Annotated in this window: 83 protein-coding genes and 1 riboswitch; of the genes, 51 read left to right on the forward strand and 32 right to left on the reverse strand. The window is 60.0% G+C overall.

What is annotated here, in order from left to right; translation table 11 throughout:
* Positions 1-410: 410 nt before the first annotated feature.
* Entirely contained in the window at positions 411-1,562 is a 1,152-nt protein-coding gene (locus tag EOS_RS19455) for a peptidyl-alpha-hydroxyglycine alpha-amidating lyase family protein (RefSeq protein WP_047848392.1), read from the reverse strand.
* A 428-nt stretch (positions 1,563-1,990) separates the two neighbouring features.
* On the opposite strand from EOS_RS19455, the gene EOS_RS19460 reads away from it, so the two are divergent.
* Together EOS_RS19460 and EOS_RS19465 are read left to right on the forward strand one after the other, a co-directional pair.
* The gene (locus EOS_RS19460; RefSeq protein ID WP_047848320.1) at positions 1,991-2,719 is read left to right on the forward strand and encodes a DUF899 family protein; all 729 of its coding nucleotides are present in this window, start codon (positions 1,991-1,993) and stop codon (positions 2,717-2,719) included.
* Between the two features lie 161 nt (positions 2,720-2,880).
* Positions 2,881-4,086 carry a multidrug effflux MFS transporter gene (locus EOS_RS19465; RefSeq protein WP_047848321.1) on the forward strand — a complete coding sequence of 402 codons (1,206 nt, stop codon included), beginning with the start codon at positions 2,881-2,883 and terminating at the stop codon, positions 4,084-4,086.
* Between the two features lie 92 nt (positions 4,087-4,178).
* On the opposite strand, the gene EOS_RS19470 is transcribed toward EOS_RS19465, so the two are convergent.
* On the reverse strand, positions 4,179-4,661 hold the full coding sequence (locus EOS_RS19470; protein ID WP_235442885.1) for a hypothetical protein: 483 nt from the start codon (positions 4,659-4,661) through the stop codon (positions 4,179-4,181).
* A gap of 821 nt (positions 4,662-5,482) precedes the next feature.
* On the opposite strand from EOS_RS19470, the gene glpK reads away from it, so the two are divergent.
* Positions 5,483-6,982 (forward strand): glycerol kinase GlpK, encoded by a 1,500-nt coding sequence (glpK, locus tag EOS_RS19475; protein WP_047848322.1) that lies wholly within the window; start codon positions 5,483-5,485, stop codon positions 6,980-6,982.
* Between the two features lie 84 nt (positions 6,983-7,066).
* Entirely contained in the window at positions 7,067-7,927 is an 861-nt protein-coding gene (locus EOS_RS19480) for an MIP/aquaporin family protein (protein ID WP_200908671.1), read from the forward strand.
* Between the two features lie 109 nt (positions 7,928-8,036).
* On the opposite strand, the gene EOS_RS19485 is transcribed toward EOS_RS19480, so the two are convergent.
* Positions 8,037-8,345: a DUF4148 domain-containing protein gene (locus tag EOS_RS19485; RefSeq protein WP_047848323.1), complete on the reverse strand. Its 309-nt coding sequence runs from the start codon at positions 8,343-8,345 to the stop codon at positions 8,037-8,039.
* 284 nt (positions 8,346-8,629) lie between these two features.
* Between EOS_RS19485 and EOS_RS19490 the strand changes: the two genes are divergently transcribed.
* From EOS_RS19490 to EOS_RS19500, 3 genes are read left to right on the forward strand one after another with little or no spacing between them, the layout of a single operon-like run.
* Positions 8,630-11,821 (forward strand): efflux RND transporter permease subunit, encoded by a 3,192-nt coding sequence (locus EOS_RS19490; protein WP_047848324.1) that lies wholly within the window; start codon positions 8,630-8,632, stop codon positions 11,819-11,821.
* A 23-nt stretch (positions 11,822-11,844) separates the two neighbouring features.
* Positions 11,845-13,044 carry an efflux RND transporter periplasmic adaptor subunit gene (locus tag EOS_RS19495; RefSeq protein WP_082163435.1) on the forward strand — a complete coding sequence of 400 codons (1,200 nt, stop codon included), beginning with the start codon at positions 11,845-11,847 and terminating at the stop codon, positions 13,042-13,044.
* 11 nt (positions 13,045-13,055) lie between these two features.
* On the forward strand, positions 13,056-14,498 hold the full coding sequence (locus EOS_RS19500) for an efflux transporter outer membrane subunit (RefSeq protein WP_047848325.1): 1,443 nt from the start codon (positions 13,056-13,058) through the stop codon (positions 14,496-14,498).
* Here EOS_RS19500 and EOS_RS19505 read toward each other — a convergent pair.
* Both EOS_RS19505 and EOS_RS19510 read right to left on the reverse strand, forming a co-directional pair.
* Positions 14,473-15,879, reverse strand: a complete 1,407-nt coding sequence (locus EOS_RS19505; protein WP_047848326.1) for a heavy metal sensor histidine kinase — start codon at positions 15,877-15,879, stop codon at positions 14,473-14,475. The genes EOS_RS19500 and EOS_RS19505 overlap by 26 nt on opposite strands.
* Complete coding sequence (locus EOS_RS19510) at positions 15,879-16,556, reverse strand: heavy metal response regulator transcription factor (protein ID WP_047848327.1); 678 nt, start codon at positions 16,554-16,556, stop codon at positions 15,879-15,881. The genes EOS_RS19505 and EOS_RS19510 overlap by 1 nt, the downstream gene beginning before the upstream one ends.
* Here EOS_RS19510 and EOS_RS19515 point away from each other — a divergent pair.
* Both EOS_RS19515 and EOS_RS19520 read left to right on the forward strand, forming a co-directional pair.
* On the forward strand, positions 16,555-16,920 hold the full coding sequence (locus EOS_RS19515; protein WP_152693149.1) for a hypothetical protein: 366 nt from the start codon (positions 16,555-16,557) through the stop codon (positions 16,918-16,920). The two genes, EOS_RS19510 and EOS_RS19515, sit on opposite strands and share 2 nt — an antisense overlap.
* Before the next feature lie 62 nt (positions 16,921-16,982).
* Entirely contained in the window at positions 16,983-17,969 is a 987-nt protein-coding gene (locus EOS_RS19520) for an IS5 family transposase (protein WP_047848396.1), read from the forward strand.
* 1,062 nt (positions 17,970-19,031) lie between these two features.
* Here the strand turns inward: EOS_RS19520 and EOS_RS19525 are convergent.
* The 7 genes from EOS_RS19525 to EOS_RS19560 form a co-directional block, all read right to left on the reverse strand.
* Positions 19,032-19,739 carry an MgtC/SapB family protein gene (locus EOS_RS19525; protein ID WP_047848329.1) on the reverse strand — a complete coding sequence of 236 codons (708 nt, stop codon included), beginning with the start codon at positions 19,737-19,739 and terminating at the stop codon, positions 19,032-19,034.
* A 235-nt stretch (positions 19,740-19,974) separates the two neighbouring features.
* Positions 19,975-21,633: an Nramp family divalent metal transporter gene (locus EOS_RS19530; protein WP_047848330.1), complete on the reverse strand. Its 1,659-nt coding sequence runs from the start codon at positions 21,631-21,633 to the stop codon at positions 19,975-19,977.
* 915 nt (positions 21,634-22,548) lie between these two features.
* A complete protein-coding gene (locus EOS_RS19535; RefSeq protein WP_047848331.1) occupies positions 22,549-24,024 on the reverse strand; it encodes an aminotransferase-like domain-containing protein in 1,476 nt (491 codons plus the stop codon).
* A 672-nt stretch (positions 24,025-24,696) separates the two neighbouring features.
* Entirely contained in the window at positions 24,697-25,194 is a 498-nt protein-coding gene (locus EOS_RS19545) for a cupin domain-containing protein (RefSeq protein WP_047848333.1), read from the reverse strand.
* Positions 25,195-25,262: 68 nt separating this feature from the next.
* Positions 25,263-25,724 (reverse strand): MEKHLA domain-containing protein, encoded by a 462-nt coding sequence (locus EOS_RS19550; RefSeq protein WP_200908672.1) that lies wholly within the window; start codon positions 25,722-25,724, stop codon positions 25,263-25,265.
* Positions 25,725-25,859: 135 nt separating this feature from the next.
* Positions 25,860-26,276 (reverse strand): DUF302 domain-containing protein, encoded by a 417-nt coding sequence (locus tag EOS_RS19555; protein WP_047848334.1) that lies wholly within the window; start codon positions 26,274-26,276, stop codon positions 25,860-25,862.
* 103 nt (positions 26,277-26,379) lie between these two features.
* Positions 26,380-27,195 carry a TlpA family protein disulfide reductase gene (locus tag EOS_RS19560; RefSeq protein WP_047848335.1) on the reverse strand — a complete coding sequence of 272 codons (816 nt, stop codon included), beginning with the start codon at positions 27,193-27,195 and terminating at the stop codon, positions 26,380-26,382.
* A gap of 491 nt (positions 27,196-27,686) precedes the next feature.
* Between EOS_RS19560 and EOS_RS19565 the strand changes: the two genes are divergently transcribed.
* The 10 genes from EOS_RS19565 to EOS_RS19610 all read left to right on the forward strand — a co-directional run bounded on the left by EOS_RS19565 (position 27,687) and on the right by EOS_RS19610 (position 41,116).
* Complete coding sequence (locus EOS_RS19565; RefSeq protein ID WP_235442887.1) at positions 27,687-28,652, forward strand: glycerophosphodiester phosphodiesterase family protein; 966 nt, start codon at positions 27,687-27,689, stop codon at positions 28,650-28,652.
* Positions 28,653-28,896: 244 nt separating this feature from the next.
* Positions 28,897-29,004: riboswitch (guanidine-I (ykkC/yxkD leader) on the forward strand.
* A 58-nt stretch (positions 29,005-29,062) separates the two neighbouring features.
* Complete coding sequence (locus EOS_RS19570; RefSeq protein ID WP_047848336.1) at positions 29,063-30,133, forward strand: putative urea ABC transporter substrate-binding protein; 1,071 nt, start codon at positions 29,063-29,065, stop codon at positions 30,131-30,133.
* 27 nt (positions 30,134-30,160) lie between these two features.
* Positions 30,161-30,976, forward strand: coding sequence for an ABC transporter permease (locus EOS_RS19575; RefSeq protein ID WP_047848337.1), 816 nt, complete (start codon positions 30,161-30,163; stop codon positions 30,974-30,976).
* Positions 30,973-31,764, forward strand: a complete 792-nt coding sequence (locus tag EOS_RS19580) for an ABC transporter ATP-binding protein (protein WP_047848338.1) — start codon at positions 30,973-30,975, stop codon at positions 31,762-31,764. Before EOS_RS19575 ends, EOS_RS19580 begins: the two co-directional genes overlap by 4 nt.
* Before the next feature lie 12 nt (positions 31,765-31,776).
* A complete protein-coding gene (locus EOS_RS19585) occupies positions 31,777-32,481 on the forward strand; it encodes an urea amidolyase associated protein UAAP1 (protein ID WP_047848339.1) in 705 nt (234 codons plus the stop codon).
* A gap of 14 nt (positions 32,482-32,495) precedes the next feature.
* Positions 32,496-33,137: an urea amidolyase associated protein UAAP2 gene (locus tag EOS_RS19590; protein ID WP_047848340.1), complete on the forward strand. Its 642-nt coding sequence runs from the start codon at positions 32,496-32,498 to the stop codon at positions 33,135-33,137.
* A gap of 190 nt (positions 33,138-33,327) precedes the next feature.
* Positions 33,328-36,927, forward strand: coding sequence for an urea carboxylase (gene uca / locus EOS_RS19595; protein ID WP_047848341.1), 3,600 nt, complete (start codon positions 33,328-33,330; stop codon positions 36,925-36,927).
* Between the two features lie 21 nt (positions 36,928-36,948).
* Positions 36,949-38,769, forward strand: a complete 1,821-nt coding sequence (gene atzF, locus EOS_RS19600) for an allophanate hydrolase (RefSeq protein ID WP_047848342.1) — start codon at positions 36,949-36,951, stop codon at positions 38,767-38,769.
* A gap of 210 nt (positions 38,770-38,979) precedes the next feature.
* Positions 38,980-40,017: a tryptophan--tRNA ligase gene (trpS, locus tag EOS_RS19605; protein ID WP_047848343.1), complete on the forward strand. Its 1,038-nt coding sequence runs from the start codon at positions 38,980-38,982 to the stop codon at positions 40,015-40,017.
* A gap of 289 nt (positions 40,018-40,306) precedes the next feature.
* On the forward strand, positions 40,307-41,116 hold the full coding sequence (locus EOS_RS19610) for a class II aldolase/adducin family protein (protein WP_047848344.1): 810 nt from the start codon (positions 40,307-40,309) through the stop codon (positions 41,114-41,116).
* A gap of 54 nt (positions 41,117-41,170) precedes the next feature.
* On the opposite strand, the gene EOS_RS19615 is transcribed toward EOS_RS19610, so the two are convergent.
* On the reverse strand, positions 41,171-42,181 hold the full coding sequence (locus tag EOS_RS19615) for an ABC transporter substrate-binding protein (protein WP_047848345.1): 1,011 nt from the start codon (positions 42,179-42,181) through the stop codon (positions 41,171-41,173).
* 299 nt (positions 42,182-42,480) lie between these two features.
* Between EOS_RS19615 and EOS_RS19620 the strand changes: the two genes are divergently transcribed.
* The 8 genes from EOS_RS19620 (at position 42,481) to EOS_RS19655 (ending at position 48,754) form a co-directional block, all read left to right on the forward strand.
* Positions 42,481-43,191 carry a PadR family transcriptional regulator gene (locus EOS_RS19620; RefSeq protein WP_053063974.1) on the forward strand — a complete coding sequence of 237 codons (711 nt, stop codon included), beginning with the start codon at positions 42,481-42,483 and terminating at the stop codon, positions 43,189-43,191.
* Between the two features lie 23 nt (positions 43,192-43,214).
* On the forward strand, positions 43,215-44,030 hold the full coding sequence (locus tag EOS_RS19625; protein WP_047848346.1) for a siderophore-interacting protein: 816 nt from the start codon (positions 43,215-43,217) through the stop codon (positions 44,028-44,030).
* Positions 44,031-44,082: 52 nt separating this feature from the next.
* Positions 44,083-45,336: an MFS transporter gene (locus EOS_RS19630; RefSeq protein ID WP_047848347.1), complete on the forward strand. Its 1,254-nt coding sequence runs from the start codon at positions 44,083-44,085 to the stop codon at positions 45,334-45,336.
* Positions 45,337-45,448: 112 nt separating this feature from the next.
* The gene (locus EOS_RS19635) at positions 45,449-45,910 is read left to right on the forward strand and encodes an SRPBCC family protein (RefSeq protein WP_047848348.1); all 462 of its coding nucleotides are present in this window, start codon (positions 45,449-45,451) and stop codon (positions 45,908-45,910) included.
* Positions 45,894-46,259: an ArsR/SmtB family transcription factor gene (locus EOS_RS19640; protein WP_047848349.1), complete on the forward strand. Its 366-nt coding sequence runs from the start codon at positions 45,894-45,896 to the stop codon at positions 46,257-46,259. Before EOS_RS19635 ends, EOS_RS19640 begins: the two co-directional genes overlap by 17 nt.
* A gap of 470 nt (positions 46,260-46,729) precedes the next feature.
* Positions 46,730-47,599 (forward strand): DMT family transporter, encoded by an 870-nt coding sequence (locus EOS_RS19645; protein WP_047848350.1) that lies wholly within the window; start codon positions 46,730-46,732, stop codon positions 47,597-47,599.
* A gap of 116 nt (positions 47,600-47,715) precedes the next feature.
* Positions 47,716-48,159: a MarR family winged helix-turn-helix transcriptional regulator gene (locus EOS_RS19650; protein ID WP_047848351.1), complete on the forward strand. Its 444-nt coding sequence runs from the start codon at positions 47,716-47,718 to the stop codon at positions 48,157-48,159.
* A 25-nt stretch (positions 48,160-48,184) separates the two neighbouring features.
* Complete coding sequence (locus EOS_RS19655) at positions 48,185-48,754, forward strand: YbhB/YbcL family Raf kinase inhibitor-like protein (protein WP_047848352.1); 570 nt, start codon at positions 48,185-48,187, stop codon at positions 48,752-48,754.
* Between the two features lie 66 nt (positions 48,755-48,820).
* Here EOS_RS19655 and EOS_RS19660 read toward each other — a convergent pair whose 3' ends face one another.
* The 5 genes from EOS_RS19660 to EOS_RS19680 form a co-directional block, all read right to left on the reverse strand.
* Entirely contained in the window at positions 48,821-49,228 is a 408-nt protein-coding gene (locus tag EOS_RS19660) for a RidA family protein (protein ID WP_047848353.1), read from the reverse strand.
* Positions 49,229-49,339: 111 nt separating this feature from the next.
* The gene (locus EOS_RS19665) at positions 49,340-50,305 is read right to left on the reverse strand and encodes an agmatinase (RefSeq protein ID WP_047848354.1); all 966 of its coding nucleotides are present in this window, start codon (positions 50,303-50,305) and stop codon (positions 49,340-49,342) included.
* A gap of 50 nt (positions 50,306-50,355) precedes the next feature.
* Entirely contained in the window at positions 50,356-51,018 is a 663-nt protein-coding gene (locus tag EOS_RS19670) for an amino acid ABC transporter permease (protein WP_047848355.1), read from the reverse strand.
* A complete protein-coding gene (locus tag EOS_RS19675) occupies positions 51,008-51,691 on the reverse strand; it encodes an amino acid ABC transporter permease (RefSeq protein WP_047848356.1) in 684 nt (227 codons plus the stop codon). Before EOS_RS19675 ends, EOS_RS19670 begins: the two co-directional genes overlap by 11 nt.
* Before the next feature lie 13 nt (positions 51,692-51,704).
* On the reverse strand, positions 51,705-52,553 hold the full coding sequence (locus EOS_RS19680) for a transporter substrate-binding domain-containing protein (protein WP_047848357.1): 849 nt from the start codon (positions 52,551-52,553) through the stop codon (positions 51,705-51,707).
* Positions 52,554-52,675: 122 nt separating this feature from the next.
* Between EOS_RS19680 and EOS_RS19685 the strand changes: the two genes are divergently transcribed.
* The 9 genes from EOS_RS19685 (at position 52,676) to EOS_RS19725 (ending at position 62,000) form a co-directional block, all read left to right on the forward strand.
* On the forward strand, positions 52,676-53,560 hold the full coding sequence (locus EOS_RS19685; protein WP_047848400.1) for a LysR family transcriptional regulator: 885 nt from the start codon (positions 52,676-52,678) through the stop codon (positions 53,558-53,560).
* Positions 53,561-54,126: 566 nt separating this feature from the next.
* Positions 54,127-54,786, forward strand: coding sequence for a FadR/GntR family transcriptional regulator (locus EOS_RS19690; RefSeq protein WP_047848358.1), 660 nt, complete (start codon positions 54,127-54,129; stop codon positions 54,784-54,786).
* A gap of 69 nt (positions 54,787-54,855) precedes the next feature.
* Complete coding sequence (locus EOS_RS19695) at positions 54,856-56,511, forward strand: ABC transporter substrate-binding protein (protein ID WP_047848359.1); 1,656 nt, start codon at positions 54,856-54,858, stop codon at positions 56,509-56,511.
* A 65-nt stretch (positions 56,512-56,576) separates the two neighbouring features.
* The gene (locus tag EOS_RS19700) at positions 56,577-57,530 is read left to right on the forward strand and encodes an ABC transporter permease (RefSeq protein ID WP_047848360.1); all 954 of its coding nucleotides are present in this window, start codon (positions 56,577-56,579) and stop codon (positions 57,528-57,530) included.
* A gap of 15 nt (positions 57,531-57,545) precedes the next feature.
* Positions 57,546-58,415 carry an ABC transporter permease gene (locus tag EOS_RS19705; RefSeq protein ID WP_047848361.1) on the forward strand — a complete coding sequence of 290 codons (870 nt, stop codon included), beginning with the start codon at positions 57,546-57,548 and terminating at the stop codon, positions 58,413-58,415.
* Entirely contained in the window at positions 58,415-59,479 is a 1,065-nt protein-coding gene (locus EOS_RS19710) for an ABC transporter ATP-binding protein (protein ID WP_047848362.1), read from the forward strand. Before EOS_RS19705 ends, EOS_RS19710 begins: the two co-directional genes overlap by 1 nt.
* Complete coding sequence (locus EOS_RS19715) at positions 59,476-60,498, forward strand: ABC transporter ATP-binding protein (RefSeq protein ID WP_047848363.1); 1,023 nt, start codon at positions 59,476-59,478, stop codon at positions 60,496-60,498. The genes EOS_RS19710 and EOS_RS19715 overlap by 4 nt, the downstream gene beginning before the upstream one ends.
* 7 nt (positions 60,499-60,505) lie before the next feature.
* A complete protein-coding gene (locus EOS_RS19720) occupies positions 60,506-61,687 on the forward strand; it encodes an amidase (RefSeq protein WP_047848364.1) in 1,182 nt (393 codons plus the stop codon).
* A gap of 28 nt (positions 61,688-61,715) precedes the next feature.
* On the forward strand, positions 61,716-62,000 hold the full coding sequence (locus EOS_RS19725) for a cupin domain-containing protein (protein ID WP_047848365.1): 285 nt from the start codon (positions 61,716-61,718) through the stop codon (positions 61,998-62,000).
* 24 nt (positions 62,001-62,024) lie between these two features.
* Here the strand turns inward: EOS_RS19725 and EOS_RS19730 are convergent, their stop codons facing one another.
* From EOS_RS19730 to manD, 4 genes are all read right to left on the reverse strand, one after another.
* Positions 62,025-62,894 (reverse strand): GntR family transcriptional regulator, encoded by an 870-nt coding sequence (locus EOS_RS19730; protein WP_047848401.1) that lies wholly within the window; start codon positions 62,892-62,894, stop codon positions 62,025-62,027.
* 120 nt (positions 62,895-63,014) lie between these two features.
* Positions 63,015-64,313 (reverse strand): MFS transporter, encoded by a 1,299-nt coding sequence (locus tag EOS_RS19735; protein WP_047848366.1) that lies wholly within the window; start codon positions 64,311-64,313, stop codon positions 63,015-63,017.
* A gap of 54 nt (positions 64,314-64,367) precedes the next feature.
* The gene (locus EOS_RS19740; protein WP_047848367.1) at positions 64,368-65,405 is read right to left on the reverse strand and encodes an L-idonate 5-dehydrogenase; all 1,038 of its coding nucleotides are present in this window, start codon (positions 65,403-65,405) and stop codon (positions 64,368-64,370) included.
* 51 nt (positions 65,406-65,456) lie between these two features.
* On the reverse strand, positions 65,457-66,665 hold the full coding sequence (manD, locus tag EOS_RS19745) for a D-mannonate dehydratase ManD (RefSeq protein WP_047848368.1): 1,209 nt from the start codon (positions 66,663-66,665) through the stop codon (positions 65,457-65,459).
* A gap of 95 nt (positions 66,666-66,760) precedes the next feature.
* On the opposite strand from manD, the gene EOS_RS19750 reads away from it, so the two are divergent.
* Complete coding sequence (locus EOS_RS19750) at positions 66,761-68,245, forward strand: mannitol dehydrogenase family protein (protein ID WP_047848369.1); 1,485 nt, start codon at positions 66,761-66,763, stop codon at positions 68,243-68,245.
* A 22-nt stretch (positions 68,246-68,267) separates the two neighbouring features.
* Here the strand turns inward: EOS_RS19750 and EOS_RS19755 are convergent, their stop codons facing one another.
* Positions 68,268-69,197, reverse strand: coding sequence for a DMT family transporter (locus EOS_RS19755; RefSeq protein WP_047848370.1), 930 nt, complete (start codon positions 69,195-69,197; stop codon positions 68,268-68,270).
* Between the two features lie 122 nt (positions 69,198-69,319).
* Here EOS_RS19755 and EOS_RS19760 point away from each other — a divergent pair, with 122 nt between their 5' ends.
* Positions 69,320-70,243, forward strand: coding sequence for a LysR family transcriptional regulator (locus EOS_RS19760; protein WP_047848371.1), 924 nt, complete (start codon positions 69,320-69,322; stop codon positions 70,241-70,243).
* Between the two features lie 49 nt (positions 70,244-70,292).
* Here the strand turns inward: EOS_RS19760 and EOS_RS19765 are convergent, their stop codons facing one another.
* Complete coding sequence (locus EOS_RS19765; RefSeq protein ID WP_087881972.1) at positions 70,293-70,682, reverse strand: DUF2917 domain-containing protein; 390 nt, start codon at positions 70,680-70,682, stop codon at positions 70,293-70,295.
* 487 nt (positions 70,683-71,169) lie between these two features.
* On the opposite strand from EOS_RS19765, the gene EOS_RS19770 reads away from it, so the two are divergent.
* From EOS_RS19770 to cuyB, 3 genes are all read left to right on the forward strand, one after another.
* Complete coding sequence (locus tag EOS_RS19770; RefSeq protein ID WP_047848373.1) at positions 71,170-72,072, forward strand: LysR substrate-binding domain-containing protein; 903 nt, start codon at positions 71,170-71,172, stop codon at positions 72,070-72,072.
* A gap of 193 nt (positions 72,073-72,265) precedes the next feature.
* Positions 72,266-73,543 carry a dicarboxylate/amino acid:cation symporter gene (locus EOS_RS19775; RefSeq protein ID WP_047848374.1) on the forward strand — a complete coding sequence of 426 codons (1,278 nt, stop codon included), beginning with the start codon at positions 72,266-72,268 and terminating at the stop codon, positions 73,541-73,543.
* Entirely contained in the window at positions 73,540-75,012 is a 1,473-nt protein-coding gene (gene cuyB / locus EOS_RS19780; RefSeq protein WP_047848375.1) for a cysteate racemase, read from the forward strand. The genes EOS_RS19775 and cuyB overlap by 4 nt, the downstream gene beginning before the upstream one ends.
* 12 nt (positions 75,013-75,024) lie before the next feature.
* On the opposite strand, the gene EOS_RS19785 is transcribed toward cuyB, so the two are convergent.
* Positions 75,025-75,864, reverse strand: a complete 840-nt coding sequence (locus tag EOS_RS19785) for a LysR family transcriptional regulator (RefSeq protein ID WP_047848376.1) — start codon at positions 75,862-75,864, stop codon at positions 75,025-75,027.
* Between the two features lie 113 nt (positions 75,865-75,977).
* Between EOS_RS19785 and EOS_RS19790 the strand changes: the two genes are divergently transcribed.
* The gene (locus EOS_RS19790) at positions 75,978-76,691 is read left to right on the forward strand and encodes a haloacid dehalogenase type II (protein WP_047848377.1); all 714 of its coding nucleotides are present in this window, start codon (positions 75,978-75,980) and stop codon (positions 76,689-76,691) included.
* Between the two features lie 18 nt (positions 76,692-76,709).
* Positions 76,710-77,498 carry an aldolase gene (locus EOS_RS19795; RefSeq protein WP_047848378.1) on the forward strand — a complete coding sequence of 263 codons (789 nt, stop codon included), beginning with the start codon at positions 76,710-76,712 and terminating at the stop codon, positions 77,496-77,498.
* Positions 77,499-77,503: 5 nt separating this feature from the next.
* Here EOS_RS19795 and EOS_RS19800 read toward each other — a convergent pair whose 3' ends face one another.
* The 4 genes from EOS_RS19800 to EOS_RS19815 form a co-directional block, all read right to left on the reverse strand.
* Entirely contained in the window at positions 77,504-78,007 is a 504-nt protein-coding gene (locus EOS_RS19800) for an HPP family protein (RefSeq protein WP_047848379.1), read from the reverse strand.
* Positions 78,008-78,072: 65 nt separating this feature from the next.
* Complete coding sequence (locus EOS_RS19805) at positions 78,073-79,275, reverse strand: NAD-dependent formate dehydrogenase (RefSeq protein ID WP_047848380.1); 1,203 nt, start codon at positions 79,273-79,275, stop codon at positions 78,073-78,075.
* A 208-nt stretch (positions 79,276-79,483) separates the two neighbouring features.
* Entirely contained in the window at positions 79,484-80,431 is a 948-nt protein-coding gene (locus tag EOS_RS19810) for a LysR family transcriptional regulator (RefSeq protein ID WP_047848381.1), read from the reverse strand.
* Between the two features lie 35 nt (positions 80,432-80,466).
* The gene (locus EOS_RS19815; RefSeq protein WP_047848382.1) at positions 80,467-81,126 is read right to left on the reverse strand and encodes a M24 family metallopeptidase; all 660 of its coding nucleotides are present in this window, start codon (positions 81,124-81,126) and stop codon (positions 80,467-80,469) included.
* 658 nt (positions 81,127-81,784) lie between these two features.
* On the opposite strand from EOS_RS19815, the gene EOS_RS19820 reads away from it, so the two are divergent.
* The 3 genes from EOS_RS19820 to EOS_RS19830 are packed head-to-tail and all read left to right on the forward strand — an operon-like array spanning position 81,785 to position 84,656.
* Positions 81,785-82,864 (forward strand): sugar ABC transporter substrate-binding protein, encoded by a 1,080-nt coding sequence (locus EOS_RS19820; protein WP_047848383.1) that lies wholly within the window; start codon positions 81,785-81,787, stop codon positions 82,862-82,864.
* Entirely contained in the window at positions 82,861-83,862 is a 1,002-nt protein-coding gene (locus tag EOS_RS19825; RefSeq protein ID WP_047848384.1) for an ABC transporter permease, read from the forward strand. The genes EOS_RS19820 and EOS_RS19825 overlap by 4 nt, the downstream gene beginning before the upstream one ends.
* On the forward strand, positions 83,862-84,656 hold the full coding sequence (locus EOS_RS19830) for an ATP-binding cassette domain-containing protein (RefSeq protein WP_047848385.1): 795 nt from the start codon (positions 83,862-83,864) through the stop codon (positions 84,654-84,656). The genes EOS_RS19825 and EOS_RS19830 overlap by 1 nt, the downstream gene beginning before the upstream one ends.
* Positions 84,657-84,672: 16 nt before the next feature.
* Here EOS_RS19830 and EOS_RS19835 read toward each other — a convergent pair whose 3' ends face one another.
* Positions 84,673-85,809 carry a LacI family DNA-binding transcriptional regulator gene (locus tag EOS_RS19835; RefSeq protein ID WP_053063975.1) on the reverse strand — a complete coding sequence of 379 codons (1,137 nt, stop codon included), beginning with the start codon at positions 85,807-85,809 and terminating at the stop codon, positions 84,673-84,675.
* A gap of 343 nt (positions 85,810-86,152) precedes the next feature.
* Between EOS_RS19835 and EOS_RS19840 the strand changes: the two genes are divergently transcribed.
* From EOS_RS19840 to EOS_RS19860, 5 genes are all read left to right on the forward strand, one after another.
* Positions 86,153-86,974, forward strand: a complete 822-nt coding sequence (locus EOS_RS19840) for a shikimate dehydrogenase family protein (RefSeq protein WP_053063976.1) — start codon at positions 86,153-86,155, stop codon at positions 86,972-86,974.
* Between the two features lie 68 nt (positions 86,975-87,042).
* The gene (locus tag EOS_RS19845; RefSeq protein WP_047848386.1) at positions 87,043-87,900 is read left to right on the forward strand and encodes a fumarylacetoacetate hydrolase family protein; all 858 of its coding nucleotides are present in this window, start codon (positions 87,043-87,045) and stop codon (positions 87,898-87,900) included.
* A gap of 118 nt (positions 87,901-88,018) precedes the next feature.
* A complete protein-coding gene (locus tag EOS_RS19850) occupies positions 88,019-89,347 on the forward strand; it encodes an MFS transporter (RefSeq protein ID WP_047848387.1) in 1,329 nt (442 codons plus the stop codon).
* A gap of 55 nt (positions 89,348-89,402) precedes the next feature.
* Positions 89,403-90,350: a dihydrodipicolinate synthase family protein gene (locus EOS_RS19855; RefSeq protein WP_047848388.1), complete on the forward strand. Its 948-nt coding sequence runs from the start codon at positions 89,403-89,405 to the stop codon at positions 90,348-90,350.
* A 78-nt stretch (positions 90,351-90,428) separates the two neighbouring features.
* Positions 90,429-91,619: a porin gene (locus tag EOS_RS19860; RefSeq protein ID WP_087881974.1), complete on the forward strand. Its 1,191-nt coding sequence runs from the start codon at positions 90,429-90,431 to the stop codon at positions 91,617-91,619.
* A 63-nt stretch (positions 91,620-91,682) separates the two neighbouring features.
* On the opposite strand, the gene EOS_RS19865 is transcribed toward EOS_RS19860, so the two are convergent.
* A complete protein-coding gene (locus EOS_RS19865; RefSeq protein WP_047848390.1) occupies positions 91,683-92,309 on the reverse strand; it encodes a DAK2 domain-containing protein in 627 nt (208 codons plus the stop codon).
* 27 nt (positions 92,310-92,336) lie between these two features.
* The coding region (locus tag EOS_RS19870; RefSeq protein ID WP_047848391.1) for a dihydroxyacetone kinase subunit DhaK at positions 92,337-92,839 on the reverse strand (503 nt) is incomplete at its 5' end.

Raw genomic sequence — 92,839 nt, forward strand, 5'->3', positions numbered from 1 at the left:
AACGCAGGTGCGCTGACCACACTGAGTCCGCCTATTAGCAATGTTGAAAGTTTCATCGATCTCCGCCTCCTGTGTTTTTAGAATAGTTTTGTGTGTTCGTTATACGAACATAGTTTCGCTTTGCGAACCGCGTAAACATGGCCGGGATACTAGTGGCGGGATATCGGCGTCGCCTATGCGGGGCAACCCCTAAACGCGGGCGTGTGCGTCCGGCGCACCGGCTTTGATCCGCATGGCACAACGCTTCTCAAGCACTATTCGGGATTTGGATACTGTTTATCGCCGCACGTCAGGTGGGCTGGGTCAATGGCGGGTAAATAGACGCGGCGGTCACGAAAACCGCCGAAGATGCAGGATGTAGCGAGTGAAACCGGAGCACTGGACCAATCGGGTTCGACGTTTTGCCCTTGTCAGGAATGCAGCACCAGCTTCTGTACACGCCAGTTCAGGAGTTCGGCAACAAACAGCACGTTCTCAGACGGACACGCCATCTCGTGAATCCAGCCGAACTGCTTCAATTGCTTGCCTGATTCGCCGAGCACCCCCAGGACCTCGCCGTCGAGCGACAGCTTGTAGATGCGCCCGGGAAACCCGTCCGAGCTGTACAGCACCTGGTTCGGTCCCGGCGAGATGCAGATCGCCCAAGGCGAGCCGGGTGCAAAGGTGCCGGCGGCTATTGCCGCCTCGTCCGGCACATAACCAATCGCCGGTCGCGCGCCGGGAGGCACCGGCACGTCGATGGTGAACTGGCGCTGGAAATTACCTTCGCCGTCGAACACCTGAATACGCCGGTTGCTGCGGTCGGCTACATAGACGCTCCCCTTGGCGTCGAGCGCGATGCTATGCGGCGTGTGGAACTGGCCAGGGCCAGTGCCGCGTTCACCCCACGACTTGAGCCAGTTACCGTACTTGTCGACCTTGGCCACGCGCGAATTGATATAACCGTCGCTGATATAGGTGTTGCCGGCGGTGTCCCAGGCCACATCGGTCACCTGGCGGAAGCGGCCCGGCTCGGCGGCAAGCGGCGGATTCGGATGCTTCAGCGGACCGGTCTCCTCGTCCGCCGCCTCTTGCTTGCGGCCGAAGACCATCGCAACGCGACCCTCCGGCGTGAACTTGATCACCATGTCCGAACCTTTGTCCGTCACCCAGATATTGTCCTCGCGGTCAACCTTGACCGTGTGCGCGAAAGACCAGGCATAGAGGTTGCGGCCAATCTCGCGAACAAAGCGGCCGTTGGGCGCGAATTCGAGTAGCTGAGCCGCGGCCGCACCATAAGCCGGGCCGCTGGGATTGCCGCGCGAAAGCACGAAGATGTGACCTTTGGAATTCAGTGCGACGCCGGAACACTCGCCGAAATAAACATCGCGTGGCAAGTGCAGCGGATCGGGGATGGAGTCGTAAGCAATGACCGGAGGCGCTTCGGCGGCGTAAGCGGAGCGCGGCAGCAAGGCGAGTGCCGCGGCACCCTCGCCTGCGAGGGCCAGGAAACGACGGCGGGTAAGCACGCGGCTCTGCGGATCACCGCAGCATGGGCAAGATATCGGATGTCCCTGGATCATTGGATCACGCTCCTTCTTGTTCTTCATGACGGTGCCGGACAGGGTCGTGGCCATCTGAGCACGCCGGTGCGGATTTCACTATAGTGCACCTCATGCGCGGCAGAGGCAGAATTCGGGTCCGCTTAAGGCAAACGCTTTTGCGAAATCCTTGGCGCCTTAGTGTCTTAGTGCAGCGCCGTTTCGCACTCGCGTTTCCAAGCATAGCTAAACCGGACCGGTCATCGCGACGCCCGCATTTCTTTCCGATGTGAAAGCCTTCGCCCCTCACGTTGCGGCGTGCGTCTTAGCGAATATCGAAATATATAAAGCGGGCAATGTCGATTTCCTTAGGCATCGCTCGTCGTGTTCATACGGCGGTGGTCCGGCAATGCGCTAATAAACGCGCCGCATCGCGCCCTCATTTCCTTTAACTCGCGAGGAGATCATTCATGGCTTCCTTAAACGGATCTGCGCACACATTGAAACCGGCCCAGGCGCTCGCAGAGTCAACGCGGCGGTTTCCGGGCGAAAGCACGCAATATCGCAGCGCACGCAACGCATTGCTTGCAGAAGAAATCGAATTGCGGCGCCACATCGAGCGGGTGGCAGCCCTTCGGCGGGCGCTTCCGCCCGGTGGCGAGCTGCCGCGGGACTACCGTTTCGACGGTGAGAACGGAGCGGCCACGCTGACGCAAATGTTCGGCGATCATGACACCCTGATTACCTATAACTGGATGTTCGGTCCCAAGCGCGAACGGCCTTGTCCGATGTGCACCTCACTGCTCAGCGCACTCGACGGCGAGATGCCCGATATCCTGCAGCGCGTGGCTTTTGCGGTGATAGCGAGAGGGCCGATCGAGCGGCTGGTAGCCTTCAAGAAGGAGCGCGGCTGGCGCTACTTGCGCGTGTATTCGTCGGGTAGCAACAGCTTCAATCGCGACTATGCCAACGAAGATCCGGACGCTGGCGACAACCCGGCGTTCAACGTTTTCACTCGATCGGGCGGCACCTTGCGCCACTTCTGGGGCGATGAAATGGGCCCGCAAACAGCGGATCCCGGCCAGGACCCGCGGGGCGCACCCGACCCCATGCCGCTGTGGGCGATGCTTGACCTGACACCCGGCGGGCGTGGCACGGACTGGTACCCGAAACTGGAATACGCCGCCTCGCGCGTTTAGCTTGGGCTGGCGCGCGTGTCCACTAGACGCATCGCGGGTGAGCCGACTGATTGCACGTTGGCATCGGATATGAAAAGAGGGAGTGCGAGTCCCGGCTAAACGCCGCGCCGCACACCCCTCGTTTCGATTACGATGCCGCCACACTTTCCTACCGATAAATGATGACACGACGCTTTCTTCAACTTGCCATTGTGCTGGGCCTGATTACCGCCGTGGGTCCATTCGCCATCGATATGTACCTGCCCGCCCTACCTTCTATCGGGGGTGCGCTCAATGCCACCCCGGCCGCGGTGCAGATGAGTCTCATGGTGTTTTTCATCACGCTCGGCGTGTGCCAGCTCGTGTATGGCCCGCTCTCGGACATCTTCGGCCGCAAGATGCCGATCTATGCCGGTCTTGCGATCTTTACCATTGGCAGCGTGGGCTGCGCCTTCGCACCGGACATTTACGTCCTGATTGGCTTCCGCGTGCTCCAGGCGCTGGGTGCGTGTGCTGGCATGGTCGTCCCGCGCGCGATCGTGCGGGACCTTTACACCGGCCACGATGCAACCCGGCTTATGTCGCTTCTCATGCTCGTCGTGAGTGTTTCGCCGCTGCTTGCGCCTCTTACGGGAAGCTTCATCATCGCGGCATTTGGCTGGCGAGGTGTCTTCTGGGCACTGACCGTGGCCGGTGGGCTTGCCTTGCTGCTTGCAGCTACCCAGTTGAAGGAGACGCGGGAAATCCATCATCGCGCCGATAGCTCGTGGGCCAGTGCGTTCGAGGGTTATCGCAAGCTCCTCACCGACCCGACGTTCCTTGGCTTGACCTTTGTCGGCGCGTTTGGGGTCTCGTCGTTTTTTATCTATCTGGCGAGCGCGTCATTCGTGATCATCAACCACTATGGCTTGTCGCCGACCATGTTCAGCCTGTGCTTCGCGCTTAACGCGGCCGCGTTTTTCGGCTTCAGCCAGTTGACCGCGCGCCTGACCGCCAAGTACGGATTGCCGCGCGTCATTCGCGTGGCTGTTACGGGCTTCGCGATTTCGATGTGCATCGTCGCCGCGCTGTTCCTGGCGGGTGCCGACAGTCTCGCGCTCATGATGGTTTTCTTGTTTGTCGGGTATGGTTTCCTGGGACTCGTATTGCCGACTAGCGCTGTCTTGTCGCTTGAAAGTCATGGTGCAATCGCAGGCACGGCTTCGGCGCTGATGGGTGCATTGCAGTTCGTCGTGGGCGCAGCGGTGATGGCTGTGTCCGGCCTCTTCGCCGACGGCGCACCGAAGCCCATGGTGATCGGCATCGCCATCTCCGCGTTGGTGGCCTTGGTCATCGCCCGCTTCACACTGCGCACTGAAAATGTGCGGCTGCCGGCGGCAGCGGAATAACAAACCTGGGCTTAGCGTTTTGAGCGGCTCTCGTAGTCCCCGAGCCGCTCAAGACGCTTGTAGAAATCCCCGCGTGCTTCGCGGTTCGCCCTTCAGTGAGCCTGACAAAGAATGGCCGTCATCACCGGCGTCACTTCGTGAACCGTAGCGTTGCTGCCTATCTGACGCAGGCGGTCCTTGACGTCGTCCGACGCGCCCGTAACCACCACGCCGTACGCCGACTCCCCGATAGGGTCACCCTTGCCCGGCTTGAAGATCGGATCATCCTTTTCATATCCGAGCACGACGAAGACCTGAAAATCAAAAGCCGTCAGCTTCACGCCCCGAGCGGGCCGGAACGCGTTGATGGAATTCGACTCGACCCGCATCGGCTTGGACTGTATCTCCCCACTTTGCAACAGCGCGCTGATGAATCCATGGCCCGTCGATTTGCAATCCAGTTGCTCATCGATCGAGCCTGCATGCGCGAGCGTTGACAACAACCCGAAAGACACGGCCGCGACCGCGGCGGCAACGCGAAAGGCCTTGGTAAGCCGCTCATTGGGCCGCTTGATGACCTGTTTAATGACCCGCATTGTTCGCCTCTTCTTCGACGTTGCATCAGCCGCGGCAAACTTTTTGGTCGCGGAGTTTTACTGTACCTGCACCCGTGAATTACTGCCGGATTGCCCTGGTCTCCTGAATCTAAAAAGCGTTCGCGCTTTGGCTTGCAGCAGCGCTGCTATCGAAATCCCAATGCAGAACCCGTAGCTGCCAGCCAGCTCGATCGACGCACCTTCGCTTAGCCAACCCTTACGAAAATTCACGTTCCGGTGACCGGCAACGGAGCCGGCACTCAGCTTGCCATTCCCGAAAGCGCAACCATCGGCGCTTCAACTTTTCCTTCGAAGCGTCCACCCATTTCGGACGCTATTCGAGGTCACGTCCGTTCTCTTTCGAACCTTCACGAGCTTTCACTTCGCCGTTTTCGAGCTTTTCTACTAACTAACAATCGCAGCCCCACACCACGGTTACATGCCACTAAATGTGGCTTTACATTTTCGATTTTGTTCACTAGCATTCGAATGCGAACATTATTGGTTCGATAGGTTTTCTTTTATTGACAGGGAACGGACACCGTTAAACAGAGCGGAATGGCTGATCTGCTGGCTGTAGAGCGTCGTATTGGCATTGCATGCGATGCCACAGGACGCGGCCTGTCAGTGTTGTTTTGCGAACAGGGAGCCGCCGCTCTTTTAACCGTATAAAGCAGTCACTTGTTTTTAACGTCGCACTCAAAACGCAATGTTGTAGAAGCGCCCGTCTCACCGAAGCCGTAGTCAAAACAAGAAGTCAGCAACGTCGCCAGGCATCATGCACGAAGCGGCGATCCATTCAAAAACCAGTGGAGAAGACAATGCAGGATCAATACATCCTCGCGCTCGATCAGGGCACGACGAGTTCACGCGCCATGGTGTTCGATCGCCAGGGCAACGTAGTGTCGGTAGCGCAGAAGGAATTTGGCCAGATCTATCCGCAACCGGGCTGGGTCGAGCACGACCCGCAGGAAATCTGGTCGACCCAGGCTGGCGTCGCCGCCGAAGCCGTCACACGCGCCGGTCTGAACGGCGCCTCGATCGCCGCTATCGGCATTACCAATCAGCGCGAGACAACCATTGTCTGGGATCGCGAGACCGGTCAGCCGATCTATAACGCCATTGTCTGGCAGGACCGCCGCACGGCCGACTTCTGCGACCAGTTAAAGGCACAAGGGCTGGAAGAAAAGGTCCGCGCCAAAACGGGGCTGCCTATCGATTCCTACTTCTCCGCGACCAAGATCCGCTGGATCCTCGACAACGTGGAAGGTGCGCGTGAGAAGGCGAAGCAAGGACGGCTCGCGTTCGGTACGGTCGATAGCTGGCTGGTGTGGAATTTCACGAAACACGGCCTGCATATCACCGACGTCACCAACGCGTCGCGCACCATGCTCTTCAACATCCACACGCTGCAGTGGGACGACGAACTGCTCGACGCGCTCGACATTCCGCGCAGCATGCTGCCCGAAGTGCGCGCCTCGTCCGATGTATACGGCCCCACCAAGACCACGGTATTCGCCTCGAAGATTCCGCTGGCGGGCATTGCGGGCGACCAGCATGCCGCCCTCTTCGGCCAGATGTGCACGAAGTCGGGCATGGTGAAAAACACCTACGGCACCGGTTGTTTCCTTGTCATGAATACGGGCGACAAGCCGATCGAATCGCGCAACAACCTGGTCACCACCATTGCATGGCAGATCGGCGACCAGGTCAACTACGCGCTGGAAGGCAGCATCTTTATCGGAGGCGCCGTCGTGCAATGGCTTCGCGACGGACTTGGAATCATCAAGAGTGCGAATGAAATAGAGGCACTTGCGCGCAGCGTCGCGCATAGCGACGGCGTCTATATGGTGCCCGCATTTGCCGGCCTGGGTGCGCCGCACTGGAATGCACGCGCCCGCGGCACGCTGTTCGGCGTGACACGTGGCACGACCTCCGGTCACATTGCGCGTGCGGCACTCGAAAGCATCGCCTTTCAATCGATCGATGTCCTGAAAGCCATGGAAGCCGATTCCGGTATCCGCATCGGCGAATTGCGCGTGGATGGCGGTGCAGTCGCCAACAACCTCCTGATGCAATTCCAGGCGGACATGCTGGGCGTGGATGTAGTGCGCCCGCAGATCAGCGAGACCACTGCGCTGGGCGCGGCCTATCTGGCCGGGCTGGCAGTCGGTTACTGGAAAGATGTGAATGAACTGCAAAGCCAATGGAAGCTGGACCGTCGTTTCTCGCCGGATATAGCGGCCGAGGACGTCAAGCGTCAGATGCACGGCTGGCAACGTGCAGTGAATGCCGCCAAGGCATGGGCCGACGCCACCTGAGCCACGGGCTCAGGCCCAGTCTCAGCCGCGTCATCCTGGCGTCCTTCCCTGCAGCGCAGTTCATCTTCTTTGGAGTGTCTCCTCGTGTCAGCAACTATTGCAAAACCTACCGGCAGGCAATTCGTCGGCGAGCTCATTTCCGAGGCTATCGCCGTTCTCATCATCATTGCATTCGGCGATTCGGTGGCGTGTATGTACGTGCTATACGATCCCAGCCCATATGTGAACGCCTACTGGGGCGTCTGCATCTCGTGGGGCCTAGCCGTGACCCTCGCCATCTATGTCACCGGCTCCATCTCGGGCACCCACGCCAATCCCGCGGTGACGCTCGCGCTTGCGCTATTTCGCGGTTTTTCGTGGAAGAAAGTGTTGCCGTACTGGGTAGCGCAACTGATCGGCGGCATTCTCGGCGCCGTCATTGTCTACGCGCTGTTCGGCCCGGTGATCGATCATTACAACGCGGTCCATCACCTGTCGCGTGCGGACGGCGGCGCAGCCGGCGTGTTCTTCACGCATCCGGGCCTGGCCATCACCCCCATGCACGCGTTCTCCGATGAAGTCATCCTGACGGCCTTTCTGTTGTTCGGGATTTTCGCGATCACCGAGCAGTTCAACGAAATGGCTCCACAGGCCAACGCCGGTGCGCTCATGATCGGTTTCCTGGTGGCAATTCTTGGGTCGTCGATGGGGTATCTGGAAGCCTGGGCGATGAACCCGGCTCGCGATCTCGGCCCGCGCTTGTTTGCGTATTTCGCAGGCTGGGGTTCTTCGGCGCTGCCTTCGCCCGACAACTACTGGTGGATTCCCGTGGTCGCGCCGCTGATAGGCGGCGTGATTGGCGGCGGTGCTTACCAGTTGCTGATCCACCCCTTCCTGCCGGCGCGCGTGCGCGCGTTGCAGGCGGAGACCAGGGGCGAGGCCCGCGAACAAGGACAGCGCACTTAATAAGTCAAAACTAAGCCAAACCTAAGCTAAAACAGCGGCACAGCGCCGGACGTTGCTTCGTCCGGCGCTGTGCCGCGCTGCCATTTCCACTGCTACACAACCGTCGGAATCACTGACCGTTGTACACCGGGGCCACATTGGTTCCGCCTGCCGGCGCATGTGACGTCGACGTTCCATTCTCACCCACTCCGCCGTACCCGCTGGAAGCCGTGTCGCCGGAATGCACGCGTGCCTCCGCCGCCTGAATGTCGGCCGGATAGTAAGTGTCCTCCGAGGTTGGGCGATACCCCGCGTTTTCCAGCTGGATGAGATCGGCGCGTACTTGGGCGCGCGTGATAGGAGCGTCCGTGGTTTGGGCGAACGACACGGCGGGAACCGCCAGTGCAAGTGCTAGCGTTGTGCAGATCAGTGCTTTCATGATGAGTCGCCTCTTTGGAAAAGTGGCTTCACTCTCCATGAATGAAGCCCATCCTCATCGTCCTGGAAGCGGTGATGAGTGAACTTCATTCTGCGCGGCAAGGGCTGACCCGAAGCTGACGCTCAGATGACAAGATTGTCATGTTGCCCTTACGCGCCTTCTGCCCCCGAAGATAACGGCTTTGTAACGTTGCGGTCAGTACCGAGTAACGACCAAAACGCGACACTTGGCGCACATCACGAAGTCTCCGCTTTTCAAGCGCAGCTTATCTTCCGGGAATTGTCATGTGGATTGTCAGACTGGCCCTGAGCAGGCCTTACACCTTTATTGTTCTAGCGATCCTGCTGTTCATCATGGGACCGCTTGCCATCATGCGTACGCCTACGGATATTTTCCCAAATATCAATATTCCGGTGGTGAGCATTGTCTGGTCGTTCAACGGTTTCTCCGCGGAAGACATGGCGCAGCGAATCACGTCGAACTACGAACGTGCGCTCACTTCCGACGTTGAAAATATCGAACATATTGAATCGCAGTCGCTGAACGGCGTCTCGGTCATCAAGATCTTCTTTCACCCCGGCGCCGATATCAACCGCGCTATCGCAGAGGCCGGTTCGAACGCCGAATCCCTTCTTCGTATCCTGCCCCCGGGCACCTTGCCGCCGAACATCATTACGTATAACGCATCGACCGTGCCTATCCTGCAACTTGGCCTGTCGAGCAACACGTTGCCCGAGCAAACGCTCTATGACCTTGGCAACAGCTTCATCCGTACGCAGCTTGCTACCGTGCAGGGCGCTGCCGTCCCGCTGCCCTTTGGCGGCAAGATCCGCCAGATCATGGTCGACATCGATCCTCGTTCAATGCAGGCAAAAAGCTTGTCGCCCAGCGACGTGGTCAATGCCGTCAATGTGCAGAACCTGATCCTGCCGGGCGGCACGGCCAAGATCGGCTCGCGTGAATACAACGTGCAAATGAACGGTAGCACCGACAGCGTCGCGGCGCTCAACAACCTGCCGATCAAGACCGTCAAAGGCGGCGTGGTTTATGTACGCGACGTCGCGCAGGTGCGCGACGGTTACGCGCCGCAGACCAACATCGTGCGCAGCGAAGGCAAGCGCGCCGCGCTGCTCACGGTGGAGAAGACCGGCAGCACGTCGACGCTGACCATCATCAGTCAAATCAAGGCCATGCTGCCGAAGATCTCCGCCGGCTTGCCCCAGGCCCTGCACATCACTCCGCTTTCCGATCAGTCGGTATTCGTGAAGTCGGCTGTGACCGGTGTTGTTCGGGAAGCCCTGATCGCCGCATGCCTTACCGCGCTGATGATCCTGCTGTTCCTCGGCAGCTGGCGCGCGACCCTGATCATTGCAGTCACCATTCCGCTTTCGGTGCTGACCTCGCTGATCGCGCTCTCGGCGCTCGGGGAAACCATCAACATCATGACCCTCGGAGGCCTGGCGCTGGCAGTCGGGATCCTGGTGGACGACGCGACCGTGGCTATCGAAAACATCACGCACCATCTGGAGAACGGCGCACCGCTGCATGACGCGATCCTCAATGGATCGGGTGAGATCGCGGTGCCGACCTTCGTTTCAACACTTTCGATCTGCATTGTGTTCGTGCCGATGTTCCTGCTCTCAGGCGTGGCCCGTTACCTGTTTGTGCCGCTGGCAGAAGCTGTTGTGTTCGCAATGTGCGCGTCATACTTCTTCTCGCGCACGCTGATCCCGACGCTGGCGATGTATCTGATGAAGGCACCTTCGAAGGACGGCCAGCCGCCACGGGGACCGTTCGCGTTCCTGAAACGATTCCAGATGGCATTCGAACATCGCTTCGAACAGTTACGCCACGGTTATAAGGGAACGCTCAGCCGCGCAATCGAGAATCGCCACCGGTTCCTGCTGATCTTCATGCTGCTTTGCGTGGGTTCGCTCGCGCTCGTGCCCTTCACAGGCCGCGATTTCTTCCCGTCCGTGGATACCGGTGAAATCCGCCTGCATATGCGTGCACCGACCGGCACCCGGATCGAACAGACGGCGCGTATCGCAGACGAAGTCGAAGCGAAGATCCTCACTGTCATTCCGAAGTCGGAAGAGGCCGCCTTGCTCGACAACATCGGCGTTCCGGTGAGCGGCATCAACCTGACCTATGATTCGTCGGCACCGGTTGGAACGGCAGACGCCGACATCATGATCACGCTGAAGGCAGGACATGCGCCGACCGCGGACTATGTCGCCAAGCTGCGCAACGTACTGACCGCCTCGTTCCCTGGCACTACCTTCGCGTTCCTGCCGGCGGATATCGTCAGCCAGATCCTGAACTTCGGCCTTCCCGCGCCAATCGACATCCAGATCGTCGGCAACAAGCTCGCCCAGAACCGCGTTGTTGCGAACAATCTGCTGGCGAAACTGCGGTCAGTGCGCGGTCTCGTCGATGCCCGTATCCAGCAGCCTGGAGACGAGCCCGCGATCAACGTGAACGTCGATCGCACCAAGGCGATCCAGGCCGGCCTGACGCAAAAGGACGTTGCGCAGAACCTGCTTATCGCACTGTCGGGCAGTTCGCAGACCACGCCAAACTTCTGGCTCGATCCAAAGAACGGCGTGAGTTATCCATTGATGACCGAAGTGCCGCAATACGATATTCATTCGCTGCAGACGCTCGCGAACGTACCGCTGACGCAAGCCGCGGGCTCGACCGCGCCGCAAAACCTGCTGGGCTCGCTCGGCACGATGTCGCGCAGCACGCAGCAAGCCGTGGTCTCGCACTACAACGTGCAACCCGTGCTCGACATCTTCGCCTCGGCGCAAGGACGCGACCTCGGCGGCGTGGCCTCCGACGTGACCACGCTCGTGGATCAGGCGCGGGCACAGTTGCCCCCCGGCTCTTCGATCGTCCTGCGCGGCCAGGTGCAGTCGATGAACGAATCGTTCAGCGGCTTGGGGATGGGACTCGTATTCGCCATCGTGCTGGTGTACCTCCTGATGGTCGTGAACTTCCAGTCGTGGATCGACCCGCTCATCATCATCAGCGGCTTGCCTGCGTCGCTGGCGGGTATTGCATGGATGCTCTTTGCCACGCACACCACGCTCAGCGTTCCCGCGCTGACAGGAACGATCTTGTGTATCGGCATTGCGACGGCCAACAGCATTCTCGTCATCAACACGGCGCGCGAGATGTTGCAGGGCGGCGCGGCGCCGCTGACCGCTGCGCTCGATGCCGGCTTCAGCCGTTTCCGTCCCGTCCTGATGACCGCGCTCGCGATGCTTATCGGCATGTTGCCCATGGCGCTTGGTCTCGGTGACGGCGGCGAACAGAATGCGCCGCTCGGCCGTGCAGTGATCGGCGGCCTGGCGATCGGCACGGTCTCTACCCTTCTTTTCGTCCCGGTCGTTTTCGGCATGGTCCACACGTGGATCGAAAAGCGACGCTTGAAAAAAGCGGCGGCGCAAGCCACTCCGGCCATCCAGTGACTGCCTTTAAAAGAGCTTAGAAAATGGACCATCACAACGACCTGCATGAACCACAGACCTCGGCTGACGAGATCAAGCCTGCCGCACGGCGACGCTTCGTGGTGCCGCTGGCATTCGGCGCCATCGCTGCCGCGCTGCTTGTCATCGGCATTGTTCCGAGGCTGCACGCAAGCACCGCGCTGACCTCGCAAGCCGCTGCGCAAAACGCGCTGAGCGTCTCCGTCATCAAGCCGCACAACGCCCCTGCGACCCAGGAGCTGCTGCTTCCCGGCGCCGTGACAGCCTACGCCGATGCGTCGATCTACGCCCGCACGAGCGGCTATATCCAGCACTGGAATGCCGATATCGGCACCCGGGTCAAGGCCGGGCAAACACTGGCCATCATTCAGACACCAGAACTCGATGCGCAGCTTCATCAGGCTCGTGCAGACGAAGCGACGGCACAGGCCAATTTCGAATACGCCAAAGTCACCGCGCAACGCTGGCAGGACATGCTGAAGACGCAGTCGGTCGCGCAACAGGACACTGACACCAAGGTCAGCGACATGCAGGCAAAACGCGCCATGCTGCAGTCCTCTCAAGCCAATGTGCAACGCCTGTCCGAGCTGGTTTCGTACGAGAACGTAAGCGCACCCTTCGACGGCGTGATCACGGTACGCAACGTGAATGTGGGTTCATTGGTCACGGCAGGCAGTTCACCGGGCCTGGCCGCGCAGCCCGGTGAACTCTTTCACATCGAGCAGACGGATACGCTACGCGTATTCGTCGACGTGCCGCAAAACGATGCGCCCTACGTTACGCCGGACACCGCCGTCTATCTGAGCGTGCAGCAATATCCAGGCAGGCATTTCGCCGGTAAGGTCGCACGCAGTGCGGGCGCGATCGATCCGGTGAGCCGCACCTTGCATGTGGAAGTCGATGTCGACAACCGCGACGGCGCGCTGATGCCCGGCGCCTACGCGCAGGTGCATCTGGCCTTGCAGAACACCAACCCGGCGCTCGACTTGCCGGTTAGCGCACTGCTCTTCCGGCCCAATGGCGTGACGGTCGCGGTTGTTGACAATACCGGCAAGACCGCGCTGAAGAACGTGACCATCGGACGGGATTTCGGCACCCACGTGGAAGTCACGACCGGGCTCACCGCCAATGATCGCGTGATCGACAATCCGGGTGATGCCATCAGTCCCGGCGAGCCGGTGCAGATCGCTTCGTCCGCTTCGTGAGGATCGCGCCCATGTCCATGTCACCTGCTTCCTTCACCCGCAAGACACTGGTTGCCTGCGTGAGTGCAGCACTCGCCGCTTGCTCGACCATGCCGGCCTACCAGAAACCGGACGTCGCCGTTCCGGCGCACTACGCCGGCGCCGCCGGGTGGACGCCGGCCGCACCTGCCGACACGCAGCCGCGCGGCCCATGGTGGACCGTCTTTGGCGACCCGGAACTGAACCAGCTTGAAAGCCGTATCGATGTATCGAACCAGACCGTGAAGAAAGCGGTCGCGCAGTTGCAACAGGCGCGCTCGCTCGTCGACTATCAGCGCGCCGGTTTCTTCCCGACCGTGACTGCCGGCGCGTCGCAAACCCGGTTCCGTACATCGCAGAATGTGCAGGGCCATTCGCTTGCGGGCAAGACCATACCTGATTATTCAGCCGGCCTGAACGCTTCGTGGGAACCCGACCTCTTCGGCCGCGTGAAGGACGCAACAGTCAACGCGCAAGCGAATGCCCAGGCAAGCGAGGCCGACCTCGAAGCGGTGCGTCTTTCGATGACGAGCGACCTGGCCGTAGATTACTTCGACCTGCGTTCACTCGACACCCAGAAGAAACTTCTCGACGACACCGTAAAAGCCTATGCCGACGCATTGCGGATCCTGAACGACCAGCTCAAGAACGGCGCAATCGATGCCTCCGCCGTGGCGCAAGCCGCGACCCAGCTGGAAAGCACGCGGACACAAGACACGGATATCGATGTCCAGCGCGCGCAACTGCAGCACGCGATCGCCACGTTGATCGGTGAACCGGCATCGACTTTCTCGATCCCTCCAAAGGTGGAATCGTTCGCAGTGCCGGCCATTCCGGCTAGCCTGCCTTCGCAGCTTCTCGAACGACGCCCCGATATTGCCGCCGCCGAACGCCGTGTATTCGCCGCCAACGCGCAGATTGGCGAGGCCCATGCCGCGTTCTTTCCTGATCTCATGCTGTCCGCAAGTGCCGGCCTCGAAAGCACGTTTTTTGCGCCCTGGCTGACCGCATCGAGTCTCTTCTGGTCGATCGGTCCGCAACTGGTCGGTACGCTCTTTGACGGCGGCCGGCGCGATGCCACGCTGAAGGGCGCCAATGCGCAATACGACGGCTCGGTCGCCGACTACAGGCAGACCGTGCTCGTGGCCTTCCAGCAGGTCGAGGATAATATGTCGGCACTGCACTCGCTGGAGAGCGAAGCGGCGAGCGAGCAGCGCGCGACAGCGGCAGCCGTACTTGCGTTGAAACTCACGACCAACCGGTTTCAGGCGGGTGCGGTGAGTTATCTCGACGTAGTGACTGCCCAGACCATTGCGTTGACAAACGAGCGCACCGCGGACCAGATCGATGCACGCAGGCTTGATGCAAGCGTGTTGTTATTGAAGGCGCTGGGCGGCGGTTGGCAAGGGCTCACGTCCGCGCAAACGTCAGGATGAACCGCGTGCCGGCCGCGCCGCTTTCGGCGTGGACGGTGCCGCCATGAAGCTCCATGATCGTACGCACGATGGCAAGCCCCAGGCCGGTCGATCCGCTCGAAGGCGCGCCGCTGGTGCGCGACGGATCGACACGATAGAACCTGTCGAAGATGCGTTCGAGCAGCGCTTGATCGATGGGGGTTCCCTGGTTCGCAACGGTAACCCGCAGACCACTGGCGCTCTCGGTCACCTGCAAAGTGATCTCGCCGTCGCGCGGCGTGTAACGGACGGCGTTGGCGAGCAGATTGCTGACCGCACGACGGAACAGTTCGACATCGGCCTTTAGCCGCCCGTTGCCGATCACGCGGATGTGTACGCCCGCATCCTCGGCAATACCTTCGAAGTACTCTGCAATCCTTTTCAATTCCGCTTCCACGTCAAACTCACGCGTATTCCTGGCGAATTGCGGATGCTCGGCACGGGCAAGGAACAGCACGTTTTCGATCATGCGCGACAGGCGGTCGCACTCCTCCAGGTTCGACGCCAGCAGCGCCTGATATTCCTCGCTCGAACGCGGTCGCGCGAGCGCCACTTCGGTCGCACCACGCAGGTTGCCGAGCGGCGTGCGCATGTCGTGCGCCAGGTCGGCGGTGTACTGCGAGAGTCGCTGGAAGCCGCTATCAAGGCCGCCGAGCATCGTATTCAGTGCCGTGACCAGCGAGCCCAATTCCTGGGGAACGTTGTCAGCTTTGATGCGGGTGTTGAGCTTGTCGACGGTTACATTGCCGGCGCTTCTCGCGATATCGCGCAACGGTTTGAGCGACTGGCGAACCAGCAGATAACTCATGAGGAATGCGATCAGCATGCCGGCGATTCCCGCCGCACGCAGGCGATCGCGATAATGGTCGAGTAACAACCACCGGTCGTGCATGTTGCGCGACACGATGATCGTTACGACCGCGCCATCCTGAAGCACGGCGTCCACTGCAATGCTGCGGATCGGCAAACCGTCGGCGGAAATCGAATCCGCCATGAGCGCCTCCGTGATCTGTTGCGATGCCGCGGCGCGCTTCGCCGGCGGTGCAACAGAGCCAGCCGTACTGGGGGCGTTATGTTCGAGCAGGAGGTGCCCTTCAGGGTCGACCACCTCCACCGACAACGCCTCGTTTCCCAGCACCTGGCTCGTCAGGCGTTCGCTGTAGACGCGAACGTCTGCAAGCGTGTCCAGTTCCTCTGCAAGGCGTCGCGTGTGACGCGCCGCGAGCACGATGTCCAGGTCATCCTGCGCTTTCACCTGGTGTTCGAGCGCAAGATAGACAAAGGTGCCGACTAACGCAAAGACCGCGAGCGTCGTCCCGGCGAATGCAAAAGCCAGCGTGGCCGTCAAGGAGCGGGCACGCATCAACCAGTCTCTTTCAGGTCGATGACATAACCCACGCCGCGCACTGTCTGGATCAGCTTCACGTCATAGTCGTCGTCGATCTTCGCGCGCAGCCGGCGAATCGCGACCTCGACCACGTTGGTGTCGCTGTCGAAATTCATGTCCCACACATAGGACGCGATCTGCGTGCGGCTCAGCACCTCGCCCTGCCTTCTTGCCAGTAGCTGAAGCAGGGCAAACTCGCGCGGCGTCAGGTCGACGCGCTTGCCACCGCGCCGGACCTTGCGGCGGATGACGTCGATCTCCAGGTCGCCGACCACGATCAGGTCGCTCTCCCGCGGCGGGCCGCGCCGCGCGAGGGTACGCACGCGCGCCAGTAGTTCGACGAAAGCGAAAGGCTTGACGAGGTAATCGTCGCCGCCTAGTTCAAGCCCGCGCACCCGGTCACTGACGTCGTCCCGGGCGGTCAGGAACAGGACCGGCGTCGCCTTGCTGGTGCGCAAGGTCTTGAGCACCGTCCAGCCGTCCATGGTGGGTAACATGACGTCGAGCACGATCACGTCGTAGTCCTCTTCCTGCGCCTGGATCAGGCCCGTTGCACCGTCGCTTGCGACGTCAACCACGTAGCCTGATTCTTCAAGGCCTTTCTTGAGGTACAACCCTGCTTTCTGTTCGTCTTCGATGACCAGTATTTTCATGGCTCCGCCTGGATCTGGGGCTGATATGTGCTACTGGCAGTTTACGCCGAAGACGGCGGTGCGCGATTACAAATACGTTATCTTGGGTTGGTGCCTGAAGGGAACCAGCGTGGACGGGGTTTTCGTTCGCACTCGGGGTGGGGTTGGGGTTCTTGCGCTCGTGGGTCTGGGTCTATGCCGGGTTGCTGCTTTCGGCTTTAGTGGTCTGCATGAGTTGGATATTCTTTTTATCACTATTAGCCACTGTGCGTGGCGGCACTTCATTTCTTTTTCCGACGACGGCGAAAAAGAAACAGAAGCAAAGAAAACGCATCCCAACAATCGGCAAGTTAGTGTCCCTAGGGAAACGCTGATTTATTCGTGATGTCGGTCATCGTGGGAGCGCCCGACACGTTGAACAGAGCAGGGTCTTGGAATGAGCCGAAGATGAAGCGACAAATCAGTTTTGCGGAAGCGGAAAGCCAAGGGAAGAAACGGGTGACGCGCCGTCAGCGGTTCTTGACGGAGATGGAAAGCGTCGTGCCGTGGCCTCGCTTGCTTGCGGCGATCGAACCGTACTACCCGAAAGGTGAACGTGGCCGCCCGCCGATTGGACTGGAACGGATGCTGCGGATTTACTTCTTGCAGCAGTGGTACGGACTGTCAGATGAGGCGCTGGAAGACGCGCTGTACGACAGCATCGCAATGCGCACGTTTGCCGGGATCGATCTGGCTGTCGAGTGCGTACCGGATGCGACCACGCTGTTGAAGTTTCGCCGGCTGCTGGTCGAACATGACCTGACGAGGGCCTTGTTTGATGAGATCGGCATCATGCTTTGCCAACGCGGCCTGTTGATGAAGGAAGGCACGATCGTGGACGCCACGATCATTGAGGCACCGCCGTCGACCAAGAACGCCGAGAAGAGCCGTGACCCGGAGATGCATCAGACCAGGAAGGGCAACGAATGGCACTTTGGCATGAAGGCCCATGTCGGCGTGGATGCCGATTCGGGGCTGGTGCACAGCCTGATTGGCACCGCAGCAAATGAATCGGACGTCTCGCAGGCGCACGCGTTGCTGCACGGCCACGAAGAACGGGCGTTTGGCGATGCTGGCTACACGGGCGTGGCTTCTCGCGACGAGATGCAAGGCAAGTCGGTGAAGTGGCATGTCGCGCTCAAGCGCGGGAAGATCAAAGCCATGCGCGACGGCGCGTTGAAGGATCTGCTGATCGCCGCCGAACGCACCAAGGCGCAGATTCGTGCCCGGGTCGAGCACCCGTTCCACGTCATCAAGAATTTGTTCCGTCATCGCAAGGTTCGCTACAAGGGTTTGGCCAAGAATACGGCGCAGTTGTTCAGCCTGTTCGGCCTGGCAAATCTGGTGCTCGCCAGGAAGCGGTTGTTGGCCCCACAGGTGAGGGATCTGTCCTGAGCGCGCAAAACGCGCCAGGAGGCGCATGAAATGGCGGAAAAACTGCGCTGAATCTGGGTGTTTCTCTCTCACCATGAAAAGCCGAGGTCAAAGGCGTGCGCAACATCATGCACAAACTCATTGATCAGCATTTCCCTAGCGTGCAGGCCTCAGTTTTTGGCACCTGATAGCACGGTGCTCGCCAGACTCACCGATGTTTGAACCCCTCCTTCTCGCGAATCCTGACACGAACACGCTTCGCCCCCAACGCTCTCGGGCAAGCACCATGACCCACAGACCATGACGGCCTGACGTGTGCTGGTTGCCTCATTTCCGGGTGGGTTGGCTACCTGATCTGCGTGCTTCTTTCTTGAGGTGGGTGTACGCGGATAGCGCGGGGTGAACCTGTGGCAGGTTCAGTCACTGGTGGCGAAGCGTGTGGGTATCTGTGTTCGGAGAGGTCGGGCTTCAAACATCGGTGAGTCTGGCGAGCACCGTGCTATCAGGTGCCAAAAACTCCTAGCCTACACGCTAGGGACACTAACTTGCCGATTGTTGGAAACGCGTTTCTTTGCTTCGTTTCTTTGCGCGTTTGCAAAGAAACGACGTGCCGCCACGCACAGTGGCTAATAGTGGTAAAGAAATCAGCTAACTTAAACCGACCGCTAACCTGAGCAGCAGCAACCCGGCACCACCCCCCACCGCTAAGCCTAAAATCGCCAGCACCCAAACCCCGTCCACCGGCGCGAGCGAAAAAAGAGATACGCCTGCGTCAGCGTCTAGACTTATCGCCCACCGACCGGGCGTCCGCATCCTCCTCTTGCGATTCGCGCCGCGAATGCTTTAGCGCATCAAATATTCCCCAAATAGCAATCGCTAGTCCAGTTCCAAACCCGCAAACCAACAATACGTAAGTACTCATCTGCGACCCTTAATGAAGTGGAGCGACGCCCGATAATGCGAACACCCCCGTCAGGCTCACGAGTACGCAAGACGTCACTGCCCCGGATACTACCGATGCATTCTTTCAAAACGCATGCCTCATACCCCTCGCCACGCGCGGCTGCGAACCGTGATGCAGTGTCAATCAGGCACGGGCACCGTGTCGAGCGCGGCCCAGCTAACGCTCGATACGCCCTTGTCCATGCTTAGCCGGCTCGCAACAACCTCGACCTTCGATTGATATTTCGGATGCGTTTCGAGCGTTGCGATCACTTCAACCCGATGCGAATCGTCGTCCAGATCCTTGCTGCTAAGCCCTTGAAACGATAGCGGCGCCGACACCATCGAGTTGGTGATGACAGCGCGGATATCCACTTCGTCTTCCGCGCGACAGACGACCTTCAGCACATAACTGCGCACGAGATCCGCGGAAGCCACCGGCGCCGTATTGATTGCACGGCCCACCTCACGCAACACGGTATTGGTGAACAGGATCACCGCGGTTCCCGCAATGGCAGGCCCATAGTGGGACGACCCGCAAAGCACGCCGACAGCAGCGGAGCACCACAAGGTGGCAGCCGTATTGATACCCTGGATGGCGCCTTGCTCGCGCATGATGACGCCGCCGCCCAGAAAGCCCACCCCGGACACCACGTACGCAGCGATCTGCGTCACGGTCGTCGTTCCGTTTCCCGTCAAGGCGCCAAGGATCACAAACAAGCAAGCGCCGCTGGTCACCAGTGTGATGGTGCGCAGGCCAGCCGTTCGCTGCCGCATCTGTCTCTCAAGACCGATGGCGACACCGCACGACAATGCGGCTAACAGAGGAAGAATGTAGTCGAACACCATAAAGCGATTCTTTGAATTGTATTGTTCGCATGCATTGTCTGACGAAGACCGCTTAAGCGCGCTCGACACGCGCTTAACGACTGCACCGGCGCACTGCCAGTGCGCGTCACCGTATTGTTTGCACGTGACAGTCAAATGACAGCAGGCAAACTACTCTATCAGACAGGTGCTGGCAGCATGGCTCAACGTGAGCCATGCCGAAGAAACCGCACGACCCGGGAGCCCCAGGCGCGGTTCAGGCAAAGAAGACCATCTGAACGACCTTGACCACGACCAGACCGACGGCGACGACAAGATAACCTCGAAGCACGCCCATCCAGATTCGCTTGGTCAAACTGAGGTTCGGCGGAGGCAAGGTATCGAGCGGTGGCATGCGCCATGACTCCCGGCTGTACTTTGAGTGAGCCGAAGCTGCAAGGCCAGGCTCCGCGCTTGCCCCGTCGCGCCAACGCTCGCGGAGCATCAGCGTAATTGCGTAGCCGAGCAATGCCAGCGCCGTTCCGCCCCCGAGCGTTTCGAGGATCGCTGCACCGCTTATGTTCGGGTACATCACCGAGGCAGTCAGGATGATCGAGAGCATTACCAGCACCCAGACAACGGCGCCGGTAAAAACGTTCAGGCGCTTCGAGTTGACCCATGGGCCTAGCACGGCTTTGTCGTTGCAGAGCAGCAGAAGGAAAACGGTCGCGCTCGGCAGCAAGACACCGGCAAGCGTCTGCACTGCTTCGGTCAACAGCCCCAGCGGGCTCCCCGGAATCAACACTAGCGCAGCCGCAGCGACCACGATGCCAAAGTAGACGAGATAAAAACCTTTGGCATCGGACACGCCCCTATGCAGCGAGTGACGAATCTTGAACACATCGCCAATTGCATACGCAGTCGACAGCGACACCGCCGCAGCGCCGATAATGCACGCGTCAAGCAGTGCAATGGCGAACAGCGTGGCGGCGGTATGCCCGGCGTATTTGCTCAATCCGTTGATCACACCGCCTGCATCAGTGAAGTTGCCGAACTCGGGCTTGCCTGCGTAAAGCGCTGCACAGAACGACATCATCGCCACGCCGCCAATCATCACGAAGACAATGCCGATCCACAGGTCCGCTTTTTCGTACTTCATGAAACGCGGCGTGATGCGCTTATCGATGATGTAGCTTTGCTGGAAGAACAATTGCCAGGGCGCCACCGTTGTACCGACAATGCCGATGACCAGCAGCATCACGTCGCTAAGCTTCGAGTGCGCAGGCCAGTTCGGAATCAGGAAATCGCGCGATATTTGTGCGACCGGCGGATGAATAGACACCAGTACCGGCACCAGCAAGAGACTCAGCAAACACAGCACGACCGCAAAACGTTCAAAGCGCCGGAAGCTGCCGGTACTGACCGCGGCCATGGTCAACGCGGCGGCAATGCCGACCCCGACAATCTTCGAAATGCCGAAGAAGTCCAGAACAAACGTGATGCCGATGAACTCCGTGACAATGGTCAGCGAATTGAGAATGAATAAATCGATGACGCTGAACGCACCCCAGAACTTGCCGAAACGCTCGAAGATCAGACGGGCATGACCCACTCCGGTCACCGCGCCCAGACGCAGCACCATCTCCTGATTCACGAAAAGCACGGGGACCAGCAACAGCAGAGTCCATAACAACGTCGTGCCGTAGTTCTGCCCTGCCTGCGTGTAGGTCCCGAAGGCGCCCGCGTCGTTGTCGCCGACCATCACGATCAAGCCGGGACCGAGAATCGCCAGCAGCGTGCGCAGGCGTGCCCACCAGTTGGTACGGGGCGCCGTGTCGTGATGCGCGATGGTACCGAGAGCGCCTTTGATGTCGCCAAGATGGGCGTCATCCAAGACCGCGCTGCGAGGCGGTAGAACGTTTGTTGGAGTGGACATGATGCTCCCCGGAAGCGATGGAATAATTGAGTGCTAAGAGCGCGCCGGCTGCAAACGCATGCGTATGCAGCGGAACACGCTGCTAGGTAATTAGATTTGCAATAGCGCGCCAGAGCACCGCTAGGCGACGCGGGCGGGTAGAGCCGGGCGGGAGTGCGGCGACGTGGTGGCGCGCTTCCTGAGCATGCGGAGGTGACGAGACGAGCAGACCGAAGTACATGGTATTTCTCCAGGCGATTGGCTTATTCGCTTCACGGAAAGCCAGCAACACGGAGTCCGATCGCGTCTTGCGCGCGTCGAAGCAGGTCCACTCGCTGTCCTTAAAGCTTGGTGATGGTCATGGGGCTTAAGGGGTAACTGTCACTGTCCGTCATAACGGCTCCTTTTCATGCGTCGTACGCGCTTGATATGCGCGTGTTGGTCCACGCCGCGCCGGTTCCTGAATGCGGAATGCGGCGCGAGCAAAAGCAACCGCGAGTGCTTGCTCACGGCGAGGCGCCGTTCAGACGCAAGCAAACGCTGCGGCCGATTGGCGCAATATGGGGTGCACGGGAAAAGTACTGCGAAAGTACTACGACGCGCACCGTCTGCCCGCTGGCAAGACGGCGGCTAGAGAATTCGAGCGCGGGGTCCTGCCGGTCAGGCAGCTAAACAATCCAGAGGTCGACGACTACAAGTGTCCAAGGCATTAGCCCTTTTGTGACGATGATTGAATTTTAGGCAACCGAGAAATAGCAAGTCAACAGTATTCGTTAAGCGAAGCAGAAATAAGCGGGTTTTGTTGTATGGCTCGTTAGTAAGGCGCCTCAAGTCCGGTCCATGCGCCTGATGGCTAGAAATATGAAAGCTTAAAGAAAGATTGTTACCATGCCGAGCATAGAGGAACGGTCAACATTCCTATTAAGCGCGTTGCCGTCAGGCAATGTCCCGAGCGAGTCTTCCAAGACGCTGCAATGCACCATCTAGCGCTTGATCAAACGGCTGCGGGCAACTTAAACGAATGAACGAAGCGAAGCGCTGCGAATTCGAGAATATGGTCCCAGGTGCTATGCGAATTCCCTGCGTCAGCGCAGCTTCGAACAGCCGCCCGGAATCCGATCCTGTCGGCAGCTCGACCCAAAGCACTACGCCGCCAACCGGCATGCTAAGCCGCGTACCAGACGGAAAATAATGCGCGATAGCGTCGGCGGTAGCTTCCCGCTGTGTCCTTAATCGTTCGCGTAGCTGGAAGAGATGTCGATCGTAAGCACCGGAGCCAATGAATTCCGCCGCAACGAGTTGAGGCAAGCTGTCGTTATTCCGGCTTTGCGCGAATTTAAGCATCTTGACGCGTGCATGCCATCGCCCGGGCGACATCCACCCTAGCCGCAATCCAGGCGCCAGGACTTTATTCAGCGACGCGCAATGAATGACCCCACCCTCGCGGTCCCATGCCTTCAAAGGCTTGTTCTGGTCAGCGTCGTCAAGCAACTCCCGATAAGGTTCATCCTCGATCACCGCAACCCGGTGCCGCGCGCAAAGCCGGACGAGCTCGGCCTTTCGCTCGTTGGGCATGACGCTGCCAAGCGGATTCTGGAGATGCGGCACGACGACCAGAGCCTTGATGTTTCCGTATGCAAGCAGCGCCATCTCCAGCGCTTCGAGCGACAGCCCCGTTGTCGGGCTAGTGGAAATCTCGAGCGCGCGCAAACCTAGGCTCTCGATAATCTGCAACAAGCCAAAGAACGCCGGGGATTCGATCGCCACCGTATCGCCGGCCTGAGTGACGGCCCGCAGCGCCAGGTTCACCGCTTCCACACCACCGGTTGTTGCGATCACTTCGTCAGGCGAGAGCGTCAGGCCCGCGGAAAGAGCACGTTTCGCAACGGCTTGCCGAAACACGGCGCCTCCTGAATCCCCTCCCGCTTCCGTAAGAAGCGTCGGCCTGTACCGGAGGATTTTCATCGTCAAGGATTGCAGCCGTGCAGTTGGATAAAGCGATGCCGCGGCCGTTGCCCCACCCAGGTTCAGCGCCTCGGGAAACTGTTGGGCGTGGGCGATTACCTTCGATATGGATTCGTGCAGACCTACAAACTGCGCTTCCATGGGCGCAGTTACGTTTGCCGGTTCATCGACGCCGGGTAAAACCGGCGTCGTCCGTCGACGAACGAAATATCCGGAACGTGGTTTTGCCTGCAGCCAACCGGCATCTTCCAGACGCCGGAAGACCTGCAGCGCCGTCGAGAGGCTGACCTGGTGCCTTTGCATCAACGCCCGGACAGAAGGCATGCGATCGCCCGGCACAAGCGTTCCCGAGGCAATCACGCGGCGATAGTGCTCCGCCAGGCGCTCATAAAGCGGCTCGCCCGTCATAGGTAGATCGCGAGGCGGCGTTTCGAGGGAGAGTGTCATTGTGCAAATGCTGCTGGTAACCCATCGCTCGCGCCAGATACAGAAGCAGGGAAATTGGACAGAAACAGATGTTGAATGATCAATCTGTTCCGGAACAGATTGTACAGCGCTGAATCTGTCGCAAAGGGAGCCACCTCAATATGCTTGAGTCGTGCTTAAGCCCTTTTTCGCGAAGGTGCGTAGAGCGAATTCAAAACAAACAGCAAAGGCGCGTCTTATGAAAGCGATCAGGCAATGTTTCTACCCCGGGCAACTCAATGCCCGACGTCAGCGAGCCGGAACGCAAGTCGTCGCGATAGACGGCGCGCTTCGGTTGACCTACCGTGACCCCTCTCTGGACTGGCTTTTAAATGTGACCGTCCCTGTTTCGGTCAACATCGAGGAAGGCGAATGCCATATGCTTCCCTACGATACGTTTGTCGAAATAGAAGTGCTTGGACCTTCTGCGGTCAACGGTCTTGTGGGCGTGCCCCGCCCGCAGTACTCCCTTGTTGCGGCTATCGGCAGATGCGCTGCGTGGATTGGATGTCATGGTCGCGCCAACGCGCAAAGACCAGACAAGCGAAGAACACAGGGCGTGACGAGAGACTAGCGAGCAAGCGGTGGGCCGAGGATTCCGCTTAAAAAAGCGTCGCTATCCCGGACGCCCTCACGCACGGCACCTCGAACACCTCACTCGTCTTCCCAATAGCTCAACGATTCCTCAGGCCGCCCCACCGTCCTGAAACCGCCCTCGCCGTCCACCATCACCGCGTACTTGCCGGAATCGGGATACATGCAAACCTCCGGCGACTCCTGCGTGCTAACCGCTAGATATCGCAATTCCACGTCGCCGGTATTGAGGATCTGATGCGCCGTTTCCGGGCCGCCCGCGGGACACGCGACCACGTCGCCGGCGCGGAGTGCGTGACGGTCATCGCCAAGGCGAATCTCCCCTTGCCCGGCCACCACGAAAAACATCTCTTCATTGACGCGATGACTATGAAAAGGAAAGGCACGCTTGCCCGGCGCCAGCGCGATCAGGTTATAGCCGAGCTTCAGCGCACCGAGTGGTCGTCCAAGCATACCGATGCGCGGCGCGAAACGTTCCGCGGCGGCGCCGGATGGCGCGTGCTCGGGCGGAAATGAATGCAATTCGACTTCGTCCAGATTGATGACGCAACGGTGCATGGTGTGACCTCTAGGGAGATTGGGAAACTTCCATCCAACAACGCGTATCTGGAGCGGGCACACCTCGCTCAAACATCCTTCCATTGGCGATAGGTCGCGGCCTGCCCACAATACACGCCTTCGCGATTGATCAGGTTCCAGACCGTTACGTTCTCGATCCAGAAGCGTCTTCCCGACTTCGCTATGCGAAGGCCGCGATAACTGCTTGCGTAACCTTTGGTTCGTACCGATTCAAGCAAGCCATCACGCTCCTCGCGGTTAGGATGTTCTGCCGACAATCGGGAACGCAGCGCCGTCATTTCGGCCCACGTATATTCAAAACATCGCTGTGCGGCCTGGTTTGCGTAGACAAACCGCGGATCCGCGTCGGTGTTGTGCGCGACCACGCAGAATGGCGCGTCTTCGTATAACCATCGGGCGGCGTCGGCCTGCAAGGCGTCATTATCTAGCAGGGGCATACCGACCACCCGAAAGTGGCTGTCCGTCAGCAGAGCGCAGAAGTCAGGGTCGAGAGCTAGTGACATCGTCATAGGGTTAAGTCTTGAAAGGCGGGAGTAACATTACGATTCAGGCGATGAATGTTACCGTGCCACGCGAAATCCCGTCTCTCAGCGGGTAAGGCGGAATCAGTTTTCGAATGATCCTTCGTGTCACGGCTGATGCCTTTAAGCCAGAGCGTCTCTTAGCAAAGCCGGCATTTTCCTCAAGGGTGCAATCAGCTTCTCGTCGACCTTATAGTCGCGTTCAAGCGTCGTTGTCACGTCCTGATAGTCCACCCATACCGTCTTCTCGCTGTCTTCCCAGACAACGGCTCTTAGCGGCAACTCAAGCGCTGCGTGCGGGTTGGCTTCCATCACCGGCGTACCTGCCTTCGGGTTTCCAAACAGAAAGAGCCGGGTGGGCCTCAAGGGCATTCCGGCATCCGCGGCGGCGGCGCTCTGGTCTATCTCGGCGAAGAGCGTCACGCCGTGCGCGGCCAACGCCGCCTTGAGCCGGGAAACGGTCGCGTCGAAGTCGTAGTTGCTCTGCAACGTGACCACCGTGGAAGGGAACTCTGCAGGGGTGTTGGTGCGTTCGGTCATGGTGTTCGCCATCCAGTAAACAATGGGGTCATCGTTCAACGCCGGAAGATCGCTTCATAGTGCGCCAGGCTTAGCCGGTAGTGGAAGCACGACGCCGCGGCAATCACTGAAAATTCTTCAATTCAATGTCCGGATAGAACTGTTCAATCGCCTGTGCAAACGTGGCTCGTGAAAACTGTCCCAAGTGAGCCGATAGCAGGCGGCCTTGCGCGTCATAGAAAAGCGTCGTGGGATAGGCTCTAGCCGAAACGGCTCTCGCGACGGCAAGATTTGGGTCAAGCAACGCGTTCTTGATGTGAAGATCATGTGAAGTCAGATAGCTGCTTACTACATCGCGCGTCTCGCCCTGGTTCACGAACACAATATGAAGACCCGGAGTCTCCGCCTGAGCCTCTGCGAGAATGGGCATTTCCGCCTGACACGGAGGGCACCACGTCGCCCACAGGTTCACCACGATTGGCCTGCCGTCGCCTTTGGTCAAGGACTGGCGAGCGCCATCTATATTGATCAGCGAGACAACCGGTACACTCGCCGGCTGCCTCGATAAATTGATAAACGAGGTTACCGAAGTCCAGACCACCGCTCCGGCCACGACGGCAGCTAACAACGGCACGCGCATGGTACGGCGACGCAAGAGAAACCACCCGACCACACATCCTCCGGCTATCAGACCGGCGGTCATGTCGAATCCCTGATCCCGGAAATCGAGCATCTTCACAAGACCGCCTTTATAGGCCGGCAAGTAGTGCAGGACGAACGACAGCCGAGCCACCACCAGCCCGGTGAACACACTGCTGAAGATCGCTCCATCCACGTTCGCGCGGTTCTTGCGAAAGATCCATCCGGCAAACAAGGAAACCACCACGCTGATAAAGAAAATCAACGGAGGCAGGGGTAGCGAAAAAGGACCGACGTTCATCTGATGCTGCCCGGTATTTGAAGAGTGGATTGAGTGGATGGAAGCGGCTGCACCGGACAATTATCCGGTGTCCCCTACTCTCGACCGCCTTTAGGCTCTCGCCTGGACCTGACCCAAGCGGGATCTGGCCGAGGCCAGCGTCTAAAGGGGATTGTGGCACGGCCAAGCGCGAGACAGTCTCTTTGGCATGGCCGTACGCCATCTGTTTGTGCATCATTCTCGACCGTGCCTGAAACCACGCCTCAGAATGCAATCTGGTTCGCGCTGGAAGGTCCGGTTACAGCGGTCATGGATTCGTCAGGTTATTCAGTGATATTTATTCACTGAAGCGATACGATCACGCGTATTCGCGATCTTGTTGATACGTCCAAACGCTTCCCGTACCCTGCCACGGCATAACGCTTTTGTTGTGGCCGTTTCTTGCGGCATCTCAGTACCGTCTTCGAACTGGAAGACAGAGTCATTTTTATTTAATAAGCATGACACAATTCATGTCGCCTGGTTTTATGCAGCCCATAAAAGCACCGGTGCAGCGGCTCAGGTTCGCGCGCAGCACACGCTTTCGCATTACTGCGGCTGCACTAGTGATCATCACCGCGTTCTCACTCACACCCGCACTCGCTGCGCCATTTATCGTCGCGCATCGTGGTGGCACCGGGGATACGCCGGAGAACACGTTGCAAGCGTTCAGCACGGCGCTGGAAAACGGCGCGGATGCGCTCTGGATGACTGTTCAGGTGACAAAGGATGGTGTGCCCGTGCTCTACCGTCCCGCGGACCTTGGCTCGCTCACAGACGGGCAAGGTCATCTCGACAACATCACGCTAAACGATCTTCGCAAATTCAACGCGGGTTATTCGTTCAGCCGCAAGGACGCTTCGGGACAGCTCAGCTACCCCTATCGTGCTGACCCGCTGCGCATCCCGACCTTGCGTGAGGCGCTGGATGCGGTGCCGCCAAGCGTGCCGATCATGCTCGACATGAAACAAACCCCCGCGGCGCCGTTGGTCGAAGCAGTCGCCCGGGTTCTCGACAGCGCGCACGCATGGTCGCGCGTGCGCCTGTATTCCACGGACGCCAATGCGATTGAGCTAATGAAAGCCCACCCCGAGGCTCAGGTGTTCGAGACGCGCGACGCCACGCGGAATCGTCTGGTCGATCTCTCGCTCGGAGGTACTTGCGACAACCCGCCTCCCGCGGGAAGCTGGATCGGAATCGAGTTGCATCGTCAGGTCGAGGTGGTCGAACACTTCACGCTGGGGACGGGGGTGTCGAAAGTCGACGCGCGGTGGTGGACACCGGCAGCAGTCAAATGTTTCAAGACCAATGGGAACGTGAAGATCGTTGCATTCGGTGTTGACTCGGCCGACGCGTATGCAACCGCTGCCGCTCTTGGAATCGATGCAGTGATGACGGACTCACCGCGTGCAATGCGCACGGAGAAGAAACCGCAGTAGCGCAGCGCGCATGAAAAATATCGCGTGCATTGAAATGCTCGTTCAGGAAAAGTCGTCGCTTAGCCGGTTCAATGCATGCACGGAAACTGTGCGCCAACGGCTTAAGCGCGGTGCACCAAAACCCAAACCCGAGCACGCATTTCCGCTAAACCCCTGACAGTCAGGCGTTCCGCGCATGGCACGCTAATCGCTTAAGAGAAAATGCAAGGAGCCGGCGCAGTATCCGGTCAAAGCACACAATCTGGAAATGGACGACTAGGGTTCCGGCCTGCTTGGCTTAATCGAGCAGGTGCTGGTCCGAGAGTTGTCGACCTCAGGCGAGGTTACACGGCGGGATAAAAGCCCGGGAGAGAACGCGATGTTCGCGCTGCTCCTGGCCGTCCGCTAACCGTCCCCTCGAGGTCAAACTCATGCGTAAGCTTGTTCGCTTTTTCGGCATTGCTGCCGTCTCTCTCGTCACCCTCGCCTCCACCCCCTCGTTCGCTGCAGGCCGTACGGACTTCAAGGTCTGCTGGACCATCTATGCAGGCTGGATGCCTTGGGGCGAAGCCAAAACGCAAGGCATTGTCTCCAAGTGGGCCAAGAAATACGGCATCAATGTTGATGTCGTTCAGCTCAACGACTACGTCGAATCCATCAATCAATACACGGCCGGCAAGTTCGACGGTTGCGCAATGACCAACATGGATGCGCTGACCATTCCCGCGTCCGGCGGCGTTGATTCGACCGCATTGATTGTCAGCGATTATTCGAACGGCAACGACGGTGTGCTCATCAAGGGCAAGGGCAAGAAGCTCACCGACCTCAAGGGCCAACAGATCAATCTGGTCCAGTTCTCCGTCTCGCACTACCTGCTTGCACGCGCGCTTGAAAGCGCCCACATGAGCGAGCGCGACCTCAAGGTCGTGAACACCTCGGACGCCGACATCTCCGCCGCATTCGCCACGCCCACCGTACAACAGGCGGTGACCTGGAACCCGATGCTCGCCGACCTCAAGGCTCAACCGAACGTCACCGAAGTCTTCGACTCCAGCAAGATTCCCGGCGAAATCATGGACATGATGGTCGTCAACACGAAGACGCTGCAGGACAACCCGGCGCTCGGCAAGGCGCTCACCGGCGCATGGTTCGAGATGGTCGCGCTGATGCACGCAAACAGCGCCGGCAGCACGGAAGCGCTCACTGCAATGGCCAAGTCGTCAGGCACCGACCTCGCCGGCTTCAAGGGCCAGCTCTCCACCACCGCCCTCTTCTATACGCCGCAAGCCGCACTCGCCTTTGTCACGAGCCCGAACCTGCCGACCATCATGACGCGCGTTGCCAGGTTCTCGTTCGATCACGGCCTGCTCGGTCAGGGCGCACCGAGTGCGGACGCGGTCGGCATGGCGTTCGACAAGGGTGTCGTGGTCGGCAGCAAGAGCAATGTCAAGCTGCGCTTCGATCCGTCCTATGTCGCGATGGCGGCAGCGGGCAAGCTCTAAGCCGGCATCTTTAACAGGGCGCGCGCCATGCGACTCATCAATCGACATCCCAGCCGGAGCGGCGGCCTCATGCTGCTGTTGCTGCCGTTCATCGTGCTGGTGGCGATCTATTTCACCGGGTCGTCGCTGCGGCTAAAGGTCAATCCCGACGACAAGCTGCTGCCCAGCGCCACGCAAATGAGCGACGCCATCAAGCAGGTCGCGTTCACGGAGGACAAGCGCACCGGCGAATATCTGCTATGGGACGACACGGTGTCCAGCCTCAGGCGGCTTGGCATCGGTCTCGTAGTCAGTGCGGCGATCGCGTTGGTCGCCGGCATTGCAACCGGTGCGATACCGCTGGTGGGCGCAACGTTGTCGCCGTTCGTTACCGTGCTGTCCATGATCCCGCCGCTCGCGGTGCTGCCTATCTTGTTCATCGTGTTCGGGCTCGACGAGTTGTCGAAGGTCGTGCTGATCGTAATCGGTATTACGCCGATGATCATCCGCGACCTGCAGTCGCGCACGCGCGAGATTCCGGCGGAATTGTGGGTGAAGGCGCAGACCCTGGGTGCTACAAGCTGGACGCTGATCCTGCGTGTGATCCTGCCGCAATTGCTGCCGCGTCTTCTGGTCGCAATGAGGCTGTCGCTCTGCTCAGCGTGGCTCTTTTTGATCGCGGCCGAAGCCATTGCTTCCACCGACGGCCTCGGCTACCGCATCTTCCTGGTACGCCGCTATCTGGCGATGGACGTGATCCTTCCTTACGTCATGTGGATCACGCTGCTTGCATGGCTGATGGACGAATCGCTAAGACGCCTGACGCAATGGATCTTCCCTTGGTACGGCGGAGGCGCACGATGATCGAAGTACGCAACGTATGGAAGAAATACGGCGATCAGGTCGTGCTCGAACGGCTGAACCTGAGCATCGCCGAAGGCGAATTCTGTTCAATGGTCGGTGCATCGGGTTGCGGCAAGTCCACGTTCCTGCGCCTGTTGCTCGGTCAGGAACAAGCGACGCGCGGAGAGATTCTGCTCGACGGCAAGCCATTGCCGGCTGAGCCGGATGAACATCGCGGCGTGGTGTTCCAGCGTTACTCGGTGTTCGAACATCTGAGCGTGGTTCGCAATGTCCTGCTAGGGCTGGAACTGCCACAGGCGAAGTTCACCGGCCGGCTGTTCGGCGCGCGCCGCCGCGCGGCCCGCGACGAAGCGGTCGCAATGCTGGAACGCGTCGGCCTGGGCACAGCGCTGGACAAATATCCACAGCAACTCTCGGGCGGCATGCAGCAGCGTCTCGCCATTGCACAGGCGCTGGTCATGAAACCGCGCGTGCTGCTGCTCGACGAACCGTTCGGCGCACTCGACCCCGGTATTCGCCGCGACATGCACGAACTGCTGCTCGGCCTCTGGCGCGAATCGAACCTGACGATCTTCATGGTCACGCACGATCTGAAGGAAGGTTTCACGCTGGGCAGCCGCGTGCTCGTATTCGACAAGGTACGCGTCGACCCGCAAGCACCCGGCGCATACGGCGCCCGTATCACCTACAACATTCCACTCGATCACAGCCGCGATTCAGCCTCGTCCATTCACGCGGCGCAAGCCGCCGTGGAAGGCGCTGCGCGTGCCGATGTGATCCCGGTTTAAAGGAAATTGAAGATGGATTTGCTACTAGAAGAAACCGTCCCAGGCGGCGGCCATGCATCGTTGATCGTGAAACGTGGTCAGTCCTTGCGTCTTACGGACTTGCGGGGCGGGGCGAACGTGAGTCTCATGCTCGTCAACGCCGCTGAAAAAAACGAACGACTGAATCTTCCCGATACGCTGAAGTGCCAGCACACAGCAAAGCTCACGGCCGGTCATTGCCTTTACTCCGACATGGGCCGTGTGCTCGCTGCCATTGTCGCGGACACCTGCGGCTGGCATGACGCAATAGGCGGTGTTTCGAACGCGAACGAAGTGAACGATAAATACGGTGTGGGCCGCTATCAAGAGCTACGTAACGCGTTTTATCGCAATGGCACGGACAACCTGCTCGTTGAACTCGGCAAGTGGGGACTCGGCATCTCCGACTTGCTGATGACGCTCAACCTCTTCAGTCGCGTCGATGTGACCAGCGAAGGCGCTCTGAATTTTGTCCCCGGCAATTCGAAGGCCGGCGACTACGTTGAGCTCTATACCCCGATGAATACGCTCGTCGTGCTTACCGCGATCCAGCATCCGCTCGACCCGAATCCCGACTATGCACCCAAGCCGGTCAAGCTCGCGTTAAGTCAAGCCGATCGCCAGGTCGCGGAATTCTGCCGGACCTCATGTGAAGAAAACGTGCGCGGCTTCATCAACACCGATCGCTTCTTTCTCTAAGCGGACCTGACACCATGACAACAACGCTTACCGTCAGCGACAAACTTCCCGAACACGCTGTCTTCCGCGAAACGCTTGCGGCCGGGGAACCCTGGCTTCACGAAGTGAAGGCCGGTCAGACGCTGCGCATCCTGGACCTCGAAGGCAACCAGGCCGTGGATACGCTCTTCTACAGCCTCGCCGACCCTCGCGAGCGCTTCGACCCGCAGCGCACGCTGCGACGCCAGAAGAGCCTGTATCTCACCACCGGCACGGTGCTTTATTCGAACCTCGGCAATCCGATGCTAAGCATTGTCGCCGATACCTGCGGCCGTCACGACACGCTCGGTGGCGCGTGCGCTCAAGAGAGCAACACCGTGCGCTATGCGCTGGAAAAGCGCTACATGCATAGCTGCCGCGACAACTACTTGCGAGCCTGTGCGCACGACGGACGTTTGTCGAAGCAGGACATTGGCGCGAATATCAACTTCTTCATGAATGTGCCCGTCACGGCCGAAGGCAGTCTCACCTTCGAAGACGGTATTTCGGCACCGGGCAAATACGTGGAACTGCGCGCGGAGATGGACGTGATCGTGCTGATCTCGAACTGCCCGCAACTGAACAACCCGTGCAACGCCTACAACCCGACGCCCGCGGAGTTGCTGATATGGAACTGAAGAAGTGGCGCGACTGGCTTTATTTCGTGTTGCTCGTACGCTCGGGCCGCTGCTGCACTCGGACGCGAGAAGAACTAAAGCTCAAGTAGAAGCTTGCTCTGACGACGCACTAAACGCGTTTTGCCGCGGACGACCGCGGCATGCTTTTCCCCCGTGGCGGGACGGCCCGCCCACGCATCCGCCATCTCTCATGTTCGAGAAAGTCCTTATCGCCAATCGCGGCGCCATAGCGTGCCGCATCCTTCGAACCCTTCGCGCACTCGACGTCGCGGGTGTGGCTGTCTATGCCGAAGCAGACCGCGCCAGTCTTCACGTGAGCGAGGCCACGATTGCGCATGGTCTGGGCGACGGCCCGGCGTCGGCCACGTATCTCAATGTCAGCAAGATCCTCGACATCGCGCGCCGTGAAAACGTCCAGGCGATTCATCCCGGTTACGGTTTTCTCTCGGAGAATACGGAGTTCGGTGAAGCCTGCGAAGCAGCGGGCATCGCGTTCATCGGACCCACGCCGGCGCAACTGCGCGCCTTTGGTTTGAAGCACACTGCCCGCGCGATCGCAGCGGAACAGGGTGTGCCAATGCTCGAAGGCACGGGCCTTCTGGAAGACCTGAACGCCGCATTGCAGGCCGCTGAAAAGATCGGCTACCCGGTCATGCTGAAAAGCACAGCGGGCGGCGGCGGGATCGGCATGCGCGTGTGCTGGAACTCGAATGAACTCCGCGCGCATTTCGATGTGGTGAAACGTCTCGGCCAGAACAACTTCAGCGACGCCGGCGTGTTCCTGGAGAAGTACATCGAGCGTGCACGGCATCTTGAAGTCCAGGTATTCGGCGACGGCCGCGGCAACGCAATTGCGCTCGGCGTACGCGACTGTTCGGTGCAGCGGCGCAACCAGAAGGTGCTGGAGGAAACGCCAGCACCTTGTTTGCCCGAAGGCATGTCCGAGGCGCTTTGCGAAGCCGCGATCAAGCTCGCCAAAGCGGTGGAGTACCGGTCGGCGGGCACCGTTGAATTCGTCTACGACAGCGCCGCGCAGCAGTTCTATTTTCTTGAAGTCAACACGCGCTTGCAGGTCGAACATGGTGTGACCGAGCAGGTCTGGGGAGTGGACCTTGTGCGCTGGATGATTGAACTGGCGGCAGGCACGCTCGCGCCCCTGAGCGATCTGGCAACGGCGTTAAAGCCCGAGGGTCATGCGATCCAGGCAAGGCTTTATGCAGAAGATCCAGGCCGCGATTTCAAGCCGAGTCCGGGTCTGTTGACCGACGTGGCGTTCCCTCCCATCGCCGGCCGCGCGCTGCGCATCGATACATGGATTGAAGCGGGTTGCGAGGTGCCTCCGTACTTCGATCCGATGCTTGCGAAGATCATCGCATGGTCACCCACCCGCGATGCCGCGCGCGAGGCTCTCGCCAATGCTTTGCAAAACACGCACCTTTATGGTGTGGAGACGAATCGCGACTACCTGCGCCAAATCATCGACGACACCCCGTTCGCTTCCGGCGAGCCGTGGACGCGCTGCCTTGAAGGACTACGGTATCGCGCAAACACGGTCGAGATCGTCAGCGGCGGGACACAGACAACCGTACAGGATCATCCGGGGCGGCTCGGTTATTGGGCGGTCGGCATTCCTCCTTCCGGCCCGATGGACGATCGCGCGCTGCGGCTCGGCAACCGGCTGCTATGCAACAGCGATAACGCCGCCGCGCTCGAAATCACGATGAGCGGTCCGTCCTTGCGCTTCAACACGGATGCAGTTGTCGCCGTCACGGGTGCGAGCTTGCCGGTACTGCTCGACGATGTAGAGCAACCGCTGCATACGACGCTGTTCGTTCCCGCCGGTTCGACGCTCGCGCTCGGCACGATTCGCGGCGCGGGCGCACGCGCTTACCTATGTGTGCGGGGTGGCTTCGATGTGGCGATTTATCTAGGCAGTCGCAGCACGTTTACGCTCGGTCAGTTCGGCGGTCATGGCGGCCGCGCGCTTCGCGCGGGCGATGTGCTGCATCTGAATCCCCTGGACGATGCCAGCGCAGGCGCTTCCCTGCCCTTCGTTCCTCAACTCGATACGGTGCGCACTCTGCGCGTGATTTACGGCCCTCACGGCTCACCGGAGTACTTCAGTCCATGCTATATCGAGCAGTTCCTTGCGACCGAATGGGAGATCCATTTCAACTCGAGCCGCACCGGTGTACGCCTGATCGGGCCGAAGCCGGAATGGTCGCGCGAGGACGGAGGTGAAGCCGGATTGCATCCATCGAATATTCACGACAATCCGTACGCGGTCGGGGCGATCGATTTCACCGGCGACATGCCCGTGATTCTCGGCCCCGACGGCCCAAGCCTTGGCGGCTTTGTTTGTCCGGTGACGATCATCGAGGCGGATCTCTGGCAGATCGGGCAGTTGAAGGCGGGCGACAAAGTGCGCTTCGTGCCGGTGCAAATCGATGCCGCCCGCAAAGCTGCGGCTGCGCGATCGCATGAACTGGAGACGCTGGAACTTCAGAGCGCCCCGGAATACCCGCAGGTTGAAACGCTCACTTCGCCCATCGTTCTCGACACCGGCACAGACGCGGAACGACTGGTCGCACGGCTTTCGGGCGACACGCATTTGCTGCTCGAAATTGGCCCGCCGGACCTCGATCTGGTCCTGCGTTTTCGCGGCCACGCGTTGATGCAATCGCTCGAAGCACTCGCGTTACCGGGCGTGATCGACCTGACGCCGGGCATTCGTTCGCTGCAGATTCACTACCAGCCGGAACGGCTGCCGCTCAGCCAGTTGCTCGCGACAATCGAGCAAAAGTGGCAGGACGTACTGCTGCAAGAGGATTTACGCGCACCCTCGCGCATCGTACATCTACCCCTCTCATGGGACGATCCTGCTTGCCGGCTCGCTATCGATAAATACATGACGACAGTGCGCAAGGACGCGCCGTGGTGCCCGAGCAATCTCGAGTTCATCCGTCGTATGAACGACCTCGATTCCATCGATGCCGTGAAGCAGATTGTCTTCGATGCGAGCTATCTCGTGATGGGGCTCGGCGATGTCTATCTTGGCGCGCCAGTTGCCACGCCGCTCGATCCACGCCACCGTCTGGTGACAACCAAATACAATCCGGCGCGGACGTGGACGGCAGAGAACTCAGTGGGAATCGGCGGAGCGTATCTATGCGTGTATGGCATGGAGGGACCCGGAGGTTATCAGTTCGTCGGGCGCACATTGCAGATGTGGAATCGCTATCGTGAGATCGCGGATTTCGCGGGGCGCCCGTACCTGCTGCGCTTCTTCGATCAGATCCGCTTCTACGAAGTCTCCGCCGAGGAACTGCTGCGCATCCGCGCGGATTTCCCGCTGGGGCGGTATGTGTTGAAGATAGAGGAGACAGAGTTGTCTCTTTCCGGCTATCAGGCGTTTCTGGCAAGCGAAGCCGAAGGTATCGCGCGGTTTCGAGCGCGCCAGCAAGCCGCGTTTCAGGCCGAGCGCGAACGTTGGCGTGAAGCGGGCGCATCGGAGGAAAGTCTTGAAGCGCCTGTGCCCGACAACACCGATATAGCACCCCTGGAAGACGGACAGATCGCGGTGGACAGCGAGATTGCCGGCAACCTGTGGCAAGTGCGCGTGACACCCGGAGAGACCGTTTCAGCAGGAGACGTGCTGCTTATCATCGAGTCGATGAAAATGGAAATATCGGTATGCGCGCCGTGCGCAGGAACGGTCGGCGAAGTGTATGTGTCGCCGGGCTCGCCTGTGCGCGCGGGCCAGCGGGTTGCAATCATCGAACGGTCTTAACCAGTCAGATCAGGAAAAACAATGCCTTCATTCGACCTGCGCATGTCCACGCTGCGCGCCGCCTATCGTGCAAAAGAAACCACACCGCGCAAACTGATTGGCGAGTTGCTCGCAAAAGCGGCCGAGCTCAATCCCGAGTTTCACTTATTCATCCACGTCCTGAACGAGGACGAAGTCGCGCCTTATCTGGACACGCTGGAAACGCAAGACATCGATGCGCTGCCACTGTATGGCATCCCGTTCGCAATCAAGGACAACATCGATCTGGCCGGCATACCGACAACCGCCGCGTGTCCTGCGTTCGCCTATGTACCCACCGAATCGGCGACGCTTGTTGCGCAATTGATCTCGCTTGGCGCGGTGCCTATCGGCAAGACCAATCTCGATCAGTTCGCGACGGGTCTCAACGGCACGCGCTCGCCTTATGGCAAGTGCCGGAACAGCGTGCATCCGGATTTCCCTGCGGGTGGTTCTAGCGCGGGGTCGTCGCTGGCAGTGGCGTTAGGCGTGGCGAGCTTTGCGCTTGGCACCGATACAGCAGGCTCTGGACGCGTGCCCGCTGCGTTGAACCATCTGGTGGGCTTGAAGGGGACCAAAGGGCTGCTGTCGACTGCGGGTGTCGTACCGGCTTGCCGCACACTCGACTGTGTCACCTATCTGACAGCAACCGCACGCGAGGCTAGCGAACTTCTCGCGCTCACAGCGAAGCAAGATCCTCGCGACCCTTATAGCCGCGTCAATCCGCACTTCAACGATGCAAGTGCCTTCGGCGAGGTATCCACATTTCGATTCGGCGTGCCTTCAACACTCGAGTTTGCGGGATGCCCCGAAAGTCCCGCGCTTTTTAACGATGCCCACAAGACGCTCGAAGCCGCTGGTGGAACGGCCGTTGAAATCGACTTCGCGCCATTCGCCGAAGCGGCCAGATTGCTTTATGAAGGGCCTTGGGTCGCGGAGCGTTATAGCGTCGCGGGAGCGTTGATGGAGACCCAACCTGACGCCGTGCTGCCGGTGATCCGCGACGTGCTCGCCAAGGCGCCGGGCACGACGGCTGTTGATGCCTTTCGCGCGCAGTACCGGCTTCAGGCGCTCAAGCGAGCCTGCGATGCCGTCATGGCCGAGGTGGACTTCGTCCTGACGCCGAGTTTTCCTCGACCGGTCACGTTGGCAGAGCTGGAGGCGGACCCTATCGGCCCGAACTCCTTGCTGGGGTATTACACCAACTTCATGAACCTGCTCGACTATGCGGCCGTTGCCACGCCGGCTGGATTCATGGCTAACGGATTACCTTGGGGCATTACCGTTTTTGGACGGCCGTTCACCGATCAGTATTTGCTAAGTATCGCTGATCGATTGCAGCGTATGTTTGCTTTTCCTGTTGTTGGAGGCAGTGCTCCCGATCTGAAACCATTGCCGCGACAGGCTCGCAGCGACCGCGCACGGGTTGTGGTTTGCGGTGCGCATATGGAGGGACTGCCTTTGAACTGGCAGTTGCTTCAACGCGGCGGCCGACTCGTTGAACGCACGTTGAGTGCGCCTTGTTATCAGTTGTTTGCGATTGAGGGCATCGTGGCCCGGCCAGGAATGGCGCGCGTTTCCAATGGCGGCGGCGCGGCTATCGAAGTCGAGGTATGGGAGTTGCCCAGCGCGGAATTGGGGTCGTTCCTGACAGGCATTCCAGCGCCTCTGGGACTCGGAAAAGTCGAACTCTCGGACGGTCGCTGGGAGATCGGCTTTATCTGCGATGCCTTTGGGCTGGAAGGAATGCGGGAGATTACTTCGTTTGGTGGATGGAGGCGCTGGATTGCGGCCGCGAGCGGATCCGTCGCAAACGCCTCCTGATCGTTAGGCCGGGCGTTGTCAACAATCCTTGCTCTATGGCATTCTTACGCCATGTCCGCAATCAACCCGGCCACTGCGAATAGCTGGTGCCGCTCCTGAAGGAGCGGCATTGTCACGCCTTTTTAATGACCATGACCGCCGCGGTCCGGTTGACATGGCTTTATCTCCCAGTGCAATTGTTCTGCGGCGGTTCTCCAAGAGAATCCGTTTATGCACGACACTACGCCGTCCACATCGCGCCTTACCGTCCTGACCGGTGATCGCCCTACCGGGCCGCTGCATCTGGGTCACTATGTCGGCTCGCTAAAGACCCGGCTCAAGCTTCAGGAAACGCACGCACAATATATTCTCGTCGCGGATACCCAGGCCATGACCGACAACGCGCATGATCCCGACAAGGTGCGCCGTAACGTACTGGAAGTGGCGCTGGATTATCTGGCTGTTGGCATTGACCCTCACAAGAGCACGATCGCGGTCCAGTCGGGTCTGCCGGCCCTCGCCGAATTGACCCTGCTCTATCTGAACTTTGTCACCGTCGCACGCCTCGAACGGAACCCGACCATCAAGGAAGAGATTCAGGCGCGCGGTTTCGGTCGCGACATTCCAGCGGGTTTTCTCTGCTATCCGGTGGCGCAGGCCGCCGATATCACCGGGTTCAAAGCCAACGTTGTGCCAGTGGGAGAGGATCAGGCTCCCCTGATCGAACAGACCAACGAGATTGTTCGACGCATCAACCGGCAAGCAGGTGTGGACGTTCTGCCGGAAGCCGAGGCATTGATTCCGTCGATGGGCCGCCTTCCCGGTGTCGATGGGAAAGCCAAGATGAGCAAATCGCAGAACAACTCGATTCCGCTGTCGGCCGCGCCTGACGCCATACGCGAAGCAGTAAGGAGTATGTACACCGATCCGTACCATCTGCGTGCCTCCGATCCAGGGACCGTTGAAGGCAACATGGTCTTTACCTACCTGGACGTATTCGACGACGACCGTGCAGAAGTGGAGCGCCTGAAGGCCTCGTACCGGGCGGGAGGGCTTGGGGATATGATGCTCAAGCACAGGCTGGAAGATAAGCTCCAGGCGCTGATCGCCCCCATGCGCGAACGGCGTGAACGGTTTGCCCAGGACCCGGGTTATGTCTTCAGCATGCTTAGGGACGGAACGGATCGCGCCAAGGCCGTGACGCAACACACGCTCGATGAGGTACGCACAGCGCTAGGAACGTTTTCGTTTGCATCCGTAAGGTCTTAAAAAGCAACGCTCCGATTGGAAAGCGCGAGGCTGCCTTGGTGCTTTTCCCCGTCCTAAGCGAAACCATGCGCAACCGATATGGTTATCTTCATTTGATATTTAGCCTTTGCATGCCCGAATGCTAGCCTTTGAGGCGGTCCACTGGCGCCACCGAATCCTTTTTAGCGCCTGTCGCCAAACGGCGCCGAGTCGCACCAGGGACACTCGCCACCACTAGCCTTTCCGCCCGGCGTAGCCGCTTTCCCCGTAAACGGCTAGCGCCGCTTGAATGTCAAAGGACATCAATACAATGAGCACCCTCACCGACGCGCCCGACCTCGCCCTGCACGCCTCCCCGGTCCGCAAATTCTGGTTCGACGAGGTCCCGCCTCCTGCCACGCCCGCGGCCGAACGCCGGCATCGCCTGGAGCGCCTTGCCGGCGCGTTCCGTCTTTTCGCCCGCTACGGTTTCGACCAGGGTCTCGCCGGCCACATCACCGCGCGCGATCCGGAATGGCACGATCACTTCTGGGTCAATCCGCTCGGCAGGCACTTCGCACGCATGCGTGTTTCCGACCTGCTGCTGGTGAACAGCGCCGGCGAGATCGTCGTAGGTAAGGGACCCGTCAATCAAGCCGCATTTGCAATTCATGCGGCCATTCATGAAGCGCGCCCGGATATTGTTGCGGCTGCGCATACCCACTCGCTATACGGCAAGGCGTGGTCGACCTTGGGGCGCAAGCTCGATCCATTGACACAAGACTCGTGCTCATTCTATGAGGATCACGAACTATTTGACGACTTCCAGGGTGTGGTGCTCGACACCAAGGAAGGCGCGCGCATTGCTATAGCGCTAGGTTCGAGCAAGGCGGTGATCCTGAAGAATCATGGCATCCTGACCGCAGGCCCGACGGTGGAAGCGGCCGCGTGGTGGTACCTCGCACTGGATAACGCATGCCACACGCAGTTGCTCGCCGAAGCCGCCGGCACGCCTCAGCGGATTCCGCATGACGTCGCTGCACTGACGCACGAGCGGGTCGGTCGGCCCGGAGGCGCGCTGTTTTCGTTTGAGAGCTTGTATGAAGGTCTTGTCGAGGCCGAACCCGATCTGCTTGACTGATTTGAAGCCGTGGCGAGAGGTTAAGGCGATGGATCTGCGCCGCTTTAACCTCTCTCAAGCCTTCGCGATCTGCGTATCCGAGATGGCACGCACGTCGATCCGCCTTGGCAGAATGGCGTCGCGAAAGGCGATATCCGCGACCCGCTGCAACGCGACAATGTCATTGTCCGCGACAAAACGTTGCTTCAGCGCGGATCGGGCAGTGATGGTCTTCGCAGCATCGTAAGGAAGCCGGGTCAGCGACGCGTAGACATGCGCGTATGCATCGGGATTGGCCATGGCCCAATCACCGGCGCGCTGCAAACGCTGGAGCACATCTGCAATGGCGAGGCGCTTCAGGGGATCGGCGGCCGCCGCGCCGGACGCCGTCACGAAACCCAGACCGCTATTGATCCCGGTGCCATCCCGCAGCACCCGTGCGCCGCGCTGAACGGCGGTTCCAAAGTACGGATCGAAGGTCGCCCATACGTCGATTCGTCCCGATTCGAACGCAGTGAATGCATCGACCGGCAAGACAAATCGCACTGAAACGTCATTACGCGTTAGACCCGCTTCGGCAAGCGCGCCATAGAGTTGGAACTGCGAAATGCTACCGCGTGCCGACGAAACAAACACCGTGCGTCCCTTGAGTTCCGCCACGCTGCGCAACGTCGAATCCGCCGGGACGAGAATGCCCAGTTGCGCGCCCGAGCCGACGCGCGTCGCGACAATCTTGAGCGTCGGATCGCCTACGGCAGCCGCCAGCACCGGCAAATCGCCCGCAGGCGCCAGGTCAACGGCACCCGCACGCTGCGCTTCAAAGAGCGGTGCGGCGCCCTGGAAATTAGCCCACTTGAATGCATACGGCGTGCCGTCGAGAACCTTGGCAGCCTCGGCTAGTGCGCGTGTACCGCCCGCCTGATCGCCCAGCACGAGCGTGACGGAACTCAGGGCCGCATCCGCAGCCCTCGCCGCCTGAGACGGAAAACCGCCGAGCGCGGCGACGGCCGGCGCGGCGCTAAGCAAGCGCAATACGCGCCGCCGTCCAGCGGAAACATCAGAAACATCGGGACCAGAAATTTGCATAAATCCTCGCAGGCTAAATCAACGCCCAGAGTAGCGACGCCGCACCGCCTTGAGAATTATTCAATTCCGATATGGTTATGACCGCCGGATACTTAAGCATCGCAAGTTTCAGCGTAATGCTTAAAGCGCTTAGCGATACGCGTTGGCTTAGGCCGCGCTAAGCGATCCCCAAGAAAAGCGCTGATGACGACCCGCCACGCCGTAGCGCCGTCGATCGGCCTTCCTCCGAAAAAATATTGACAAGCTATCTTAAGATATATATCTTAAGATGTGTTTTACGATATAAAAGGAGTTCCACCATGAGACATCACCGAAGCCGCGACTTCGCACACCCGCACGCCGGATTCGAATCTTCAGACCGTTTTTCCCTGCACGCGCTGTGGCATGCAGTCGGACGCCACCACCACCGCCATCACGACGACAGCCGGTTCCCAGGTGGCCCAGGAGGATTCGGTGGAGGCGGTGATGACGGCATGCCGCGTGGCCGCAAATTTACGTCCGACGACCTTCAATTGCTTCTGCTTGCGCTTCTGGCCGAACAACCGCGCCACGGCTACGAGTTGATCAAGGCACTCGAAGTCCGATCGAACGGTTTTTATAGCCCGAGTCCGGGCATGGTCTATCCAGCGCTGACTTATCTGGAGGAATTGGGCTATGCCACGGTCGAGGTAGAAGGCAATCGTAAGCGTTATGCCTTAGCCGATCCCGGCCGCGATTATCTGGCGGCTAACCGGGAGCGCGTCGACCTGATGCTGGCCAAGCTCAGCCATTTTGCCCGCAAGATGGATTCGGTACGCCGCGCGTTTGCAGGCGAAGCACCCGATGAAAACGCGGACGCTAACGGCGACAGCAACGCTTGGCTGCCCGAGTTTATCCAGGCGCGCCGCGCGCTTAAGCACGCGCTGCTGATTCGAACCGACGCACCCGCTAGCGAGCAACGCCGCATCGCAGCCATCCTTGCGCGTGCTACCGCCGAGATAGAAGGCAAAGCCGCCGGCGATCCGGCATGAACCAACACCCAAGAGAAAACACAATGCAAAACAGACCCGATCTGGCGGTCGGCCGCGTCCGCCATCAACTTAAATTCCGCTTGGCTCAAGTCAAGCGCGTGCAACCGCTGACGCCCCATCTCGTGCGCGTTACGTTAAGCGGTGACGATCTCCACGACTTCGAATCCGCGTCTTTCGACGACCACATCAAGGTCTTCTTTCCGCAGCCCGGAGCCGACAAACCCGCCATGCCCAGTGCCGGCCCAAATGGCCCGGTTTTCGCGGACGACCAGCCGCGGCCAATCGCACGAGACTTCACACCGCGTCGATACAATCGCGAAGCGGGCGAGCTGGATATAGAGTTCGCGCTTCACGAGGCAGGACCGGCCGCTACCTGGGCCGCGCAAGCCCAGGTTGGGCAGTATCTGGGAATCGGCGGCCCGCGTGGCTCCTTCACCATCCCCACGGGTTTCGACTGGCATCTGCTGATTGGCGACGAGACGGCGCTGCCCGCCATCGCACGCCGACTGGAAGAGTTGCCGCCGGGAACACGCGTTGCAACGCTGATCGAAGTGGAAGATCCGTCGGCGCGAATCGATTTCGCGACGCAGACGGACCTGTATGCCGAATGGCGCTATCGTAGCGAATCGGACTTCCCCGGCGGTGCCTTGTTGCTCGCCTTGCGCGAGATGTATCTGCCGACCGGCGAAGGGTACGTCTGGGCCGCGGGCGAAGCCACGATCATGCGTGCAGTCCGTCAGCACCTGTGCACGGAACGAGGTGTCGACAAGACCCGGATTCGCGCCGCGAGTTACTGGAAACGAGGCGTGGAAGCCGTTCACGAATCGATCGACGACTGACTCGCGTCTCCACCGCTTTAGCCGCTCGAATACAGTTAATCAGGATGGCTATATGTATAGTTTAGACGCGAGTCGCGAGCGGCGCCTTCTCTGGCTGCTAGCGCTCACACAGTTCACGATCATCATGGACTTCATGATCATGATGCCGCTCGGTCCGCAGATCATGCGGAGCTTCCAGATATCACCGGCCGCGTTCGCCACAGCGGTTTCAGTCTACTCGTGGTGCGCAGGTCTCTCGGGCCTGTTCGCCGCCACTTATATCGACCGATTCGATCGCCGCCGTCTTCTGTTAGCGGTGTACGCGCTGTTCGCGCTGTCGAACCTGGCGTGCGCCTGCGCCGCCAGTTTTCCCATGCTGCTGATCGCGCGCGCTTTTGCAGGCATCACCGGAGGCGTGCTGGGGTCGGTCATCATGGCGATCGTCGCCGATGTCATTCCTGCCTCCCGGCGCGGCGCAGCGACCGGTACGATCATGACGGCCTTTTCGCTGGCGGCAGTCGCGGGCGTGCCGGCCGGCGTTCTGTTGGGCGCGCATTTCGGATGGTTTGCGCCGTTCATCTTGCTGACGGCATTGTCGGTTCTGATCTGGCTGGGCGGAATGCGCATCGTGCCTTCGTTAGCCGAGCACCTGAACCGCAAGCAACCCGCTTTAAGCAGCGTGCTGCCCGCACTTTGGCGGCTGGTATCGAACCCCCGCTATCTCAACGCGTTTGCACTCACCTTCATTGTGATGGCTTCTCAGATGCTGGTGATCCCGTTCATCTCGCCCATGCTCGTAGCCAACCACGGCGTGGCGCCCGCACAGTTGTCATGGCTTTATATGGCGGGCGGCGCCGCGACGTTCTTCACATCGCGGCTCGTCGGCCGACTCTCCGACCGCTACGGCAGCCGCCGGATGTTCCGGCTAATGGTGGTCCTGTCCTTGCTGCCCGTGTTGTTCATGACTCACCTGCCGGGCTTGCCGTTTTTCGCAATGGTGTTGCTTTTCCCCGTGTTCATGGTGATCGTATCCGGACGCATGGTGCCGATGCAGGCGTTGCTGACGACCGTTCCTGAGCCGGCCCACCGCGGCGCTTTCCTTAGCACGAACAGCGCGCTGCAAGCACTCGGAGCGGGCTGCGGGGCATGGCTGGGCGGACTGTGGCTGTCGATCAGCCCGAATGGGACTATTGAAGGTTATGGTCTCAACGGATGGCTTGCCGCCGGGCTCGTATCGTTTGCCGCGATCTGGGTCGGCCGCGTGAAAGCGGCGTCAGAGAGAACCGTCATGCCTACGGTTGCCGGCGAACCGCTGGGCGAAGCGTAACCAGTACGTCGATAAAGACAAACCCTGAGCGAATACGCCGACCTCCGGAACATGCAGTCAAACACTTGCATTTTTGAATATCACTGTCTAATATGCAGTCAGGAGGCTGCATATGACATCGTCTACCGATCGTATCGAAAGGGAAATCCTGCTCAAGGCGCCGCGTTCGCGAGTATGGCGCGCGTTGTCAAATGCCGAAGAGTTCGGCAACTGGTTTGGCATGGATTTAAAGGGCAAGACCTTCGAAGCGGGTAAGACTGTGCACGCACGGATCACCTACCCCGGATATGAACATCTCGTCTGCGAGATGGTGATCGAACGCATCGAGCCGGAGAAGCTGTTGTCCTGGCGCTGGCATCCGGGCGCTATTGATCCGGCCTTCGACTATTCCGGAGAAACCCGCACGCTGGTCGTATTCGAGCTTGAAGAAGTCGACTCGGGTACCTTGGTGCGTCTCGTCGAAACCGGCTTTGACGATCTCCCGCCGGCGCGCCGCCTGGACGCGTTTCGCCTGAACAGCGGGGGTTGGGAAACGCAGATGGAAAACATCGAGAAACATGTCGCGACAGGCTAAGACATCTTCTAACAAAGCGTTGCTCAAGAGTATGGCACAACGAAACGCTGCGGCTGTTTTCGCCGCGCTGGGCGATGAGACGCGCCTGCGTCTCATCGCTGTCCTGTGTGCCGGAAGCGCGATGTCGATCGCGCAGCTCACGGCCGGCACGGACATCACACGGCAATCGGTTACGCAGCATCTGCAGGTGTTGGCAAACGCGGGTCTGGTACGCGACGTCAAAGTCGGGCGCGAACGCCTGTGGGAATTCGAACCGACGCATATGGAAGCTGCCCGGCGGTCCCTTGAAATGATCGCGCAGCAGTGGGATCACGCGCTGATGAAACTAAAGCTGGCTGTAGAGGATTGATTGCAACGTGATCCCGGGGCCTATAGCACGCTGTAGCTTAAGAGCAAGATGACCATCGTGCCAAATCGCCTAAGTCCCGCTAGGCAAAATCGCGAAACGGCACTATTTAAAATCGCTTCGCCTAAGCGTTGCATAACCGCCGGCTAACCGGTAATCTTGCACCCTTAGCAAGCGACTCCACTGAATCCGTTTTCCATGACGAACCCTGCGCACCTTTGCCTTGCCAATATCGAGTTCGACTCGAAGGCTAGCCATGCGCGCGTGGACCGCTTCTCTGTTTCTCCACCTGTCGTTTCTCCCCCGAACCTCGTTCCGGCTGGCGTAGCACCGCCGCCGCGTACGGGCGTTTCTGGCTGATTTCCAGCCCCCTTTAAGTCTTCGGCTACCGGCCTGACCGCAGCACCTTTTGGTGCTTAGCGGCTTGACCGCGCTTGGCCCAAGTCCTCTATTCCCACGACAGGTGAATACTCATGGCTTTTGTAAAAACCGCCGTCGCCGCTTATGGTTCGACGGCGCTCTTTGTCCTGCTGTGGAGCAGCGGCGCGATCGTTTCAAAACTCGGACTCGATCACGCCCCAGCCTTCGTTTTCCTCGTCCTGCGTTTCGCCCTGGCGTCGAGCGTCCTCGCGATGCTTGGCGTATGGCGCGGGCGCTGGTTACCTGCGCCGGGAACCCGCTTGCAAGTCGCAATCACGGGGGCTTTGCTCACCGGCGGTTACCCGATCTGTTATCTGCTTGCGCTCGATCGTGGATTGACGCCCGGCATTCTCACAACCGTTCTTGGCGTCCAGCCGATTCTCACGCTTGTGCTCCTGGAGCGGCGCTTGACCGCGGCGCGCTTTGGCGGCCTGTTGCTTGCCTTGGGTGGTTTGTCCCTCGTCGTTTTCACAGCCGGCGACGCTGAGCGTTTTCCGCTAGCGGGGGTATTTCTCGCGTCGGCCTCCCTCGCGTGCATGACGTTCGGTGCAATCCTGCAGAAACGCCTGAAGCAGCAACCTGCCGATGTCCTGCCGCTTCAGAATGTGGTCGGCCTTACGCTGTCCATGTTGTTCGTGCCATTCGAACCCATGACGTTCGTACCCAGCGCAGATTTTCTGGTAGCGCTGCTGTGGCTGGGCATCGTGATATCGGTTGTCGCCCAGTTGTTGTTTTACCGGCTGATGCAGGCGGGTAATCTGGTCAACGTGACGAGCCTTTTTTATCTCGTGCCTGTGGTCACCGCGATCATGGATTTTCTGGTCCTCGGCAATCGCCTTGCGCCTCTTGGTGTAGCAGGAATGGCTTCGATCCTGGCTGGCCTCGTTCTAGCATTTCGCGCCGCGCCTGTGCGGGTACGCTGATAGCCTGATAGCCGACTAGGGCGCCCGTTTCTATCAAACGGGCGTCCGAGCGGTGCTTTGCAGAATACTTAGCAGCTTAACTTGCAAGTTAAGCTGCTATTCTCTATCCTGAACCAATGCAACGAAAACGACCGAACGTACTCGAAACTGCCGCAGAGGACTTGAGGCTGGCCATGGCCGTGCTGACGCGCCGCCTGCGCGCCGAGTCGAACAAGCATGAACTCTCGTGGTCGCAATTGGCCGTGACCGCGCGCCTGGAAATGGCCGGCCCTTCCACCACAGCAGAACTGGCGCGTGCCGAAGCGGTTAAACCGCAGTCGATGGGCGCTACTCTCGGCGTTCTGGAAGAAGCCGGGTTAGTAGAGCGATCAGCGGACTCCACCGACGGGCGTCGTGTGATTTTTACATTGACCGAGGAGGGCCGGAAAACGCGGGCGGAAGCAAGCGCAGCCAAACGGAAATGGCTCGCCGAGACGCTGAAGGACCTGGACCTCGACGAGCAGCACACCATGCTTGCCGCGATCAAGATCATCAAACGCCTGGCTGCGTCGCACGAGTAAACGCGGCAACTTTGGAGAATCAAGCGTGATTGCAGGTCTACTCGGTCGGCTCTTGCGAGGCGTTCGCGCCGGTGAAGAAAAACTGCTGTGGAAGCATCCGGACATTAGAAACGTGCCGGACACGCTCACGCTTTCAAGCAGCGCGTTTCAGGACGGTGGTGTCATGCCGGTGCTGTGTGCCGCACGACGTATTGGCGGAGAAGATCAGTCGCCTCCGCTAATATGGTCCAGCGTTCCTCCCAATACGGTCGAACTCGTGGTCGTCATGGAAGATCCGGATGCGCCGCTGCCGGTGCCTTCCGTCCATCTTCTGGCTGCGGGAATTTCGCCGCAGGGTTCGGCGATGGCGCCAGGCACCTTGAGCGATCCGCTGTCGCCGGAGATATGTTTCGGCAAATGGTGGACCGGCAAGGCGATTTATCGCGGACCCATGCCGCCTCCGTTGCACGGACCGCATCGATACGTGTTCCAGCTGTTCGCCCTCGGTCAAGCACTTGGCATGCAACCCGGCTTCGACAAACAAACCCTGCTTCGCGCAATGACCGGCAAGATACTCGCCCGCGGCCTCCTAACCGGAACCTTCGAGCGAAAGTGATAGTGCGCGCCTTTGATGATGGTTTCTCACTAACATCGCCGCACTCCTCAGCGCGGCGATGTTCCGTTACGACTTCACTGCTATCACATCGACCTCGACCAGCCACTCAGGCCGTGCCAACGCCGTCACAGTGAGGCCGGTCGACACCGCGTGCACGCCCTTCAACCAGCGCCCGATCACGCAATACACCGCCTCACGATAACGCACGTCAGTCAGATAGATCGTTACCTTGCAAATGTCTTCGAGCTTGCTGCCGGCTTCTTCCAGCAGCATTTTCACGTTGGCCATCGCCTTCTCGGCCTGCGCAGCGGCGTCGCCGATACCGACCGATTCGTACGTGTCGATGTCCTGCCCAATCTGACCTCGTAGGAAAATCATGTTCCCCGCGACGACCGCTTGCGCGAGATCGTTATCGAGCGATTGCTCGGGGTAGGTTATTTTCGTGTTGAACGGACGAATGCGAGTGTGTTCCATAAGTGTTGTGCAAGGTAAGTTCAATGCTTAGGGAGGCGCGATAAAAAGTGCCGCGTGCCGTATTGCCTGCTGATCTGGTTGATCCGGATCATGAGCGAAACTGCGCTGCGTTCAGCGGCGGTTATCGAAATAACCTGCGCGGATCGCGCTCCCGATCAGGTTGAGAATCAGGCGGCCCGCCGTGATGCACGAGATCTGGTTGACGTCTTTCTCAGGCTGAATCTCGACGATATCCATGCCCACCACCCGTCCCTTTTTCACGAGACCGTGAATCAGCTTGCGTGCTTGCAGGAAGGTCACGCCACCCGGCGCCGGTCCCGCAACGGCCGGCATGACGGACGGATCGAGGCCATCGGCGTCGATGGTCAGATAGTAGTTACCGCCGTCAGGAATGCGAGCGAGAACGGCATCCATACCGACGTCGTGAAGCTCGTATGCGGTAATCAGCTCTGAGCCGTAGGCCTTGGCTGCGCGCAATTCTTCCGGCCGGCCGCTACCCTGAGCACGCAACCCGATCTGCACGATCTTCGCAACGTGCTTCATCTCCGAGGCCCGACGGATTGGGCTGGAGAGGCCGTCACGCACGCCGTTCACTTCGTCGCGCCAGTCCAGGTGCGCATCGACGTGAACGAGCGTGATCGGGCCGAGGCTGTCGAAGGCACGCAGCACGGGCGTCGTAATGCCGTGGTCGCCACCCATCACGATCGGCAATGCGCCAGCCGCGAGAAGCTTTCGCACCACCGTTTCCACGCGCTCATAGTGGCTGCCGGGGGCAGCCAGGTCCGCGATCACATCGCCGCAATCGACGAAGCGGATATCGTCGCGTTCCTGCAAAAGCGGACCATCAATATCGAAATCATAGTGACCGGGCGAGCGGACCACGCGATCGGTCGCCTGACGGATCGCCGTGGGTGCGTTGGTCTGGTCGTTGGTAAAATCCGCGGCGGAATACGCGGAGCCGTAAGGCATGCCGAGCACCGCGATGTCGGCATCGAGGTTGTCGAGGTCCATCGCAAGATCGGAGTACAGCAGCGTCTTGTGTCCGGTTTTCGGCGGAACGGTAAGCGGTTTTGTCATGATTAGGTATCCTTTATTCAAAACGAGTGCATGCGCCGTGACGGCCGGCGTCAGACGCGCCGGTAACGGGTTGCGTAACGCTCCGACCACTGCCCTGCGATGTCGAGCAGCACACTGCAGAGCCAGTAGATCAGCGCGGTAGTACCGAGCACTTCGACATAGGCGAAGGTATCGGCGGTAAGCAGGTTGCTCTGATACGTGAGTTCCGTGAGGCTCATGACAGAGAAGATCGACGAGTCCTTGAACATCATGATCGTAAGGCTGGTGGTGGCCGGTGCAAGATAACCAAAGATCTGCGGCAGCACGACATGACGCTGGACCTGAAGCCCGGTCAGTCCCAGCGACCGCGCGGCCTGGACCTGCCCATGCGCAAGGCTGCCGAACGCAGCGCGCAGGATTTCGCAGAAGTATCCGCCCGTATAGAAAGCGGTAGCAGCGACGCCGATGGCAAATGCGGGCATGGCAACGCCGATTTTCGGCAAGCCGAAGAAGCTTAGATAAACGAGGATCAGGAACGGCACATTACGCACGATCTCCACATAAACCAGCGCGCTTGTCCGCAGCACGCGCCACGAGGAAGCGCGAAAATAGGCAGCAATGGTTCCGAGCACGATGCCAAGCGGAATGCCAAGCACGCAGACTTGCGCCGTTACCTTGAGCCCCTTGAGAAGCGGCAGGATGGACGACTCGACAATGCCGAGGTCAATGGACATTGGGCAGCACCTTCGCCACGCGGCGCTCGAGCCCACGCGATGCCGACGACGCGAGAAACAGGATCGCAAAGTAGACCACCGCCGTTGCGGAGAACACCTGCAAGGGCAAATTTGTCTGCAGTGTGGCATCACGCGCGACAGTCGCCAGATCATGTACCGCGATAATCGACATCAGCGAGGAAGCCTTCAGCAACATCGTGAACTCGTTGGTCAGCGGCGGTATGGAGCGATAGAAAAGCTGCGGAAAAACGATGTAGCGCCACACCTGCACCGGCGGCATGCCGAGTGCCCGTGCTGCCGGGATCTGCCCGCGGCCGAGCGAGTTCAGCGCGCCGCGCAGGATCTCCGACACATACGCCGCCGTGTTCAGCGCCAGCGCGAGAATGCCGGCTTGCAGCGGCGAAAGCGGCAAGTTGAGCACGGCAGGCAGGACGTAATACGCGACCAGCATCTGGATCAATGCAGGCGTGCCGCGTATCACGCTGATATAGACGATCACGACCCCGGCGAGCGTGCGTCCGCCATGCTGGCGCACGAGCAGCAGCAGCGAGCCGATCACGATGCCGAGCACGAACGCCGCCACGCTCGCTGCAATTGTGGTGACGGCGCCCTCGGCAACATCGTGAAGGAACGGCCCGAGCGCTGCGAGCTGGCTGCTCAGAGATGCAAACATGCCGCGCCTCGGCTCAGACCGCGCCTTCTGGCAAATAGCCGCTTGTCGGCAGGCTCATCGTGTAACCGAACCATTTCTTCTGCATTTGCGCGAGCTGGCCGTTCTTCGTCAGTTCCGCAAGCGAAGTATTGATGAACTCGCGAATCTCCTTGTCTTGCGGATTCGCGACCCATGCGAGCATCTTCGGCTCGCCGATCTTGCCGATCACGCGGAACTGCCCCGGTTCCTTCTTCATCAAAACGGCGACAATGTTCGACGGCATGATTCCCACGTCGAGCGTCTTGTTCGTCAGCGCGACCATCACGTCCGGATACGCCTGAAATAGCTTGATGTCCGCATAACCCGCGCCCTTCGCTTTCAGTTGCGTGTCGAACGCCTGGGCGATCGGTTGTGACGACGACCCCATCTGCGTGCCGACTATCTTCCCGGCGACATCGTCGGTCTTGGTGACAGTGGTGTCGCTTGCTCGCACGACGAGTACCGTGTCGACCACACCGACCGGCTCGGAGAATGCGAAGCGTTTTGCCCGCTCCGGATTGATGCCGACGCTCGTCGCAACAAAGTCGAACTTGTGTGTCATGAGGCCGGGCAGCAGGCCCTGGAACGGCAGGTTGACCTGATTGAGCGCCACTCCGAGCTTGCTCGCCATGTACTCGAGAATGTCGTGACCGTAGCCCACTACCTTGCCGTTTTCGACGAATTCAAACGGTTCGTAAGCTGCCTCGGTGCCGACTGTCAGCTTGCCGCGCTGACGGATGTCGGCGAGCGACCCGCCCTCGGCAAACGCGAAAGACGGCATGGCTAGCGCGAGCGAAACGCCCCCTGCCACGGTGAGAAATTTGCGTCGGTCGAGCGTGATCATGGAGTTCCCCGGGAACGTTGAGAAGCGTTAGTGGGGGAATGTAGGTAGTCAAAAAAGTTTTGAAAAACCATTTTTTCGTTGATATGGTTCCGGAAACCGAAACCTTTCTAAAGTGTGCATCGATGAAGAAAATGGACCTGAACGAGCGCGATCTGCGTTCGCTGCGCGTGTTTTGCGCGGCTGCGCAAGCGAGCGGATTCGCAGCGGCGGAGCGCGCGTTGTCGATGTCGAAGGCATCAATCAGCCGGCATATCAATGAGGTTGAAGCGCGACTTGGGGTCAAGCTGTGCGAGCGCGGTCCCGGCGGATTCCAGCTTACGGAAGGCGGTGAAGTCGCGTTGCGGGTGGCATTGCAGGCGCTCGAAGCGCTCGAGCGCATCAAGCCGGAAGTCGATGCGGTGCGCGGTGTTTTATCCGGTCCGCTTCTGCTCGGCACGTCCGAGCATGTGATGACGCACGAGGGATGCAGGATCTCCGAAGCGCTGGGCGAACTGCATCGGATTGCACCGCTTGTGCGGCCGACGCTCTGCGTCATGAACTTCAGCGACCTGGGCGCTGCGCTGACCGACCGGCGCGTACAGATCGCCATCCGCTGTGCTTACAAGCGTATTCGGGCGTTTCGGCACTATCCGCTTTTCACTGAAACGCATCGGGTGTTTTATCGGCCGGCGACTGCGGGCGAGATCCGCGCGCATGGCGATACGCGCGCGTTGCCGCTGGTGTATCGGCCTCATCCGTTTGTTGAGGATGCGTTGGCGACGCAAGGGTTCGTGCAGGGACTGGAGGTGAGCGGACTGGAAGCCGTCGCGATGATGGTGGCTACCGGACGTTATGTCGGACTGTTGCCTGAGCACTATGCAGCGCAGCTTTCTCCGCGATATGAATTTGCAGTGCTGCCGGAGTCGCCGTTTTATTCGATGCCGTTTTGTGCGATCGTCGAGGAGGTTAGGCCCTTGACGCGGGCTGCGGAGGCGTTTTTGAATTTGCTGCTGGAGGCACATCGGTGAGGTGGCCGTTCGCACTTGGGGGTTGGGTTGGTCTGGTCTGCCGGTGCGGGTGGTCGGGGGTTTGTGCCGGGTTGCTGCTGCTCAGGCTTGCGGTCGTTATATGTTGGCTGATTTCTTTACCACTATTAGCCACTGTGCGTGGCGGCACGTCGTTTCTTTGCAAACGCGCAAAGAAACGAAGCAAAGAAACGCGTTTCCAACAATCGGCAAGTTAGTGTCCCTAGCGTGCAGGCTAGGAGTTTTTGGCACCTGATAGCACGGTGCTCGCCAGACTCACCGATGTTTGAAGCCCGACCTCTCCGAACACAGATACCCACACGCTTCGCCACCAGTGACTGAACCTGCCACAGGTTCATCCCGCGCTATCCGCGTACAACCACCTCAAGAAAGAAGCATCTTTTTTGCCCTGATTTCGTGCGCTGCACCGAACCGATCGCTTGCAACTAGTGCACGAGTCAGCGCCTCGCCCCCGCCCATCAGTTCAACCCATTGTTTTTAAAAGCCTACTACACCCTGGCATGGTTCGCGCATAGGAACCGCCGGTCCTACCGGTAGGAGTGCCCTGCATGAGCATGCCGAATTTCGTTGCGCAAACCCTGCAGCAACGCATCCTGTCAGGGGTATACGCGCCCGGCGAAGTGCTGCCCGGACAACGCGAACTCGCAGGCCAGCTAGGCGTCAGCCGCGGCGCCCTGCGCGAAGCAGTATCCGTACTGATGACACTAGGCTTCCTTCGCTCAATCCCCGGCAAAGGCACATTCGTCGCACATCGCGGACAACACGACACAGGACTGGTCACCCGCAGCGCCGAGCAAACAATGCAACTGCGCTACATCATCGAACCCTCCGCCGCCGCACTCGCAGCAAGAACAAGCGGCCCCGGCGCGGCAAGACAGCTCCAGGACATGCAGGCGCGCTTTGAAGACACGCTACTACGCAACGACCTCATCGACGCAGCCAGTTGCGACCTCACATTCCATCAGGCAATCGCCGCCTATTCCGGCAACGACATCCTCGCGGAAATCTCCCATTCGTTCGAAGATCGCATCGGTAAAAGCCAGTGCTTTCCGCTCGCCAATACACCACGCCTGATCGAAGCGTTCGAAGAGCATGAACTCATTGTTGCCGCGATTATCGGCGGCAATGCCAGCGCTGCAATGACCGCGATGCAACGTCACCTGCGAAACGCCGCCGAACGCGCCGGTATCGCTTTCACCATTCCGTAATTTTTCGTATTACTAACCAATTTCGTAATCCTCCACCAAAGATCAACCGCTATAAAGGACCGTACTTGCATGAACTTCATCAAATCGAGTTTGCTGACGTTGGCCTGCGCACTGGCATGCGGTGCGGTCTTGCCGGCCTCTGCACAGGCACAAGAAAAAGTGCTGAGAATCGCGATGACAGCAGGCGACATTCCTCGCACGCTAGGCCAGCCGGACCAGGGTTACGAGGGTAACCGCTTCACCGGTATCACGATGTACGACGGCCTCACCCAATGGGACCTGAGCCATGAGAAAGGCCCAAGCGAACTCATCCCCGATCTCGCCACATCCTGGCAAGTCGATTCCAAGGACCAAACCAAATGGGTCTTCAAACTGCGTCCCGGCGTGAAGTTCCACGACGGCTCGCCATTCAACGCCGACGCAGTCGTCTGGAACGTCGATAAAGTCCTCAACAAAAGCGCACCGAACTTCGATCCAAGCCAGGTCGGCGTGACCGCATCACGCATGCCCACGCTGCGTTCGGCGCGCAAGATCGACGACCTGACCGTCGAGTTAACAACGTCAGAACCGGACTCGTTCCTGCCGATCAACTTGACGAACCTGTACATGGCCTCGCCTGCGCAGTGGCAGAAAAAGCTCGCTGCTGTCCCGGCAACAGTCACCGATCCCGCCGAGCGCGACAAGCAGGCATGGATCGCGTTCGCAGCCAACGCGTCAGGCACAGGCCCGTTCAAGATGGCGCGCTTCGTGCCGCGTGAACGGCTGGAGATGGTCAAGAACACCGAATACTGGGACCCGGCGCGCAGGCCGAAGATCGATCGCGTGGTACTGCTGCCGCTGCCCGAGGCGAACACGCGCACGGCGGCCTTATTGTCTGGACAGGTCGACTGGATCGAGGCCCCCGCACCGGATTCGATGGACGCCATCAAGTCGCGTGGCTTCAAGATCTATTCGAACCCGCAACCGCACGTGTGGCCGTGGCAACTCTCCTTCCTGCCGGGTTCGCCGTGGCTAGACAAACGCGTGCGTTACGCGGCTAACCTCTGCGTGAACCGCACCGCGCTCAAGCAGTTGCTTGGCGGCATGATGAGCGAAGCGACCGGCACTTTCGAGCCGGGCGATCCGTGGCGCGGCAACCCCACCTTCCAGATCAAGTACGACCCGGACGCAGCCCGCAAGCTGATGACCGAAGCAGGTTATTCGGCAGCTAACCCGCTGAAGGTCAAGGTACAGATCTCCGCCTCGGGTTCCGGCCAGATGCAGCCGCTGCCCATGAACGAATTCGTGCAACAGAACCTGAAGGCCTGTTTCATCGACGTCAGCTTCGACGTGGTCGAGTGGAACACGCTGTACACCAACTGGCGTCTCGGTGCGAAGGACCCTTCGGCACATGGTGCCAATGCGACCAATGTGAGCTTCGCGTCGATGGACCCGTTCTTCGCCATGGTCCGCTTCGTCAGCACGAAGGCCTTTCCGCCGGTATCGAACAACTGGGGCTACTACGGCAACCCGAAGATCGATGCGCTGATCCAGCAGGCCCGCACCACTTTCGACGCGAAGCAGCGTGACGTGCTGCTGGCGCAGTTGCACAGCGATATTGTCGACGACGCGCCGTTCATCTGGATTGCGCACGACACCGGACCGCGCGCGATCTCTGCCAAGGTGCACGGCGTGGTGCAACCGAAGAGCTGGTTTATCGACATCGCCACCATGTCGATGAACTGATCCGAACCCGCTGCCGCTTGGGCGCTAACTCCGCGCCCTAAGCGGCGGCAACCGGGCCTCACCTCATGCTTTCCTATCTTCTACGGCGCGCGCTCTATGCGTTGCCGATCATGCTGGGCGTTGCGTTCCTCTGCTTCATGCTGGTTCACATCGCGCCGGGCGATCCACTGGTCTCGATCCTGCCGCCCGATGCTTCGGCCGACCTGCAGAAGCAACTGATGGAGCTCTACGGCTTCAACCGGCCGCTGCCGGTGCAGTTCTTTAGCTGGGTCTGGCGTGCGTTGCATGGCGACCTCGGCACCTCGATTGCAACCGGCCGCCCCGTCGCCGGCGAAGTAATCAAGGCGGTCGGCAACACCATGATGATCGCCGCGCTCGCCACGCTGATCGGCTTTGCATTCGGTGCGCTGTTCGGTTTTGTCGCGGGGTATATGCGCGGATCGTGGATCGACCGCACCGCCTCGCTGATCTCCGTCACTGGCGTGAGCGTGCCGCATTACTGGCTGGGCATGGTGCTCGTGATCGTGTTCTCGGTGAAGCTGATGTGGTTGCCCGCCACCGGCGCAGGGCCGGATGGCTCGGCCGACTGGCAGTTTGATTGGGCGCACTTTCAATACCTCGTCCTGCCTGCCGTCACCATGTCGTTCATCCCCATGGGTATCATCGCGCGCACGGTGCGGGCGCTGGTCGCCGATACGCTGTCGCAAGAATTCATGGTCGGCTTGAGAGCGCGAGGCTTGAGCGAATTCGCGTTGTTCCGGCATGTGCTGAAGAACTGCGCGCCGACAGCGCTAGCGGTCATGGGCCTGCAACTCGGCTATCTGCTCGGCGGCTCGATCCTGATCGAAACCGTATTCTCGTGGCCAGGCACGGGCTTCCTGCTTAACGCCGCGATCTTCCAGCGCGACCTGCCGCTCCTGCAGGGCACGATTCTGGTTCTCGCATTATTCTTCGTCATTCTGAACCTCTTGGTCGACATCCTGCAAACCGTCTTCGATCCGCGTATCGAAAGGGGCTGAGCCGTGACTACCACTATGACTACCCAGCCCATTGTCACGCCGCTGCGCTCGCGTGGGCACGGGGCAAACGTACTGCGGCGCCTGGTCCGCAATCCCCAGGCCATGCTCGGCGCCGCCGTGATCCTCGTCTTCCTGATCATGGCCGTTGCCGCGCCACTCCTGATGCCTGCCGATCCGTTCGCCGCGTCAATGTTCAACCGCCTGAAGCCGATCGGCACGCCCGGCTATGCGCTCGGCACCGACGAACTCGGCCGCGACATGCTGTCCCGCCTGATCCTCGGTGCACGGTTATCGCTTTTCATGGGCGTGACGCCGGTGCTGCTCGCGTTCGGTATCGGCGGGGCGATCGGGATCATGGCGGGCTACGCGGGCGGCCTGCTCAACGCGCTCGTGATGCGTACCATCGACGTGCTCTACGCCTTTCCTTCGGTGCTGCTTGCCATCGCATTGTCTGGTGCGCTGGGTACGGGCATCGGCAATGCGCTTGTGTCGCTGACCGTAGTGTTCATTCCGCAAATCGCGCGAATTGCGGAGAGCGTGACCACGCAGGTTCGCCGCAGCGATTTCGTCGATGCCGCCCGCGCCTCGGGCGCAAGCGCTTTCACGATCGTGCGCGTGCACGTGCTCGGCAACGTGATCGGCCCGATCTTCGTGTTCTCGACCAGCCTCATCTCCGTCTCGATGATCCTTGCCTCCGGTCTCTCATTCCTCGGCCTGGGTGTCACGCCGCCGAGCCCCGAATGGGGTCTCATGCTCAACACGCTGCGCACCGCGATCTATATCCAGCCCTGGCTTGCCGCGCTGCCCGGCTTGTTCATCTTCGCGACCTCGATCGCATTCAACCTGCTGTCCGACGGTCTGCGTGCCGCGATGGAGATCAAGTGATGGCCGCGCTCATGACAGGCGAACGTGACATCGGCGGCCCTGCTCAGCCGCTCCTGAGCGTGAAGAGCGTGGTCAGGCATTTTCCGCTCGGCAGCAAGGGATTGCCCTTTTTGAAGGATGCACGCAACGTGGTGCGCGCTGTCGACAACATCTCCTTCAATGTACTGAAGGGTGAAACCCTCGGGGTCGTCGGCGAGTCGGGCTGCGGCAAATCCACCATGGCGCGGGTGATGATGCAGTTGCTGCAGCAGGATAGCGGCGAACTCATCTTCGACGGCGAGACCGTCGGCTCGCGCGCCCTGCCCCTGCGCGAGTTTCGCCGCCAGGTGCAGATGGTGTTCCAGGACAGTTTCTCGTCGCTCAATCCGCGCATGACGATCGAGGATTCGATCGCGTTCGGCGCGACCGTTCACGGTGTCTCGCCGAAAGACGCCATTGCGCGGGGGCGCGACCTGCTCGCGCGTGTCGGACTCGATCCGGTGCGTTTTGCGGGACGTTATCCGCATGAGCTGTCGGGTGGTCAGCGGCAGCGCGTGAATATCGCGCGGGCATTGGCACTCGGCCCGCGCCTCGTGATCCTCGACGAGGCCGTGTCGGCGCTCGACAAGTCCGTCGAAGCCCAGGTGCTGAATCTGCTCGCCGATCTCAAGGCGGAGTTCGGGCTGACCTATGTCTTCATCAGCCACGACCTGAACGTGGTCCGCTACATCTCGGATCGCCTGGTGGTGATGTACCTTGGCGAGATTGTCGAGATCGGCGAGGCGGAGGACGTGTTCGCGCACGCGCTGCATCCGTACACGCGGGCCTTGCTCAATTCCATGCCGAGCGTCGATCCCACGCATCGCACAACGGCCGCACCGCTCTTCGGCGACCCGCCCAATCCGATAGACCCTCCCAACGGCTGCCGCTTTCATACGCGCTGTCCGCAGGCACAGGACGTCTGCAGCAAACGCGCGCCGGCCGTCTCGACAATAGGTGCAGGTCAGGTGACATGCCTTGAATACGAGCCGGATAGCGGCTACGTTCCGATATCGGTTGTGGCTGCGCAGGAGGTGCTGTCATGAGCGCGATGCAAGACGTCAGCATCAGCCTGCGCGACCTGAAGGTCCGCTTTATTACACCAGGCCGGACGATCCACGCGGTCAACGGCGTCGATCTGGAGGTGGGACGCGGCGAAGTGGTCGCGTTGCTCGGTGAATCCGGCTCAGGCAAAAGTGTCACGCTGCGCGCAATCATGCGGCTACATTCGGAGAAGATCACGCAGATGCAGGGTGGTCTCGACGTCGAGGGCCATGACGTGCTGAAACTCTCGCGCAGACAGCTTTCGGATCTGCGTGGCAAGGTCGTATCGATGATCTTCCAGGAGCCCTTGCTCGCCCTCGATCCGGTCTACACGCTGGGCGCGCAGATTGTCGAGATGGTACGGCGGCATCAGGGCGTATCGAAAGCCGAAGCGCGCAGGCGTGCGCTCGCGTTGTTCGAAAAGGTCCGCATTCCAAGCCCTGAACGTCGCCTCGATGCTTATCCGCACGAGATGTCCGGTGGCATGCGCCAGCGCGCGATGATCGCGCTTGCGCTGTCGTGCGAACCGCGTGTCCTGCTCGCCGACGAGCCGACCACCGCGCTCGATGCCACCGTGCAGATCCAGATCCTGCTGCTCTTGCGGGACCTGCAACAGGAACTGGGCCTCTCGATCGTGTTCGTCACGCACGACATTGGCGCAGCGACCGAAGTGGCGGACCGCATCGCGGTGATGTATGCGGGCCGTATCGTCGAGCAGGGGCCGGCGCTTGCGCTGCTGACTGAGCCCCGGCATCCCTACACCATTGCGCTGCTCAAAGGCCGCACGCAAGGCGCGATGAAAAAAGGCGTGCGGCTGGAGACGATCGGCGGCGCGCCGCCTGACCTCTCCGCACTGCCGCCCGGCTGCGCGTTCGCTCCGCGCTGCCCGCATGCGATCGAGCGCTGCTTACAGACACAGCCTGAAGAACGCGGTGTAGGCAACGCGCATTCAGCCCGTTGCATCCGGGTCGATGAAATCGCCACGCTGCACCCGACGACTGAAACCGCCCCCACCCACTGATTACGACATGACTCCAGACCTCGCCTCATATCGCGCTTTCGTACCCTACCCGAATGCTGCCGTACCCAATGCCGCCAGCGGCCTGCTCACGGGCCTGACGTTCGGCGTGAAGGACATCTTCGATGTGGCAGGCTACCTCACCGGCTGCGGCAACCCGCACATGCTGGCGATGTCCGGCATCAAGACGGCCAACGCTCCGGTTGTGGATGCCCTGCTCGCCGCCGGCGCCGTTTTCGCCGGCAAGACCTACACAGAGGAACTGGCGTTCTCGATGACCGGCAAGAACGCGCATTTCGGCGTGCCGCGCAATGGCGCCGCGCCGGATCGCGTGTCCGGTGGGTCCAGTTCCGGCTCGGCGTCGGCGGTATCGAATGGACTGTGCGACTTCGCGCTCGGCACCGACACCGGCGGCTCGGTCCGCGCGCCGGCAAGCCACTGCGGTTTGATCGGCTTGCGGCCAACCCATGCACGCGTGTCGCTCGACGGCTGCATGCCGCTGTCACCGGGGTTCGACACCTGCGGCTGGTTCACGCGCGACATCGAAACGTTCGCACGTGTGGGCGACGTGTTGCTCGGCGAAGATACGGTGGCGCTCCCTGCAGCACCGGATGCCTACTTGCCGCGCGAGGTGCTCACGGGCTTGCCAGAACCTGTCGCCAAGGTTTTCTCTGCAACGCTCGAACGCCTCAAGCCGCGGTTCGGATCGATCGAAAGTGTCGACATCATGACGCCTTCCACCGATGCGCTCTACTGGGCCTTCCGCTACGCGCAGGGTTTTCAGGCGTGGCAAAGTCACGGCGTGATGATCGACCGCTTCGACTTCCAGCTCGGCCCGGGCGTACGCGAACGTTTCTCATGGTCGCGCACGATCACGCCGGCGCAAAACGAGGAAAGCGAGCGTGTGCGCAAGCATTTCCGCGAGAATGTGTTGAGCATGCTCGGCGGCGGGCGCATCATTCTCATGCCCACGATGCCCGACGTCGCCCCACTGCTCTCCGATAGCGACGAAGCACTCGAGTCGTACCGTAACCAGGCGATCAAGATGCTGTGTGTAGCGGGACTCGGCGGATGCCCGCAGCTCTCGCTGCCGTTGATGCAGATAGACGGTGTGCCGCTGGGGTTCTCTTTGATCGGGCCGCCGGGAAGCGACAAAGGGCTGATCGAACTTGGCCGCAGGCTGCTGGCCTGAAGCCGTCCCATTCCATAGGAGAAACCGCATGACCCGCACACCGGCAGTCCCCACGCAGCAGGTTCTGAATGAACGCGCGATCGTCACCGAGTGGCGATTCGCGCCGGGAACCGAGACCGGCTGGCATGTCCACGGGCACGACTACATTGTCGTTCCGCAAACCGACGGTGAACTGTTGCTTGAAACCAAAACAGGAAATCGAGTTTCCGAACTGCATGCCGGGCAGAGTTATGCCGGCTTGAAGGGCGTTGAACACAACGTCGTCAATGCGAGTGAACACGAAGTGGTGTTCGTCGAGATCGAGATTCTCTGAGAACAGGATGCGAGCGCTAACAAACTAGTTGGCAAGGTGGACGCGCTCGCCCTCGTCCGGCTCGAACCAATCCGGATTGCGCTCTGCAACCGGTCCCAGCGAGACCAGGATCTCGCGCAGATGTGCACGCATCGCTTCTTCTGCGCCATCGGCGTCATGCGCTTTCAACGCACTCACAATCCGCGCGTGCTGCTTGATAAGCAATTCAAGTGGCGAGACTTCCGGCAGGCTCAAATAGCGCACGCGATCCATCTGCGCCTTGATGTCCTGGATAGTGTCCCACGCAGCAACGCAGTCAATGGATTGCGCGATCAGGAAATGAAACCGCTCGTCGAGTGCGAGAAACGACGTGGTGTCGTTGACCTTGGCGGCTGTTTTTTGATCGCGTAGATTTTCAGCGAGGTCGGCAAGCTGCTCCGGCGTGATTTCAAGCGCCGCCTTACGGGCCACAGCAGCCTCGATCGCTTCCCGGATAAATCTGCCTTCCCGGACGCGTCGCGGTGAGATCTTCTTAACGAAGGTGCCTCTTTGGGGCAGCACCTGCAGTACACCTGATTCCACCAGCTTGATAAAAGCCTCGCGAACCGGCTGCCGCGAGACCTGAAACATTTCCGAAACCTCCGTTTCGGAAAGCGGCGTGCCCGGCACCAGCGCACCCGAAAAAATGGCTTCGCGCAATGCGCGAAAAATTTGCTTGCCGATCGGTTCGTGGGAATCAACACGCAACTGGCCGCGCAGATTGGGCAGCGCTACGCGCGGTTCAGTCGCGCGGCCGCGGCCGCGGGTGGATGCGGCCGGCGGCGCGGAAGATAACGCTATTGCATTGCCATTAACACCGTCTGACGAGGACGCGTCACGTCGCAACGGCGGCGGCAAGACGTTTTTCGTGACCATGACCCACACCTGAACGAAGAGTAAGGAGAGGACAAAGACAAAGCTCAACCTTCATCTTGTCATCTACCATACTACCACGCCGCAGCAGCGGATCCAGGCGTCCCCGGAACGCAAACGCGCCTACGACACAAGCGCGCGGCGGGCCTTGAGCTTGCCGCCTCGCGGCTCGCGAATCCAGATCATCGAGCATAGCGAGCCCAGCACCGCGACCGCACCCGCAAGCACAAACGCACTGCCATACGCACCATGGGTTGCTTGCACGATGAAGCCCGTCACCGCCGGCCCGATCACGCCAGCGAGGTTCGCGAGCAGATGCACAAAGCCGCCGACACCCCCTACATTCTCGCGTCGAACGGTGTCCTGGATCACGGCCCAATAGACCGCGCCGGTGACGTACAGGAAGAAGATCGACACTGACATCAGCGCGACCGCGCCCTCCATGCTGTCGACGCGTCCGGCAAATCCAACGCATACGGCGGCTACGCCGAGGCATACCGATAAGACTATCCGCCGTGCAAGCAATGGTTTGCCGGTGATGCGCAAGATCATGTCCGTGATAAAACCTCCTGCCGCAAGGCCGATGCTGCCGAGCACCCACGGAATCACCGTCGCGATACTCATGTCGTGCAACGACATATGGTGCGCTTCTGTCAGGTACGTGGGAAACCATGACAGGAAGAAAAACAGCACATAGTTGTAGGCGAAAAACGCGAACGCGGTTGCGAGAATGATCGGCTGCTTCAGGTAGTACCGCAGGCCCACTTTCTCGCCTTCGGGCGCGTGTTCCATCGACGAAGCCTGCTGCTGCCCCGCAACGATCAACGCAAGTTCCTCGGGTTTCACGCGTTTGTCCTGCTGCGGCTGTTCAGTCGTGGTCAACGTCCATACCACGAGCCACACCAGACCGAGCAGCATGATCGCGACGAACGCCCAGCGCCAGCCGAAGCGGATTGCCATGTAGCCCACCACAGGCCCCGCGAGCGCGCCGCCCAGTGGCGTACCGGAACTGATCACGCCAATCGCACTTGCCACCTCCCGCCGAGGAAACCAGTTGTTGACCATCTTGCTGTTTGACGAACTAAAAGGCCCCTCGCCCATGCCGAACAGAACCCGCAGGACGATCAACGAAACGAGGCTGCTTGCCAGCGCGGTCGCACCGCAGAATATCGACCAGATACCCATCGCTGCCCCGAACACCCTCTTCGCACCGATCTTGTCCGACAGCACCCCGCCGACAAAGTTGAACAGCGCATAGCCGATGAAAAAGCTGCTGAACACAATGCCCATTTGCGCATGCGAAAAATCGAGGTCCTTCTGGATCATGGGTGCGGCAATCGAGAGCGCAGCGCGATCGAGATAGTTGATCACGCCGGCGAGAAACAGCAAACCGACCACGAACCAGCGCTGGCTTCTGAACATGAATGTCTCCTGGACTACGCCTCTTAGTTACCGGGCGCTTGGATAATGTGTGATTCAGTCGAACTGCAAATGCACTTTCATCGACTGGTTGCGGTCATGTGCGACTTCGAACGCGCGATTCGCATCCTCAAGGGGGAAAACATGGGTCATCAACGGACTCAGATCGATTTTTCCCGTGGCAATTTCTTCGGCGGCGATGGCGTATTCATCGGTGAAACGGAACGAGCCCTGATAACGCAATTCCTTCGCCATCACGAGATTAGCTGCGACCGGCGACTGTCCCGCCGGCAGGTTGCCCACCTGGATCACAGCGCCGCCCGCGCGTGCCGCACGCAGTGCGGTATCGAGTCCGGCGGGGCTACCTGACGCCTCGATCACGACATCGAAGGTGCCGCGTGCCTGCGACCACGCTTCGACCTGCGCCTGATCGGTCGCGAGTACCGTCTGGTCCGCGCCGAGTGTTGCGGCCATCTGCAGCGCTTTCTCCGCAAGGTCGAGCGCGACGAGGCGATGCGCACCGGCGCGCCGCGCCACCGACAACAGAATGCAACCTATTGGCCCGCATCCGATCACCAGCACTTGTGCGCCGACCAGCGACCCTGCGTGCCGCAACGCATGCAATGCGACGGCGAGCGGCTCGGCCATCGAAGCCTGCGCAAAGTCCAAAGCGTCGGGCACGGGCACGCATTGCCGCGCGGCAACGGCGATGTACTGGCGGAACATGCCTTGCATGTGCGGGAACGTCGAAGCGCTGCCCATGAAGCGCATGTTCAGACAATGATTGGTCATGCCCTTGACGCAAAACCGGCACTCGCCGCAGTTCAGACCCGGGTTCACGGCAACGCGCTGGCCGACGCGCAAGCCGCTCACGCCCTCGCCAAGCGCAGCGACTTCACCCGCGACTTCGTGACCAAGCACGAACGGTTCCCGCACCGCGAAATCGCCGCTCTTGCCCTTGAAGTAATACGACAGATCCGACCCGCAGATACCTCCTGCACGCACGCGGATCTGGACCTGACCCGGCTGCGGTAGAGGCGCATCGACTTCGTCGATGCGCAGGAGTTTCGGTTCGTGAAGGACGGCTGCAAGCATGAGAGGCTCCTTGATTTCAAGCGTATGTTTATCGACAAGTCGAGGCGGTGCTCACCAGTTCCAGAGCGTGCCGTCTTCGAGTCGCGCAACCGGCAAGTAAGCCGGGTCGTAGGGATAGCGCGCCGCGAGTTCCTCGTCGATATCCACGCCATGACCGGGGGCCTCGCCCGGATGCATCGTTCCTCGCTCGAAGGTCCACGCATGCGGAAACACGTCGAGCGCTTCCTTCGGGAAACCCATGTATTCCTGCACGCCGAAGTTCGGCACCCACAGGTCGAAATGGAGCGCCGCGCCCATGCAAACCGGCGAAAGATCCGACGGCCCGTGACAGCCGGTGCGAACCTGATAGAGGGAAGCAAAGTCCGCTATGCGCTTCAGATGCGTGATGCCGCCAGCATGCGTGAGCGTGGCGCGGATGTAGTCGATCAACTGCTCTTCAATCAGTTGCTTGCAATCCCAGATGCTGTTGAACACCTCGCCCACCGCGATCGGTGTCACCGTGTGTTGGCGGATCAATCGAAAGCCGGCCTGATTTTCGGCGGGGGTCGGGTCTTCCATCCAGAACAGCCGGTAAGGCTCGACTGATTTGCCAAGGCGTGCAGCTTCTATCGGCGTGAGACGGTGATGGACGTCGTGCAGCAGATGGGTGTCGAAACCGAACTTGTCGCGCACGGCTTCGAAGAGCTTCGGCACGAAGTCGAGATATTTTTCCGACGACCACGTTTGCTCTTCCACCGCGCCTTTGGTCGCAGGCTCGTACAGGTCTGTGCCCTTGGATACTCCGTAAACCGAGCGCATATTGGGTACGCCGCACTGGATGCGGACAGCCTGATAACCCTGCTCGACATGCTCCCCGTAGCGGTCGAGCGCTTCGGGGATATCACGTCCGGTCGCGTGCCCGTAGACCATCACGCTCTCACGCGACGCACCGCCGAGCAGCTTGTACAACGGCAGGTTCGCAACCTTGCCGAGGATGTCCCACAACGCCACGTCCACCGCCGCGATGGCGGTCATGGTCACCGGTCCGCGGCGCCAATACGCGCCTTTGTATAAAAACTGCCAGATATCTTCGATCCGGCCCGGATCGCGGCCGATCAACAGCGGGCAGACATGGTCCCTGAGATAAGACGCAACTGCGAGTTCGCGGCCATTGAGCGTAGCGTCGCCAATTCCATATACGCCTTCATCCGTCACTACTTTCAGCGTGACGAAATTGCGTCCCGGACAGGTGACGATGACATCGGCACGGACGATTTTCATGGGGATTTCCTTGAGGTGCGATCGTTGGAATTGATGCTACCATACAAGTAGACGTCATCGTCAATCGCGGGTTTTCCCGCTCCAGGCTCTCCAAAATGAACGCTGAATCCATGCTTTGCCGCAAAACGCTTACGTCAATCGAGGGTCATGTGCTCGCGCCTGAGTGGCGCGAGCCGCGCATCGGCATCGTCCATCTGGGCATCGGCAATTTCCACCGGGCGCACGAAGCGGTTTATACGGAAGAGGCGATGCTTGCCGCCGGCGGTGACTGGGCGATCTGCGGTGTCACGCTGCAGGGCGATGTGACGAAACGCGATGCGTTGATGGCGCAGGACGGCCTGTATAGCGTTGTCGAACGCGGGCCGCAGGGGGTGAGGACGACCGTTGTGCGCGCGCTGCGTGAGGTGCTTGCGCTGCCGTATGATCGCGCGCGCCTGTTCGACCTGCTCGCCGCCCCGGACGTGCGGATAGTCTCATTGACGGTCACGGAGAAAGGCTATTGCCGCGATACGCAGACAGGCGATGTCGACCTCGATCATCCCGGCGTTGCACATGACCTGAAACATCCCGAGGAACCGGGCACGGTACCGGGCATCCTCGTCGCCGCATTACGAACGCGACGCGATGCCGGCATCGCGCCTTTCACCGTGCTCTCGTGTGACAACCTCTCGCACAACGGCGCAGCACTGCGCCAGGTGGTCTGCTCTTATGCACGCATGCTCGATGCGGCGCTCGCAACCTGGATCGAACATCAAGTCGCGTTCCCGTCGACGATGGTGGATCGCATTGTTCCCGCCACCACGGAGGCAGATCGCGATGCCGCGGCCGAAGCGCTTGGGCTGCGCGACGAGGTACCGGTCCCGTGCGAGCCGTTCCGGCAATGGGTGATCGAAGACCGCTTTCCCGCTGGACGGCCCGCGTGGGAGCGAGTGGGCGCGCAGCTGGTGGACGACGTGATGCCGTTCGAACTCGCCAAGCTGCGCATGCTGAACGGTACCCATTCGACACTCGCCTACCTGTCGATGCTGGCCGGTTTTGCAACCATCGACGAAGCGATTTCTTTCGCACCGCTGCACACGCTGATCCATTCAATGATGACGCACGAGATCGCGCCGACCTTGAGTGTTCCGCCGTCTTTCGACCTGATGGCATACCGCGACGCGTTGCTCGAACGTTATGCGAATCCGGCGCTGAAACATCGCTGCGCGCAAATCGCAATGGACGGCAGCCAGAAGATTCCGCCACGCCTTCTCGCGACAATTGCAACGCGCCTGGAGCGAGGTCAGCCGATTTCGCGACTGGCGCTTGGCGTTGGAGCGTGGTTCGTTTTCTTGCGCGGCCGCGCTGACGACGGCACACCGTTTTCGATCAGCGACCCGCTGGCCTCACGCCTGACCGCGCTTGCGACAAATGCAGGAAATGCGCCGGAGAGTCTTGTCGATGCACTGCTCGGTTGCCGCGATGTATTCAGTTCTGAACTCGCTTCGAACGAGGCGTGCCAGCGCGCACTGATTGAAGCGGTCACTCAGCTGAGCGGCGGCGCAAAAACGGCCATCGAAAACGCCGCTAAGTTCGGATGACCACGAAATATCTGCGGGTCCGTCAACGTGCTGCCTCTGAAGCACGCGGCACACCGACCGTTACCGCCTTGCGCCAGCGCACGGTCGCCAGCATCGACGCCACGACAATCAAACCACCGCCGACCCATGCCGTAAGGGATATTTTTTCACCCAGCCACAAGCAAGCGAACAAAGCACCGAACGCGGGTTCACTGCCCATCAGCAACGCAACGCGAGTTGGACTGCTGCGTTTGATCGCGTAGTTCTGCGCAAAGAACGCGAACAGCGTGCACGCAAAAACCAGATAAAACACGCTGGCCCAAAACGGCTCATGTCCGACGAACGACGGCACGTGTTGCCACTGGTGCGGTGCGAACAGGAGCGCCACAGCAACGCTGCCGAACGCCACCACACCCGACTGCACGGCCGTCACTGACAAAGGCGGCAACGCCGAGTCACGCATCACGCGCTTCGTTACGCATACGTTCAGCGCGCGCAGCAATGCTGCTAGCAAGATCAGTGCATCGCCGGGATTGAGGACAATCGCACCATCGCCGGCGAGCAGCCACGCACCCAGCAGCGAGAGCGCGACCGCCGCCCATTCAATACGGCCGGGCCTGCGCTTGAGCAGCATCCACTCGACTAGCGGCGTCAGCACCACGCACAGGCTAATCAGGAACGCGGCGTTAGCGGCGCGCGTGAGCAGCACGCCGAAGGTTTCGCTCAGGAAAATGCCGAACAGCAGCACACCCGCGATGAACACGCCGCGCAAGGTACGCGCATCGGCGTGACGCAGACTTCGCAACGCGGGCGACAACATGACGAACGTGATGCCGAATCGCAGCGCCAGCAGGCCGAGCACCGGATAGAACACGAGAGCGCTCTTGACGACTCCATAACTGGTTCCCCAGACGACCGCGACCACGAGCAGCATCAGATCGGACAGTAGTAACGGGCGGTCTTGCTTCGACATGTTTGGACCTCAGGAGACGAAGCCGTATTGTCGAGCGTTGCACTTGCGACGATAATCGGGTCGATGCGCAAAGCCTTTATGTCGCAGATGCATTAATCCTGCGCCCCACTCGCGACGGCCCGATGAATCCAACCGAACTCTTTGCATTACTGCCCGATATGGCCGTATTCGCCCGTGTCGTCGATGCCGGCAACTTCTCAGTGGCCGCGCGCCAGCTCGGCAGCACGCCATCAACAGTCAGCCGTCAGATCAAGCGGCTTGAGGAAGCGCTGGCAACGCGCCTGCTCGAACGCTCGACGCGTAAGGTGCGAGTGACGGAATCGGGTGAGCAGGTGGTCCGATACTGCCGCGACATAGTCACCGCTGCGTCGGGCGCCGTGGATGCAGCCGGTTCGCTGGTCGGCCGGCCGCAAGGTAAGGTCAGCGTGAGCGCGCCAACGGCCTTTGCAAAAACGGTAATTCATCCGCTCGTGCCGGGCTTTTTGCGCACTTACGAGGAGGTCGATCTCCAGTTGCTATACGCAGATCATGAAGTCGATCCGCTCGACAACGATCTCGATCTCGTGATCCGTTTGACGGAACGTCCACCGCCCGGTCTCGCGGGACGGCGGCTCGGTTCGGTGCGCTGGGTGCTGTGTGCATCGCCGGCTTATTTGCAGGCACGCGGCACGCCCATGCATCCGCGCGATCTCGCGCAGCACGATTGCCTCTACCTGGGCGAAACCGCCGACGACAACCGCTGGCGTTTTCGTCGCGGCACGGAAACGCAGACCGTCGAAGTGAGCGGGCGTTACATCGCGAATCATGCGGGCGCGCGGCTTGAAGCGGCGCAGCAGGATTTCGGCATCGCTAACCTGCCTGAATTCACCCCGGCCGGTGCATTGCAGAGCGGTGAACTCGTGCAAGTGCTCGCGGACTGGGATCTCGAAGCGCGGGCTTATGTGGGCTCGGTGTGGTTGCTCTATCCGCCAAACCGCTTCCTGCCGCCCAAGGTGCGGGCATTGATCGATTATCTGGTCGAGCATATCCACGACCGCGATCCTTAAGCGCCGTTCTTAAGACAGTGCGGCCGGAATAGAACCGGCCGCTAAGTCATTAGCGTGATCGCAATAGCGAAATATCGGCCAGACAATCTCTAAGCCGCTCGATCCACTTGAACAGGGGTCTGCGTGCAACCGCATAGGCACTGGTCAGCGAAATTTCCGCCACTACATTGGCGTCGGTGCTCAACCAGATTCGCTCGCCTCGCTTCAAACGAAGCACGTCGCCGGTTTGCAGCCAGTAGTCGTAGGGTGAAAAAATCCGGGTGACCCAGACCCGCGCCTTTCCCACGCGCAGCTCGGAATCCGCCAGCACGCGCCACGATACTGTTTGTCCCGGCAATAGAGCAAAACGAATGACCATCTCCGGCGACAGCTTGTGGGCTGACGCAGTGGTCTCGGGTGCCGCTCGAAAAACAAACTGCTCGCTTGATCCAACCATCATCTTCTCCGTCGATTAAGCCGAAAGACGGAGGAGGCACCCACAAACAAAAAAGGCCCAACCGTATTTCGGCAGGGCCTGGTGATTTGCGCATCGTTACTTGTTTCTAACGCAAACACGTCCCCGAAGAACCGCCCCAATGGGCGTTCACTCGGTTAATGACGACGATGGACGTGTGTTTTTGCATGTAGATGAGTTTCAGATATCGCTTAGAGCTTGTCAACAAATTTTCTCTAAGCGCTAACATCCAGGCAACAAGCAGGCAACAAGCGATGCCGTGCCTAAGTGCATTGAGCATGCTTAAGACTCCCTAGCCAATTTGCTTACGGCAGTAACTTGTATCGACCTCGCATACAATCATTGCGAGACGATCAACCCGCTTAAGCGTCTTGCCACTCCTTACACTCCGTACATCGCGCGCGAATAACAGGTAATGGCTCGCTTGACATGGACACACTCGCTTCTTTAAGAGAAGCAGAACGGGAGCGGTATGGAGATTAAATGGATCGAGGACTTCGTCGCTCTTGCGCAGTACCAAAGTTTCTCGCGCGCCGCTGAGGTCCGCAATGTCACGCAGTCCGGTTTCAGCCGGCGCATCCAGGCGCTCGAACAATGGGTCGGAGCGGACCTGATCGATCGCAGCAGCTATCCGCCCACACTGACGCCCGCAGGACGTTTCTTCAGGGAAGCCGCCGACGACATCCTCAACCGCCTGTTCGACACGCGCGCCATCATTCGCACGGAGCAGCGGATGCCCGGCACCGGGCTGCAGATTGCTGCGGGCCACACCATTGCGCTGAGTTTTCTTCCTGCCTGGCTGAACACGCTGACCGCGCAATTCCGCGATGTCAGGGCGCGGGTGATTCCCACCAACGTCCATGATTCCATCCTGATGCTGGTGAACGGCAACTGCGAACTGATGTTCGCTTATCACCACCCCGACCTGCCGCTGCATCTCGATCCCACGCGCTACGAGTACCTGACGGTAGGCATCGACACGTTCATGCCCGTCTGCAAGCCGAATCAAAAATCTGCCCCTTCGCTGCGCTTGCCCGGAACCGCCAGCCGCCCTTTGCCGCTCATCTCGTACACGGAAACCAGCTATTTTGGCCGCTGCCTGGCCTTGCTGCTTCGCCGCGCCAAGACGCAACCGGCACTGCGCCCGCACTACGAATCGGATATGGCGGAAGTGCTCAAGAAGATGGTGCTGGAGGGCGAAGGAATTGCGTGGCTGCCGAAAAGCTCGATACAAACCGAACTGAAAAATGGCGAGCTCGTGGCGGCCGGCGGCAAGGAATGGAATCTGGAAGTCGAGCTTCGCGTGTACCGCGACGCCTCGAACAAAAACGATTTCATTGAAACCCTGTGGCAATACCTGCGCTCCTCAGCCTGAAATTGTCCTAGCGTTTACCCTAGTTATGCGGCACTCGCATAACGGCATGCAAAACCCGCATCGCGGTTTTTTTGTCCACTTCTACTATCCGTGCAGCGACAGAAAAGGCCCATAGGCAAGGCGCTTTCCGTCAAACCGATCGCACGGTGGCCCCAGGCTCATCTTCGTGCGAGACACACCTGGAAGGATCAAAATGAAAAACCGGTTAACGCTCTATATCGTCGTCGGCATGGTGCTTGGCGTCGTGGTCGGCTACGTCTGTCACAAGACCGCCGCGGATTCAAATGCAGCAAAAGAGATGGCCGGCTACTTCTCGATCATCACCGACATCTTCCTGCGGCTCATCAAGATGATCATCGCACCGCTGGTATTCGCCACGCTGGTGTCCGGTCTCGCGGGAATGGACGGAACGAGCGACGTGCGCCGCATCGGCATTCGTTCGGTTGGCTGGTTCGTCTGCGCTTCGCTGATATCACTTGCGCTCGGCCTCTTCCTCGCCAACCTGTTGCAACCGGGTGCGGGCCTTCACATGGCCCAGACCAGTTCCGATGTAACAACGGGCCTGAATACCGCAGGGCTGAATTTCAAGGACTTCGTCACGCACGCATTTCCGACGAGTATTCTCGACGCCATGGCGCGCAACGACATCCTGCAGATCCTGGTGTTCTCCGTGCTGTTTGGCATTGTGCTGGGCGCAATCAAGGCAGACGCACGGGTGACGCCGCTCGTGCAAGCCATCGACGCGCTCGTCCCCGCCATGCTCAAGCTCACCGACTACGTCATGCGCCTTGCGCCCATCGGCGTATTCGGTGCGATCGCCTCGGCCGTCACCCTGCATGGTCTCGACGTGCTGATGACTTACGGCAAGCTGATCGGCAGCTTCTATGTGGGACTGGTGCTGTTGTGGGTCATTTTGATCGGTGCGGGTTATGCGTTCCTCGGCAAGCCCATCTGGTCGTTGCTCAAAGCGGTACGTGAGCCTGCCATGCTGGCGTTCTCGACGGCAAGCAGCGAAGCCGCGTATCCGCGCCTGACGGAAAAGCTCGAAGAATTCGGCGTGGACAAAAAGGTTGTCGGTTTTACGCTGCCGCTTGGATACGCCTTTAATCTCGACGGCTCGATGATGTACCAGGCATTTGCTGCCATCTTCATTGCACAGGCCTTTGGTATCGATATGCCGGTGGGCACGCAGATCCTGATGTTGCTCGTGCTGATGGTCAGCAGCAAAGGCATGGCCGGAGTCGCACGGGGCTCGGTCGTGGTCGTGGCAGCCGTTGCGCCGATGTTCCATTTGCCGCCGTCCGGCGTCGTGCTGATCCTTGCGATCGACCAGATACTGGACATGGGGCGAACGGCGACCAACGTGATCGGCAATAGCATTGCGACGGCCGTCATCGCAAAGTGGGAGACGGCTCGGGTCACGCAAACGGAAGCACGAAGCTTCGATCAGTTGCCGAGCGAAGCGAAATGATGCGTGACAACATGCAGGGGCGCCGCTCGTTTGGCGTCATTGGTGGGCTCGGCCCGCTCGCCAGCGCCGACGTATTTTTCAAGCTCGTCAAGTCGACGCCCGCGACCGGCGACGCCGATCACTTCGACGTCGTATTCGAGCAGCATCCGTTTCGCGGCGCCGGCGCCACCAGCGCGGCGACGATCGAACGCAAGCTGTACATATTCGATCTCATTCGTGCGTTCGAGAAACGCGGCATCGATACGGTCGTGCTGCCCTGCTTCCTGAGCCACACGTTCATGGACGAACTGAAGGCGAACTCGCCTTTGCAGATCGTGGACATGATCGAGGCATTGCGAAACCATGTACGGCGCAAGTTCCCTTCGGTTCGCCGCATCGGCGTGCTGGCATCGGACTACACGCGGCAGGACGGTCTCTTCGAGCGGTATTTTTCCGCACCTGAATTCGAAGTCGTCCATCCGCGAATCGATGGAACCACCGATCTCGTCACGCGCGCCGTGTACGGAGAAGACGGCATCAAGTCGGGCCATTTGCTGGGCCAGCCCGTCGCGCTGCTAAGAGGCGCTTGCGACGACCTCATTGCGCAGGGCGCGGAGGTCATCGTGCCGGGCATGACCGAGATCGCGCTCATTGCGGACGAGCTCGGCAAGCTGGGCGTACCGATGATCGACTCGAATCTGGCGTACGCCCAGTACGTCGTATCGGGGCAATACGAGTCGCCCGTCAAGCTCTTCAAGGTTGGCGTGGTAGGCGGTATCGGCCCGGCAGCGACCGTGGACTTCATGCAGAAGATCGTACGCAATACGCCGGCGAAGCGGGATCAGGACCACATCAAGCTAGTGGTCGAGCAGAACCCGCAGATCCCCGATCGCACCGACAATCTGATCGGCGATGGCCCGGACCCCACCATCTCCTTGTACGCCACATGCAAGAAACTCGAAACTGGCGACGCGGACATCATCGCGATCCCATGCAACACGGCGCATGCGTTTGTGCAGCGGATCCAGCCGTATCTCAACATCCCGATCGTCAACATGCTGACCGTGACGGTCCAGACGCTTCGCGATTCATTTCCTTCGCTTCGTGAAGTCGGGCTTCTGGCTACGTCGGGGACGGTGGCAAGTGGTGTTTATCGGGAAGCGCTTGAAGCGGAGGGGTTGCGGCAAATCGTGGCCAGTCCGATGTTGCAGGCCAGAGTGATGAATGCGATCTACGGCGAAAAAGGCGTGAAAGCGGGCTACACCACGGGTCAATGTCTGGACGACATTCACGCCGCGCTTCAAAGCTTAGCCGACGAAGGGGTCGAAGTCGTCATCCTCGGATGTACCGAGTTGCCACTGCTTCTGCCGCACGCTTTTTGGCTAAGCGCTAGCGGTCAAACGATCACGCTAGTCGATCCGACTGACATCCTGGCTAAACGCTGCGTTGGCTACGCCACGGCCGCGGCTCAACTGGAAGCCCAGCGCTAAGGCACTTCGCCGTTAAGCCTTTATCTCTGTACGCAGAAATTCGATCAACGCCTGCTGGACTGCATTGAGCACTCCGACCGAGCTCACCAGTGCAAGCTCGGTCGGCGGTAAGTCCGGCAAATCCGTGCATACGCGATGCTCAGGCAGCACGGCCGTTGTGGGTAACACCGACACCCCCAGCCCCGATGAAACCGCCGCCTGAATGCCGGTCAGGCTATGACTTCCGAACGCAACGCGCCAGCGCCGACGCGCTTTGTCGAGGCTACGAATGGCACGCTGCCTGTACACACAACCTTGCGGAAACAACGCAAGCGGGACCGGTTCGTCCGTCAACTCCACGCCCTCACCCTTGACCCACACCAGCGATTCGGGCCACGACGCGAGACAGTCCCCGCTACCCGGCTCGCGCTTGACCAGCGCAATCTCGACCTCGCCTGCCGCAAGCCTGCGCTGAAGATCGACACTCATGCCGCTTACCGTTTCAAGCCGCACGCCGGGTTGCGTCTTAACAAAACCCGAGAGCATGGCCGACATGCGCCGCGCGTCGAAATCCTCGGGTACGCCAATGCGTACCGGTTCGAGCGCCACGTCGCTGATCAGGGCATCCTCCGCCTCACGCGACAACGCCAGCAGCCGCCGCGCATAGTGCGCGAGCAACTCTCCATGCTCCGTGGCGCTCACGTGGTTGCCGGTCCGGTCCCGCAGCAGTAACGCGCGGCCAACCGTTCCTTCCAGCTTGCGAATCTGCTGGCTGACGGTCGATTGCGTCCGGTGTACACGTTCGCCGGCGCGCGTAAAACTGCCTTCATCGACCACGCAAACCAGGGTGTTCAACAACTCGAGATCTAGCATGAGCGGACCGCCGCGTTATTTGAATTTCGATTGGCCTATAGAGTTTAATTTAATTTCCAAATATCAAGCAATCCCTCTAGTCTGACGACATTCCCTAACTAAGCGAGCACATCATGGCTCTCGAAGCGCTTGAACACACCCTCCGACCCCAATGGCTCACGTTCGATTGCTACGGCACCTTGATCCAGTGGGACGAAGGATTGCAAGCTGCCGTACGCAAGATCCTGTCCGCCAAGGAAACACACTCGGTCGATCCCGCCCGGCTAATCAGCATCTATGATCGGCATGAACACGCGCTTGAGCAGACGCCGCCGCATCGCACGTTTCGCAGCGTGACAGCGGATGCATTACGTCTTGCACTGGACGAACTGGGATTGCAAAACAACGAGGACGACGCCCGCACGCTAACGGGCAGCATCTCCGCGATGCCGCCTTTTCCTGAAGTGGTCGGCGCTTTAAGGCAGCTTAAGGAAGCGGGTTATCGTTTGTGTATTGTGTCGAATACGGATGACGACATCATCGCCGGCAACGTCGCGCAGCTTGGCGGATTGATCGATCGAGTCATCACGGCGCAGCAGGCCGGGGCTTACAAACCATCGCGGAAATTGTTCGATTATGCTTTTGATAAGCTTGGCGTAACCAAGGACGAGGTCGTTCATATCTGCGCAAGTCCACACCTCGATCATGCAGCCGCGCGCGAGATCGGCTTTCGTTGCATGTGGATCGATCGCGGTACCGGCCGCACCGCGCTGCCAGGTTATACACCCGACGCAACGCTTGCAACGCTCGACCAGGTGCCTGTGCTTTTCAATCAATTCGGCTGGTAAATTTTCAAGGCAATCATCATGGCTCACTCGCTTTCAGTCGGCAGCTCCACTACGCCATCGCGTATCGTCCGGCTCGATTCCGACGCCGTCATGCAGGCGCGCATCGAGCTTGCCGCGTGCTTTCGGCTTGCGGCGCAACGGGGTTACGAGGAAGGGGTTTGCAATCATTTCTCGGCGATCGTGCCGGGTCACGACGATCTGTTTCTCGTCAATCCCTATGGCTACGCGTTTAGCGAGATCACTGCATCCCGCCTGCTCGTCTGCGACTTCGAGGGGCGCGTGATCGCCGGTGACGGCCAGCCGGAAGCCACGGCGTTTTATATTCATGCAAGGTTGCATCGGGCGAAACCGCGCGTGAAAGCGGCGTTCCACACGCATATGCCGAACGCGACGGCGCTCTGCCTGGTGGAAGGGCCGCCGCTGTTGTGGCTCGGGCAGACGGCGTTGAAGTTCTATGGCCGCACCGCTGTCGATGAAAATTACAACGGCTTGGCGCTGGATGAGTCGGAGGGCGATCGCATTGCCGAAGCCATGGGAGACGCCGACATCCTGTTCCTGAAGAACCACGGCGTGATGGTGGGAGGCGCGAGCATCGCGGAGGCTTGGGACGATCTCTATTATCTGGAACGTGCGGCGGAAGTCCAGCTCAAGGCCATGAGCAGCAACCGGCCGCTCAAGCCTGTGCCGCACGAAATAGCACAGCTCACTTATGAGCAAATGCGCTTAGGCGATGCACAAAGTGCCCGCGCGCATCTCGACAGCTCGATGCGAATATTACGCAGTCAAGGAATCGGGTTCGACGAGTAAGCGCGTCATGACCATCGCCCCGGCCATCGCCGGCCGCGCACGAGATTATTGAACAGCAACGCTATAACCAGCAGCGCGCACACGCCGCTCAGGACCGGGACAAAAAAGAATCCGATCGATGCATTGCCGCTTAGCATGATCACTAGCGGATCGGCACCCGCCGGAGGATGCACACAACGTGCAAGCTGCATCAAGGCAATGGCAAGCCCCACAGACAGCGCCATTTGCCATATCCCCGGTCCGGCGAGCCAATACACGGCCAACCCTACGGCCGTGGAAAGCAGATGTCCGAATACAAGATTGCGGGGCTGGGCGAATGCACTATCGGGTGCGCCGAATAGCAGGACGCTCGATGCACCGAATGGCGCGATCACCAAGGGGCTGCTTGTCACATGTCCTAGCAGGGAGATCGCACCAATCGCCAGGAAACCACCTAAGAAACCGAATGCCGCTTGTTTAAATGGCGCTAAAGGAACCGCGGGCGCCGCATGGGCGATCTGTTCGTTCATCTTGTTTTAAGCCCATGGAAATGCGCACGCTGACCATGAATAACCTGACCAGCGTGCCCACGGCGTTATGCCTTCTTGAAGCGAGCCGCCTCTTCCGAGCCCGACGTCGCATTGCCTGCGCTGTACGAGTGCGCACCCACACCGGCAAGACGTCCGCCATCGACGATCAGATACTCCTCACGAATCGGCTGCTTGGCGAACCAGCATTCGAGAATTTCACGCGTGCCAGCGGCGTAACGCGCCTGTGCCGAAAGCGTCGTGCCGGACGTGTGCGGCGTCATACCCTGATTCGGCATGGTCCGCCACGGGTGATCGCTCGGTGCAGGCTGCGGGAACCAGACGTCGCCTGCATAACCCGCCAGTTGGCCCGATTCCAGCGCACGCACGACAGCGTCGCGATCGACAATCTTTCCGCGCGCCGTGTTGATGATGTAAGCGCCGCGCTTCATCTTGCTGATCATCTTCTCGTCGAAGAGATGTTCCGTTTCCGGGTGCAACGGACAGTTGATGGTCACGATATCGCACACACGTGCCATGGATTCAGCAGTGGGATGCCAGGTTGCGCCAAGTTCGCGCTCGACCTGTTCCGGCAGACGATGCCGGTCCGTGTAGTGCAGCTTGACGTCGAAGGGTTTGAGCCGTCGCAGCACCGCCGCGCCGATGCGTCCGGCCGCCACGGTCCCAACGTTCATCCCTTCGAGATCGTATGCACGCGAGACGCAATCCGCGATATTCCAGCCACCCTTCTTGACCCATTCATGCGACGGCAAATAGTTCCGGACCTGGGACAGGATCATCATGACGACGTGCTCGGCCACGCTGATGCTATTGCAGAAGGTCACTTCGGCAACCGTGATGCCGCGATCGATCGCGGCCTGCAAATCGACGTGATCCGAGCCGATCCCAGCCGTGAGCGCGAGCTTGAGCTTCGGCGCCCGGGCGATGCGTTCAGCCGTCAGATAGGCGGGCCAGAACGGCTGGGAAATGACGATCTCGGCATCCTCCAGCTCGCGCTCGAACGTGGAGTTGGGGCCATCCTTGTCGGATGTAACGACCAGGGTGTGTCCCTGTGATTCGAGGAACTTGCGCAACCCCAGCTCGCCGGACACGCTGCCCAGCAACTCGCCCGGCTTGAAGTCGATTGCCTTGGGTGTCGGGGCGCTTTGTCCGTCGTGATACTTCGTGATGGCGGGAATGTCGTCCCGGGCGTACTTCTTGGGCATACCGTCGACAGGGTCGTCATATAAAACGCATAAAACCTTGGCCATGATCGTCTCGCTCCGCTCTGATTTGAATAACACCGGCCCTGAAGTCCAGGTGCCGCCTCGTCGATCGTGGGGCTGGCACGTCGACGAAGAGCAGTGTCTCCAAGTACTCGCAGAGGGTCCAATCGTTTGAATGGATCAGGTGATAAGCGCTTGTTATCACGGCGAGCAGCCGCTTGCAGAGGGCTGCTGGCGTTGCTCGCGTAGCGTCTTACACGGTCGCGGATCCCTGGGATGCGCGTGCGGCCTCGGGCAGCAACGCGTCGAATTCCCGCTGCAGATCGAGTTGCTCGGCAATTCGCCACATGGCGGCGACCAGCGGCGGCAGCGTATTGCGATTGCGTGCGATGAGACCGATGCCGCGTGTCAACTCCGGCAATAACAACGATGCACGCACGCCGCTGCCTGCAGGCAGGACGCTCAAAAGACTATGGGGAAACACGCTGAACAGACCGGCATGCTGCACGTGCGCGTAGAGGGACAGAAGCGAATCGGTCTCGAGAACCACGGTTGGCGGCACGTTCTCCCGTCGAAACGCCGCATTGATCACTTGCCGGTTCTGCATGGAGGCAGTCAACAGACCTAGCGGCAATCCGCCAACGTCGCTCCATTGAACGGTACCCGTGTTGAAACCGTCGCCGGCGCTGGAGGGCGACAAGAGCATGTAGCGTTCGAGATAAAGCGGCAACACGCTGAAGCCCGCTTGTACCTGATCGTCGAGATAGGTCAGGCCGACATCGAGTTCGTACTCGTCGAGTTGACGAAGGATCGCGTCAGAGCTGAGAGAACGAACCTCAAAATGCATATGCGGATGCTCTCGCATGCACGGCGCAAGCATGCGGGTGGTCACCGGCATGATGGTTGGTATAGCCCCAATCCGAAGCGTCCCGATGAGCCGGACTTGCGCGGCGGACGCGTCGTGCCGCATGTTTTGCAGCGATGCGAGTGTTTGCCTCGCCCAGCCCAGCACGCGCTCGCCATCTTCCGTGAAGCCTACAAAGCGCCGCGTCCGCTCGACAATGACCAGTCCTAGTTCGGCTTCAAGCGTACGAATAGCCGATGACAGCGCGGGCTGCGAAACGTGGCAGGCTTCCGCCGCCCGCGCGAAATGTTTTTCGCGGGCCAGCGTGACGAGATACTCGAGTTGACGAATGAACATCGCTTCCTTGGTTAGCTTTTCTGCCTCGGCAACAATCAGGCAAGCAGGTCCTCGTAGAACGAGCCGAACGGCCTTGTCGGATGAGCCAGTTGAATCTCCAGGATCCAGAGCCCGGCGTCCGGATGCGGCTCGAAATTCCCGAGATTGCCCGCCTTGAAGATGGCATGCGGAAAATCGCTCACGCGATGCCCTTTGATATCGAGATTGAGCTTCCAACCGAGCGCCGATGCACGTTCCGCCGCATAGTCATACAGTGCCTTGCCGCCGGCTCCCGTCGTTCGCCAATGATGTTCGACTTCGTCGAAAACAGTTTTTGCCGCGTCCGCGCACGCTTTCATCTCGGCGTCTGCGCCGACTACAAACGTCGCGCCCGCATCGCCTTCATGCCCCTGCCAGACAACGCCAAGATCGATAAAGAAAATGTCGTTTTCCTTCAGCCGCGGATCTTCCTCGGAACGCTGCTTGAACGTCCTCAAGGTGTTTTCTCCAAAACGGATCAGTATGGGATGCCAGATTCGCCCCATTTCCATCTCTCGAAGAACCCGCTGGCACTCCGCGACCGCTTCCGACTCGAGCATTCCGGGCTGAATCATGGCCGCGACCTCTTCAACGGCCTCCCACGTCTTGTCGCGTGCGTAGTGCATCGATTCGAGAACGAATTTTTCTCCGACTGCTTGTTGCGCGTTATTGCCCACTGAAGCTCTCCTGCTTCGTTATATCCATATAAATATATCGATGGTCGCGTGGAAAGTCTATTTTCACGGCTTTCCCGTTAGCCCCGGCGGCGTAATTGCTGCGTGCACCACTGCCGTATTCTACGCGGCAACGGCTTCCGCGGTATCTGCTCGGCTCCGTGTTCGCGGGCTTAGCTGTCCAACTCGCCTTCGCTAGCCGGAATTGATCGCGAAGGGGCAAAGGTGCGAGGAGCAATATACGGACTACTACATATATTGGCAGAACAACCAATGCCCGGAAAAACACAGCGCGCCTCCAGTTTGCAGCCATTCCGAAAGCGCCGTCGTAAGGCGAATCAACTCACGACCGCCAGCGCCGCCGTCGCGACGTTCCCAAATAATGGAATGACCGACAAGCCCGCCGTTTCCTAAGCTCACCTCGCCCCCTCCAAACGACCCGCTCTTCCGCGATTCATCAAAATAGTCGGACTAGTTAAGGGTATACATTGATTAATTGGCTAAGTGCCTGTTCTAGCATGTCGATACGTCGTCATTCGACCGTGCGTGCGCTTGAGCACGCGGGTTTCGCAGAGTTCGTCGACGCCCGGCAACGGCGCTTCACCGGCCCGCGCCGTCACGAGAACTGAGATGTTCAAAAACACCGAGACGGGAGAATGACATGGCGCAAGATCGGGAAAACCAGGGTGACGTACAGAGCGTGCGTCGCGGCCTGCTGCAAGGTGCCGGCCTGACAGCGGCATTAGCGCTGCTAGGCGGCGCGATCACACCGGCTCAAGCTGCGGAAGCCGGCCCGTTTCCGGCGCACAAGCGCTGGAAGATCGTATTCGTCAATCACGTAACGACAAATCCATTCTTCGTTCCGACGCAATATGGCATTCAGGACGCGGCCGCCTTGCTCGGGTTCGACTACCAATGGACCGGCTCAGCCAACGCCGACGTGGCCGAAATGGTCAATGCGGTCAACGCGGCGATTGCCGCGAAAGCCGATGCAATTGCAGTCCCTATTGTCGACCCCAAGGCGTTCAACACGCCGATCCAGAAAGCGCTCGACGCAGGAATCCCAGTATTTGCATACAACGCTGATGCTCCCAGCGGCAGCGCCAATCCTCGCCTCGCGTATATCGGCCAGGATCTGTATCTGTCGGGCTACCAGATGGGCGAGCGCATCGTAAGCCTTGTGGATAGCGGTCTCGTCGGACTTTTTATCGCGACGCCCGGCCAGCTCAACATCCAGCCGCGGCTGGACGGCGCACTCGACGCAATCAAGAAGTCGGGCAAGAAAATCGACGCGCAAACCATCGCGACCGGGGCGACCGTCAACGAGGAACTCTCGAAGATCAAATCGTTCTTCCTGGGGCATCAGGATCTGAAAGGCATGTTTGCCGTCGATGCAGGCAGCACGCAAGGCGTGGCTCAGGTCATGAAGGATTCCAACCTGCCGTCCAAGGGCGTGCACGGCGGCGGCTTTGATTTGTTGCCGCGCACGGTCGAGCTGATCCACGAAGGTTTTCTCGACTTCACGATCGACCAGCAACCTTACGTACAAGGTTTTTATACCGTGCTGGAAGCATTCGTTTTCCTTGCATCCGGTGGACTCGTTGGGCCAGCCAATATCAATACGGGCCTGAAGTTCGTCACTAAAGGCACGGTCGATCCGTACCTCACCACGGAGACGCGCTACGAAGGCAAGAGTACGAAACCGCAGATCGTGCCGCGCACAGGTCCGATCAAGGCGTGAGCGCTCCCGTGACGGATGCCGGTAAACCGAGCCGGCGCGCAAGGTTATGGCCGGGCGCGATCAGGCGATCCAGCGAGATCCGCATCCTCGCGGTCGCGGTGATCCTCAGCATCTACTTCGAGACGGCCAACCATGACTTCCTGCTGACGAGCGCGAGCCTTGAGAACCTCTCGCAGTTCATCGCGCCGGTAGCCATCATTGCCTGCGGCGAGATCATGCTGATGATCGGCGGGGAGATCGATCTCTCCGCCGGCATGGTCTTCGCATTCGCACCCTTCGTCATGCACTTCGCGAGCGAAGCGGGCGCACCCACGTGGCTCGCATTGCTGGCCGGCGTGCTGGCCGCAGGCGTGGTCGGGCTGATCAACGGCGCGGTGACGGTGTACCTGCGCATCCCCTCCTTCGTGACCACGCTCGGCACGCTGTTTTTCGTCAATGGCTTTACGCTGACCATTTCACGCGGCACGCCGGTTTCGCCGCCGGAGGGTGCGAATTTTTCGGCGTTCATGGGCGCGTGGGGTTATAGCGAAATCATCTGGACGATCGCGATCGCCGCGGTCATGCATGTGTTGCTGCGTCATACGCGATGGGGTTTGCATACCATCGCTGCGGGCGCCAATCCGTTAGGTGCGAGCGAAGCGGGCATTCACGTCAAGCGCCTGAAACTCGGCAATTTTGTGATTGCTGCGCTGCTTGCAGGCTTTACCGGCATCCTGGAAGGCTTCCGGATAACCTCGATCGATCCGCAGGCAGGCGGCAACCAGATCATGTTCCTCGCCGTCGCCGCGGCCGTGATCGGCGGCACGCCGCTGGCCGGCGGCTCGGGCACGATCATCGGCGGGCTGATCGGTGCGGCAGTGCTCGGCATCCTCAACGACGGCTTCACGCTCATCGGCATCAACGCCTTCACCTTCAACATGATTCTCGGCGCTGCGATCCTGGCGGCCATGATCTTCAATATCCACGTCGTTCGTCTCGCGCGTAAAGGGGACCTTTGATGTCCGCCGCCGCATCGGCTTCAGCGGGGCCGGCGGCGCTGCGAGGCGAAGATATCGTCAAGCGTTTCGGCGCGGTCACCGCACTCGACGGTGTGTCGCTCACGCTCAGGCAAGGCGAGATCCTTGGCGTCCTCGGCGACAACGGCGCAGGCAAATCGACGCTGATAAAAATCCTCACGGGGTTTCATCAGCAGACGAGCGGCAAGCTATTTGTGGCTGGCGAGGAAACGATGCTTCGCTCCGTCGACCACGCCCGCTCGCTAGGCATTGAATGCGTCTATCAGGATCTGGCGCTGGCCAATTCGCTCAGCATTTATCACAACATGTTCCTGAATCGGGAGATCGTGCGACGCGGTCCGTTCCCGTTCCGCCTGTTGAATAACCGCGCGATGCGGGCCCGTGCCGCGGAATGCCTCGAAGAGATCGGTGTGCATGTGCCGTCGGTCGATCTGCCGGTCGAGCAACTCTCAGGCGGGCAGCGGCAGGCAATCGCCGTCGCTCGCGCGGTCAATTCGGATGCAAGGATTCTGCTGCTGGATGAACCGCTCGCGGCAATGGGCGCTCGCGAGGCGGGACTGATCATTGACCTGATCTTGCGGCTGAGGGACAAGCAGGGGCTGTCGATTGTCATGATCATGCACAACTACGCCCAGACGCTCGATATTGCGGATCGCGTCATGCTCATGCAGCGAGGTCGCGTGACTTACGAGCGGGAGGCAGCCAGCACATCGGTCGCCGAGCTGATGGATATCGTGCGGCGTGAATACCGGTCCATGCGCACGGGTGCGCCTTAGAAACTTCGCTGCACAATCACGCAACGCCGGGCGCTTTGCCCGTCGATTCACGCTCAACCAGCAGGACGTCGAGCATCGCCGGGGAGGCACAATCCCGGCCCGCCAACCGATCGATGAGATATTGCGCGGCCAACTCCCCCATCTCACGATCGGGCACCCGCACCGTCGTCAGCGAAGGCCGCGAGTGCGCGGCAATCTCGATGTCATCGAAACCGCTAATGGACAGCGTACCCGGCACGTCGATGCCCATCGCCTCAGCCTCCAGCAATGCCCCGATCGCGAGGATGTCGTTCCCGCAAATGATCGCGGTCGGCGCGGGAGCGTGACTCATGATCTGCTGGAAGCTCTTGCGCGCGAACGGTATGCGTCCGACGTTGGAGTTGTTGTCCATCAGCGCAAGGTGAGGCGGCCTCAGCGCAAGGCCATTTTCCGCGAGCGTGGCATGAATGGCGCCCAAGCGCGCCGCTACGCGATTGTTGAGTTTCGTCGACTGAAAGATCACGCCGAACCGCGTATGGCCGAGTTCCAGCAGCCGCCGCGTGATGACCTCGTAGGCGCGCGCATGATCGAATCCCGCGCACGGGTGGTCGCTGTCCGCCCGCTTGCCAAAGGTCACGACGTACGGGATGTCCTTCGCCCGCAACAGGTCGAAAAGAGCGTCGGGGTAATTGTCCCCGAGCAGCGCGATCGCATCCACGCCGCGCCCCACCATGCCGCGCGCCAGCCGATAACCCTCCTCGGGATCATAAGAAGAACAGGCAACGAAGACGGCCAGTCCTTCAGCGCCAAGACGCCCCTGGAAGGCCTGCAACTGCTGGTGGAATTTCTCGTGTTCAAGCGTCGGGACAATCGCACCGACGGTATAGGACCGCCGCGAGACCAGCGAACGAGCAGCAGCGTTCGGGACCCAGTCGAGTTGCGTAATCGCGGCCCGGACACGGGCGCGGGTTTTCTCGGTCACCTTCTCGGGGTCGTTCAGGTAGCGCGAGACCGTCGCCGTGGACACGCCGGCCACCCGCGCGACATCGGCCAGCACGGGCTCGTCGCCGGAGGTAGTAAGCGAACGGGGCGTTTGTGCCGTCATGGGCGTGGGCTGAGTCTCCGTTGCGTCGGCGTTCGCGCGTGCGGTTTCGGTATCTTTCGAATCTTGCATGAAGAAATTGGAGCCATGTAAGCGGTGTGCTGAAGGTAAGTGTTTGCCCTTAAAGGTGCAATAGCGATTTGACGGTATGGCCGAAATTATTCTACGATGTAAGCGCTATGCAAATCTGGTGATGCCAATCGGCTGCAATAATTTCGGAATCACACATACCGTGAATAGGCCAGTATCGCGTGGTGCTAAATCTTAAAGCTAACTCATGGTTTGAAATGCATAGCGGTTACATTTATACGACCAAACGGGGCATATGGAAGCGCATGGGCTAATCAGGCCTGGAAGCCTTGTGCAGCCGGTTGTCAGAGTCGTTGATTGCTAAAACACGTAATAAGGATGGGTCGTGACAAATAGCTGGGAAGTCGATTACGTCAACGGGAAAACGCGCATCTTCGGAATAGTCGGACATCCGATCGAGCAAGTGCGCTCGCCGGAAATGATCACGGCGGAATTGGTGTCGCGCGGCCTCAATTCCCTGATGATTCCGGTGCACGTTCTACCCGCCGACTTCGACCGGGTCATGCCCGAACTTCTGAAGCTGCAAAATTTCGACGGATTCGTATTCACCATTCCCTTCAAAGGCGAGGCGCGCAGATTTGCGAGCCAGCTCGGTCCGCAGGCAAGCTTCGTCGGCGCGGTCAATGCGCTCGTGCGCACGGACGACGGTCAATGGCTCGGCGATATATTCGACGGCCTCGGCTGCGTGGAAGCCTTCCGTCGCAGAGACGTGAGTTTCGCAGGCAAGCGGGTGATGATGATCGGCGTTGGCGGTGCAGGCAGCGCGATAGCCATTGCGGTGGGACGCGAAAGTCCCGCAAGCATGAGGATCTTCGACCCCGATGCACAACGCGCCGAGGATGGTGCGGAGAAGGTGCGGCGCTGCAGTCCATCCACGCAGGTCGAGATCGGCGAGCCGGTCGTTGATGGTATCGACGTGCTGATCAACGCCTCTCCGGTCGGGATGCTGAACGACACGCGCACGCCCATTCGTGCGGAAACGCTGCCCCGCGATCTGATCGTATTCGATGCCATCGTCAAGCCGGAAATGACGCGGCTCTTGTCTCTAGCCAGGGATAGCGGCTGCACGTTCATTCAAGGCCGGGAAATGATGCGCGGACAAATCAGCAAGATTGTCGACTTCTTTCAAACCCGCGATTTCTTATAAGAAATTTGATGGCAACGAGTCGTCAGGATAGCGGCGTACTCATTCATTCAATCGCAACTGGAGTAACGATGAAACTACTGCGCTATGGCCCGCAGGGCTCGGAAAAACCCGGCTTGATGGACGAAAAAGGACAGATCCGTGACCTGTCCGAAGTCGTGAAAGATATCGACCCGGATTTTTTTGCGGGCGATGGTCTTAGCAAGGTGGCGACACTCGACGTCAATCAATTGCCGATCGTGCCAGGAAAACCGCGCATTGGTGCGTGCATCCGGCGCCCGGGAAATTTCATCGCGGTTGGCCTCAACTACGTCCAACACGCGATCGAAACGAACGCACCCATCCCGAGCGAGCCGATTCTATTCAACAAGGCACCGTCCTGTATCTCCGGGCCGTTCGATCCGGTCACACTGCCCGTGGGCTCCGTTAAAAGCGATTGGGAAGTTGAGCTCGCGATCGTTATCGGGCGGGACGCGCTGTATGTCAGCGAAGAATCCGCGCTTGATTATGTGGCCGGATATTGCGTATGCAACGACGTGTCGGAACGGGAATCGCAGCTCGAACACGGCGGACAATGGGTAAAGGGCAAGATGTTCCCGACCTTCGGGCCGCTGGGTCCGTGGCTCGTGACGAAAGACGAAATCGCCGACGTCCAGGAACTGAAGTTGTGGCTGGAGTTAAACGGGAAGAGAGTTCAGGATTCCTCCACGAACGACATGATTTTTCCCATCAAGAAACTCGTGTCGTATATCAGCCAGTTCGTGGCGCTTCAGCCAGGCGATGTGATTACAACCGGCACGCCGCCGGGTGTGGGTCTTGGCATGCATCCCGAGCTCTATCTCAAGGCCGGCGACACGATGAAGCTTGGCATCGAAGGGCTCGGTACGCAGGAACAGAAAGTGGTGAACTGGGCTGCAACGCAGAAGTAAATAAACGGCGCACGCCTATGTGCCGGGGTTCTGCGCCGACGTCGGTCGGGCGAATCTCGACCCGGCGTTTTGCCAGCCGCCTTTTCAAATTTCACAACATATATAACGGAGACGCAGCATGAACGAGAGTCCGGCAGGTCAAACCACTCCGCCTCGCATACGGCGCAGCCAGACCGTGGCGCTGTCGCTGCTGATGATTAGCGGTGTCATCAACTATCTGGATCGCGGCACCCTGGCTGTCGCGAACGAATCCATTCGCGCCGACCTTGGGTTGTCGCTCGGTCAGATGGGCATTTTGCTCTCAGCGTTTTCGTGGAGCTACGCATTGTGTCAACTGCCGGTCGGTGTACTGGTCGACCGCATAGGACCACGCTGGCTGCTGGGCATTGGCTTGATCGTCTGGTCGCTCGCGCAGGCAGCGGGCGGACTTGCCGCCACGTTCGGTTATTTCGTCGTCACGCGCATTGTGCTCGGCATCGGCGAGGCGCCACAGTTCCCGTCGGCGGCGCGGGTTGTCAGCAACTGGTTTCCATTGCGATCGCGCGGCACGCCCACGGGCATCTTCAATGCAGCGTCGCCGCTGGGAATTGCACTCGCGCCGCTGTGCCTGTCCATTCTGATCGCATCGACGAGCTGGCACTGGGCGTTCATTGTGACGGGCGCAGCAGGCTTCCTTGTCTCTATTGTCTGGCTCATGGTCTATCGCGATCCCGTCAGGTCGCAGATGACGGACGTCGAGCGTCAGTACCTTGATGCGGACGCGGATCAGGACTCGGCGAACAAAGCCGCTGGAAAACTCACGTTCGCCGACTGGCGCGCTCTATTCTCCTACGGGACCACGTGGGGCATGCTGATCGGCTTCTTCGGTTCGGTGTATCTCAACTGGGTCTATCTGACCTGGCTGCCAGGTTACCTGAGGACCGCGCGGCACATGAGCCTCGAGCGCAGCGGTATTGCAGCGGCTGTACCGTTCTTCTGCGGTTTTATCGGCGCCCTGCTCGCGGGATGGCTGTCCGACCTGATTACCCGGCGCAGCCGTTCAGCGGTGGCGGGCCGTCGCAACGCGGTCGTGATCACCATGCTCGGCATGGTCGCGTTCACCGTTCCGGCCGCGCTGGCCGAGAGCAATACGATCGCCCTCGTCTGCATCTCGGTCGTGATCTTTCTGGCAAACGCTGCTTCCGCCTGTTCGTGGTCGCTCGCCACCGCGGCAGCACCGCCCAGCCGCATCGGTTCGCTCGGTGCGATCCAGAACTTTGGCGGTTTTCTTGGCGGAGCGCTGGCACCGGTCGCGACTGGGTACATTGCCCAGGTTTCGTCGTTCGTGCCTGCTTTGTTGACCGGGGCCGGCATCGCACTCGTTGGCGCAATGGCATATCTTGTTCTGGTCCGCAAGCCGATTCCCGAGCGCGAACCCGAGACCGCGACGCTGCATCTACCCGCCTGAGATAAATGCGCAAGCCGTTGCGCAACCAGGCTTGATTCTGACGATAGAGAGAAATATGGATACCGTATTAAAATCTGCCACCACGATAGAAGGTATTGTCCCGGTCATGCTAACACCATTCGACGAGGCCGGCGCGATCGACTACGCCGGGCTCGAACGCCTGATCGAGTGGTACCTGGAACATAGCTCGGACGCGCTGTTCGCGGTCGCTCAATCGAGTGAAATGCAATTCCTGAGTCTCGCCGAGCGCGCTGCAGTGGCACGTTTCGTCGTCGACAAAGTCGCGGGCCGCGTTCCGGTCGTCGTGTCCGGCCATATCAGCGACGATCCCGATGCCCAGGTCGAAGAACTCAGCGCCGCCGCTGCGTCGGGCGCTCAAGGCATTGTGCTGGTAACGAACCGGCTCGATCCGAAACGTGAAGGCACAGCGACCTTTCTCGCCAATCTGGAGCGGTTGCTCAAGCGTCTGCCCTCCGACGTACCGCTCGGCTTCTACGAATGTCCCGCGCCGTATCGCCGTTTGTTATCCGATGAAGAACTGAAGGCCTGTATCGACACCGGCCGCTTCGTGATGCTGAAAGACGTGAGTTGCGATCTCGATACCGTCAAGCGGCGCGTTGCGCTCGCCAAGGGATCGCCGCTGAAGATCCTGAACGCCAATGCAGCGATTGCATGGGACGCAATGAAAGCAGGCTCGTCCGGCTTCAATGGCGTCTTCACCAACTTCCATCCCGATCTTTATCAGTGGCTGCGCACCAAAAGCGACGCCCACCCGGCGTTGGCCGAGGAATTGTCGACGTTTCTCGTGGTCGCGGCCGTGTCGGAAGCGCTGGGGTATCCAGCACTTGCGAAGATGTACCACCAGCGCATTGGCACCTTCGGCTCAATCCGCTGCCGCGTGATCGACTACGACGTGCGCGAGCGGTTCTGGGCGCTGGATGCGGTTCTCGACAAGATCGTTGCCGGCACCGAGCATTTCCGCGCGCGGATTACAGCGCTGTAGTGCGCTGCATTTGAAGACGCTTTTATAAAAAAGAGTAAAAGGAGAAGTTGAATGAAAAAACGCAGTCAATATATCGGAATGCTAAGCGTTGCGGGCGCTTCATGTATCGCAAGCTCCGCGTTCGCGCAGAGCAGCGTGACGCTGTACGGGATCGTGGATACCGGCCTGGTGTATGCGAGCAACCAGGCATCGCTCGGGTCAACCAGCGGCGGTCACTCGGTGACGAAACTCGCGTCGGGGATCTGGGCTGGAAGCCGCTTCGGCTTGAAGGGTGCGGAAGATCTTGGCGGCGGAACCAAGGCGATCTTCCAGTTGGAATCGGGCTTCAATCTCGACACCGGGGCGCAGCAATATACGAACGCGGAATTCGGCCGCCAGGCGTACGTTGGTGTGACGAACCCGGCCTACGGTACGTTCACGGCCGGCCGCCAGTACACGTCCTACTATGCACTGCTGTCGCCGTATAGCCCGACCACCTGGCTCACCGGCTATTTCGGCGCGCACCCCGGCGATATCGACTCTCTGGATACCGATTTCCGCGAAAACAACTCGCTCGTCTATACGTCGCCGACCTTTTACGGGGTGACCATGAGCGGCTCGTATTCCGTGGGCGGCGTCGCGGGCAGCCTCAATGCGGGCTCTACCTGGAGCGTGGCGTTGCAATACATCAACGGTCCATTCGGCATTGCGGCCGGCCTGCAGCGCATCAACAATTCGACACCGGGCGGCGGCGCCTGGGGAACCGACTCGACGACCAATTCGGGCGGGCAACCGGGCGTGTCTGCGCTCACCAACGGTTATCAGACCGCGGCGGCCCAGCAGCGCGTGGCAGTCACGGGAGGTTATGCGTTCACCCAAGCGCTCGATATCTCGGTGACGTATTCGAACGTCCAGTACATACCGGGTATCAACTCGAAGTTCACTGACGAAGCGGTCTTCAATACTTTCGGCACCGTGCTTCACTATCGCGCTGCACCCCCAATCGATCTGGCCGCGGGCTACAGCTATACGCGCGCTACGAAGGCGAACAGCATCGACAGCGCGGCGCAGTATCACCAGTTCAATCTGTCCGAGGCCTACAACCTTTCGAAGCGTACGACGCTGTATGCGCTGCAGGCGTTCCAGGTAGCGCACGGCAAGACGCTGGGCACGGCGGGAGCAGGAAACATCATCAACGCGACTGCAACGCTTGGCGATGGCTTTCAGAGCAGCCCATCGTCATCAGGCAAGCAGTTTGCTGCCGGGGTCGGCATCGTTCACCGTTTCTGATCCAACCGCAGTCCGGGTGGCGGCCAGAGGTCTGATTGCGGACCTCTGGAACAGGCAAACAGGTTACGGCCTGAGCGCCGCTTGCAACGCGACAAGGAACCGCAAGTACGCTGTCGCCCCCGGGTCCGCATGCCCGATACTGCGTTCCTGCACCCACGCCGCACGGCCCTTTTGCGATTGCAATCCGGCGGTCGCATCGACTTGCTCCTGAGCCGTCGCGATCATCGCCGCGAGCAATTCAGCGGCCGTGCCGTTCGAGGACGCAAGTACATCGAGGCTTGGAATCAGGGCGTCGAGCACGGTCTTGTCGCCGAGCTTGCTCTTGCCGCGTTCGGCAATCCGCCCCGCCACCGCGCGCCCGATGTCGACCGCCTCCGCCTCGCCAACCGATGTCTTTCCGGCCACGACCTTCGACGCCGCCAGCAACCCTCCCCCCACTAACGCGGCAAAGGTGGACGGGTTAGCCGTCGAAAACGCCTTGCCGGCGCCGAGCAATACATCGGCTATGGAGGCGTCTTCCGGCAAGACGTCCAGCGCTTTGACGACCGCGGCGGACCCCGCCGCCACCGTGATGCCGAGGTCTCCATCCCCCAGCGCGGCATCGAGGTCACGCAGTTCGTCGGCATGCGCCGGCAGTGCGCGCAAGGCGCGTGTCAACACGTCCCGGAGTTCCTTGCAAGTCACGCTCATCGCATGTTCTCCTGATTCATCCGGTGATCATTCACGGAAGAAAGGCGAACGAGCGGGCGCGGCCAGCAGCGCTTCCAGTTCGTCGTCCACGTGCATCACCGTGATCGATGCTCCCGCCATTTCCAGGCTCGTCACATACTCGCCCACATACGATCGTGCGATTGTCAGCCCCTGGTCCGCGAGCATGCCGGCCGCTCGCCGATACAACACATAAAGCTCCTCCAGCGGGGTCGCACCCAGCCCGTTCACCAGGATGGCAACGCGGGAGCCCTTAGGCAGAGCGAGATCGCGCAAGATCGTGCCGGTGAGCCGGTCCGCAATTTCATCGGCCGTTTCCAGCTTGCCGCGATGCGAGCCGGGCTCTCCATGAATGCCGATACCGATCTCCATCTCGCCTTCAGGCAGCGTGAACGTAGGCTTGCCGGCGGCGGGAAGAATAGTGGGTGACAGCCCCACCCCCATCGTGCGGCTCCGGCTATTCGCCTTGCCCGTAATGCGCGCCACTTCATCGAGCGAGTCGCCCCGCTCCC

Origin of the sequence: Caballeronia mineralivorans PML1(12), from assembly GCF_001028175.1 — a bacterium.
GTDB classification, from domain to species: domain Bacteria; phylum Pseudomonadota; class Gammaproteobacteria; order Burkholderiales; family Burkholderiaceae; genus Caballeronia; species Caballeronia mineralivorans.

Coding starts and splice junctions, on each gene's coding strand:
- EOS_RS19455 (WP_047848392.1), bottom strand. CDS start 1,562: ATGATCCAGGGACATCCGATATCTTGCCCATGCTGCGGTGATCCGCAG.
- EOS_RS19460 (WP_047848320.1), top strand. CDS start 1,991: ATGGCTTCCTTAAACGGATCTGCGCACACATTGAAACCGGCCCAGGCG.
- EOS_RS19465 (WP_047848321.1), top strand. CDS start 2,881: ATGACACGACGCTTTCTTCAACTTGCCATTGTGCTGGGCCTGATTACC.
- EOS_RS19470 (WP_235442885.1), bottom strand. CDS start 4,661: ATGCGGGTCATTAAACAGGTCATCAAGCGGCCCAATGAGCGGCTTACC.
- glpK (WP_047848322.1), top strand. CDS start 5,483: ATGCAGGATCAATACATCCTCGCGCTCGATCAGGGCACGACGAGTTCA.
- EOS_RS19485 (WP_047848323.1), bottom strand. CDS start 8,345: ATGAAAGCACTGATCTGCACAACGCTAGCACTTGCACTGGCGGTTCCC.
- EOS_RS19490 (WP_047848324.1), top strand. CDS start 8,630: ATGTGGATTGTCAGACTGGCCCTGAGCAGGCCTTACACCTTTATTGTT.
- EOS_RS19495 (WP_082163435.1), top strand. CDS start 11,845: ATGGACCATCACAACGACCTGCATGAACCACAGACCTCGGCTGACGAG.
- EOS_RS19500 (WP_047848325.1), top strand. CDS start 13,056: ATGTCCATGTCACCTGCTTCCTTCACCCGCAAGACACTGGTTGCCTGC.
- EOS_RS19505 (WP_047848326.1), bottom strand. CDS start 15,879: ATGCGTGCCCGCTCCTTGACGGCCACGCTGGCTTTTGCATTCGCCGGG.
- EOS_RS19515 (WP_152693149.1), top strand. CDS start 16,555: ATGGCTCCGCCTGGATCTGGGGCTGATATGTGCTACTGGCAGTTTACG.
- EOS_RS19510 (WP_047848327.1), bottom strand. CDS start 16,556: ATGAAAATACTGGTCATCGAAGACGAACAGAAAGCAGGGTTGTACCTC.
- EOS_RS19520 (WP_047848396.1), top strand. CDS start 16,983: ATGAAGCGACAAATCAGTTTTGCGGAAGCGGAAAGCCAAGGGAAGAAA.
- EOS_RS19525 (WP_047848329.1), bottom strand. CDS start 19,739: ATGGTGTTCGACTACATTCTTCCTCTGTTAGCCGCATTGTCGTGCGGT.
- EOS_RS19530 (WP_047848330.1), bottom strand. CDS start 21,633: ATGTCCACTCCAACAAACGTTCTACCGCCTCGCAGCGCGGTCTTGGAT.
- EOS_RS19535 (WP_047848331.1), bottom strand. CDS start 24,024: ATGACACTCTCCCTCGAAACGCCGCCTCGCGATCTACCTATGACGGGC.
- EOS_RS19545 (WP_047848333.1), bottom strand. CDS start 25,194: ATGCACCGTTGCGTCATCAATCTGGACGAAGTCGAATTGCATTCATTT.
- EOS_RS19550 (WP_200908672.1), bottom strand. CDS start 25,724: ATGACGATGTCACTAGCTCTCGACCCTGACTTCTGCGCTCTGCTGACG.
- EOS_RS19555 (WP_047848334.1), bottom strand. CDS start 26,276: ATGACCGAACGCACCAACACCCCTGCAGAGTTCCCTTCCACGGTGGTC.
- EOS_RS19560 (WP_047848335.1), bottom strand. CDS start 27,195: ATGAACGTCGGTCCTTTTTCGCTACCCCTGCCTCCGTTGATTTTCTTT.
- EOS_RS19565 (WP_235442887.1), top strand. CDS start 27,687: ATGTCGCCTGGTTTTATGCAGCCCATAAAAGCACCGGTGCAGCGGCTC.
- EOS_RS19570 (WP_047848336.1), top strand. CDS start 29,063: ATGCGTAAGCTTGTTCGCTTTTTCGGCATTGCTGCCGTCTCTCTCGTC.
- EOS_RS19575 (WP_047848337.1), top strand. CDS start 30,161: ATGCGACTCATCAATCGACATCCCAGCCGGAGCGGCGGCCTCATGCTG.
- EOS_RS19580 (WP_047848338.1), top strand. CDS start 30,973: ATGATCGAAGTACGCAACGTATGGAAGAAATACGGCGATCAGGTCGTG.
- EOS_RS19585 (WP_047848339.1), top strand. CDS start 31,777: ATGGATTTGCTACTAGAAGAAACCGTCCCAGGCGGCGGCCATGCATCG.
- EOS_RS19590 (WP_047848340.1), top strand. CDS start 32,496: ATGACAACAACGCTTACCGTCAGCGACAAACTTCCCGAACACGCTGTC.
- uca (WP_047848341.1), top strand. CDS start 33,328: ATGTTCGAGAAAGTCCTTATCGCCAATCGCGGCGCCATAGCGTGCCGC.
- atzF (WP_047848342.1), top strand. CDS start 36,949: ATGCCTTCATTCGACCTGCGCATGTCCACGCTGCGCGCCGCCTATCGT.
- trpS (WP_047848343.1), top strand. CDS start 38,980: ATGCACGACACTACGCCGTCCACATCGCGCCTTACCGTCCTGACCGGT.
- EOS_RS19610 (WP_047848344.1), top strand. CDS start 40,307: ATGAGCACCCTCACCGACGCGCCCGACCTCGCCCTGCACGCCTCCCCG.
- EOS_RS19615 (WP_047848345.1), bottom strand. CDS start 42,181: ATGCAAATTTCTGGTCCCGATGTTTCTGATGTTTCCGCTGGACGGCGG.
- EOS_RS19620 (WP_053063974.1), top strand. CDS start 42,481: ATGAGACATCACCGAAGCCGCGACTTCGCACACCCGCACGCCGGATTC.
- EOS_RS19625 (WP_047848346.1), top strand. CDS start 43,215: ATGCAAAACAGACCCGATCTGGCGGTCGGCCGCGTCCGCCATCAACTT.
- EOS_RS19630 (WP_047848347.1), top strand. CDS start 44,083: ATGTATAGTTTAGACGCGAGTCGCGAGCGGCGCCTTCTCTGGCTGCTA.
- EOS_RS19635 (WP_047848348.1), top strand. CDS start 45,449: ATGACATCGTCTACCGATCGTATCGAAAGGGAAATCCTGCTCAAGGCG.
- EOS_RS19640 (WP_047848349.1), top strand. CDS start 45,894: ATGTCGCGACAGGCTAAGACATCTTCTAACAAAGCGTTGCTCAAGAGT.
- EOS_RS19645 (WP_047848350.1), top strand. CDS start 46,730: ATGGCTTTTGTAAAAACCGCCGTCGCCGCTTATGGTTCGACGGCGCTC.
- EOS_RS19650 (WP_047848351.1), top strand. CDS start 47,716: ATGCAACGAAAACGACCGAACGTACTCGAAACTGCCGCAGAGGACTTG.
- EOS_RS19660 (WP_047848353.1), bottom strand. CDS start 49,228: ATGGAACACACTCGCATTCGTCCGTTCAACACGAAAATAACCTACCCC.
- EOS_RS19665 (WP_047848354.1), bottom strand. CDS start 50,305: ATGACAAAACCGCTTACCGTTCCGCCGAAAACCGGACACAAGACGCTG.
- EOS_RS19670 (WP_047848355.1), bottom strand. CDS start 51,018: ATGTCCATTGACCTCGGCATTGTCGAGTCGTCCATCCTGCCGCTTCTC.
- EOS_RS19675 (WP_047848356.1), bottom strand. CDS start 51,691: ATGTTTGCATCTCTGAGCAGCCAGCTCGCAGCGCTCGGGCCGTTCCTT.
- EOS_RS19680 (WP_047848357.1), bottom strand. CDS start 52,553: ATGATCACGCTCGACCGACGCAAATTTCTCACCGTGGCAGGGGGCGTT.
- EOS_RS19685 (WP_047848400.1), top strand. CDS start 52,676: ATGAAGAAAATGGACCTGAACGAGCGCGATCTGCGTTCGCTGCGCGTG.
- EOS_RS19690 (WP_047848358.1), top strand. CDS start 54,127: ATGAGCATGCCGAATTTCGTTGCGCAAACCCTGCAGCAACGCATCCTG.
- EOS_RS19695 (WP_047848359.1), top strand. CDS start 54,856: ATGAACTTCATCAAATCGAGTTTGCTGACGTTGGCCTGCGCACTGGCA.
- EOS_RS19700 (WP_047848360.1), top strand. CDS start 56,577: ATGCTTTCCTATCTTCTACGGCGCGCGCTCTATGCGTTGCCGATCATG.
- EOS_RS19705 (WP_047848361.1), top strand. CDS start 57,546: ATGACTACCCAGCCCATTGTCACGCCGCTGCGCTCGCGTGGGCACGGG.
- EOS_RS19710 (WP_047848362.1), top strand. CDS start 58,415: ATGGCCGCGCTCATGACAGGCGAACGTGACATCGGCGGCCCTGCTCAG.
- EOS_RS19715 (WP_047848363.1), top strand. CDS start 59,476: ATGAGCGCGATGCAAGACGTCAGCATCAGCCTGCGCGACCTGAAGGTC.
- EOS_RS19720 (WP_047848364.1), top strand. CDS start 60,506: ATGACTCCAGACCTCGCCTCATATCGCGCTTTCGTACCCTACCCGAAT.
- EOS_RS19725 (WP_047848365.1), top strand. CDS start 61,716: ATGACCCGCACACCGGCAGTCCCCACGCAGCAGGTTCTGAATGAACGC.
- EOS_RS19730 (WP_047848401.1), bottom strand. CDS start 62,894: ATGGTCACGAAAAACGTCTTGCCGCCGCCGTTGCGACGTGACGCGTCC.
- EOS_RS19735 (WP_047848366.1), bottom strand. CDS start 64,313: ATGTTCAGAAGCCAGCGCTGGTTCGTGGTCGGTTTGCTGTTTCTCGCC.
- EOS_RS19740 (WP_047848367.1), bottom strand. CDS start 65,405: ATGCTTGCAGCCGTCCTTCACGAACCGAAACTCCTGCGCATCGACGAA.
- manD (WP_047848368.1), bottom strand. CDS start 66,665: ATGAAAATCGTCCGTGCCGATGTCATCGTCACCTGTCCGGGACGCAAT.
- EOS_RS19750 (WP_047848369.1), top strand. CDS start 66,761: ATGAACGCTGAATCCATGCTTTGCCGCAAAACGCTTACGTCAATCGAG.
- EOS_RS19755 (WP_047848370.1), bottom strand. CDS start 69,197: ATGTCGAAGCAAGACCGCCCGTTACTACTGTCCGATCTGATGCTGCTC.
- EOS_RS19760 (WP_047848371.1), top strand. CDS start 69,320: ATGAATCCAACCGAACTCTTTGCATTACTGCCCGATATGGCCGTATTC.
- EOS_RS19765 (WP_087881972.1), bottom strand. CDS start 70,682: ATGATGGTTGGATCAAGCGAGCAGTTTGTTTTTCGAGCGGCACCCGAG.
- EOS_RS19770 (WP_047848373.1), top strand. CDS start 71,170: ATGGAGATTAAATGGATCGAGGACTTCGTCGCTCTTGCGCAGTACCAA.
- EOS_RS19775 (WP_047848374.1), top strand. CDS start 72,266: ATGAAAAACCGGTTAACGCTCTATATCGTCGTCGGCATGGTGCTTGGC.
- cuyB (WP_047848375.1), top strand. CDS start 73,540: ATGATGCGTGACAACATGCAGGGGCGCCGCTCGTTTGGCGTCATTGGT.
- EOS_RS19785 (WP_047848376.1), bottom strand. CDS start 75,864: ATGCTAGATCTCGAGTTGTTGAACACCCTGGTTTGCGTGGTCGATGAA.
- EOS_RS19790 (WP_047848377.1), top strand. CDS start 75,978: ATGGCTCTCGAAGCGCTTGAACACACCCTCCGACCCCAATGGCTCACG.
- EOS_RS19795 (WP_047848378.1), top strand. CDS start 76,710: ATGGCTCACTCGCTTTCAGTCGGCAGCTCCACTACGCCATCGCGTATC.
- EOS_RS19800 (WP_047848379.1), bottom strand. CDS start 78,007: ATGAACGAACAGATCGCCCATGCGGCGCCCGCGGTTCCTTTAGCGCCA.
- EOS_RS19805 (WP_047848380.1), bottom strand. CDS start 79,275: ATGGCCAAGGTTTTATGCGTTTTATATGACGACCCTGTCGACGGTATG.
- EOS_RS19810 (WP_047848381.1), bottom strand. CDS start 80,431: ATGTTCATTCGTCAACTCGAGTATCTCGTCACGCTGGCCCGCGAAAAA.
- EOS_RS19820 (WP_047848383.1), top strand. CDS start 81,785: ATGGCGCAAGATCGGGAAAACCAGGGTGACGTACAGAGCGTGCGTCGC.
- EOS_RS19830 (WP_047848385.1), top strand. CDS start 83,862: ATGTCCGCCGCCGCATCGGCTTCAGCGGGGCCGGCGGCGCTGCGAGGC.
- EOS_RS19835 (WP_053063975.1), bottom strand. CDS start 85,809: ATGCAAGATTCGAAAGATACCGAAACCGCACGCGCGAACGCCGACGCA.
- EOS_RS19845 (WP_047848386.1), top strand. CDS start 87,043: ATGAAACTACTGCGCTATGGCCCGCAGGGCTCGGAAAAACCCGGCTTG.
- EOS_RS19850 (WP_047848387.1), top strand. CDS start 88,019: ATGAACGAGAGTCCGGCAGGTCAAACCACTCCGCCTCGCATACGGCGC.
- EOS_RS19855 (WP_047848388.1), top strand. CDS start 89,403: ATGGATACCGTATTAAAATCTGCCACCACGATAGAAGGTATTGTCCCG.
- EOS_RS19860 (WP_087881974.1), top strand. CDS start 90,429: ATGCTAAGCGTTGCGGGCGCTTCATGTATCGCAAGCTCCGCGTTCGCG.
- EOS_RS19865 (WP_047848390.1), bottom strand. CDS start 92,309: ATGAGCGTGACTTGCAAGGAACTCCGGGACGTGTTGACACGCGCCTTG.